Raw genomic sequence first — 82,373 nt, 5'->3', positions numbered from 1 at the left:
CCCCCCCCCCCCCCCCCCCCCCCCCCACACCCGCGGACCTGCGGTATTCGCCGTTCCGCGCTATCGAGTTGATCGAGTTCACGGAAGTGAACACGATTAAACAACATGTGCGCATCACGGTCCGGCAACGCATCCCCGGGGAGGCGTTGACGCCCTTCTACATGTGGCGTAGAACTACCCTGCGATTGCGATGGCGTTTCATCTTGGTGACTTCTGTTGGAAACGGATCGACGGACAGTGACGCCGCGTCAGGGCTCACCCGCCGGATTTCGCCAGCGGTACACCGGATACGCCCACACACACATGGAGGCACCATGTCGGAGGTCGAGTCGTCGGGCAGCACGGGCAGCCCGCTGTCCGCGACCCGCAGGAATCTGCTCAGGGGCGTCGGGGCCGCGGGCCTCACCGCCGCGGGCGGCGGCCTGCTCGCGGCGTGCGGGGGTTCCGACAAGAAGAAGTCGGAGAGCAAGCAGCCCGTTGCGGGCAGCACGGTGACATTCGGGTCGAACTACTCCGACCCGGCTGTCAAGACCGCGTTCGCGGCCCTCACCACCGCGGCCACCGCGGCGACCAAGGTGAAGGTCAAAATCAACACGGTCGACCACGACACTTTCCAGACAAACATCACGAGTTACCTGCAAGGCACCCCGGACGACCTTTTCACCTGGTTCGCCGGATACCGCATGCAGTACTTCGCCGCGCAGGGCCTGGCCGAACCGCTCGACGACGTGTGGGAGAAGATAGGCGGCAACTTCAGCGCCGCGGCGAAAAAACTCTCCACCGGGCTCGACGGCCACCAGTATCTGGTGCCGATCTACAACTACCCGTGGGTGGTCTTCTACAACAAGAGCGAGTTCGCCAAGCGCCACTACACGATCCCCACCACCTGGGACGAGTACGTCGCGCTGGCGAAGCAGATGAAGAAGGACGGCCTGGTCCCGATCGCCTTCGCCGACAAGGACGGCTGGCCGGCGCTCGGCACCTTCGACATCCTCAACATGCGGATCAACGGGTACGACTACCACACCAAGTTGATGACCCACAAGATCCCGTGGACCGACCAGGGCGTGCACACCGTCTTCCAGCACTGGGCCGAGATCCTGCCCTACACCCAGACCGGCGCCAACGGCCGGCTGTGGCAGGACGCCGCGAAGACGCTGGAGGAGAAGAAGGCCGGCATGATGTTCCAGGGCACCAACCAGGTCGCCGCGCAGTACGTCGCGGACAAGGCCGACCTCGCCGACCTGGACTTCTTCACCTTCCCGGCGATCAACCCGCAGTGGGGCCAGGACTACATGGACGCGCCCACCGACGGGTTCATGCTCAGCAAGAAGGCGAAGAACTCCGACGCCGCCAAGGCGATCCTGGAGTACATCGGCACCGGCGCGGCCGAGTCGACGTACCTCAAGACCGACCAGTGGGACGTCGGCCTGGTCACGGGCCTTCAGGTGCCGACCTACGACGCGATCCAGAAGAAGTCGGTGCAGGAGATCGCCAAGTGCAAGGCGGTCGCGCAGTTCATGGACCGCGACTCGGACCCGGCCATGGCCAACGCGATGATCGCGATCTGCCAGAAGTTCATCGACGACCCGAGCACGTCCAACATCACCAAGCTCCAGCAGAGCGCGGAGAAGCAGGCGAAGGCGATCTACTCCTGATGAGCGCTACGTCCCAGGGGCGTACCCCGGCGGCGGTGTCGGACAAGCCCGCGGACTCCACGTCCCCGGCCCGGCGCCGCCGCCGGCGGTTGCGCACGATGACCGTCCGCGACCGGGTCGTGGTCGCGGTACTGCTCGGCATACCCCTCCTGCTCGACCTGGCCTTCGTCTGGTTCCCGGCGATCGGCACGGTGCTGCTGTCGTTCACCAAGTGGAACGGCGTGGGCAGCCTGCACGAGAAGACCTGCCAGCCGAACATGCCGTCGATCCTCAACAACGGCTGCTGGTACGGCGTGCAGAACTACCACCAGGCCGCCACCATCTACCCCGAGTTCTGGCCCGCGGTGCGGCACAACCTGCTGTGGCTGGCGGTCTTCGTGGTGATCGCCACCCCGCTGGGCATGCTCTTCGCGGTGCTGCTCGACCGCGGTCTGCGCGGCACCCGGATCTACCAGAGCCTGCTCTTCCTGCCCGTGATGCTGTCGCTGGCGCTGATCGGCATCATCTGGGAGTTCGTCTACTCCCAGAACTACGGCCTGATCAACACGGTGATCGGCAGAAACGGCGACAGCAACGCGATCGACTGGCTGGGCAATCCGCACCTGAACCTGTGGGCGGTGCTGCTGGAGGCGACCTGGCGGCAGGCCGGGTACGTGATGATCCTCTACCTGGCCGGGCTCAAGGCCGTCGACCCGACGCTGCGCGAGGCGGCGCTGATGGACGGCGCCAACCCCTGGCAGACCTTCTGGCGGGTGATCTTCCCCGTGATGAAGCCGATCAACATCGTCATCATGGTGGTCACCGTCATCGAGAGCCTGCGCGCCTTCGACCTCGTCTACATCACCAACAAGGGCATCAACGGCCTTGAACTGCTGTCGGTGCTGGTGACCTCGAACATCGTGGGCGAGACGCAGCGGGTCGGCTTCGGCTCCGCGCTCGGCGTGGTGCTCCTGGTGATCTCCCTGGTGCCGATCACGATCTTCCTATATCAAGCGTTCCGCCGGGAGGACACCCCGTGAGCTCCGAGACCCTTACCCGGCCGCAGGCGAAGGAGCCGCGGACCGGCGGCCCCGGCGCCAAGCCGCGGCTGCGCGGGCAGATCGCCTCACAGGCGTTCCTGATCATCGCCTCGGTGCTGTGGATCCTGCCGATCCTCTTCGCCCTCTACGTGGCGGTGCGCCCCTACTCCGACACCCGCAAGTACGGCTACGTGTCGATGCCGCACCACCTGACGTTCAAGAACTTCTCGGACGCCTGGTCGCAGTCGGACATGGGGCACTTCTTCTGGAACTCGGTGCTGATCACGGTGCCGGCGGTGGTGATCGTGCTGGCCCTGGCCTCGGGCGTCGCCTTCGTGCTGGTCCGGGTCAACGTCAAGGCCAACGTGGCGCTGCTGATCCTGTTCACCGCGGGCAACCTGCTGCCGCAGCAGGTCATCATCACCCCGCTCTACCGGATCTACCTGAAGATCCCGCTGCCGCACTTCCTGGCCGACAGCGGGCTGATGTACAACTCGATCTTCGGGCTGATCGTCATCAACGTCTCCTTCCAGCTCGGCTTCTGCGTCTTCGTGCTGAGCAACTACATGAGGTCGATCCCGGGCGAGATGTACGAAGCCGCGCTCGTGGACGGCGCCGGCCTGTGGACGCGGTTCTGGCGGCTGACGGTGCCGCTGTGCCGCCCCGCGCTGGCGGCGCTCGCGACACTGCTGACGACCTGGATCTACAACGACTTCTTCTGGGCGATCACCCTGATGTCCTCGGGCGACAAGCGCCCGGTGACGTCGGCGCTGGCCAACCTCCAGGGGCAGTTCGTGAGCAACCAGAACCTCATCGCGGCGGCCGCGATGATCGCGGCGATCCCGACGCTGGTGGTCTACCTGTGCCTCCAGCGGCAGTTCATCGCGGGCCTGTCGCTCGGGTCGAGCAAGGGCTGAGCGCGAAGCCGACGGGCGGGCCGACCGGGGGCTGATCGGGAGCCGGCCGGGAGGCCGGCCCGAAGCGACCCCAACCGGCGCGGAGCCGAGCCGGCGGGGAGCCGAGCCGGCGGGGAGCCGAGCCGGGCGCGTCACGCGCCGTACGCCGCCAGCGCGGCCTGGAGCCTGGGCAGGTCCGGGCCGTGCGCGGCGTTCAGGCCGGTCAGCGCGCTGGTGCGGCGCAGCCGGTAGTCCACCGTGTTCGGGTGGACGTGCAGTTGCTCGGCGGTGCGCCGGCGGTCCAGCCCGCAGGCCAGGAACGTCCGCAGCGTCTCCAGCAGGTCCGCCCGGCCCTCCAGCGGGCGCAGCAGCGCGGCGAGCCGGTCGCGGGCCGGGCTGGGCAGCGTGAGCTGGTACTCCAGCAGCACATCGTCCAGCCGGTACAAGCCCGGCCCGCGCCCGCAGCCGACGGCGACCTGCCGCACCCGGGCGGCCAGCCGGGCCGCCCCGGCCACGTCCTGCGGCGGCGCGGCCACCGCCGCGGCGGTCAGCGGCGCGCCGCAGGAGCGCGCCATGTCCCGCAGCAGCCCGGCCAGCCGCTCGAAGTCGGCGTCGGCGTCGGCGGGCGCGGCTGCCTCCGGGTGCGCGGCGGGCGCGGCCGGAATCAGCGCCACGCCCCCGTCGGGCGACAGCGCCGACAGCGCCTCGCCATGCGCCCAGCGGTCCAACTCCGCCCGCATCCGCCGCAGTTTGCGGCCCGCCGCGATGTTCGGATCGACGCCGGGGGCGCGCTCGTCCGGGTGCGGCGCGGCCGCCACGCTCACCACCCAGTAGCGGTCCGGCAGCCGCATGCCCGCCCGCTCGGCCGCCTGCCGCGCCGCGCCCCCGTCCAGCAGCGCCGACAGCAGCGCCTGGCGCGCGCTCTGCCGCTCGCCCAGCGCCGCCTGGCTCTCGGCGATGTAGCCGGCGAAGACCGACTCGGTGACCACGTCGAGGTAGCGCAGCAGCAGCTTCTGCGTGGCGAGCACATCCGCGAGGTCGTCCGGCCCGGCGTCGGCCAGCACCTCGTCCAGGCACTCGTACGCCCCCAGGAAGTACGCCCCGACGACCGCGTCCAGCGGGATGTGCTCCTGCGCGCGGCGCACCGCCGAGCGGTGGGTCAGCTCCAACTGGCCCGCGGTGGGCGGCTGCCCGGTCCGCAGCACCTGGGCGAAGGAGCGGATGCCGCGGACGACGACCGCGGTGATGTCGCCGCGCAGCTGCTCGGCGGGCAGCGAGGCGTAGACCGGTATCCGCTCGGTCAGGCGGGCGACCACCCGCGCGGCCAGTTCGTGGACGGAGGTGACCAGGCGCTTGTCCAGCGGGGTGCCGCCGATGGTGATCGGAGCGGGCGTCGGAGCCGGCGTCGGGGCGGGCGTCGGGGCGGGCGTCGGGGCGGCGGGGCCTGGCTCCGCCGCGGGCTGCGTCGTCACAGGGCACCTCGCGGGTTGCGGGCGCGCGGGTCGGATCGCGGAGCCGTACGCGCCCCGATACGGGACCTTCCACTATTACCTACGGGTAACCCCGGTGTGAAGTGCCGCTCCCGGCTTTGTGCGCGATCACAACCCCGCGGGTGAAAGTCTGCGCCACCGCCCCAGGCTCACCGGCGGCCGGCCCGGCCCATGATGGCGTGGTCCCGTCCCGGCAGACCCGCCGTCCCCGTCCCCCCGGTCCGGCCCACCCGCCCCGCGCGCACCGGACCGCCCCGCGCCCCCGAGCCCGCCGAAACAGCCCCGCACCCCGAGCACCCGAGCACCCGAGGAGAGCCGTGCGCAAGCCCTACGCCCTGGCCGTGACCGCCGCACTCGCCTGCACCTGCACGTTCCTGCCCGCCGCTGCCGCCTCGGCCGCGGCGCCGTCCGCCACCACCGCGCCCGGCTCGACCGTGCCGGACCAGGACCCCTTCTACGCCGCCCCCGCCGGCATCGCCTCCTACCCGGCCGGGGCGATCGTGGACAGCCGCGCCGTGCCGGACGTCAACCTCTTCGGCATCTCCGTGCCGGTGAACGCCTGGCAGATCTCCTACCGCACCAACGACTCGCACGGGCAGCCGGAGTTGGCCGTCACGACGCTGGTGGTGCCCAAGGCCGCCTGGACCGGGTCCGGGAAGCGGCCGGTGGTCTCGCTCCAGACGCCCGAGGACAGCGTCGGCACCAGCTGCGCGCCCTCGTACCAGATCGCCACCGGCCAGGACGTGCAGGACGCCGCGCTCGGCGCCCAACTGCTCGCCGCGAACTGGGCGGTGGCGGTGCCGGACTTCGAGGGGCCCAAGTCGGTGTTCCTCGCCGGGCCGCAGGCCGGCCACGCCGTCCTGGACGGCATCCGCGCGGTCAAGGCGTTCAACACCGCGGGCGTCGGCTCCGCCAACCCCTGGGCGCTGGACGGCTATTCGGGCGGCGCCGAGGCGACGGGCTGGGCCGCGCAGCTCCAGCCGTCCTACGCGCCGGACGTGAAGCTGGCCGGTGCCGCGATCGGCGGGCTGCCCTCCGACCCGGCCGCCGTCGGGCGGTACATCGACGGCACCGCATTCGCCGGCTTCGAGTTCGCCGCCGCCTACGGCATCTCCACCGAGTTCCCCGAGGCGGGCATCGCCGGGCTGCTCAACGCCAAGGGCCAGCAGGACTTCGCGTCCATCAAGGGCACCTGCGAGCTGAACATCCTGCCGGCCTACGCCTTCCGCAAGCTCAGCGAGGACACGTCCGTCGCCGACCCCTTCTCCGTCCCCTCGGTCGCGGCCGTCCTGCGCACCAACACCCTCGGCACCGCCGCCCCCGCCACGCCCGTGTACGACTACCACGCCGACACCGACGAGATCGTGCCCGTCGGCCAGGACAACACCACCGTCGACAACTGGTGCGCGGCCGGCGGCACCGTGGACAAGGTCCGCGACCTGCTCGGCGAGCACGCCGAAGAGGTCGCCTTCCGGGCGGTCTCCGTCGAGATCTTCCTGGCGAACCGCTTCGCCGGCAAGCCCGCGGACAACGACTGCTGACATCTCCCCGCGCCCTCCCCGAACCCTCCCCGCGGCCGGTCGCACCGTCGATGCCCGACCGGCCGCGGGGGCAGGTCCGCAGGTCCCCGCGGGGTGCCTGCCGGGGCGTAAACCCGTTGCGGGCGGGGGCCGGGGGGCCGAGGATCGGCGGCTGTGGCACCTTCCGACGACGCCCGGCCCGCCGCAGACGCCCAGCCCGCCGCGCCCGCGGCCCGACCGGTGGCGCTGGTCACCGGGGTCGGGCGCACCGTGGGGATCGGCGCGGCGATCGCCGCGCACCTGGCCGCGTCCGGCTGGGACCTGGCGTTCAGCTACTGGACGCCGTACGACACGCGGATGCCGTGGGGCGTGGAAGCCGGTGCGGCCGGGGCGGTGGCGGCCCAGCTGGCCGGACACGGCGCGGCCACCGCCGCGATCGAGGCGGACCTCGCCCAGGTAGGCGCCGCTGAGCAGGTGTTCGACGCGGCCGAGCGGCAACTCGGGCCGGTCACCGCGCTGGTGATGTGCCACTGCGAGTCGGTGGACTCCGGCCTGCTGGACACCACCGTCGAGAGCTTCGACCGCCACTTCGCGGTCAACACCCGCGCGAGCTGGCTGCTGGTACGGGAGTTCGGCCGCCGCTTCGCCAGGCCGTACGGCACCGGGCGGATCGTGGCGCTCACCAGCGACCACACCGTGGGCAACCTGCCGTACGGCGCGAGCAAGGGCGCGCTGGACCGGATCGTGCAGGCCGCCGCGCGCGAGCTGGCGCATCTCGGGGTGGCCGCCAATGCCGTCAACCCCGGTCCGGTGGACACCGGTTGGATGACCGGGCAGCTGCGGGCCGAACTCGCCGCGCAGACCCCCCTCGGCCGGCTGGGCACCCCGCAGGACACCGCGGACCTGGTCGGCTTCCTCTGCTCGCCGCGCGGGCAGTGGATCAACGGCCAACTGCTGCACAGCAACGGCGGCCTCGCGTAGCGCGGGCGGCCCGCCTGCCGTCAGGACCGGTAACTGCTCAGCTCCACCAGGTTGCCGTCCGGATCGCGCACGTACACGCTGGTGATCGGGCCGGCCGCCCCGGTGCGCTCGACCGGGCCCTCCTCCACCGCGACGCCGTGCGCGGCGAGTTCGGCGACGACCTGGGCCGGCGGCTCGGCCACGATGAGGCACAGGTCGGCGCTGCCCGGTGTCGGGCGGGCGGCCTTCGGCTCGAACTCGTGCCCCGCCCGGTGCAGGTTGATCTTGCTCTGCCCGAAGACGAGCGCCTTCCGCCCGCCGCGGAACGTCACCTCCGTCATGCCCAGCACGCCGGTGTAGAAGGCGACGGCGGCGTCGATGTCCCGGACGGTCAGCACGAGGTGGTCGAGTCGGTCGACACGCATGGGCCCCTGCACGGTTCCTTCCCGGTACGGCGGCGGCGAACGGCCCGCTGCGGGGCTTGCGGCCGACCCTATCCGCCCAGGCGGGCGCGGCCACGGCCGACCCGCGCCCCACCCGCCGTACGGCCGAATGGAGGGAATTGCCACGCATTCCGGCTAATCGTGGTGCGGGAGGCGCCTGGGCGGGCAGGAGCTAGCCGATCACCAGCACAGCAGCCACACCGACCAGCAGAACGACCGGCCCACCGCCCGTCCCACCAGCGCACATCGAGATCCCCATGACCGTCACCGCCGTCGCCAACCCCCGCGGCCACCCCGGCTACGAGGCGACGCTGCCCTGTGCGCCGCAGAGCGCACGCCCGGCGCGGAGCCTCGTCACGATCGTGCTGAGCGTGTGGGCGCTGGACGACCTCGCCGACGACACCGCGCTGGTGGTGGACGAGCTGGTCGCCAACGCCGCCCGGCACACCACCGGTACGCGGCTGCGGGTGTCGATCACCCGGCCGGGCGGCCGCCTCGTCCGGGTGGCCGTGACCGACCACTCCCCCGAACTGCCGGTGCTGCTGCGCCCCGACGAGCGCGACGAACGCGGCCGCGGCCTCCTGCTGGTGACCGCGCTCGCCACGTCCTGGGGCGCCGTCCCGCTGCGCCGCGGCAAGAAGGTCTGGGCCGAACTCGGCAACCGCCCCTGACCGTCCGCCGCTCGGCCTGGCACCCTGGCCGTCGTGGACCTGCGAACGTATGGCGTGGACGGCCGGCCGTCGGTGACGGTGGACGAGCTGTGCGCGCGCATCGAGGAACGGGACGGCCGTGTCGCGGCGTTCGTCGGCGGCGCGGAGCCGGCTGCCGCCCGGCGGGAGCGGCTGCGCCGCGAACTGGCCGACGTGCACGCGCGATGGCCGGTGCCGGGCGGGCGGCCACCGCTGTTCGGCGTGCCGGTGGCGGTCAAGGACATCGTGCGCGTGGACGGGCTGCCGACGCGCGCCGGGTCGCGGCTGCCCCCGGAGGTGTTCGCGGGGCCGCAGGCGGCCGTCGTGGACCGGCTGCGCGCGGCCGGCGCGGTGGTCGCGGGGAAGACGGTGACCGCGGAGTTCGCGATGAGCGCGCCGGGCCCCACCCGCAACCCGCAGGCGCCCGACCACACCCCCGGCGGTTCCAGCAGCGGGTCCGCCGCGGCGGTCGCGGCGGGCATGGTGCCGCTGGCGCTCGGCACGCAGACCGTCGGCTCGGTCGTCCGCCCGGCGTCGTACTGCGGTGTCGTGGGCTTCAAGCCGACGGCCGGCCGCATCCCGACCGGCGGGGTCGTGCCCAACGCGCCGACGCTGGACACCCTCGGGGTGTTCGCCGCGACGCCCGCCGCGGTCGGCGCGGCGGCGGCCGCGCTGTGCGACGGCTGGCGGCCGGTCCGAGGGGCCGCACCCCGCCCACCGGTCTTCGGCGTGCCCGACGGGCCGTATCTGGAGCGGGCCGGGCGGCAGGCGCGCGCCGCCCTCGAACGGCAGGTGGCGGCGCTGGCCCGGGCCGGCAACCAGGTGCGGCGGGTGCCGATGTTCGCCGACTTCGCGGCGGTCGCCGACGACCTGTCCGCCCTCAACCGCCATGAGGCCGCGCGCAGCCACGCCGTGTGGTTCGCGCGGTACGGCGACTACTACCGTCCGCAGTCCGCGGCCACCGTCCGCGCGGGGCAGGCGGTCTCGCCCGCCCGGTACGAGCGGGCGCTGCGGGCCCGCGACACCTTTCGGACCGGGCTGCTCGCCGCGACCGGCCGGGCCGGGGTGGACGTGTGGATCTGCCCGGCCGCCACCGGGCCCGCGCCGCGCGGCCTGTCCGACACGGGCGACCCGGTGATGTGCGGGCCGTGGAGCTTCGCGGGCTGGCCGTCGCTGTGCCTGCCCGCCGGCCGCACCGGCGAAGGGCTCCCGATCGGCTCGCAGTGGGTCGCCCGCCCGGGCGCGGACGAGCAGTTGCTGGCCTGGGCGGAGGCCGGCGCCGCGCTGCTCGCCCCGCCCGGGGAGCCGCCGGCGTACTGAGGCCGCCCGCACTCGTGGTCCGCTCGCCTCGTCCCGCGCCCACCCGTCTTCCGCCCACCCGTCTTCCGCTCACCTCGCCGTCCGCGCGCCCGACGCCTGCTCAGCCGCCCACGTAGGCCGCCAGGTGCTCGCCGGTGAGGGTGGCGCGGGCCGCCACCAGGTCGGCGGGGGTGCCCTCGAAGACGATCCGGCCGCCCTCGTGCCCGGCGCCGGGCCCGAGGTCCACGATCCAGTCGGCGTGCGCCATGACCGCCTGGTGGTGCTCCACGACGATCACGGACTTGCCGCTGTCCACCAACCGGTCGAGCAGCGCGAGCAGATGGGCCACGTCGGCGAGGTGGAGACCGCTGGTCGGCTCGTCGAGGACCAGGACACCGCCCTTGGCGGCCAGGTGCGTGGCGAGCTTGAGCCGCTGCCGTTCGCCGCCGGACAGCGTGGTGAGCGGCTGGCCGATACCGAGGTAGCCGAGCCCGACGTCGGCGAGCCGGGTGAGGACCGCGTGCGCGGCCGGGGTGCGCGCGTCCCCCGCGCCGAAGAACTCCCGCGCCTCGGCCACCGGCATCGCGAGCACCTCGCTGATGTCGCGGCCGCCGAGCCGGTGTTCGAGCACCGACGCCTCGAACCGCCGTCCCTCGCACACCTCGCAGACCGCGGCGACCCCGGCCATCACGGCGAGGTCGGTGTAGACGACGCCGGTGCCCTGGCAGGTGCGGCATGCGCCCGCCGAGTTGGGGCTGAACAGGGCCGGCTGCACCCCGTTCGCCTTCGCGAACGCCTTCCGGATCGGGTCGAGCAGCCCGGTGTACGTCGCCGGGTTGCTGCGCCGGGAGCCGCGGATCGGGCTCTGGTCGACCGAGACGACGCCCGCGGCGGCGCCCACCGGGCTCTTCGCCAGCGCCCCGTGCACCAGCGAGCTCTTGCCGGACCCGGCGACACCGGTGACCACGACCAGCACGCCGAGCGGGATGTCCACGTCCACGTCCCGCAGGTTGTGCGTCGAGGCGCCGCGCACCGGCAGCACCCCGGTGGGCTCGCGCACCGTCTTCTTCAGCGCCGCGCGGTCGTCGAAGTGCCGCCCGGTGACGGTGCCGGACGCCCGCAGCTGCTCCACGGTGCCCTCGAAGCAGACGGTGCCGCCGGCCGGTCCAGCGCCGGGGCCGAGGTCCACCACGTGGTCGGCGATCCCGATCGCCTCCGGCTTGTGCTCGACCACCAGCAGCGTGTTGCCCTTGTCGCGCAGCCGCAGCAGCAGGCTGTTCATCCGCTGGATGTCGTGCGGGTGCAGGCCGACGGTCGGCTCGTCGAAGACGTAGGTCACGTCGGTCAGGGCGGAGCCGAGCTGGCGGACCATCTTCACCCGCTGCGCCTCGCCGCCCGACAGGGTGTTCGAGGGCCGGTCCAGGGAGAGGTAGCCCAGGCCGATCTCGGTGAAGGCGTCGAGGCTGTCGCCGAGCGCGGTCAGCAGCGGCGCCACCGACGGCTCGGCCAGGCCCCGCACCCACGCGGCGAGGTCGCTGATCTGGAGGGCGCAGGCGTCGGCGATGCTCAGGTCGCCGATCCGCGAGGAGCGCGCGCCCTCGCTGAGCCGGGTGCCGCCGCACTCCGGGCAGGCGGTGAAGGTGGCCACGCGGTCCACGAACGCCCGGATGTGCGGCTGGAGCGTGTCCCGGTCCTTGGCCAGCATCGACGTGCGCAGCTTGGGGATGAGCCCTTCGTACGTGACGTTGACGCCGTTGACCTTCACCCGGACCGGGTCGCCGTACAGGAAGTCCTGCAACTCCTTCGGGGAGAAGTCGCGGATCGGCTTGTCGGGGTCGAGGATGCCGGACTCGGCGTAGACCCGGACGGTCCAGAAGCTGTCGGGCTTCCAGCCGGGGATGGTGAAGGCGCCGCCGGCGATCGACTTCGTGTCGTCGTAGAGCTGGGTGAGGTCGAGGTCGGAGACGGTGCCGCGGCCCTCGCAGTGCGGGCACATCCCGCCGGTGCGCTCGTAGGTCACCTTCTGGGCGGTGCGGGCGCCGCGCGCGACGGTCATCGCGCCGCTGGCGTGGATCGAGGGGACGTTGAAGGCGTAGGCGGACGGCGGGCCGATGTGCGGGTCGCCGAGGCGGCTGAAGAGGATGCGCAGCATCGCGTGGGCGTCGGTGGCGGTGCCGACGGTGGAGCGGGCGTCGGTGCCGATCCGCTGCTGGTCGACGGCGATCGCGGTGGTCAGGCCCTCCAGGACGTCGACCTCGGGCCGGGCGAGGGCGGGCAGGAAGCCCTGCACGAAGGCGCTGTACGTCTCGTTGACCAGCCGCTGCGACTCGGCGGCGATGGTGCCGAACACCAGGGAGCTCTTGCCGGAGCCGGAGACGCCGGTGAACACCGTCAGCCGCCGCTTGGGGATCTCGACGCTGACGTCCTTGAGGTTGTTCGCCCGCGCGCCGTGCACCCGGATCGCGTCATGGGTGTCGGCGGGAGGTGCCGCCGTGCCGGGTCTGCTGGCCGTGCTCATCGATACTCCGTCCGTCCGTCTGTCTATCCGTCTGTCCGTCCGCTCCGCGGAGCCGCCGGCCGGGTCCCATCCCCGGCTGATCACTCCTGTCCCCGATCCAAGCACCGGGGTCTGACAACGCCCGCTTCGGCCGCTTTTCCCGGGCTTGTCACGGCAGCGGGCGGCGCGACACGCCCGGGGTCGGACATCCCATTTGCGGGCATATGTCCGAACTGTCATTCTGAGGTGAGTCCAAGCCGAACAAAGAGGAGATGATCCCATGGCTTCGGAACTGACCGCCCCGGTCAAGACCACCGCGCTCGCCGCTGAGGTCGAAGGACTGCTCGACTCCGCTGAGGCGGAAGGTATCTACCGCGACACCCGTGAATGCAGTGGCGCGCTCCTGCTCGCCGCACTGCTCCTGATCTCGCCGCCCACCCCGCGCCCGAAGACGGACGCCCGCTGACGCGGCAGGCGACACGTTGGCCGAGCAGCCGCAGGGAGACACCTCGCTGAGCGCTGTGGTCGCCGACATCGCCACGGGAGTCGCACTCGCCCTGGAGGGCGGGCGCGGCTCCTACGCGCTGTCGGGCGTCCTCGCGCAGGACGACCCGGTCGCACTCGCGGCCATCAGGGTCCTGGGGGCGGATGTGCTGGCGCCGTACGCGCCGGCCACCGGTACGACGGCACACATGGACGGCAACGGGCCCCAGGCCACGGCCGGCGGCGGAGCGGAGGGTGCCCGGCTCGCGGACGAGGCGATCGTCCGCAAGGCGCTCGCCGCCTATCCCCCGGCCGCGGACGCCTCCGACGTGTCCGTGTGGAGCTACCGCGGGCTGGTGGAGGCCGCGCGCGCCTTTCTGCCCGGCGGCTCCGGGGCCGCCGCGGGTCCCGGCGGGCAGGACGGCCGGCCGGCCGAACCGCGGGCGGGCACCGACTGGTTGCACACCGACCCGTGGCCCAAGCTCGCGCACCGCGCCTCCCAGCTCGGCGCGCTCTCGCTGCCGGGGCTGGCGCCCGCGCTCGCCGAGGGGTTCGCCGCGCGCACCGAGGACCTGGCCCGCGGCTTCGTCCGCGCGGTGCGGCGCCGCGACTGGGTGCAGGCCGCGGGGATCGGCCGCTGGCTGGCCGGGATGCCGGACGTGCCCGACACGCTCGGGCTCGACGCCGGGCTGGTCTATGTGCTGCGGATGAGCGCGGGCGACCCCCGGGTGGCGCTGCACACCGCGGTGGCCCGGCGCTTCCACGGGCGCGGGGTGCGGTGAACGGCGGCGCGCGGACGGGCCCGGGTACGCCGACCCCGGGTCCGGGTGCGCCTGCCGGTTCGCGGGGGCGCGGGCCGGACCGTTCGGCCTTCCCCGCGCGCCCGGGCGCCGGCGGCGAACGCCCGCACGAGGACGCGGAGTTGCTGGACCGGATCGTCACGGCCGCGCTCACCCGGGTCGACGCGATGCGCCCGTCCTTCCGGCTGCCGCCCGACGTGACCACCGACGCCGACCCGAACCTCACCATCAAACCGCTGGGCGAACTGGCCGAGTTGACCGACGTCATCCGCGGCTGCCACCCGCTGCCGGCCGTACGCGCCCTGGCCGACGACCTGTTCGGCTTCACCTGGCAGCAGACCGGTGGCGGTGAGCTGTTCGCGGAGCTGGTGCGCGGCGAGCCGCAGGCCACGTACCCGGTCGAGCTGTACGGCGTGTTCGCGCGGGCCGGGCTGCGGCACCCGGCCGCCGAGGAGCTGATGGCGGCCACCACCGGGCTGCGGCTGTGGCAGCTCGCGCGCGCGGACCACACCCGCACGCTCAACGTGCTCAACGCCGAGCGGCGGGTGGGCGTGCCGGAGCACGCCGAGTTCGCCGCCGTGCTGGCGCGGACCGGCCTGGGCGCCCGCCCCGAGCCATGGGCGCTGGACCTGCGCACCGCGTACGGCGTCACCCATGACGTCTTCCACGTCACCGACTGGGGCCGCGCGCCGCACCGGATGCCCCGGCTCCTCGCCGACTACCTGCGGCTGTGGCTGCCCGCCTGGACCGTGAACTGGGCCGAGGAGCGGCAGTGGGACCTGACCGGGGAACTCCTCGCGGTGGCCGCCTGCATGCCGGGGGCGGCGTACGACCCGGTGGCCTGGCGGGCGCTGGCGGCGGCGCAGCGGCCGGACGGCGCCGTGCCCGAGACCGGTGACGGCCCGCCCGAAGGGAGCCCGCCCGAGGCGGAGTTCACCGGCTGCTACCACTCCACGCTGGTGGCGGCGTTCGCCGCGACACTGGCGCGAACCGCGCCCGCCGCCTGCGCCGGCCCGGACGGCCCGGACGGCCCGGACAACGCCTACCCGTACCCGTATACGGACCCGGGCCAGCACGCCTCCGCCGCCGTCTCCCCGTTCGATTCCCCGTCCGCATCCGCCCCCGTCGAGAGCGAGGTCCTGCCGTGACCGCCGCGTCCCCCGCGCTGCTGCACCGTGTCGGCGACCAGGCGCTGGCCTGGCTGCACGCCAACCGGGAGCTGTTCCGCCTCACCGACGTCGACCGCGAGACCGGCCGCGGGCTGGTCGAACGCCTCAAGCCCATCGGCGAGTTGGCGATCAACATGCGGGTGCTGGCCCGCGAGGGCGTCGCCGGTTCGCGGCAGCACGACCTGTCGGTGCGGCTGCTGGACTTCGCCTGGCGGGACCTGCTCGACGGCGGCAACGTCCTGGCCGAGTTGCAGGCGCAGGAGCCGCTGTCCCCGGTGCCGTTGGAGATCTACGGCAGCCTGCACGAACTCGGCCACCGGCACCCGGGGTTGGAGTCCGCGATCGCTCTGGCGCGCACCACCGCGAGCTGGCAGGCCGTCGAGATGCTGCCGACCCGGCGGCTGGGGCTGCTCAACTCGGAGCGCAAGATCGGCCTGGTGCCCAGCGGCGACGTCGAACAGGCCCTGGCCGCCACGTGGCTGGGCCGCACCCCCGAGCCGTGGACGGTGCAGCTGCACATCGCCTACGACGTCACGCACACCGTCTTCCACCTCACCGACTGGGGCGCGGCGCCGGACCGGCTGCCGCCGCGGATCGCCGACTACCTCGCGCTGTACGTGCCCGCGTGGGCGGCGGACTGGGCGGAGTTGGAACACTGGGACCTGCTCGGCGAGCTGCTCGTGCTCGACGCGTGCCTGCCGCGGCCGGTGCTCGACGCGCGGTTGTGGGAGCGGTACGCGGCCGCGCAAGCCCCCGACGGCGCGATGCCGGTCCACCACGGGATGCCCGACGGCAGTCCCGCGGAGGTCTTCGACCTGGTCCACCACCCCACGCTGGTCGCGGCGTTCGCGTCCGCGATGGCGACGTCCCGGGCGATGTCCGCCGGCGCCGCCGCGTGAGCGGGACCGCGGCGCGTACGGGCACCGGGGCCGACGGCCCGGACCTCCACGGCGGCGCGGACCCCGGCACCGGCGCCGACTCCGACCCCGACCCCGGCACCGCCGCCCGGCTCCGGCAGGCGCTCACCGAGGTCAGGGCGCCCGACGTGGTGCTGGCCGTCTCCCGCGCCGGGCGCCGCACCGTCGCCACCGGCGGCACCGTGCCGCCCGCGCGGCCACGCGCCTTGCTCCGCTACGAACTCGGCTCGCTCTCCAAGACGTTCACCGTCCTGCTGCTGGCCGAACTCGCCCGCGAGGGCGTGCTCGGCCTGGACGACCGGCTGGCCGCCCACCTGCCGGGGCTGCGCCTGCCGCACCCCCGCTCCCGCGCGATCACCCTGCGGCACCTGGCCACCCACACCTCCGGGCTGCCCCGGGTGCCGCGCGACCTGATCCCGGGCGCGCTGCTGCACCCGTACAGCAACGGCTACGCCGGGTACGACCGCGAGCGGCTGCTGCGCGGCTTCGCCCGTACCCGCCCCGCGCACGCGCCCGGCCGCCACTGGCACTACTCCAACTTCGGGGTGGCGCTGCTCGGCCCGGCGCTGGAGAGCGCCACCGGCACCGGCTTCGCCGCGCTCCTCACCGAGCGCGTGCTGCGCCCGCTGGGCCTGACCGGCTCGGTCGTGGGCCTCGACCCGGACGGCGCGGTCGGCCACCGCCCCGACGGCCGGACCCCGCTGCCGCCCAACGACATGGCGGCCTTCGGCCCGGCCGGCGCGGTCAGCGCCACCCCGGGCGACCTGCTCTGCTACGCCGAGGCGCTACTCTCGCCCGACTCCTCGGCCGCCCCCGCGGCCCTGCGCGCCGCGCTGCGCGACGTCCAAGTGCCGCAGCTGCGGCGCGGCTTCGGGCGCCGCCACACCCACACCCTCACCTGGTACCTCCACCCCGGCCCCGGCGGGCCCCTGCTCTTCCACGCCGGCGCCACCTTCGGCCGCCAGTCCTTCCTCGGCCTCCACCCGGCCACCGCCACCGCCGTCGTCGGCACCGCCACCCGCCACGACCGCACCTGCGCCCTCATCGGCACCTGCTACCGCCTCCTCCACACCCTCGCCACCCCCTCCCCACCCGCCTGACGGGGCGAAAAGGGCCCGGCCCCGGCCCGGTGGGGGCGGGGCCGGGCGGAGGGGGCGGGGTCAGGATTCGTCGAGGGTGATGGCCCAGGAGGGGCAGGTGGCGGCGGCGTCGCGGACGTCGGGCCACAGGGTCTGCGGGGGCTTGGCGTCGAGGAGTTCGACGATGCCGTCGTCCTCCCGCTGGTCGAAGACGTCGGGTACGGCGAGCACGCACATGCCCGAGCCGCAGCATTTCTCCTGGTCGACGTGGATACGCAACGGTGGGGTCCTTCCGCCGGGGGGCACGGGGGGCGCGGTCACCACGCCACGGGGAGTTCGTGGACGCCCAGGATGAGCGTCTCGTTGCGGTAGCGGACATCCTCGAAGGGGACCGCGAGCCGCAGTCCGGGCAGCCGGCGCAGCACCGTGGGCAGCGCGACCTGGAGTTCGAGGCGGGCGAGCGGCTGGCCCAGGCACTGGTGGACGCCGAACCCGAAGGCGAGGTGGCGCCGGCTGCCGGGGCGGGCGAGGTCGAGGCGGTCGGCGTCGGGGAAGACCTCCTCGTCGCGGTTGCCGGCGCTGAGCATGCACAGCACGCCCTCGCCGGCGCGGATGAGGGTGTCGCCGACGGTGACGTCCTCGGTGGCTACGCGCGCCACCCCGCTCTGGATGATGGTGAGGTAGCGCAGCAACTCCTCGACGGCGGCCTGCACTTCGGTGGGACCGCCGTCGCGCATCCGGGCCAGTTCGCCGGGGTTGCGCAGCAGGGCGAGTATGCCCAGGGCCGTCATGTTCGCGGTGGTCTCGTGTCCGGCGACCAGCAGCAGCCGGCCCATCCGGGCGATGTCGGCGTCGGTCAGGTCGCTCTGCTCGGCGACCCGGCTGAGGATGGCGTCGTCCGGGGAGCGCCGCTTGGCGCGAGTCAGGTCGCGGAGGTAGGCGAGCAGTTCGTTCTGCGCGGCGACCACCTCCTCCGGGGTGGACTCGGTGCGCAGGATCGCGCTGCTGCACTGCTGGAAGAACTCGTGATCCGTGTACGGCACACCGAGTAGCAGGCAGATCACCACCGACGGCAGCGGCAGCGCGAAGTCCGCGACGAAGTCGGCCTCCTGGCGCCCCTTGGTCATCGCGTCGAGCAGGTCGTCCGCGAGCTGCTGGACCTGCGGCCGCATGGACTCGACCTTGCGGATCATGAAGTCCGAGGTGAGCATCCGGCGCAGCCGCGCGTGCTCGGGGTCGTCCATCCTGATGAAGGTGGGCCGGTCGGTGCTGAGCGCCCTGCGGCCGGCGCTCAGGAAGGGGAAGCCGGGCCGGGCGGAATCCGCGCTGAAGCGGTCGTCGCGCAGGGTGTGGCGGATGTCGTCGTGGCGGGTGATCAGCCAGCAGGACGAGCCGTCCCAGAGGGTGGTACGGGCGACCGGGCGCTCGCGCCGGGCCTGCTGGTAGGCGGGCGGCGGGTCGAAGGGGCAGGTCGCGCGGGCCGCGGGCGCGGCCAGCGGCTCGGGCAGCGGGCTGTACGGGCAGGCGCCGGCGGCGCCCGGGTCGGCCGCCGGTGCGGGGTGCGCGGGCACAAAGGCGCCGGTGGGGGATGCGGGGCTGGGTATCGCTGCGGCCATGGCGGGCTCTCTCCTCCGGGGGTGAGGGTGAGATCTTCGTTCCGTGGTGCGACTGCTGTGGCACATGGGGTAGTTGGCCCCAGCACTAGATGCTCTGAGCAACTAACCCGTAGGTAACGGTAGTTCACGCTCCGTACGGACGGAAGGGCGCTTCGGGCGTTCGGCCGAAACTGTCCCGAAGCCGACGGTGCGCGGCCCGGTGCGGGCGGCGGCGAGCCGGTGCGGAAGGCCCGAGCGAAGAGAACCGGCCACTTCCGCACCCCGGGGCGGCAGCAACCGGAGGCGAACGGCGCGCGCTCCGGCCCGCCGGGAGCGCACACGGCGCCCTGCGTGCGGCCCGCGCAGCCCTGCCCGGCCACAGCACCGCCGGGTAGATTGCAGGCATGGCAGAGATCCGGGGTGGCGTGGCGGACGGAAGCGCGGGCGACGCGGACTACGGGGTGATCGGCGGTGGCTACAGCGACTACCGGCAGCCCGACCCGCGGATCGCACGGGTGCTGGCCGACGCGCTGGGCGGCGCCCGCAGCGTGCTGAACGTCGGCGCCGGCGCGGGGTCGTACGAGCCGGCGGACGCCGAGGTGGTCGCGGTGGAGCCGTCGGCGACGATGCGCGCCCAGCGGCCCGCGCACCTGGCACCCGCGATCGACGCCTCCGCCGAGCAACTGCCCTTCGACGACGACCGGTTCGACGCGTCGATGACGACGTTCAGCGTGCACCAGTGGAGCGACGCCGCGGCCGGGCTGCGCGAGATGCGCCGGGTGACCCGCGGCCCCGTGGTCGTCATGACCTGCGACCCGGCGCTCGTCCGGGACTTCTGGCTGTACGCGTACGCACCGCTGGTACTGGACACCGAGGCGCGCCGCTACCCGGCGGTAGAGGCGATCACGGCCGCGCTGGGCGGCAGGTGCACGGTGACACCGGTGCCGATCCCGGCCGACTGCACCGACGGCTTCAACGAGGCGTACTACGCCCGCCCGGAGCGGCTGCTCGACCCCGGTGCCCGGCAGGCGTGCTCGGCGTGGAGCTTCGTGCCGCCGGAGCTGGCCGCGCGGTACACCGGCGACCTGCGCGCGGCCATCGGGTCGGGCGCCTGGGACGCGCAGTACGGCGCGCTGCGCCACCAGCCGTACCTGGACGGGTCGCTGGTGCTGATCCGGTCCGTGCCGGAGCACGGCACGCCCTGACCCGGCGCGGGCCGACCCGGCGCGGCACGCCCCGACCCGGCACGCCCTGACCCGGTACGCCCCCGGGACTACGGCCGGTCGATATGGACGTTTGTCGACTTCACCCGGGCCACCGCCTCCGCCCCGACCTCCAGCCCCAGTTCCTCCACCGCCTCCCGCGTGACCAGGGACACCAGCCGGTGCGGCCCCGCCTGGATCTCCACCTGGGCGGCCACGTCACCGAGCTTGACGGCCGTCACGATGCCCGGGAACGCGTTGCGCACCGACGTGTGCGAGGTGTCCGACTCCGCGTCGGGACTCTGGGCCAGCTCGACGGAGAACGCGGCCAGATCCCGCCCGTCGATGAGCCGGCGCCCGGCCTCGTCACGGTGGGTGGCGACCCGGCCGGCGTCGGCCCAGCGCCGCGCGGTGTCCGGGCTGACGCCCAGCAGCCGCGCCGCCTGGCCGATCGTGTAGGACTGCATGGCGCCAGCGTACGGCGGCCCGCCCGCCGGCGGCGCGGCGCACGCCCGCGGTTTTCTCCCGCGCGCCCGGACCGCGGTGCCACTACGCTGAACTGCATGGACTGCCGAACACATGGACGACAGCACGGGACGGGATGCCGATGACCGAGCCGGACGCCGGCACGCGCCGCGCCGCGCTCCTCACCGTTGACGACGACCCCGGGGTCTCCCGGGCGATCGCCCGCGACCTGCGCCGCCGCTACGGCGAGCGGTACCGGGTGGTGCGGGCGGAATCCGGCCAGGACGGACTGGACGCGCTGCGGGAGATGAAGCTGCGCGGGGACCTGGTCGCGGTGGTCCTGGCCGACTACCGGATGCCGAACATGACCGGCATCGAGTTCCTGGAGCAGGCGATGGACGTGTACCCCGGCGCGCGCCGGGTGCTGCTCACCGCCTACGCGGACACCGGTGCCGCCATCGACGCGATCAACGTCGTCGACCTCGACCACTACCTGCTCAAGCCGTGGGACCCGCCGGAGGAGAAGCTCTACCCGGTGGTCGACGAGCTGCTGGACAGCTGGCTGTGCTCCGACCACCGCCCGGTGCCCGAGACGAAGGTGATCGGACACCGCTGGTCGGCGCGCTCCTCGGGGGTGCGGGAGTTCCTGGCCCGCAACCAGGTGCCCTACCGCTGGTACCAGTCCGACCAGGCCGAGGGCCGGCGGCTGCTGGAGGCCGCCGGGCACGACGGGCTGCGGCTGCCGGTGGTGATCGCGCCGGGCGGCGAGGTGCTGCTGGAGCCGTCCGACCAGGACCTGGCGGTGCGGGTCGGCCTGTCCACCGCACCGGCCGAGGAGTTCTACGACCTGGTGGTGATCGGCGGCGGCCCGGCCGGGCTCGGCGCCGCGGTCTACGGCGCCTCCGAGGGGCTGCGCACGGTCCTGGTGGAGCGCACCGCGACCGGCGGCCAGGCCGGGCAGAGCGCCCGGATCGAGAACTACCTCGGCTTCCCCGACGGCGTCTCCGGCGCGCAGCTCACCGACCGGGCCCGCCGCCAGGCCACCCGGTTCGGCGCGGAGCTGCTCACCGCCTGCGAGGTCACCGCGCTGGAGGTCAACGGTTCGGCCCGCACCGTGCGGTTCGCCGACGGCTCCGCGGTCACCGCGCAGAGCGTGCTGCTGGCCACCGGTGTCGCCTACCGCCGGCTGGAGGTGCCGGGGCTGGCCGAACTCACCGGCCGGGGCGTGTACTACGGCTCGGCGCTGACCGAGGCGGCCGGCTGCGACGGCCAGGACGTGTACATCGTCGGCGGCGCCAACTCCGCGGGCCAGGCCGCCGTCCACCTGGCCCGGCACGCCAAGTCGGTGACGCTGCTGGTGCGCGGGGCGTCGCTGGAGGCGTCCATGTCGCACTACCTGATCCAGCAGATCGCGGCCGTGCCCACCATCGAGGTGCGCACCGGCACGTCGGTCACCGCGGTACACGGCGAGGACCACCTGGCGGGCCTGACCCTGCGCGACGCCGCCACCGGCTCGGACGAGCTCGTCGACGCCCAGCGGATGTTCGTGTTCATCGGCGCCGCGCCGCGCACCGACTGGCTGGACGGCACCGTGCGCCGCGACCGGCACGGGTTCGTGCTGACCGGGCCGGACCTGCCGGCCGGTGACGGGCAGCGGCCGGCCGGCTGGCAGCCGGACCGGCTGCCGTACCACCTGGAGACCAGCGTGCCGGGGGTCTTCGCGGCCGGCGACGTGCGCGCGGAGTCGGCGAAGCGGGTGGCGTCCGCGGTCGGCGAGGGCGCGATGGCCGTGATGCTGGTGCACCGCTACCTGGAGGGGCTGTGACCGACGAACCGCAGCAGACGCAGCAGGCGCGGCAGCGCCCGCTCGACCCGTGCGACCCGGACGAGCTGCGCACGCTCTTCCTGTTCGAGAAGCTCACCCCGGAGCAGCTGGCCAAGCTGTGCCGGATCGGCCGGGTGGAGACCCTCGAGCCCGGCCCGGTCTTCGCCGAGGGCGAGCCGGCCACCTGCTTCTACGTGCTGCTGGACGGCGCGCTGGTGACCTCCCGGAAGGTCGGCGACGACGACGTGGAGGTGGCCAGGACCTCCCAGCGGGGCGTGTACACCGGCGCCTTCCAGGCGTACCTCGGCGACCGGGTGCCGCAGCGGTACACCAACTCGATGCGGGTGACGGCGCCTTCGCGGTTCTTCGTGCTGGCCGCCGACGACTTCGCGCACATCGTCACCGAGTGGTTCCCGATGGCGGTGCACCTGCTGGAGGGGCTGTTCTTCGGCAACAAGTCCTTCCAGCAGGTGGTCAGCCAGCGGGAGCGGCTGCTCGCGCTGGGGTCGCTGTCGGCGGGGCTGACCCACGAGCTGAACAACCCGGCCGCCGCCGCGCTGCGGGCCACCTCCGCGCTGCGCGAGCGGGTCGCCGGGATGCGGCACAAGCTGAAGATCCTGGCCGGCGGCCCCTACCGGCAGGCCGACCTGGACACCCTGGTCAGCGTCCAGGAGCGGGCCGCCGAGCGGGTCGCGAAGGCCGAGCAGCTCAGCCCGATGGACGCCTCCGACCGCGAGGACGCGATCGCGGACTGGATGGACGCGCACGGCATCGCCGGCGGCTGGGACCTGGCACCGGCGTTCGTGCAGGCGGGGCTGGACGAGGAGTGGCTCGACCAGGTCGCCGCGGCCGTCGACGGCAAGGTGCTGGAGAGCGCGGTGCGGTGGCTCAACTACACCGTCGAGACCGAGCTGCTGATGAACGAGATCGAGGACTCCACCTCCCGGATCTCCGGCCTGGTGGGCGCCGCCCGGCAGTACTCCCAGCTGGACCGGGCGCCCTACCAGGTGGTCGACGTCCACGACCTGCTCGACAGCACCCTCCAGATGCTCGCCGGGAAGATCGGCGCGGGGGTGCAAGTGGTCAGGGAGTTCGACCACACCCTGCCGCGCGTCCCCGGCTACCCGGGCGAGCTGAACCAGGTGTGGACCAACCTGGTGGACAACGCGGTGGCCGCGATGGACGGCGCCGGCACGCTCACCGTGCGGACCTCGGCGGAGCACGGCAGGCTGGTGGTGGAGTTCCGCGACACCGGTCCCGGTGTGCCGGCGGAGATCCGGCAGCGGATCTTCGAGCCGTTCTTCACCACCAAGCCGGTCGGCCAGGGCACCGGCCTCGGCCTCGACATCTCCTGGCGGATCGTGGTCAACAAGCACCACGGCGACCTGAAGGTCGAGTCCGAGCCGGGCGACACCCGCTTCCGGGTGTACCTGCCGCTGAACACGCCGGAGGCCGGCCAGGACACTGAGGAGGAGACCGTATGACCCCGTCGGACGACATGGGCGCACCCGGCGACTCCGGGGCCCCCGCGATCGACCCCGCGGTGCCGCCCAGCGGCACCGGCTGCGCGAGCTGCGACGCGGACGGCGGGTGGTGGTTCCACCTGCGCCGGTGCGCGGCCTGCGGCCGGATCGGCTGCTGCGACTCCTCGCCGGGCCAGCACGCCAGCGCGCACGCGGCCGCCACCGGCCACGACGTGGTGCGCAGCTTCGAGCCGGGCGAGGACTGGTTCTGGGACTACGCCAGGGAGCAGTACGTGGAGCAGGGCCCGCAGCTGGCGGCGCCGCAGAGCCACCCGGCCGACCAGGGCGTGCCGGGGCCGTCGGACCGGGTGCCGCCGGACTGGCGCGACCGGCTCAACCAGTAGCGCGCACCCGGTGCGGGCGGCGGTGCGACGCCGCCGCCCGCACCGCCGTTCAGTCGCCCAGCACCGGCAGCAGCTCCGGCAGGTGCCCGTCGGAGGCGAGCGCCGCGTCGATCCGCTCCTGCGGCACCTGCCCGTACAGGGTGGTGCGCGGGCGGGAGGGGCGGCCGGCCGCGTCGGCGATCGCGACGAGGTCGCGCACCGAGCGGTAGGACCCGTAACGCGAGCCCGCCATCCGGGAGATGGTCTCCTCCATCAGGGTGCCGCCGAGGTCGTTGGCGCCCGAGCGCAGCATCTCCGCGGCGCCCTCGGCGCCCAGCTTCACCCAGCTGGTCTGGATGTTGGGGATGTGCGGGTGCAGCAGCAGCCGCGCCATCGCGGTGACCGCGCGGTTGTCGCGCAGCGTCGGGCCCGGCCGGGAGATCCCGGCGAGGTAGACCGGCGCGTTGGTGTGGATGAACGGCAGCGTCACGAACTCCGTGAACCCGCCGGTGCGTTGCTGGATCTCGGCGAGCAGCCGCAGGTGGCCGAGCCAGTGGTGGGGCTGGTCCACGTGGCCGTACATCATCGTGGACGAGGAGCGGATGCCCAGTTCGTGCGCGGTGCTGACCACCTCGACCCAGGTCGCGGCGGGCAGCTTGCCCTTGGTGAGCACCCAGCGGACCTCGTCGTCCAGGATCTCGGCCGCTGTGCCGGGGATGGTGTCGAGCCCGGCCTCCTTCGCGGCCGTCAGCCAGTCCCGGATCGACATGCCGGTGCGGGTCGCGCCGTTGACCACCTCCATCGGGGAGAAGGCGTGCACGTGCATGCCCGGCACCCGCGCCTTGACCGCGCGCGCGATGTCGAAGTAGGCCGAGCCGGGCAGGTCGGGGTGGATGCCGCCCTGCATGCACACCTCCACCGCGCCCACCTGCCACGCCTGTTCGGCCCGGTCGGCGACCTGGTCCAGGGAGAGGGTGTACGCGTCGGCGTCGGTGCGGCGCTGGGCGAACGCGCAGAAGCGGCAGCCGGTGTAGCAGACGTTGGTGAAGTTGATGTTCCGCGTCACGATGTACGTCACGTCGTCGCCGACGGTGTCGCGGCGCACGTCGTCGGCGATCCGGCACAGCGCGTCCAGCGCCGGGCCGTCGGCGTGCAGCAGGGCCAGGGCCTGGGCGTCGGTCAGCCGCGTCGGGTCGTCGGCTGCCACCGACAGCGCCTGCCGGACGTCGGCCTCCACCCGGTCGGGCACCAGCCCGGGCGCGGCCTGTTCGCGCAGGCTCGCCCAGTCGCCGTACACGTCGTCGAAGTCGTCGCGCCGGTCGGCGCTGCGGCCGTGGGTGTCGATGGTGCGGTGCAGGTCGGTGCGCCCGCCGGCGGCGGGGAAGGCCTCGTCGGGCTCCTGCCAGGGCAGGCCCTGCGGCCGGACGTCCTCGCGGGCCAGGCCCGTCGCGGGGTCGGCGAGCGCGGTGACGTGGGGCAGCAGCCGCGGGTCGAGCCAGGGCTCGCCGCGGCGGATGTACTCCGGGTAGATCGTCAGCCGCTCCTTGAGGGTGTAGCCCGACTCGGCGGTGCGCGCGGCCAGTTCGTCGATCTGCGGCCAGGGGCGCTCGGGGTTGACGTGGTCGGGGGTCAGCGGTGAGACGCCGCCCCAGTCGTCGATCCCGGCGGCGACGAACCTGCCGTACTCGCCGTCGACCAGGTTGGGCGGTGCCTGGATACGGGCGGCGGGGCCGAGCACGATCCGGGCCACGGCGATGGCGGCGGCGAGTTCGCCGAGTTCGGCGTCGGGCATGCCGCGCATCGCGGTGTCCGGCTTCGCGCGGAAGTTCTGCACGATGACTTCCTGGATGCCGTGGTACTGCCGGGCGGTGCGGCGGATCGCGAAGAGCGCCTCGGCCCGCTCGGTGTACGTCTCCCCGATGCCGATCAGGATGCCGGTGGTGAACGGCACGTTGGAGCGGCCGGCGTCCTCAAGCACCCGCAGCCGGACCGCGGGTTCCTTGTCCGGCGAGCCGTGATGCGGGCCGCCGGGCTCCGACCACAGCCGGGTGGCGGTGGTCTCCAGCATCATGCCCATCGACGGTGCGACGGGCTTGAGGCGCGCGAGGTCGGTCCAGCCCAGCACACCGGGGTTGAGGTGCGGCAGCAGCCCGGTCTCCTCCAGCACTCGGACTGCCATGGCGCGCACATACGCGAGCGTGTCGTCGTAGCCGTGCGCGTCCAGCCACTCGCGGGCCTCGGGCCAGCGGTCCTCCGGGCGGTCGCCGAGGGTGAACAGCGCTTCCTTGCAGCCCAGTTCGCCGCCGCGCCGGGCGATGTCCAGCACCTCGTCCGGGGACAGGAACATCCCCTCGCCGGCCCGCCGCAGCTTGCCGGGCACCGTGACGAAGGTGCAGTAGTGGCAGGTGTCGCGGCACAGCCGGGTCAGCGGGATGAAGACCTTCCGCGAGTACGTGATCACGCCGGGGCGGCCGGCGGCGGCCAGTCCGGCGTCCCGGACCCGGCCCGCGATGTCCGACAGCCGTTCCAGGTCGGCGCCGCGCGCCTGGAGCAGCACGGCCGCCTCCGCGGCGTCGAGGGCGACCCCTTCCGCCGCGCGGTGCAGCGCGCGGCGCATCGCGTTCGCCGTCGGCCGGCTCTCCGTCCCCGCGGCGGCGGGCTCTTCAGGTTCACGCGTCGTCATTGTTCGAGCATAAGCACACCGGCCGTTGTACATCCGGCGCCCCCGGTGCCCCGGCGGCGTCGCTACGCGTGCTGATCGCCGGCCGCGCCGGCCGCGGCCGCCGTCACCCGCGCCAGCAGGGCCTTCTTGTCGGGCTTGCCGCTGGGCGCGACGGGTACGGTGTCGAGCACCGTGATCGTGGCGGGCACGGCGTCGGCGCCGAGTGCGGCGCGTACCGCGGCGCGCAGTTCGCCGGCGGCGGGCGGCCGGCCGGGCGCGCGCGGGACGACGAAGGCGTGCGGGGCCTCCCCGGTGCGCTCGTCGGGCACGGCCACGACGTAGGCCTGGTCGACGTCCGGGTGGCCGGCGAGCGCGGCCTCGATGGCGGCGGTGTAGTAGAGGATCGCGTTGACGAAGACGACCTCGCGGGCCCGGCCGAGCAGGCGCAGGAAGCCGTCCTCGGCGAGGGTGGCGAGGTCCCGGGTCCTGATCCAGCCGTCCTGGACGACCTCGCGGGTCTGCTCCGGGTCCCGCCAGTAGCCGGACATGGCGCCGGCCGAGCGGACCCAGACCTCGCCGGGGGCGCCGGCGGGCACCTCGCGCCCTTCGGGGTCGCGCAGCGAGATCGCCACGTCGGGCATCGGGCGGCCGACGGAGTCGTGCACCGCGGCGCCGTGGCGGGCCTGGTCGCCGGGGGTGAGCAGGGCGAGCATGCCGGCCTCGGTCTGGCCGTATCCCTGGTGGACGACCGGGCCGAGGAGTTCGGCGGCCTCGGCGAGGCGGTGCGCGGGCAGCGGCGAGCCGGCCACCAGCAGTACGCGCATGCTGCTGGTGTCGACGTCCTCGGTGCGCAGGGTCTCCAGCACCTGGTACAGCCGCGGGACGGTGCACAGGCAGGCGGTGACGCGGTGGCGCTGCCAGGTGTGCGGGAAGGAGACCGGGGGTTCGGGGATGATCGCGGTGCCGCCGCTGAGCAGGCACAGCGCGAGGTGTTCGAGCATGACCGCGCTGGTGAGGGTGCCGAAGACGAGGAACCGGCGGTATCCGGCGGCGAGTTCGCGGGCGGTGTCGCTCCAGCGGTCGGCCGGCTGCCAGGACCAGTGGGCGGCGAGGGCGCGGTAGGTCTGGGCGCAGCCCTTGGGGTGGCCGGTGCTGCCGCTGGTGAGGGTGATCAGGGCGACGTCGTCGGGGCGGCCGCGGGCGACCAGTCCGGCGCCGGGCGTGCCGTCGTACGGTGCGCCGGGCGCGGGGGTGCCGTCGTCGTGGAGGGCGGCGCGGGGGGTCGCGGCGGGGGTGCCGTCGTCGCGAGTGCCGTCGTCGCGGGTGCCGTCGTCGCGGATGCCGCCGTCGCCAGTGCGGCCGTCGAGCAGGTCGCGTTCGACGTCCAGGACGGCGGCGCCCGCCGCCTTGGCCGCGTCGGCGAGCGGTTCGGTGCGGGTGGTGTCGTCGACCAGGACGGCGTCGATGTCCTGGGCGAGCACATGGTGGAGCTGAGCGGGCGTCAGGCCCGGGCGCAGCCCGGTGACGCGGCAGCCGAGCAGGTGGGCGGCGATCTGCGCGGCGAAGCCCGCGGGGGTCACGGCGGTGGTGAGGGCGACCCCGCGGCCCGGGCCGAGTCCGGCGGCGGCCAGGCGCTCGGCGCAGGCCCGGACGAGGGCGAGCACCCGGCCACGGCCGACCGGCCGGGTCCGGAACTCGAATGCCGGAGTGTCCGGGTCGTGGGCGAACGCGTCGATCAGGGCCTGCGGAAACGGCGATTCGGCCGGATTGTTCATCGTCCCCTCCGATCCGCGCGGCCGGCCCGGCAGGCATTTCGGCCACGGGCAAGCGGGTAAACCGCCTCGGCGGCGCACGGGCATTGCGGAGGCGCCGGCGGGTGCGCACTCCTGGTCGTTGGCGACATTATCCGCACGACAGCATTTCCAATCTCGCAAAGCCATGTGACATGGATCACATCAGGAACCCTGGAGCGATCCTTGAAACATCAATTATGGTGTTGAACCCGTCGGGACAACCGGGAGGAAGAATGTCCGGAGAAGAGCGGATCGACTACCTTGTGGTAGGCGCAGGGCCAGCCGGAATCCAGGCCGCATATTTCCTCGAACGCGCCGGCCGCGATTATCTCGTGGTGGAGGCGGGCACGGCGCCCGGCACCTTTTTCACGAAGTTCCCGCGGCACCGGACCCTGATATCCAGCAACAAGGTGCACACCGGCTGGGACGACCCGGAACTGAATCTGCGCACGGACTGGAACTCGCTGCTCTCGGAGGAGAGCAGCCCGCTCTTCACCGAGGTCACCTCGCGCTACTTCCCGCCCGCGGACGACTTCGTCGGCTACCTCGCGGACTTCGCCCGCACCCACGAACTGCGTATCCGCTACCACACCCGCGTCACCCGGATCAGTCGTGAGGCGGCCGCCGGAAGCGCCGCGGACGGCGCCACCCCGCGCGGGGACTTCCTCGTCCACACCGCCGACGGCTCGCTGCTGCGGGTGAAGCGCCTGATCATGGCCACCGGGGTGACCCGCCCCTACATTCCGCCGATTCCCGGTGCCGAACTCGCCGAGCAGTACAGCGACGTCTCGGTCGACCCGGACGACTTCACCGACCAGCGGGTGCTGATCGTCGGCCGCGGGAATTCCGCGTTCGAGACCGCCGACAATCTCATCGAGCGCGCCGCCGTCATTCACGTCCTCGGCCCCGGATCGCTCAAGCTGGCCTGGCAGACCCACTTCGTGGGCCACCTCAGGGCAGTCAACAACAACTTCCTGGACACCTATCAGCTGAAGTCGCAGAACGCCCTGCTGGACGGCGAGATCGCCTCCATCAAAAAGTCGGAATCGGACGGAAAATACCATGTCGCAGTGAAGTTCGTCCGGGTGAACGAAGTAGTCAAGGAAATATCCTACGACCGCGTGATCATGGCCACCGGATTCCGCTTCGACGCGTCGCTCTTCGACGAGGAGTGCCGGCCGGAACTGACCATCAAGGACCGCTTCCCCGCGCAGACCGATGCGTGGGAGTCCACAAATGTACCCGATGTGTATTTCGTGGGAACCATCACCCAGGCCCGCGACTTCAAGAAGTCCACCAGCGGCTTCATCCACGGCTTCCGCTACGGCGTGCGGGCGCTCAGCCGGGTGCTGAACAGGCGCTACCACGACGAGCAGTGGCCGCACACCGAACTGCCCGCGAACGCCGAGGCCGTCGCCGACGCTGTCGTCACCCGGATCAACCGCACCTCGGCGCTCTGGCAGATGTTCGGCTTCCTCGGCGACGCCGTCCTCGTCGGCCCCGACGCGGTCGGCTACTACGACGAGGTGCCCGTCGACCACCTCCACCGGGCCGTGGGCGAGGGCGAGTTCGGGCCGGTCGACCACTACCTGACCGTCACCCTGGAGTACGGCGCCGACCACGACAAGGTGAACCCGTTCGACGTCACCGTCAACCGCCTCTCGCAACAGGACACCGGCGGGCTCGACAGCCGCTACCTGCACCCGGTGGTCCGGCTCTGGCAGGACGGGAAGCTGCTCACCGAGCACCACCTCACCGAGAACCTGGAGAACGAGTGGGACAGCGAGGACGTGCACCGCGCGCCCCTCGTCCGCTTCCTGGCCACCCACCTCTTCCCCGCGGCGCCCACCGAGGAGCCCGCCGCCGCGCAGACGCCGTGACCGCGCAGCCGCCGCCGGACGCCCTCGAGGAGCTGCACCGCAAGGCACTGGTCCAACTCGACCCCGTCCACCGGGACTTCTTCGAGGGCGGCGCCGGCCGGGAGCGAGCGCTCACCGAGAACGTCCGCGCCTTCGGCCGCCTCGCCCTGCTGCCCCGGGTGCTGCGCGGCGCCGGGCCCCCCGACACCGCGGTCGAGCTGCCCGGCGCCCGCGCGGCCACCCCGGTCCTGGTCGCCCCCACCGCCTTCCACCGCCTGGCGCACCCCGACGGCGAACGGGCCACCGCCCGCGCCGCCGCGGCCGCCGGCACCGTGCTGATCACCTCCATGGCGGCCACCACCGCCGTCGCCGACGTGGCGGCGGCCGCCCGGGAGGTACGGCAGGACGCGGCGGTCTGGTTCCAGCTCTACCTGCAACCGCGGGCGGAGGTCACCGACGCGCTGGTGCGGCGGGCCGAACAGGCCGGCTGCACCGCGCTGGTGGTCACCGCCGACTCCCCCGTCTTCGGCCGCCGCGGCCGCGACGACCGCAACGGCTTCCACGACCTGCCGCCGGGCTACGCCGCGGAGAACATGCGCGGCCTGCCCGGGGCACCGCCCGGCGGCACCCTCGACATCGCGATGAGCCCCGGGCTGTCCTGGCGCGACCTGCGCCGGCTGCGCACCCGCACCGAACTGCCGGTGCTGGTCAAGGGAGTCCTGCACCCCGACGACGCCCGGATCGCGGTCGACGAGGGCGCCGCGGGGGTGATCGTCTCCAACCACGGCGGCCGGCAGCTCGACGCCGCGCCCGCCACCGTCGAGGCGCTGCCCGCGGTGGCCGACGCCGTCGCGGGCCGCGTCCCGGTACTGCTCGACGGCGGGATACGGTCCGGCGCCGACGTGGTGACCGCGCTCGCGCTCGGCGCCACCGCGGTCGGCGTCGGGCGCCCGGTGCTGTGGGGGCTGGCCGCCGAGGGCGAGGCCGGCGTGGCCCGGGTACTGGCGGAGCTGGCCGGGCAGACCGCGCACGTGCTGGCGCTGTGCGGGGCCCGCGACCGCACCGACCTGGACCGCGGCCAAGTGGTCGTCCGCGGGCGGCTGCCGGGGGTGGGGCTGGGATGAGGCCGAGCACCGTACGGCGGCTGACGGTCGCCGCCGCGGCCACCGCCGCCGCCCTGTCCAGCCCGTACTGGCTGCCGAAGTCCCTGGTCGCCCTGCGCGTCAAGGTGTTCGAGAAGGTCAACGGGCCCGAGGGCGTCATCGTCCCCAACGAGCAGGTCGGCCCCGAGCGGTTCGCCGAGCTGTACGCGCACCCCGCCGCCGACGGGCGCAGCAAGGGCGCCGGGCTGTCGGATCTGTTCTGGTACTGGCTGTCCCCCGGGCCCGAGGTGCACCAGGAGCACCTGGAACCCGGGCCGCGCTACGACGCGGTGGCCCGGACCACCACCGCGATCCTCGCCGGGTCCAGCGCCGAGCTGTCCGCCGCCGCGGCCCGCTGCACCGCACGCGTCCTGGACGGCCACCTGCCGCCCGCGCGGCCGGGAACGCGGGGCCACCGGGCCCACCTGGTGCGGCTGCGCGACCTGATGATGCCGGTCTGGGCCGACTTCTTCCACGAACTGGTCTTCCACGAGCCGTGCCCGCCCGACGCGCGGCGCCTGATCGTCGGCAACGCCGAGGACGTCGTCAACTCCCTGAAGAACACCCGCCTTCGGCACATGCGCCGCCGCACCCGGCTGACCCGCTACCTGCTGCGCCGGCTGGCCGCGGGCGACCTGCCGCACGACCTGCCCGCCGAACTCGCCACGCCGCTGGACCGCGCGCACTACCTCCAGGGCGCCTTCTTCAACACCGCCGTCGTGCAGATGTCGGAGGCGATGGCGCACCTGCTGCTGGTGCTCGCCCAGCACCAGGACGTCCAGCAGCGCCTGGCCGCGCACCCGGACGACGACCGCGACCTGGGCAACGTCATGAACGAGACGCTGCGGCTGTACCCGCTGTTCGGCATCGCGCACCGGATCACCGGCGCCGACATCGACCTCGGGGACGGCGCCGGCTACCCGGCCGGCACCGTGCTCTGCTTCGACTACCCCGCCTACCACGCCACCGGCTACACCGACCCGGACGTCTTCGACCCCGGCCGCTGGGACCGGCTGTCGGTGAAGGACGCGCACCACATCCCGTTCGGGGTCGCGGCCAACCGGCCCTGCCCGGCATGGCGGTTGGCACCGCTGGTGATGCGCGCCGCCACCCGGGAGGTGCTGCGCCGCTTCACGCTGCACTCGTCGGTCTCCCACACCCGCTCCATCCCGCACCGGGCGCCCTGCCTGCTCGTCCCCCGCGACCGCCCGCTGCCCCGGCACCGCAGGAACGCGGCGCTGGCCGCGCTGCGGGTCCGCGACCGCTGGGAGGACGTGGGGCGCAGCACCCTTCAGTTCGTGCTCGGCACCTGGATGGTGGTGGACGCGCGGCGGCTGCGGATGGCGGAGAACTGGTTCGCCCAGCACGACACGCAGGGCCGCCCGCTGCCCCCGCCGCCCGGCGAAGCACCGTCCGCCGATCCGCAGTCCGCCGATCCGCAGCCCACCGCACCGCCGCAGTCCGCCGCCGAACCGCCGTCCGGCGGGGCTGCGCCGGGCTGCCCGTACCACCGCCGCGGCTGAGCCCGCCCGCACCGCGGCGCGCACTCCCCCACACCGTCCCCGCCGAAGGGCCGTTCCCCATGTCGACCACCGAACTGGGTACCGCTTTCCTGCTGGCCGTCGTCGTCATCCTGGTGCTGTGCCGGCTCGTCGCGCTGCTGCTGCGGCCGCTCGGCCAACCCCCGGTCGTCGCCGAGATGATCGCGGGCGTGCTGCTCGGACCGTCGGTCCTCGGGCTGGTGCTGCCCTCCGTGGAGCACCACCTCTTCCCCGCCGACCTGCGCCCGATGCTCTACGTCACCGGCCAACTCGGCCTGGTGCTCTTCATGTTCCAGTCCGGCTACGACTTCCGGCTGGAGCGGATCAAGCCGGTCGCACGGTCGGCGGCGCTGATCTCCGCGGCGGGCAGCGTGACCCCGCTGCTGCTCGGCGCCGGGCTGACCTGGGCGGTGCACGGCTCCGTGGACACCTCGCCGCCCGGGGTGCCGCTGCACGTCACCGTGCTGTTCGTCGGCGTCACCCTGGCGATCACCGCCTTCCCGATGCTCGCGCGGATCATCACCGAGAACGGCCTGTCCGGCACGTCCTTCGGCACCATCTCGCTGGCGGCCGGCGCGATGGACGACGTGGCCGCGTGGATCATGCTCGCCGGCGTGGTCAGCCTCGCCCGCGGCAGCGCGCACGCCGTGCTGCTCGCCGCCGTCGGCGCCGCCGGACTGGTCGTCCTGCTGGCCGCTTTCATCCGGCTGCGGCAGCCGCTGCTGACCGCCACCGAGCGGATCGGCGACGAGCAGCTCCTGCTCGCGGTCCTGCTGCTGCTCTGCCTGGCCGCCTGGTACACCGACCGGGTCGGCCTGTACGCGGTGTTCGGCGCGTTCAGCCTCGGCGCCGCCTTCCCGCGCTCGCCGCGGATCGACCGCACCGTCGAGGCGACCGCGCCGCTCAGCCGGGCGCTACTGCTGCCGCTGTTCTTCACCTACTCGGGGCTCAACACCGACACCGGTTTGCTCAGCGACCCCAAGCTGCTGCTGTTCGCGGTGGGCTGCACCGCCGCGGCGGTCGTCGGCAAGTTCACGGCGTGCTGGGCCGCCGCCCGGCTGGGCGGGCAGCCGCCCGCGGTCGCGCTGCGGATCGGCACCCTGATGAACGCCCGCGGCCTGATGCAGCTCATCGCGATCAACGTGGGCCTGTCCGAGGGCATCGTGTCGCCCTCGATGTTCACGGTGCTGGTGGTCGTCGCGGTGGTGACCACGGTGATGGCCACGCCGCTGCTGCGGCTGTGGGACCGGCGCGACGGCGGGGTGTACGACGCGCCGCCGCCCGGCGGTGAGGCGGGCGGCCGTACGGCCGCGGAGGCCGGTGCCCCGGTCGGCGTGGCGAGGGCGGCGGAGGGCGGCACCGCCTGACCTGCCCCGACCGCCCGACGCGCGGACCCGACCCGAAGCGCCTTTGCCTCACGGGCAAGTTTTTTGCCCGTGAGGCACATCCTGCTGTTCCATGGAGGCATGGACCCCGCGACCGCCACCCCCGACGCCGCTCCCGCGGCCGGTGCCGACGCCCCGACCCTGGCCCCGCGGCTGCGTGACCGCCGGCGCGCGGGCGGTCTCACCCTGGAGGCCGCGGCCCACCGCGCCGGCCTCTCGGCAGCGCATCTGTCCCGCCTGGAGTCCGGCCTGCGGCAACCGTCGCTGCCGGTGCTCCTCGGGCTCGCCCGCCTGTACGGCACCACCGTCTCCGACCTGCTGGGCGAGACGGCCGCCGAGCCCGACCCCATCGTACGCGGCGCCGCCATGGCCGCGGTGCCCGCGGGGGGCTGGACCTACCGGCGGGCCGGCGGCACCGGGCGGGCCATGCAGGCGCTGCGCGTCCATGTGCCCGCCCACGCCCAGGGCGGCCTGGTGCGGGTGCACCCCGGCGAGGAGTGGCTGCACGTCACCGCCGGGGTGCTCGAACTCTCCCTCGGCGACCGCGACCACACACTCGGCGCCGGGGACTCCGCGCACTTCGACTCGCTCGTACCGCACCGGCTGGCGGCCGGCGGGCCGGACGGCGTCGACCTGCTCTTCGTCCACACCCTCATGCAGAGCGAGACGTCGGCGCTGTGCGTCGTGCCGAACGGGCCCGCCACCCCCCGAGGAGGCCGTTCATGAACGCGAACCCCGCCGAGCCGCGCGTCCAGCCCGGAGCCGGACAGCCCGGCCCCGAGCAGTCCGGCCCGGGCCCGGACCAGCCGCCGGCCCCGCCAGCGCCACCCGCCCCGGCCGCCGCGCCCGTACCCGAACCGGTGCCCGTCCTCGTGGTGACGCCCGAGCCCAGCAGCACCGAGAAGCACAAGGAGCGCGCGGTCGTGCTGCGCGTCCTGATCTACGTCGCGGTGGCGCACTTCATGGCGTTCTTCCTGTGGCTGATGTTCGCGGTGATCGGCAAGCGCTGATCCCCGGCGGGGCCCTTCGGAAAGGACCCCGCGGCCGGCTCAGCTCGCGAAGACCGCCACCTCGCCCACCTGCGCGGCCGGCCAGCCGGTGTTGGCGGTGAAGTCCAGCCGCAGGTAGCGGGTGGTGGCCGCGGCCGGCAGCGTGAGCGTGGCGGTGTTGCCGGCGGCCGGGTCGAACGCATACGCCGCGGCACCGGCGAGCTGGGTGAACGCCGTACCGTCGGTGCTGCCCCGCACCGACAGCGTCTGCGTACGGGCGCTCCACGCGGCGGCGGGCGGCAGGGACAGCACGATCCGCCCCACCGCGACCGGCGCGCCGAGGTCGACCTGGAGCCACTGCGGGAAGGCGCCGTCGGCCGACTCCCAGTAGGAGGCCGGGTCGCCGTCGGTGGCGTGGGCGCAGACGTAGTCCTGGGTGTGGCTGCTCTCCGCGGTGGCGCGGTGCAGCGCGAGGTTCCCGCCCGCCGGGGGTGTGCTGCCCCCGTCCGGCACCGGCTGCGTGGGGCGGGTGGCGGTGAGCGCGAGCTGCCCTTTGAGCATGCGGCCGCCGTCGCCGGTCAGCCGCAGGTAGTAGTCCGCGGAGCAGGCCGTGCCGTCCTCGTCGAGCGCGAGGAACCCCGAGTCCGCCGGCACCCACTGCTGGCTCTCGGCGGTCTTGGCGATCTGGTTGCCCTCGTTGAACTCGTCGAACATCGAGATGTAGACGCCCTGCACCCCGGCCCGGACCATGTTGTAGAACTGGCGCCACATGAAGTCGCCGTGGGCGCGCTGGCGCAGGGTGACCGCGCCAGGCAGCACGCAGGGCTGGTAGTCGATGCCGTGGGCCGCGCACTCCGCGAGGTCGGGCACGGTGGCGACGTTGTAGAAGTTGTCGGCGTCCGCGACGTTGCCGATCCGGCCGACCATCCAGGGCGAGAGCATGTCGAAGGCGTGGTAGACGTCCGAGAAGCCCGGCCGCGAGTCGCGGTCCCCGGTGCGCCACCAGGTCGGCACCCCGCCGATGACGTAGCACCCCTGGGCCTTGAACCAGTTGACGACGTCCAGGCACGCGTCGGCGCTGAAGGGCCGCTGGTCGTCGGCGAACCCGAAGCCCCACACGCACACCACCGGCTTGCCGTTCTGCACCGCGTACGCCGGACTCGCCGTGTGGGCCCGCATCTTGGCGGTCCAGTCGGTCTTGATCTCCGCCTGCATGGCGGTCCAGTCCGAGACGTCGTACATGATGTAGAACTTCCGGCCGTACTGCTCGGCGGCGGCGCGCACCTTCACCGCCATGGCGTCGCGGGTCGGTCCCTCGCTGCCGTTGGGGTTGAAGCGCTGGAGTGCGGCGGCGTCGATGCCATTCTCCTTCAGCCAGCTGAAGTGGGTGTCCACGGTCTGCTGGTCGTAGGAGGAGAAGAGCGCGGCGGGCAGCCCGTTGCCGAGCGCCGCGTAGCCGGTGGGGTAGGTGTGGGTGTAGTCGCGGACGTCCGGCCACGCGACGATGCCGGTGTTCGACGGGGAGGGCGCCGCCGACCCGTTCGCGCTCCAGTGCCACCAGGTGTCGATGGGCGCGCCGTCGCCGATGCAGGCGAACCAGCCCTGGTAGCCGACCGTCACCTTGCCGACCACGTCGCCGGGGCCGCTCGCCGCCGTCGCCGCGCCGGCGGCCGCGGGCTGTGCCAGGACGGCGGTGCCGGTCGCGCCGGCGGCCACCGCGGCCTGTAGGAAGACCCTCCGTGTGACACCCATCCGGACTCCTCCGATCGGTCGTCAACTCCTTGAGCCCCGGGGCGTGTTGCGCGGTAGCGGAGCGACCCGGCCCGGCCCGGCGGCTGGTGCCGGGATCGTAACGAGGCAGACACGGGACGGCAATAGAGCGCGCAGGATACGAAATATTCGTCTTGATCGACGCAAGAAGCGTTGTGCGGACCGGGGGCGGGCGTGCGGTGGGCGCCCGGGCGGGCTGCCGGGCGGGCCGGTGCGGGCAGGTACGGGGGCGGGGGCGGGTGGTCGGGGCAGGTCAGGGGGTGCGACACTGCGCCCGCGGGGACAGCCGCGGACAGCCGCGGACACGGATCGGGAGGACACGTGGCGGAAGCGACGATCATCGGCAGCGAACGCAGCGAGGCGGGGCTGGCGACGGGCATGGAGGTGCTGCGCCGCGGCGGCTCGGCACTGGACGCCGTGGAGGCGGCGATGCGGCGCTGCGAGGACAATCCGGCGGACCACTACGTCGGCACCGCCGGACTGCCCAACGCGCGCGGCGAGGTGGAGTTGGACGCCTCCTTGATGATCGGCTCCGGCCGGCGCTTCGGCGCCGTGGGCGCGCTGAAGGGCTACCCGAACCCGATCTCGGTGGCCCGCGCGGTCCTGGAGAAGCTGCCGCAGCACAGCCTGCTGGTCGGCGAGGGCGCCGCCCTGTTCGCCGAGGAGTGCGGCTTCACCACCGCGGAGCTGATCACCGACGAGTCACGCGAGCTGTGGCGCAAGCAGGTCGCCGACTCCCGCGAGTCGGTGGAGGGCGAGAACACCGCCGCCACCGACGGCGACGCCCGCTACCGGGAGAGCGCCCTCGCGCTGATCCGCCGGCTCGCGCCGCACGACGGCCCGTGGGGCACCATCAACATCATCGCGCTCGACGCCACCGGCGAGATGTGCGTGGGCGTGTCCACCTCCGGCTACCCGTACAAGTACCCGGGCCGGGTGGGCGACTCGGCGCTGCCCGGCGCCGGGAACTGGTGCGACCTGCGGGCCGGGGGCGCGGCCTGCACCGGCCGCGGCGAGCTGAGCATGCGCGGCGGCACCGCCCGCACCATCGTGGAGCTGATCTCGGCCGGGCAGGAGCCGGCCGAGGCGTGCCGGGCCGCGCTGGCCGACGCCGCCTCGCTGCCGGACGACTTCCGCGCGGAGCTGCGGGCGCTGGCGATGACCCCGGACGGGCGGCACGGCGGCGCCGCCGGCCAGCAGGGCAGCGTCTACGGCCTGATGACCGACGCGTCCACCGAGCCGGAGTTCCGGCCGCGGATCGTGCTGTGAGGAGAGCGCTGTGAAGATCTTCCTGTCCTCCGACATGGAGGGGACCGCCGGGGTCGTCGACTGGTCGCAGTGCCGGCACGGCCAGCCGGAGTACGCGTACTACCGCACGCTGCTCCAGGAGGAGGTCAACGCCGCGATCGAGGGGGCGGCGGCGGGCGGGGCGAGCGCCTTCCTCGTCAACGACTCGCACTCCACGATGGCGAACCTGCGCCCGGACGCGCTGGCCGGGCGGGCCCGCTACCTGTCCGGGCGGCACAAGCCGCTGTACATGATGCAGGGTCTGGACAGCAGCTTCGACGCGGTCTTCTTCGTCTCCTACCACGGCTCGATGACCGGGGCGCCCGCCACCTTGTCGCACACCTACAACCCGGCGGCGATCGCCGAGGTGCGGCTCAACGGCGTGGTCGCGGGCGAGAGCGGCATCAACGCCCTGGTGGCGCTCGGCCACGGGGTGCCGGTGGTGCTGGTCACCGGCGACGACACCACCGCGGCGGAGCTGCGGCCCTTCTGCCCGGACGCGGTGGGCGCGGTGGTGAAGTCGTCGGTGTCGCGGTTCGCGGCCGACAGCCTGCACCCCGAGGACGCGCGCGAGGTGATCCGCACGGCCGCGCGCCGCGCGGTGGAGACGCTCGGTGCGGCGTCCCTCCCGGCGATCGAGCTGCCCGCGACCCTCACCGTGCGGATGCGCAACCCCGACCTGGCGGAGATGGCGACCTGGATCACCGGGGTCGAGCCGGACCCGGCCGATCCGCTCACCGTGACCCTCACCGACGAGGACCCGGTCCGCCTGTACCGCACCTTCGTCACGGTGGTGCTGCTCACCCGCGGCATCGCGGAGTGACCGCCGGGGCCGGACCCTTGCCCGCGGCACCGCAGCGCTGGGGGCAAGGAGCCGGCCCCGGATACGCGTTTCGGCGGGAACCGGACGTGCCGGTTCCCGCCGAAAGCAGACTGCCGGGAGGTCGCCGCCGCGGTCGCGGGGCGCCTCCCGGGAGGGGTCAGTCCTCGATCCAGCCGTGGCCCTTGCCGAAGCGCGCCAACTGCTGGCGGACCTGCACGATCTGCTCGCCGGTCATCCACGGCGCGGACTTCAGCAGCAGCTCGGTGACCTCGCGGGTGTACTCGAACTCGCTCAGCACGTCGCACATCGGGTCGTCGAGGTCCACGCTGCCGGACGAGCGGGGCGCCGAGGAAACCGCGGAGCCGCGCGAGCTGGTGATGCCGCCGGGCACCCCGTCCGCGTTGTGCGCGAGGCGGACGGAGGACGCCTTGAGCCCCCGGTCGCCGTCCTCGACCTCGAACTCGACCGCGACACCGGAGCGTACGAACGACTCCGGGATCAGCAGGTCGTTGACGTGCAGGAAGACGTCCTCACCACCGGTTTCCGGTGCGATGAACCCGTAACCGCGCGCACCGTCGAACCGAACAACCCGACCGGCAACCATGCCAAACCCCCAGCAACCACTCCCGGGCCCCTTGCCCGAATGACCTGCCCGGCATCCTAACGCCCGCACCGCGCCGTCCGATACAGGGCCCCCGGCGCGCGCCGCCGGCTGACACTCCCCTGACAGCGCTGACGCCCCGGCGCGGCCGGCGGCGCGACGTGCCGGCCGACGGCGTGACCTGGCCGATGTGTGCTCCCGGTGTAACCAAGTCGATGTCGCTGATCGCGAATGAACAAGGCCCTCCTGGTAATGCATGGCAGGCTGCGTAAGCGAACCCGTCCGGGCCAGAAGGGACCATGATGAGTCAGTCTGCGCAACCAGTGGGTGTCGTAGGGGTCGTGGCGGAGTCACTACCCGGGGAGACCCGGGTCGCGGCCACCCCGGCAACGGTGAGACAACTTCGCGGACTCGGCTACGACGTGGTCGTGGCGGCCGGTGCGGGAGCCGGCTCGAGCCTGTCGGACGAGGCGTACGAGGAGGCGGGCGCGGCGGTCGTCGACCGGGCCCGGGCGTGGGGCGCCGACGTGGTGCTGGCGGTCAACGCGCCCACGGCGGAGGAGATCGGGCTGCTGCGCGACGGCGCCGTACTGGTGGCACTGCTCGCCCCGGCCACCCACCCGGAGTTGGTCGACGCGCTCGCCGGGCGGCGATTGACGGCGCTGTCCATGGACGCGGTGCCGCGTATCTCGCGGGCCCAGTCGCTGGACGTGCTCAGCTCGATGGCGAACATCGCCGGGTACCGGGCGGTGGTGGAGGCGGCCCACCTGTTCGGGCGGTTCTTCACCGGGCAGGTCACCGCGGCGGGCAAGGTGCCGCCGGCGAAGGTCCTGGTGGCCGGGGCGGGGGTGGCCGGGCTCGCCGCGATCGGCGCGGCGGGCAGCCTCGGCGCCGTGGTGCGCGCCACCGACCCGCGGCCGGAGGTCGCCGACCAGGTCAGGTCGCTGGGCGGCGAGTACCTGTCGGTGGAGTCGGTGGAGGCCGAGGTCAGCGCCACCGGCTACGCGAAGGAGATGTCGGACGACTACAACGCCCGCGCGGCCGCGCTCTACGCCCAGCAGGCCGCGGACGTCGACATCATCATCACCACCGCGCTCATCCCCGGCCGCCCGGCGCCACTGCTGATCACCGAGGAGATGGTGGCGAGCATGCGGCCGGGCAGCGTGATCATCGACATGGCGGCCGCGCAGGGCGGCAACGTGGCCGGCACGGTCGCCGGACAGGTCGTCACCACCGCCAACCAGGTCTCCCTCGTGGGCTACACCGACCTGGCCGGGCGGCTGCCGACCCAGGCGTCCCAGCTGTACGGCACCAACCTGGTCAACCTGCTGAAGCTGCTCACCCCCGGCAAGGACGGGCAGCTGGTGCTGGACTTCGACGACGTGGTGCAGCGCTCGGTGACGGTGGTGCGCGACGGCGAGAAGACCTGGCCGCCGCCCCCGGTGCAGGTCTCGGCGGCGCCCGCGCCCGCGGCCGGCGCCGCGCCACCGCCGGCCCCGCCCGCGGGACGGGGCAAACAGCCGCTCACCGCGGGCCGCCGCTACACCGCGGTCGGCGCGGTCGCGGCCGTGCTGTTCCTGCTCGCCGGCTTCGCCCCGGCCCAGCTCATCGGCAACCTCACGGTGTTCGTGCTGGCCATCGTGATCGGCTACTACGTGATCGGGCATGTGCACCACGCGCTGCACACCCCGCTGATGTCGGTGACCAACGCGATCTCCGGGATCATCGTGGTCGGCGCGCTGCTCCAGATCGGCCACGCCCACACCGCGGTCACCGTGCTGTCGTTCGTGGCGATCCTGCTGGCGTCGATCAACATCTTCGGCGGCTTCGCCGTGACCCGCCGCATGCTCGGCATGTTCTCCAAGGACTGATGCGCGATGACTGCATCGACCGCCGCGCAGGCGGCCTACATCGTCGCCGCACTGCTGTTCATCCTGAGCCTGGCCGGGCTCTCCAAGCACGAGACGTCCCGCTCCGGGGTGGTCTTCGGCATCTCCGGGATGGCGATCGCGCTCGCCGCGACCATCGGGCTGGCCTCGCGCAGCATCGCCGCCACCGGGATCGGCCTGCTGGCCGCCGCCATGGTGGTCGGCGCGGGCATCGGCCTGTGGCGGGCCCGCCGGGTCGAGATGACCGGGATGCCGGAACTCATCGCGATCCTGCACAGCTTCGTCGGCCTGGCCGCGGTCCTCGTCGGCTGGAACGGCTACCTCGAAGTGGAGGCCAAGGGCGGCCGGCAGACCGAGATCGCGCACGACCTGCTCGGCATCCACCACGCCGAGGTGTTCATCGGGATCTTCATCGGCGCGGTCACCTTCACCGGTTCGATCGTCGCCTTCCTGAAGCTGTCGGCGCGGATCAGGTCCAGCCCGCTGATGCTGCCGGGCCGCAACTACCTCAACGTGGGCGCGCTCGTGGCGTTCGTGGGGCTGACCGCCGCGTTCGTGGCGTCGCCGGACGTCGGGCTGCTGATCGCGGTGACCGCGGTCGCCCTGGCGCTCGGCCTGCACCTGGTGGCGTCCATCGGCGGCGGCGACATGCCGGTGGTGGTCTCGATGCTCAACAGCTACTCCGGCTGGGCGGCGGCCGCGTCCGGCTTCCTGCTCGACAACAACCTGCTGATCGTGACCGGCGCGCTGGTCGGCTCCTCCGGTGCGTACCTGTCCTACATCATGTGCACCGCGATGAACCGCTCGTTCCTGTCGGTGATCGCCGGCGGCTTCGGCATGGAGGCGCCGGCCTCGGACGACCGCGAGTACGGCGAGCACCGCGAGATCAGCGCCGAGGACACCGCGGAACTGCTGCGCGACGCCTCCTCGGTGGTGATCACCCCCGGCTACGGCATGGCGGTCGCGCAGGCGCAGTACCCGGTCGCCGACCTCACCCGGCGGCTGCGCGAGCGCGGGGTGGAGGTGCGCTTCGGCATCCACCCGGTGGCCGGGCGGCTGCCGGGGCACATGAACGTGCTGCTCGCCGAGGCGAAGGTGCCCTACGACATCGTCCTGGAGATGGACGAGATCAACGACGACCTCGCGCAGACCGGCGTGGTGCTGGTGATCGGCGCCAACGACACGGTGAACCCGGCCGCGGCCGAGGACCCGGCGAGCCCGATCGCGGGCATGCCGGTGCTGCGGGTGTGGGAGGCGGAGAACGTGGTGGTCTTCAAGCGGTCCATGAACACCGGGTACGCCGGGGTGCAGAACCCGCTGTTCTTCCGGGAGAACAGCCAGATGCTCTTCGGCGACGCGAAGGAGCGGGTGGAGGACATCCTCAAGTTCCTGTGACGGCCGGCCGCTTCCCGCGGTCGTCCCCGGCCCCCGGCGCCGCGCCCCCCGCTCTCCAGGGGGCGCGGCGGCGCCTCAGGCCGCGACCCAGCTGCCGTGGAAGCCGAGCGGCACCCGCCCGGGCAGGTGGACGCGGGCCAGCGGCTGCCCGCCGAAGTCCTGTGCCGCCAGGATCACCAGGTCCGCGGCGCCCCGGCCGGGGTCGTGCACGTAGGCCAGGGCGTACCCGTCGTCCTCGGAGCGGCTGCCGCCGGCCGACGGCACGAACACCGCCTCGCTCGCCGGCGAGTTCTTCGGGAAGCGGTGCACCTCGGTGGTGCCCCGCAGCAGGTCGTGCTTGAGCAGCGCGTTGCCGAACACGCGGTCCGGCGCGACGCCGTCCACCGCCTCGTAGGCGCGCCACATCTCCCCCGCGCAGGCGGCGTACCCGTAGCGGTGGCGGCGGGAGACCAGGGACTCCCGGACCCGCGGGAACTCCTGGGGGCGGTCGTCGGTGCGCCGGGTGTGCAGCCGGCCGTGGGCGAGGTCGATCGTCCAGCGGTCCAGCCGGGGCGTGCCCACCGCGGAGGGCCCGTCGCAGCCTCGGCCGCCGGGCAGGAAGGGCGTCGGCATGCTGGTGAAGTCCACGGTGACGGTGGCCCCGTCGTCGTAGGCGTTGAGGGTGTGCGAGTAGTACGTCTGCGGGTCCGCCGCGAACCAGCGCACCGGGCCGCCCGCGCGCGGCAGCACCCCGACCCGGGAGGGGTGCTCGTCGTTCCAGGTGTACGGCACCAGGGCGCCGGCCTGCGCGGCCGCGGCGTCGAAGACCACCGGGGTGTCGAAGACGACCACGTAGTGCTCGGTGAGGGCGAAGTCGTGCATCATCGGGCTGTCCGAGACGGGGATGCGGGTGGTGCGCGCCACCCGGCCGGTGTGGTCGACGACCAGGTGCCGGACGTGGTCCCAGGTCGGGTAGTACGTGATCGCGTGCAGTTCGTCGGCCTGTTCGTCGTACTTGGTGTGCGCGGTGAAGGCGCCGCTGAGGGTGCCGCCGAAGTCGTAGGGGCCGCGGGTGTCCAGTTCCTCGCCCAGCACGTACGGCATCGGGCCGCTCTCCTGTGCGGCCAGCACCCGTCCCTTGTAGGGGAAGACATGGGTGTTGTTCGCGAAGTCGTCGCCGGGGGCCTGCCAGGGGTAGGGCTCGCCGAGCTTCGCGGCGACGGCCGCGGACCTGATCCAGCGGTTGCGGTACCACTCGGCGCGGCCGCCGCGCAGCCGCACGCCGTGCACCATGCCCTCGCCGAGCATCCAGTGGTGGGCGCGCGGGTCCTCAAGTCCCAGCACGTTGGGGCCCGTTCGCAGGTAGCGGCCGTCCAGGTCGTGCGGGATGCGGCCGGTGACCGGCAGGTCGAAGGCGGTCACCTCCTCGGTGACGGGGGCGAACGCGCCGTGCAGGAAGGGGTACGGGTCGAGGCGCGCGGCCCGGCCGGCCGCCCGGGCCTGCTGCGCGCCGGGCAGCCCCGGCAGTCCCGGGGCGCCGAGCGCGGTGAAGCCGCCGAGTGCCGCCGCGCCCGAACCCCGCAGTAAGTTCCGCCGTGTGAGATGGGTCATGATCCGAACTCCCCGTCGCAGCTGTTCCGAAAGGGGGACCGCGGCTCGCGGTGCCCACCGCAGACTGTGCCGTCCGCAGGCCGCTGACCTCACTACCGGCAGCAGGTGTCTCGGGGTGGGGCCAGCATGCCCATGGTGGCGCGACCGCCCCGCCACCGGCACGGTAGGTGAGCGCGGCCGTCATCTCGTCACTGTCCGGGGTCGGTTCGAAAGCTTGGCATCCGTTTTACCGAGGGCCGGAACCGCAGTGATCGCCGAGGAGTCTTACCGTTGTAGTCGCAGCCGGTGCAGTGATATGAGCGGAGTACAGGTACATGGGTCGGGTCAGGACCAGTATGGGGATCGCCCTCGTGGCAGGCGCGGTGCTCGCCGGCACGAGCGCGTGCGGTGGGAATTCGTCCGCTTCGACACCGCCGAAGGACGACGCCAAGGCGGGCTCATCGGCCTCGGCGACGACCGCCAGCCCGAAGCCGACCACGCCCAAGCCGCTCGGTCCGGCGATGCTGCTGGACACGATCACGCCGCAGACGGGCACCACCGTCGGCGTGGCGATGCCGATATCGGTGGTCTTCTCCAACCCGGTGGCGACCTCGGCGCGCGCCGGCGTCGAGAAGGCGATGAAGATATCCACCTCGGTGCCGACCACCGGTGCCTGGCACTGGTTCAGCAGCACCCGGGTCGACTTCCGGCCCGAGACCTACTGGAAGCCGGGCACGAAGGTCACCCTGGACGCGGAGCTGAAGAACGTCCCGAACGGCAACGGCCGCTACGGCACGCACTCCTACGTCCACAGCTTCACCATCGGCGACGACGACGAGGCGAGCGTCTCCGTCAAGGGCCACAGCATGAAGGTGACGCACAACGGCACCGTGGTGAAGACCTTCCCGATCGACGCGGGCAGCCCGTCCTTCCCGTCGTGGGACGGCACGATGGCCGTCATCGACAAGGCGAAGGAGGTCCGGATGACCTCGTGCAGCGTCGGGATCAGCTGCAACAAGTCCAGCCCCGACTACTACGACCTGACGCTGCCGTGGGACGTGCACCTGACGACCTCGGGCACCTACGTGCACTACTCCACCGGCGACCCGTACCCGGGGCACAGCTACGGCTCGCACGGCTGCGTCCACCTCTCCCTCGCGGACGCGAAGTGGTTCTACAACTTCATCAAGCAGGGCGACCCGATCACGATCTCCGGCTCGCCGCGCGGCAAGGCCGCCGGTGACAACGGCTACGCGGACTACAACCTGAGCTGGTCGACCTGGCTCAAGGACAGCGGCTCCGGCCAGATCACTACCAACCCGGCCGCCTGACACCGCCGGGTTCTGGGAGGGGCGGGCTCACCGGCACTTCAGGTGAGCCCGCCCCCGTTCTGTGTGGCCGCGGGGCGTCAGCCCGGCGGCAGGGGCAGCCGGTCGCGCACCAGGCGGCGGACCTCGTCCGCGGTGCGCAGCGTCAGCGCCTCGGTGGCCGTCCGCTTGCAGGCGGCGTGGTCGAGGCGGCGGACCGCGGCCCGTACCTCGTCGAGCGCCGCCGGGGCCACCGACAGGGTGTCGCAGCCGAGTCCGACCAGCAGCGGCAGCACCCTCGGGTGCGCGGCGGCGTCACCGCACACCGACACCGGGCGGCGGTGGGTGCGGGCGGCGGCGACCACCGTAGCGATCGCGCGCAGCACCGCGGGGTGGGCGGTGGCCGCGGGGCCGGCCGCCGCGTCCCGCCGGTCCAGGCCCAGCAGTTGGCAGGTCAGGTCATTGGTGCCCAGCGACAGGAACGCGGCCTCCGCGGCCAGTTCCTCGATCCGCCGCACCGCCTCCGGCAGCTCCACCATGATCCCCAACGGGGGCGCGGGCAGGTCGAGTTCGGCCGCCGCCCGGTCCAGCAGGGCCCGGCAGGCGCGCAGTTCGGCGACGCCGGCGACCATCGGGATCATCACCCGCAGGTCGGCGCGGGCCCCCGCGGCCGCCGCGAGCAGCGCGGTGAACTGCTCGCCGAACGCGTCGGGCCGGGCCAGCATCAGCGGCAGCCCGCGGCCGATCCGGCGGCCGGTGACCGCGGGCCGGCCGGTGGCCCAGTCCACCCCGCGGCCGGCGCCGCCGCTCTCCTCTCCCCCGCCTTCACCTTTGCCGCCCGCGCCGCCCGCCCCGCCGAACCGGCGCACCGGGCCGTCCTCGTCCGGGTCCTCCGCCAGGAACGGCGGCAGCTTGTCGTCGGCGAAGTCCAGGGTCCTGACGGTGGCGGTGCGCCCGGCCAGCGGGGCCAGCACCGGGCCGAGCGCGATGGTGTGCCGGGCGCGGGTCGGCCAGCGCGCCGCGTCGAGGAAGGGCAGTTCGGTCCGCAGCAGGCCGACGCCGTCCGCGCCCGCCGCCAGCCCGGCCCGTACGTCGGCGGGCGTGGCCGCGTTGACCCGCAAGGTGACGTGGTGGCCGTCCACGGTGCGGGCCGGCAGGTGGCGGTCGGCGGCGAGCCGGGCCCGCCGCTCCCGCAGGGCCGCGACGGCGGCGAGCGCGGCGGCCCGCTCCGCGTCGTCGGGGTGGACCACGGCGGCGGCCGCGTCGACCAGCACCGGCACGCCGTCGGGCAGTTCGAGCACGTCCGGGTCGACGCCGAGCAGCAGCGGGATGCCCGCCGAACGGGCCACGATCGCCGCGTGCGAGTTGGGCCCGCCGGTCATCGACAGCGCCGCGACCACGATACGGCCCGGCTCCAGCAGGTCCGCGGCGCCGATCTCGCGGGCCGCCAGCACCAGCGGCCGCCCGGGCGGGGGTTCGTGGACGCCGTGCAGCACCGCCAGCACCCGGCGGCCCACCTGGCGTACGTCGGCGGCCCGTTCGGCGAGCACCGGGTCGCCGATCGCGGCGATGGCGCGGGCCTGGGCGTCGACCGCCGTGCCGGCCGCGGCCACCGCGGTGGCCCCTTCGGCGGTCAAATGCAGGGCGTGCCGGCGCAGTTCGGGGTCGCGGGCGATGAGCGCGCCGACCTCGATGATGTCCGCCTGCTCGCTCTCGCCCCGGGTGCGCAGGCCGCCCGCGACGGTGTCGAGGCGGTCGGCGACGCGGTCGAAGGCCGCGACGAGCCGCGCCCCGGCGCGGTCCCGGTCCCGGTCCTGGCCCCGGCCGCCGGGGGGATCGTCGGCGGCCGCGGGCGGTAAGGGGCGGTCGGTGCGGTGGAGTTCGCCGAGCGCGGTGCCCGGGGCGGCGCTCTGGCCCGGGTAGCGGCGGCGGGCGGTCACCGTGCGTCCTTCGCCGCTGCGGCGGTGTCGGCCAACGCGCGGAAGATCAGCGCGGTGGAGGTGGCGCCGGGGTCCTGATGGCCGATGCTGCGCGCCCCGAGGTAGGACGCCCGCCCCTTCCTTGCCTGCATGGAGGTGGTGGCGCGCATGCCCTGTTCGGCGGCGTCGGCCGCGGCGGCGGCCGCCTGCGCGAGGCCCGCGCCCGCCTCGGCGGACACGCGGAACGCCACGAGCGCGGGCGCGTAGGCGTCGATCATCGTCTTGTCGCCCTCGGTGGCGGCGCCGAGCCGCCGTACTCCGGCGAGCCCGGCGGCGAGCGCCCCGGCCACCCGCGCGGTCCCGCCGGTGCTTGCCGGTCCGTCCGCCGTGTCGTCCCCCGCGTCGAGCGCCGTGCCGAGCGCGCGGAAGGCGCTGCCGTACAGCGGCCCGGACGCGCCGCCGACCACGGAGATCAGCAGTGAGCCGGTCCGTACCAGCACCGCGCCGGGCGTGGCCACCTCGTACTGGGGCAGGGCGGCGGCGACCGCCGCGAAGCCGCGGTGCATGTTGGCGCCGTGGTCCGCGTCGCCGATGGCGGAGTCGAGTCGGGTCAGCCGGTCCTGGTGGGTGTCCATTGCCGCGGCGATGGCCTGCACCCATGCGCGGGCGAGGGCGGTGTCCACGGGCTCTCCGTTCGGTTCGTCGGTGCGTCGGTTCGTCGGTGTGTCGGTGCGTCGGTGCGGTGCCAGCAGGTTCCGCCGGTCCAGCCGATCCAGTCGGTTCAGATGCCCCAGCGCAGTGCGGCGGTGTGCACCGGCGCGCGCCACAGGGCGAGCAGGTCGTCCGTGGTCTTGCAGACGGTGATCGAGGCACCGGCCATGTCGAGGCTGGTGACGTAGTTGCCGACGAGGTTCCCGGCGACGCGCACCCCGCGCCCGGCGAGCAGGGCGGCGACCTCGCGGTAGACGATGTACAGCTCCAGCAGCGGGGTGGCGCCGAGGCCGTTGACCATGACGAGCACCTCGTCGCCGGCGGCGAGCGGCTGGTCGGCGAGGACGGCGGCGAGCATGTCGGCGACGATGTCCCGGGCCGGGCGGAGCTTGCCGCGGTGGCGGCCGGGCTCGCCGTGGATGCCGACGCCGATCTCGATCTCGTCGTCGGGCAGTTCGAAGCCGGGTTTGCCGGCCGCGGGCGCGGTGCAGGCGGTCAGGGCGACGGCGAAGGAGCGGGTGGCGGCGTTGACGCGGGCGGCGACGTCGGCGACGTCGGCGAGCGGGGCGCCGCGCTCGGCGAGGGCGCCGGCGATCTTCTCCACGAACACGGTGCCGCCGGTGCCGCGGCGGCCCGCGGTGAAGGTGGAGTCCCGTACCGCGACGTCGTCGTCCACCAGCACCGCGGCGGTCGACAGGCCCTCCTCGGCGGCGAGTTCGGCGGCCATCTCGAAGTTCAGCACGTCGCCGGTGTAGTTCTTGACCACGAACAGGGTGCCCGCGCCGGTGTCCACGGCCTTCGCGGCGGCGACCATCTGGCCGGGCACCGGGGAGGTGAACACCTCGCCGGGGCAGGCCGCGTCGAGCATCCCGGTGCCCACGAAGCCGCCGTGCAGCGGCTCGTGGCCGCTGCCGCCGCCGGAGACGAGCGCGACCTTGCCGGGCCGCCGGGCCCCGGCCCGGGTGATGACGCGGTGGTCGGTGTCCACGGACAGCAGGTCGCTGTGCGCGGCCGCGATCCCGGCCAGGGCGTCGTCGAGCACGGTGCCGGGCTCGTTGATCAGCTTCTTCACGACGATCCCCCTATTACCGAATGACGTTCATTAATGATGAACGTAATCGGAAGTTAAGGGGGCGTTTCCGCGGTGTCAAGGGGTCCCGGCGGCCCACCGCCCGCCAACTCGCTACGGTCCAGCGTGCGTTGGCGGAGCCCGCGGGGCGGACGGGAGCACGGCGCGGCGCACACCGGCGCCCGGGAGCAGGTCCCGGCGCACGGGCAGCGCGAACCGGGCGGGGCCGTACGGCGGTTCGGCCGGTGGTCGGACGGCGGCCGGACGGCGGCCGGACGGCGGCTCAGCCGGTGGCGCCCCGGGAGGTGCCGCGGGGCGCGCCGAGGTCGCGGGAGAGGTTGCGGGCGGTCTCGCGCACCGCGACGGCCAGTTCCTGCCGGGCCGGCTCCGCCAGCAGCCGCTCCACCGGCCCGACCACGCCGATCGCGCCGACCACGGCGCCGGAGCGGTCGAAGACGGGCGCGGCCACCCCGGCGTCGCCGATCGCCGACTCCTGGTCCTCCAGCGCATAGCCGCGCGCCCTGACCTGCGCCAACTCCGCGGCCAGCGGCTCGCGCGCGGTGACGCTCGCCCCGGTGAGCACCGTCAGTTCGCCGGACAGCAGCTGCTCGCGCTCCTCCTCGGGCGCGAAGGCGGCCACCGCCTTGCCGAGCGCGCAGGTGTTCCACGGGATGGACGCGCCGACCTCCAGGATCTGCACGGCCCCCTCGGGGCGGAAGGCGTGGTGCACCACCAGCATGCGGTCGCCGGTGGGCACCGCGACCCACACCGCCTCGCCCGCCCGGCGCGCCAGCAGGTCCGCCCAGGTCAGTGCGCGCGACCTCAACTCCTGGGTGTCCAGGTAGGAGTTGCCCAACTGCACCAGATACGGGCCGAGCTGGTACTTCGAGCTGTCCCGGTCCTGCACCACCAGGCCCTCGGCCTCCAGGGTGCGCAGCAGGGCGTGCACGGTCGGCTTGGCCACGCCGAGCCGCTCGGCGAGCTCGGTGACGCCCAGCCGGGGGCCGGTGACCGACAGCTCCCGGAGAATCCGGACGGCACGCTGCACCGCTTGCACCATGGGAAAACCTCTTCGTTCAGTATTGCTGAATACCGTTCCGAGATTTAGCATCGCTGTTCATGACGGAACTTGTCGGCATCGTACTCGTGTCCCACAGTCCCGAACTGGCCGCGGGCCTGCGCTCCCTGCTCGGCCAGATCGGCTCCGCCGCCGTCCCGGTGGCCGTCGCCGGCGGCACCGACGACAGCCGGATCGGCACCAGCTACGCGCGGATCGCCGCCGCGGTCAAGGACGCCGACCGCGGCGCCGGGGTGCTGGTCCTGCCGGACCTGGGCAGTTCCGTGCTCACCGCGCGGGCCGTCCTGGAAGACCACCCGCGCGAGGGAGTGGTCATCGCCGACGCCCCCTTCGTCGAGGGTGCCGTGGCCGCCGCGGTCACCGCCGCGGCCGGCGCGGACCTCACCGCCGTACTCACCGCCGCCACGGAGGCACGCCATGTCAGCAAGCTCTGAACGCTCCGCACCCGCCGCGCCGCACACCCCGGGCACCCCGGCCGCGGCACCGGCCGACAGCCCGTCCGTCGAGATCACCGTGCTGCTCCCGGCCGACCTGCACGCCCGCCCGGCCGGGCAGATCGCGCAGACCACGGCCCGCTTCGCCGCCGCGGCGCTGCTCCAGTACGGGGAACGCACCGCCAACGCGGCCAGCGTGCTGGCCGTCATGAGCCTGGGCGCCACCCGTGGGCGTACGGTGATCGTGCGGGCGCAGGGGCCGGACGCGCAGGAAGCGGCCGCCGCGCTGGCGGAGGTCCTGGCGACGGCCACGTAGGCGCGCGGTGGTCGCGGGGCTCCGCCGCCGACGCGCCCGCCGCCCGACCGTCCCCGCACCACCGCAGGAGCAGCCCCCGTGGCCACACCGCCCCACTCCCCCGCCGGCCCGCCCGCGGCCGGGCCCGCACCCGCCGCCCGGATCGGGTTCGGCCTGGCCGCGGTCGGCCGCCCCGGCTACATCACCCTCGGCCGCGACCGGGACCTGCCCGCCGACCGCAGCGTGGCCGCGATGCGCCGCCGCACCCACGAACTGCTCGACCTCGCCTACGCCGAGGGGGTGCGCGACTTCGACGCGGCCCGGTCGTACGGGCGTTCCGAGGAGTTCCTCGCGCAGTGGCTCGACCTGCGGGAGCCGGCCGGGGTGGTGGTCTCCAGCAAGTGGGGCTACACCTACACCGCGGACTGGCGTACGGACGCCGAGGCCCATGAGGTCAAGGACCACAGCCTGGCCACCTACGAGCGGCAGGTCGCCGAGACCCGCGCGCTGCTCGGCGACCGGCTCGACCTGTACCAGGTGCACTCGATCACCCCCGGCAGCCCCGCCCTCACCGACCCGGCCCTGCACCGCGCGCTGGCCGGACTCGCCGCGCAGGGCGTGCGGGTGGGCCTGAGCACCAGCGGCCCGGCGCAGGCCGACGCGATCCGGGCGGCACTCGAGGTGACCGTCGACGGCCGCCCGCTGTTCCGCAGCGTCCAGTCCACCTGGAACCCGCTCGAACCGTCCGCGGGCCCCGCGCTCGCCGAGGCGCACGCGGCCGGCTGCCGGGTGATGGTCAAGGAGGGCATGGCCAACGGGCGGCTGGCCGCGCCCGACGCGCGCACCGAGCCGGTGCTCGGCCGGCTCGCGGCCGCGCTCGGCACCACGCCCGACGCGCTCGCGCTCGCCGCCGCCCTGCACCAGCCGTGGGCCGACGTGGTGCTGTCCGGCGCGGCGACCGCCGGCCAGCTCACCGCCAACCTGCGGGCCCGCGAGGTGAAGCTGACCGCCGACCAGCTCGCGGCCCTCGCCGAACTGGCCGAGCCGCCGGCCGAGTACTGGCGCCACCGCGCCGAACTGCCCTGGCACTGAGGCACGTTCGGGCAAGGCCCCGAATACGGGTACGGCTACGGGTTGTACGGGTACGGCTCTGCGTGCCGCTCAGGCCAGTTCCTCGGCCACCACGTCGGTCGCCCGGCCGCGGGCGTTCGTCGCGGTGATCGCCACGGCGTCGAAGGCGGCGTGCCGGGCCGCGTCGAACGGCATGCGGCGGCCGTCGGCGAGCGTGACCAGGCCGGGTTCGCCCGGGTCGGTGAGGGTCTCCCGCTCGTCGTCCCAGTCGATGCCGTAGCCGACCCACACCACCAGCTCGAAGGTGTCCTCGCCGTCGGCGTCGACGTAGACCCGGTCGGCGCGGCGGGCGCGCAGGCCGTCCGCGTCCCAGCGGTCGCAGAACATGGCGTCGTAGCCGTGGACGGCGCCGTCGAAGAGCAGAATCCGCTCGCCCGGCGCGCCGACCGCGTACACCAGCGCGGGCAGGTCGCCGCCGACGATCAGCCCGTCGTACCGCTCCCCGCAGTAGTGCAGCCGGAACCGGGTCCGGCCGTCCGCGGTCCGCAGCCGCGCCGCCCAGCCGACCTCCAGCAGTTCGGCCCAGAAGCGCTCGGACATGGTGCCCGGGCGGTCGGCCGGCGCGGTCACGCCGGCCAGGTGCGGCGGCCCGGGCAGCGGCGCGGCCCCGGAACCGGACGTGCCGTTCGTCATACGCCCATCATCGGGCATCTCCCTTGCGCGAGGGGCGCGTTGGCGGCAACCGGGCCCGTACGGCCCCGGAGTGCGACACACTTGCCCACCGCGCACGGGGGATGCCCGATGATGGGCGCATCAGCCGTATCGGAGGACGCATCGGACGCATCGGACGCGTCAGACGCAGGAGACCTCGACGCCCTCGGCGGTGAACTCCGCCACCAGCTCCTCCGGCGCGTTCCGGTCGGTGATCAGCACCGAGATCGCCGACACGTCGCAGACCTGGGCGAACGCCCGCTTCCCGAGCTTGGTGGAGTCGGCGACCACGATCACGTGCTCGGCCCGCTCGGCCATCGCGCGGTTCGCGCTCGCCTCGCCCTCGTCATGGGTGGCCGCGCCGAACCGCGGGTCGACGGTGTTGACCCCGAGGATCGCGTAGTCCAGCGAGATCGCCTGGAGCACCATCGTGGCCAGCGGCCCGGTCAGTTCGTAGGAGCTGGGGCGGGCCACGCCGCCGGTGACGACCGTCTTCACATAGGGGCGCACCGCCAGTTCGTTGGCGATGTTGATGGCGTTGGTCACGATGGTCAGCGCGGTGGCGCTGCCGCGCTCGGCGAGGTCGGCGCGCATCGCCAGTTCCCTGGCGACGTCGGAGGTGGTGGTGCCGCCGTTGACGCCGACCACCGCGCCCGGCGGGATCAGCGCGGCCGCCGCCCGGGCGATGCGCTGCTTCTCGTCGGCCTGCCGCCCGGCCTTGTAGCGCAGCGGCAGGTCGTAGGCCACGCCGCTGAGCACCGCGCCGCCCCGGGTCCGGGTGAGCAGCTGCTGCCGGCCCAGCTCCTCCATGTCCCGGCGCACCGTGGCGGCGGAGACGTCCAGCAGTTCGGCCGCCTCGGCCACGCTGATCCGGCCCCGGTCGCCGAGTACCTCCAGCAGCCGCGTCCAGCGCTCGTGCGTCCCCATCCGACTCCGCCCTCCGTTTCCGGCCGAGCGTATCGCGTCGCGACCAGCCGCAACGTCCGGCGCAGGAGCCGGCCCCACCGCCCCGGCACCACCGCCCCCAGCCGCCGGACACCGCCGGAGGCGTCAGCGGCCGCCGCGGATGTTCCGGCCGCGCTGGGCGACGCCCGGCCCGCCGTAGGGGTAGTCCGCCGCGCCCGGGTCGCTGGCCGCGTCCAGCCGCTCCACCTGCTCGCCGGTCAGCCGCACGTCCGCCGCGCCGAGGTTGTCCTCCAGCTGCTCCAGCGTGCGCGCGCCCAGGATCACCGAGGTGACGGCGGGCCGGCCGAGCAGCCAGGCCAGGGAGACCTGCGCCATCGACGCGCCCTGCTCCTCGGCGACCGCCCGCACCGCGTCGACGACGTCCCAGGTCCGCTGCACCCGGCTGCGCCGCCCGTACGCCTCGACCCCGCGCTCGGGGTCCTCGCCGAGCCGCGTCGCCCCGGTCGGCAGCTCGTCCCTGCGGTACTTGCCGGTCAGCCAGCCGCCGCCGAGCGGGCTCCACGGCAGCAGGCCGAGCCCCGCCGAGACGCACGCGGGGGTGATCTCCCACTCGATCTCCCGCGCCAGCAGGTTGTACTGCGGCTGGAGCGTGACCGGGCGGGCCAGCCCGCGGAAGTCGGCGACGTCCACCGCCTTCTGGAGCTGCCAGCCGGTGAAGTTGGACAGGCCCACGTAGTGGATGCGGCCGCGCCGCACCGCGTCGTCGAGGAAGCGCAGCGTCTCCTCGACGGGGGTGTAGGGGTCCCAGGCGTGCACCTGGTAGAGGTCGATGCAGTCGACTCCGAGCCGGCGCAGCGACGCGTCGAGCGCGCGGTCGAGGTGGCGGCGGGACAGCCCGGCGTCGTTGGGGCCGTCGCCCATCGGGAAGCGGCCCTTGCTGGCGATCTCGACCCGGCCGGTGATGTCGGCGGGGCGCGCCGCCAGCCAGCGGCCGATGATCTCCTCGGAGACTCCGGCGCTGTAGACGTCGGCGGTGTCGACGAGGGTGCCGCCGGCCGCGACGAACCGGTCGAGCTGCGCGAACGCGCCCTTCTCGTCGGTCTCGGCGCCGAACGTCATGGTGCCGAGCGCCAGCGCCGAGACGCCCGCGCCGCTGCTGCCGAGGGTGCGGTACTCCATGCGGTTCCTCCGGTTTCGCTCCGTGCGCGCGGCGGGTGCCGGGCCGCGCACCATGCTGTCCCCGGCCCGCCGATCCCGTCCAACAGAAGAAAGAGAACGCATTCATCGACTAGGTTTCTCAATCGTGGAACTGCGCCAGCTGGAGTACTTCGTCGCCGTCGCCGAGGAGCGGCACTTCACCAAGGCCGCGCGGCGGCTGCTGGTGTCGCAGTCGGGGCTGTCGGCGGCGGTACGCGCGCTGGAGCGGGAGTTGGGCTCGCCGCTGTTCGTGCGGACCACCCGCAGTGTCGAACTCACCGGCGCGGGGCGGGCACTGCTGGGCGAGGCGACCCGCACGCTGGCCGGCGCCCGCGCCGCGAAGGAGGCGGTGGCGGCGGTGCAGGGCCTGCTGCGCGGCAGCCTCGCGGTGGGCACCGAGCAGTGCGTGACGGTGGACGTCGGCGCGCTGCTGGCGCGCTTCCGGGCCCGCCACGGCGGCGTCGAGGTGCGGCTGCGGCAGGCGGGTTCCGCGGTGCTGGCGCAGGACGTGGCGGACGGCCGGCTGGATCTGGCGTTCGTCTCGCTGCCGGGCCCGCCGCCCGACGGGGTGCGGCTGCTGCCGCTGACCGCCGAGCCGATGGTGCTGCTGTGCGACCCGGGGCATCCGCTGGCGGGCGCCGCGCGGGTGGAGTGGGCCGCGCTGGCCGGTGAGACGTTCGTGGACTGGCACCAGGACTGGGGCGCGCGGCAGTTGACCGACCGGGCGTTCGCGGCGTGCGGCGCGGCGCGGCGGGTGGCGCTGGAGGTGTACGACGTCCACACGCTGATCGACCTGGTCCGGCACGGGCTGGGGGTCGCGGTGGTGCCCCGGCCGATCTCCCGCAAGGAGCAGGCGGCGACGCTGGCGGCGGTGCCGGTGACGGGTCCGGGCGGCGCCGCGTGGGAGGTGTCGGTCGCGCTGCCGAGGGGCGCGCGGCCGAGCCCGGCCGCGCGCGAGCTGCTGTCGTACCTCGAGCCGGCCCCCGGTACGGACCCGGGCCTGGTGCCCGGTCAGGTGACGGAGGAAGGGAACCGCTGATGAGCCCCGCACCCCACCACGACCCGGCGGCCGCACCCGCTCTGGACTTGGAGGCGGCCCGCGCCACGCTCGGCGCCCAGCCGTTCAGCCGGCTGCTCGGCGCGGAGCTGTCCGCGTTCGGCGGCGGCGCCGCGGTCCTGGAGGTCGCCGTCCGCGACGACCTGCGGCAGCAGAACGGATTCCTGCACGGCGGGGTGCTTGCCTACGCCGCCGACAACGCGATCACCTTCGCCGCGGGGTCGGTCTTGGGTCCGGCGGTGCTGACCGGGGGCTTGACCGTGCAGTACCTACGGCCGGGCACCGGGGTGCGGCTGGTGGCGCGGGCGCAGACCGTGCAGGCCGGGCGGCGGCAGGCGGTGTGCCGGTGCGACCTGTACGCGGTGGCCGCCGACGGCGCCGAGACGCTGTGCGCGGTCGCGCAGGGCACGGTGCTGCGGGCGGCGGCGCGCGAGGAGTAGCCCGTCGTCCGGATCTCCGCGGCGCCCCCGCGGGGTCAGCGGCCGCACAAGGCGGGCTCGCCGACCGCGCCCTCGGGGTGGGCGGTGTGGTGCGCGGTGTGGTGGGCGAGCAGCCGGGTGAGCAGTGCGGTCAGCTCGGTCCGCTCCTCGTCGGTGAGCGGGGCGAGCAGGTCCTCCTGGGCCGTGTCGAGAACGGTGTCGAGGCGGTGCAGGTGGTCGCGGCCGTCCGGGGTGAGCGTGACCACGTTGCGGCGGCGGTCCTCGGGGTCGGGGGCGCGCCGGACCGCGTCCCGGGCCTCCAGCTCGTTGATCACCGCGACCAGGTCGCTGCGGTAGATGCCGGTGCGCCGGCTCAGCGTGGCCTGGCTGGCCGGGCCGTACTCCTCCAGGGCGGCCAGCACGGCGTAGTGCCACTTGCGGGCGTCGGCCGCGGCCAGCCGGCCGCTGACCATCCGCTCGCCCTGGGCCGCGGCCAGGTTCAGCAGACGGCTGGGCAGCGCCACGAGCCGCCGCGGCGTCGCCGCCTCTTCGCCCCGCCCGGCCGGAAGCGGCTCATCGTGCGCGGTGTCCATGGCCGCATCGTACCCCGTTGTGTTTGTCGGACTAACGATAGTGAGCGGCTACGGCGCCTGGCCCGCCGCAGGCCCCCCACACCGGCACATGGCCGCGCTGGGGACCAAGCACTGCGGGCCCGCCGGCCACCTCGCGCCCGAGGACCGGCCGGACGCGATCGGGGCCGCGGTGACCTCGTGGGCCGCGCGGCACAGCCTGTAGCCTGCGGTCCTACGAGAGGACCGGAAGCACCATGCCGTTGCAGATCAGGGCCACCGACGCCGGCCACCCCGCCGACCTGCTCGACCTGCCGTGGGGCCTGCCGCTCGAACAGTGGCCCGACGAGACGCTGGTCGCGCTGCCGCGCGGCATCTCACGGCACGTGGTGCGCTTCGCCCGCGCCGGCGACGAGGTCGTGGCGGTCAAGGAGGTCAGCGAGTGGGCCGCCGCCCGCGAGTACGAACTCCTGCGGGACCTGGACCGGTTGGCGATCCCCGCGGTCGACGCGATCGCGGTCGTCACCGGCCGCGAGGCGGCCGACGGCACCGCGCTGGAACCGGCGCTGGTCACCCGGCACCTGGGCGGCTCGCTGCCGTACCGGTCGATGTTCGAGACCACGATGCGGCCCGGCACCGTCAGCCGCCTGCTCGACGCGCTGGCGGTGCTGCTGGTGCGGCTGCACCTGGTCGGCTTCGCCTGGGGCGACTGCTCCCTGTCGAACACCCTCTTCCGCCGTGACGCCGGGGCGTACGCGGCCTACCTCGTGGACGCCGAGACCGGCCAGATACAGCCGCGGCTCAGCGCCGGGCAGCGCGACTACGACATCGACCTGGCCCGGGTGAACATCGCCGGCGAGCTGATGGACCTGGAGGCGGGCGGCTCCCTGCACCCCTCGGTGGACCCGGTCACCTTCGCCGAGGCGATCTGCTCCCGCTACGCCGACCTGTGGCACGAACTGACCCGCGAGTCCGTCTACCCGGCGGGCAAGCGGCACTACATCGACCGCCGGATACGCCGCCTCAACGACCTCGGCTTCGACGTCGCCGAGATGCAGATCCAGCGCTCGCCGGGCGGTGACACCGTCACCTTCCTGCCCAAGGTCGTGGACGCCGGGCACCACCAGCGCCAACTGCTGCGGCTGACCGGCCTGGACACCGAGGAGAACCAGGCCCGCAGCCTCCTCAACGACCTCGAGCAGTGGATGACCACGCAGGACGACTACGCCCCCGGCGACCCGCTCGGCGCCCGCCCGGAGGTCCTCGCCCACCGCTGGGTCCGCCAGGTCTTCCGCCCCACCGTCCGCCTGGTCCCCCTCGACCAGCGCGGCAGCATGGAACCCGCGCAGATCTACCACGAGCTCCTCGAACACCGCTGGTACCTCTCCGAGCAGGCCGAGCACGACGTCGGCATCGAAGCCACCGTGGCCAGCTACCTCAAGGACGTCCTCCCCCACATCCCCGACCCGGCCACGACCCCCGCCCCCACCGACGATTAGGCCGTGTCTGGCACATAGCGTCGTCCCGCCCGAAGGGCGGGGGTCCTCCCAGGCGAAGCTCTGGGGGGACAGAGCGCAGCGGGCCGCGCCGACGGCCGACGACGCTGGGGGCGCCTCCCGCCGAAGTCAGGGGGAGAGCGTGCGGCCAGGCCCCGTCGGCTGGGGGCGCCCCCATGCCCCTGGCCATGGGGGCGGGATTCGTCGGCACGGCCAACCCTCCTCCGCCGATCGGCGGCCGGTGCGGGCTCCGGACGGCGGGCTCCGGGCGCGGTGGAGTGCGGGCGGCGGGAACCTTCGGCCCGGTGCCGGACACGTACAGGGCATGGAAGTGAACGACGTTGGCCCCACCGCGGCGGAGGAAGGCATATCCGACCGGGTGTTGTGGGCCTGGGCGGTCGACGGCGATCGCGAGGCGTTCGGGCGGATCTTCGACCGCCATGCGAAGACCGTCTACAACCACCTGTTCCGGCGGACCGCCGACTGGTCGGAGGCCGAGGACCTCACCTCGACGGTGTTCCTCCACGCCTGGCGCCGCCGTTCGGAGATCGTGCTGGACCGCGACTCGGCCCTGCCGTGGCTGCTCGGCATCGCCGAGCACCTGCTGTCCAACACCCGGCGGCGCCTGCGGCGGGCCGAGGCACTGCTGCACCGGCTCGTCTCCCATGACGAGCCGGCGGGCGACCACGCGGACCGCGTGGCCGGCCGGGTGGACGACGAGCGCCGGATGTCGCAGATCCACCGGGCGCTGGCCCGGCTGCCGCGCCATGAACGCGAGGTCGTCGAGCTGTGCGTGTGGTCGGGCCTGGACCAGCAGGCGGCCGCGGCGGCGCTGGGGGTGGCGGTGGGAACCGTCAAGTCCCGGCTGCACCGCGCGCGGCGCAGGCTGGGGGCCGACCTCGCCGGCGGACCAGGGGCCGCCGCGTCGTCTTCCGGTTCGAAGAATCCCGTCACCGCGGAGGAGGGCGCACGATGAACGACTCGCCAGGTGTTCCCGCGCCTCCCCCTGATCGTGAGCTGCCGCATCACCGGCGGCTCCGAGAGGACCTACTGATGAAGATCGATCCAGAGGACAAGCCGGCCTCGTTCGCCCGCAGGTGGGGGCTGCCGTTGGGCATCGCCGCCGGAGTCGCGGCGGCGAGCGTCGCGGCGGTGACCGTCTTCAGCGGGCAGGGGGCGGCCCAGCCGGCCCGGGCCGGCAGCGGCGGACGAGCGACGAGCGCGGCCGCCTCACCGAGTGCGGGCCGGGTCTCTCCGCCGGCCGGAGCGGGGACCGGCTCGACGCGGCCGTCGTCCCCCAGCGCCTCCGCCACCTCCGGGACGTTCACCGTCACCGGCACGGCCACGACCCCGATCGCACCCGGGACCGCCACCAAGATCCTGGCCTCGTGCCTGGGATCGGACGCGTCGGGCTACCACGCGGTGATCGCCGTCCGTACCCCGGCCGCCACCACCGACTGGGACGGCGCGGTGATCGCCGTCGACTCGGCCGGCCAGTACGTGCAGTGCGAGGCCAAGGGCGAGAAGGGGAGCAGCCAGGACCACCCGCCGACGTTCGTCAACAACCGCCTGTGGGGCACCGGTCACCTCGTGGAGTACTTCGACTCCGTCGGCGAGCCGGCCGGTTCGGGGCGCTACCTCTCCCTCGGCGCCGGGCACTACACCTCCGGCATCGCCAAGATCACCGTCAGCTACGGCGAGGACGCGGCCGAGTACCCGGCAGTCATGGCGGGCGGTGCGTTCTTCTACAGCGCGGCCTTCTCCACCGGCACGCCGGCCCCCAAGTACTTCTCCGCGACGGCGACCCCGTACGTCCACGCCTACGACGCGGCCGGCAAGGAGGTCTACGACCAGAAGAAGGACCCGCAGTTCGCCGCCGGCTCCCAGTAGCAGGCCGGCTCCGCACCCCGCGGCCCACCCCGACCCCCGTGCCTGCCCCTTCGGCCCCCGATACCGCTCCGGCGGCGGGTGGTGGGGAACACGGGGGCGGGCGGGGGGATTGATCAGGAGGAGGGGGGACCGCAAGGATCGAAAGGGATGTACTCGTGGATCTCGAACTGACCGGCCGCCGTGCCCTCGTCACCGGTGCGAGCCGGGGCATCGGGCTGGCCACCGCGAAGGCGCTGGCGGCGGAGGGCGCGGACGTGGGACTCGTCGCGCGGGGGGCCGAGGCGCTGGCCGCGGCGGTGGCAGAGGTGAAGGCGGTTGCGGGGCCGGGCCGTACGGTGGTGGGGCTGCGTGCCGACACCGGGGACGACGCGTCGGTGGCGGCGCTGGCCGAGGAAGCTGTGCGGGCGCTGGGCGGGGTGGACATCCTGGTGAACTCCGCCGCGACCCCGAACCCCGGCAGCTTCCCGGAGGAGGAGCTGGAAGCCCAGTTCAACGTGAAGGTGCGCGGCTATCTGCGCACCGCGCGGGCGTTCGCGCCCGGGATGGTCGAGCGCGGCTGGGGCCGCGTCATCAACATCAGCGGGCTGGCGGCCCGTCAGACCGGGTCCGTGGTGGGCTCGGTGCGCAATGTGGCGGTGGCCGCGCTGAGCAAGAACCTCGCCGACGAGTTGGGCCCGCAGGGTGTCAACGTGGTGGTGGTGCACCCGGGCTTCACCCGTACCGAGAAGACCCCGCAGACCCTGGCCGCGATGGCGGCCGCGCACGGGGTGAGCGCGGAGGAGGTGGAGCGCAGGGCCGCGGCGGACATCTCGATCGGGCGGATCGTGACCGCGGCGGAGGTCGCCGACGTCATCGCGTTCCTGGCGAGCCCGAAGAGCGTGGCGCTCAACGGCGACCCGGTGCTGGCCGGCGGCGGCGTCCGCGGGCCGATCCACTACTGACCGCGTCGCACGTTCGGGTGATGGTCTGATGATCCGTTAGTTCTGATGGTCGATCAGGCCGCGCGGGGCCGGCGAAGGCGTTCCTACGGTGGAGCGTGCCTTCGTCTGCCCCGCCGCCCGAGTCCCGTCCCTCCGCCGCCTCCCCGGTGCCCCGACCGGCGGCCCGGCCCGCGCGGGCCGCCAAGGGCGCCGCCGCAAAGGGCGCCCCCGTCAAGAGCCCGGCCCGCACCCGCACCGTCCCGCGCGCCGCCCGCGAGCCCGGGCCGTCCGCGCCCGCCCCGCGCCTGGCCGGGCTGGACGGACTGCGCGCCCTGGCGGTCGCCGCCGTCGTCGCCTACCACGTGCACCCGGGCTGGCTGCCCGGCGGCTACCTCGGGGTGGACGCCTTCTTCGGCATCAGCGGCTTCCTCATCACCCACCTGCTGGTGGCCGAGCACCGGCGGACCGGCCGGATCGCGCTCGCCGGGTTCTGGCGGCGCCGCGCGCTGCGCCTGCTGCCCGAACTCCTGCTGGTGCTGGCCGCCTGCGCGGCCACCGCGCGGCTGACCGCCGGGCTCGGCACCGGCATCGGCGATGGGCTGCGCGGCGACACCCTGGCCTCGCTGGCGTTCGTCAACAACTGGTGGCAAATCCACCAGGGCGCCGACTACTTCCACCACTTCGGCAGCCCGCCGCTGCTCCAGCACCTGTGGTCGCTGAGCGTGGAGGAGCAGTTCTACCTGGTCTGGCCGCTGCTGCTGGCCGCGCTCCTGCCGCTGCGCCGCGGCCGCCGCATGACGGCCGCGCTGCTCGCGCTGCTGGCGGCGGGCGGCGCGGCCGTCTCGCTGTGGCGGATGCACGCCCTCGGGCCCGGCGCCACCGGCGGCTCCCGGGCGTACTTCGGCACCGACTCGCACTGCGGGGCGCTGCTGGCCGGGTGCGCCGCCGCGCTGGCGCTGCCCGTGCTGGCCCGGTACGCCGACCGGCTGCCGCACCGGGGCCGGGCCGCCGTACGGACCGCGCTGGCCGTCCTCGTCGCCTTCGCGGTGCTCGGCCCGGGCAACGGCGTGATGTACGGGTGGGGGTTCGCCGCGGTCGCCGCCGCGACCACCACCGTGTGCGCGGGCTGCGCGCTCGGCGCCCAGCCGCGGCTGCTGGACACCGCGCCGCTGCGGCTGCTCGGCCGGCACTCGTACGGGCTGTACCTGTGGCACTGGCCGGTCGTGGTGACCGTGAACGCCCTGTGGCCGGACACCTCCACGTCGGTGCGCCTGCTGGAACTCCTCGCGCCGCTGCCGCTGGCGGTCGCCGCGCGGCGGCTGGTCCGGCGCCCGACCGCACTGCTGCGGGAGCGCGCGGGCGCCGCGAAGACCGCGGAGCAAGCGGCGGACGGGGCGGACGACGGCCCGACCGCGGCGGTCCCGGCGCCGGGCGGCAGGCTCCGCGGCCGGCCGCGGGACGGCCTGCTGGCGGTCGCCGCGCGGCGGCTGGTCCGGCGCCCGACCGCGCTGCTGCGGGAGCGCGCGAGCGCCGCGAAGACCGCGGAGCGAGCGGCGGACGGGGCGGCGGACGGCCCGACCGCGGCGGTCCCGGCGCCGGGCGGCAGGCTCCACGGCCGGCCACGGTACGGCCGCACCGCGTGGGGCCGGCTCCCCCGGCGCCATCCGGCGCTCACGGTACTGGCCGGCGCGGCCGCCCTCGCCACCGCCGCGGTGCTGGCCAGCCCGGCGTCGGCGCCCAGCGCCCTGGAGAACCAGCTGCGAGCCGGCGCGCAGTACGAGGCGACGCTCGCCGGGAAGGGCGGCGACGCCCGCGCGGCCGCGCCGCACGGCGCGTCCCGCGCCGCGGCCCCTCCCCCGGCGCCGGTGCCCGCGCCCCCCGCGGACTCCGGGCCGTCGGCCGCCCCGTCCCAGCCGGCCGCCGCGCCCTCCCCCGCCCCCGGCGGCGTGGACGGCACCGTGGACGGCAGCGACGTCACGGTGATCGGCGACTCCATCACGCTGGGCTCCGCGGAGGACCTGCACCGCCTGCTGCCCGGTGTCCGGCTCTACGCCCAGGTCGGGCGGATGATGGAGGACGCGCCGGACATCTGCGCGCAGCTGCTGGCCCGGCACGAGCTGCGCGGCACCGTGGTCCTCGCGCTCGGCACCAACGCCACCTTCGGCGCGCAGGACGTGGACCGGGTGCGCGAGGTGGTCGGCGACCGGCGGATCGTGCTGACCACCGTCCGCGGGCCGTTCCCCTGGCAGGACAGCGTCAACAGCACGGTGCGCGACTACCACGCCCGCCACCCCGAGGTGCTGCTGGACGACTGGTACACCGATGTCGCCGGGCACCTGGACCTGCTGTGGATCGACCACGTCCACCCGCGCGGCGGCGCCGGTACCTCGCTCTTCGCGACCGGTCTGGCCGACACCCTGGCCGGCGGGGTCAGTTGAGGCAGAGCCCGAACACGCAGGGCGAGCTGCGGCTCGGGCTCGGGGTGGGCGAGGAGGACCCGGTGCCGGTGGGGGTGGCGCTCCGCGGCGGGGACGTGGCGGCGCTGGGGGTCGTCACACTGCCGGAGGCCGTGGTGCCCGGGGCGCGGGGTGCGGTGGTGGGGGCGGCGGACGCTGAGGTGCCGGGGTCCGTGGCGGGCGGGGCCGCGGCGGAGGTGCGGGGGCGCGCGGCAGAGCGGCTGCCGGGCGGCGGACTCGCGGTGGCGGTGGCGGCGCCGGGGCCCGTACGGCCGGGTGATGACGGGTCGTCGGAGACGGACACGGCGGGCGGGCGGGAGGAGGAGGACGAGCCGGCGGATATCACCGCCGCGGCGATCCCGGCGCCGACGAGGGCGAACGCGGCGACGACCGCGGCTCGGCGGCGGTTCCTGCGCTGCCGCTCCTCACCCGGCTCCGGGGTGTCCTCGGCGGTGCCGGAGCCGGCGGCCGGGCCGGATATGCCGGGCGGCGCGTGCCCGGACGGTTCCCTGGCGACGGGCTCCTCCGGCGGGAGCGCCACCTTGGCGGCCGCGGCGGGCAGGGCCGTGGTGGCAGCGGTCGCGGTCCCGTCGGCAGCCGCGTCCCCCGCCGGCGCCGGCGGCAGGTCGACCGGTGCGCGGCCGGCCGGGCCGCGGGGGTCGATGTCCGGCGCGTAGGCGCCGCATCCCGGGCACATGAAGGCGCCGTTGAGGGCGCGGCGGCAGCCCGCGCAGTAGTCCGACCGCGCGGCGGGCGGCTCGGCCGCGCGGCCCGGACGCGTCGACGGTGTGCTCACTGACCCCGATTCTCCCGCCGGGCTCCCGTTTCCCATGGGCCGCAAGGCTAGTTCACGCCCGGCCGGGCGCCCGGCCGGGGGCGGGTGCCCGCCTCCGGCGTGTCCCCACCGCCCGGCCCGCTCCTGCCCCATACCCGTACATGTCACGGCAGTCGGCGCTCCGCACGGTGTGCCGGGGCCGGCCGGCCGAGCCGGGCCAGCGGGGAGCACGCCATGTACAGCGGGGACAGCACGAGGGCGGCGGCGGTCACCAGCAGCGCGGTGCGCGGGCCGCAGTACGCGGCGAGGGCGCCGCCGAGCAGGGAGCCGAAGGGGCCCATGCCGATGCCCGCGACGTTGAGGGTGGCCACCACGCGGCCCTGGAACCGTACGGGCGTGGCGGCCTGCCGGATCGCCGTGGTGGTCACGTCGACGAGCTGGCCGAAGGCGCCGAACAGCACGTTGACCGCGGTGAGGGCGGCGAGCGTGGCGGGGCCGGAGCCGTGCAGCGCGGGTACGCCCAGCATCACGCCGTCGGCGAGCGCGGCCGACCCGACGAGCACCGGGCCGAGGCCGAGCCGGGACGGCAGCCGTGCGGCCAGCGCCGAACCCGCCAGCGCGCCCGGGCCGGTGGCGGCGAGCACGAGTCCGACCGCGCCGCCGGACAGGTGCAGGGTGCGCGGCAGGAACAGCAGGTAGACGGTCATCAGGGCGGCGAAGGAGAACTGGAAGAGGGCCGACGCGGCGCCGACGGCGCGCAGCACCGGGTCGCGTACGACGAGCCGGAGCCCCTCGCGGATCTGCCGCCGCACGCCGCCGGCCCCGGGTGACGGCGTGTCAGCAGCATGGTGGCCGCCGGGCCGGACCCGGCGCACGGCGAGTGCGGACAGCGCGAACAGGGCGGTGCAGCCCGCGGCGGCGAAGGGTGCGCCCAGCAGCGAGACCAGTCCCCCGCCGAGCGCGGGCCCGGCGATCCGGGCGGCGGACCTGCTGCCTTCGAGCACGCCGTTGCCCTCGGTGAGCCGCTGCCGCGGCACCAGCCGGACCAGCGTGGACTGGTAGGCCACGTCGAAGCACACCGACAGGGAGCCGGTGAGGAAGGACAGGGCGAGCAGCAGCGGCAGGCCGAGCCCGCCCAGGAGGTAGGCGAGCGGGACCGCGGCGAGGACGGCGGCGCGGCCGAGGTCGGCGAGGACCATGACCCGGGTGGAGCGGCGACGGTCCACCCACACGCCGACCAGCAGCGACAGCAGCAGGATCGGCGCCTGCTCGGCGGCGCGCAGCAGGCCGAGCCGGCCGGGTCCGGCGTGCAGCGCCACGACGGCGAGCAGCGGCAGCACCGTGGCCGCGGCCTGCTCGCCGAGCTGGGAGGCGGTCTGGCCGGACCAGAACCGCCGGAAGTCGGGGTCCCGCAGCAGCCCGGCAGGGGGTTCGGCGCGGGTGGGTGCGGGCGGCGGAACGTGTGCGGGAGGCGGCGGAGGTACGGTCGGCACGGGTGCCCCTTGGGTCGCGAACAGCGGCGCCGGTGGCGGGGGGCGCGCGGTTGCCGCGCCCCGGGACCGGGCAGGGAAGGGCTCGCTGTGCCGCGCTCCGGCCGCAGGCCGGTACCGGGCGGGCGCCGTTGCCGGGCGCCGACCGTGTTCAGGGGCAGCACGCGATGACGGGTCGGAGACGACCTACGGCGTCAGCGCGCGCTTCGGTGACCGGGCACCTCAACTCTCCTTCTGCGACGACCGTCACATCGTAGCGGCGGGACGGGTGGCGCGGGCGGGTCGGTCCGCCGCGGGCGGGGGCGGCGGGCCGAGGATGCGCCCCATGGTCACCAAGAGCTTCGCCGCCGCGTTCATCACCTTCTTCTCCGTCGTCGGGCCGCCGAAGGTGCTGCTGTCGTTCGCGCACCTGGCGCGCCTGCACGAGCGCGGGCGGCTGCGGCTGATCGCGCTGCTGTCGTCGGTGCTGGCGCTGGCGGTGGGCGCGCTCGCCGGGTTCACGGCGCCCTGGCTGCTGGAGCTGTTCCACATCTCGGCGCCCGCGCTGCTGGTGGCGGGCGGCATCATCTTCTTCATCTACGCGATCGGCCTGGTGCTCGGGGTGCACCTGGGCGTCGAGGCGCCGGACGAGGACCAGCCGGACGTGGTGGGCGGGATCAGGGTGCTGCTGATGCCGTTCGTGGTCAGCCCGCTGGCGCTGACCGCGATCCTCATCGAGGCGTCCGAGCGCGACTCGTGGTCCTGGCGCGGCACGGTCGTGGGCGCGTACGAGACGGTGATCGTGCTCGACCTGGCCTGCGTGCTGGTGCTGGCGCCGCTGCTGCGCCGGACGCACCACACCGTCATCGAACTGCTCAGCCGCCTGCTCGGGCTGCTGCTGGCGGCGGTCGGCGTCGATGTGGTGCTCAACGGGCTGGGCGCGCTGGGGGTGCCGGGGCTGGGCCGCGGCGGGCACTGACCCGCGCGGCCCCGGCCCCCGCCCCGGCCCTGGCGCTCAGCCCCGGGCGCGTGGCTACCCTTCCTGCTGCCCGCTCTGCTCCTGGGCGAGCAGCTCGAACTCCAGGGCGCCGTCCAGCGATTCGCGGATGAGGTCGGCGTGGCCCGCGTGCCGGGCCTGCTCCCCGATGAGGTGGAGCAGAATCCAGCGGGCGCTGCGCTTGGCGTCCTTGGGGAACCACGGCGCCTCGGGCAGCGCGACGCCGACGTCGAGGGTGGGCAGGGCGGCGACGGCTTCCCGGGTGGCGCGCGCCACCGCGTCGAGTTCGGCGAGGACGTCGGACAGCCGCTCGCCGGGCAGCAGTTGGAACTCGTCGGCCCAGTCCTCGGGGCCCTGGACGCGCTGGGGCTCCTGGCGGCCCATCAGGACGACCTGCACCCAGTCGTGCTCGCGGCGCGCCGCGTGCTTGACGAGGCCGCCGAGCGACATCGTGCTGGCGCTGGGGTGGGCGGCGGCCTGCTCGTCGGTGAGCCCGAGCACCGCCCGGCGCAGCGCGCCGCGCTGGGCGTCGAGGAACTGAAGCAGGGCGTCGCGCTCGTCGGTCTCCGCGTTCACCAGGCTCGGCATGGGTGTGCACCTCTCGGTCCTGCGGCGCCGGCTCTCCGGCGCCGTCCGTCGTGATGCCCCCAACGGTAGGGAGCAATGCGGTCAGGTTCGGTCCGCGAGGGCCCGGGCCCGGGCGGCGGGCCCCGGGCCCGGGTGGTGGGCCGTCACGGGCGCGAAGTTCAGGGCGAGTTGGCCGGGGCGTGGTGGTGCGGGTGATACCGCTGGGGCTAGGGTCGGGGCGCCCGAGCCCGCCACCGCGCCCGCGCACGTGGTCGGGGCCGGGCATGCCGAGCGCTCCGCCCGACCACCTTGGGGGTTTTTGTGAACGCCACCGCACTGCGCCGCCGCGCGACCGCCCTGATCATCGCCACCGCCGCCGCCACCGCCCTGGGCACCGCGACCGCCCGGGCGGACGACTCCCCCGGCGGCTGGGTGGCCGCGGGCAGTTCGACGGTCAACTCCGTGACCGGCGGCGAGGGCATCGCCACCAAGGCCGACGGCTCGCTGCTCACCCGGGGCCTGGGCTCGGTGCCGCTGCGGCTGCGGGTCCAGGGCTGGAACCACGTCGGCGACCCGGACATCGTGGGCGGCTACGTCTACGACGCCTACCAGGGCGGCGACGACGCCACGTCGAAGCTCTTCGAGGTCACCACGCCGTCCGGCGCGACCTACGACTACACGCACCCGCTGGACTCCGGCGAGCTGCTGAACAACTCGTTCGCCGCGGTCTCCCCCGACGCCCAGTGGCTGGTGGAGGGCGAGTGGGGCACCGAGGGCCGGCTCCAGGTCTTCCCCGCGCCGCTGACCAACTCCTCGACGCCGGCCACCGGCGGCACCCTCCCGCAGGCCGGACAGATCACGCTGGACCGCAGCGTCGACGACATCCAGGGCTGCGACTTCGTCTCCGCGACGCGCCTGGTGTGCTCCTCCGACGACGCGGCGAAGGACGTCGTCCAGGTCGACCTGCCGCACGCGCTGGACGGCACCGCGGTCACCGGGCAGGTCACCACGCTCTTCCAGCTCCCGCAGAGCAGCATCTGCTCGGGCACCTTCGAGGCCGAGGGCATCGACTACGACACGGCGGCGAAGCTGCTGCGGGTGGAGATCGTGCCGCCGAGCGTGTGCGAGGTCGCCACGACGGTGTACGCCTACCGCCCGACCACCGGCTGACGCCCGCGGGGCGCCTTCGGGTGCCCTTCCCGCGGCCCCTTCTACACCCTCGCCGGGCCGCAATGTCCCGGTGAGACATCCGTCCCGGTGGGACATTTGTCTCACCGGGAAAAATGTCCCACCGGGACATTCGGGCGTAGCGTCGTACCCATGGACGCCGACGTACCAGGACAGCGCGGCACCGCCGGGACCGACCGGCGGCTGCTGCGGGCCCGCCGCACCCGGGAGGCACTCGCCACCGCCGCGGTCGAGCTGATCCTGGAGCGGGGGCTGGCCGCCACCACGGTGGAGGCCGTCGCCGAACGCGCGGACGTCACCCGCCGCACCTTCAGCCGGTACTTCACCGGCAAGGAGGATGCCGCGCTCGGCTTCGTCCGCGACGACGGCGAGCGGATCAACGCGCTGCTGCGCACCCGCCCCGCCGACGAGCCGCCGCTGCTGGCCTACCGCCGGGCGGTCCGCGCCTGGCTCACCGACCCGCGCACCCCGGCCCGCCACCTGCGGCCGCAGATGCGCCGGATCATCGCCCTGCTCGACTCCGAGCCCACGCTCTTCGCGGCCTACGAGCGCATCCGTGTGGACGCGCAGGACGAGTCGGTGCGGATCGTCGCCGAGCGGCTGGGCACCGACACCCTGCGGGACCTGCGCCCGGCCGTGGTCGTGGAGGCCGCGGCGGGCGTGCTGACCGCCGCGCTGCGCGCCTGGGCCCACACCCCGCAGGACACGGCGGCCCCCGGCGGCCCGGGCGCCGACCTCACCGACCTGGTCGAGCGCGCCTACGACGTCCTCTCCAGCCAGGCCGCCTCGGCGGCCGCACACCGCAGCACCGCACCATCACGCACCACCGAACCATCACGCACTACCGATGAGTGAGAACACCATGAGCAACACCCCCAGCTCCACCCCGGCCACCGGCTCCACCGAGTTCGCCGGCCGCACCGCCCTCGTCACCGGCGCCGCCTCCGGCATCGGCCTGGCCACCGCCCGGCTGCTGGCCGCCGGCGGCGCCCACGTCGTCATCGCCGACTACGACACCGCCGGCGCCGAGCGGGCCGCCGCGGCCCTGACCGCCGACGGGCTGTCGGCCGCGGCCACCACCCTCGACGTGACCGTCCCGGACTCCGTGGCGGCGGCCGTCGGCTTCGCCACCGAGACCTTCGGCGGCCTCGACCTCGCCGTGAACAACGCCGGGATCGGCGGCCCGAGCGCGCCCACCGGCGCGTACGACATCGCCGCGTACGACCGGGTGATCCGCACCAACCTCGACGGCGTCTTCTACTGCCTGCGCCACGAGCTGCCCGCCATCGAGGCCACCGGCCGCGGCGGCGCCATCGTCAATGTCGCCTCGATCCTCGGGTCCGTCGGCTTCGCCGGCTCGCCCGCCTACGTGGCCGCCAAGCACGGCGTGGTCGGGCTGACGAAGTCCGCGGCGGCCGAGTACTCCGCGCGCGGTATCCGGATCAACTCCGTGGGCCCCGGCTTCATCGAGACGCCGCTGCTCCAGGCGATGGACGACCAGGCGCGGGCCGCGCTGGTCGGCCTGCACCCGGCCGGTCGGCTGGGCCGGCCCGAGGAGGTCGCCGAGCTGATCGGGTTCCTGCTCTCCGACCGCGCCTCCTTCGTCACCGGCAGCTACCACCTGGTGGACGGCGCCTACACCGCCGTCTGAGCCGCGAGATCCGTCCCGCTGGAGAGGAGAACCCCCATGAAGGCCCTGCAGTACCGCACCATCGGCGCCGCTCCCGAGGTGGTGACCGTTCCCGACCCCGAGCCCGGCCCCGGCCAGGTGCTCCTGAAGGTCACCGCCGCCGGCGTGTGCCACAGCGACATCGCCGTGATGAGCTGGCCGGCCGACGGCTTCCCGTACCAGCTGCCGCTCACCCTCGGCCACGAGGGCGTCGGCACCGTGGTCGCGCTCGGCGCGGGCGCGACCGGGGTCCGCGAGGGCGACGCCGTCGCGGTCTACGGCCCCTGGGGCTGCGGCCAGTGCGCCAAGTGCGCGGAGGGCAAGGAGAACTACTGCCTGCGCGCCGACGAGCTGGGCATCCGCCCGCCCGGGCTCGGCGCGCCCGGCGCCATCGCCGAGTACCTGCTCGTGGACGACCCGCGCCACCTGGTGCCGCTGGGCGGGCTCGACCCGGTGGCGGCGGTGCCGCTGACCGACGCGGGCCTGACGCCCTATCACGCGATCAAGCGGGCGCTGCCCAAGCTGGTGCCCGGCTCCACCGCGGTCGTCATCGGCACCGGCGGCCTCGGGCACACCGCGATCCAGCTGCTGCGGGCGCTGAGCCCGGCCCGGGTCGTCGCCCTGGACGTCAGCGAGGACAAGCTGCGGCTGGCACGCGAGGTCGGCGCCCATGAGGCGGTGCTCTCCGACGACAAGGCGGGCGCCGCGGTCCGCGAGCTGACCGGCGGGCTGGGCGCGCAGGCGGTCTTCGACTTCGTCGGCGCCGAACCCACCCTGCGCACGGCCGCGGCCGTGGCCGGCATCGAGGCCGAGGTGGCCGTCGTCGGGATCGCCGGCGGCACGCTGCCGGTCGGGTTCGGCGCGCTGCCGTTCGAGGTGACGGCGTACGCCCCGTACTGGGGCAGCCGCGGCGAGCTCCAGGAGGTGCTTGCGCTGGCCCGCACCGGCGAGGTCTCCGTGCACACCGAGACCTTCTCGCTGGACGAGGCGCCGCGGGCGTACGAGCGGCTGCACGCCGGGCAGATCAACGGGCGCGCGGTCATCCTGCCCAACGGCTGACCGCCCACGTCCCCGGCAGCCGCCGCCCGGCCACCGACTGGCCACTGGCCGGTGGGCGGCTACCGGGCGGCGGCCAGGAACACCCGGCCGCCGATCTCGATGGTGCCGTCGGCGCCGGGCGCGCAGAGGATCTGCGCGCCCGGCGCCTGCGTGACGTTCAGGGCCCGTTGCAGTTCGTGGGCGAGCAGCAGCGCGCCCGCGCCGGTGGACCCGGCGCCCGGACCGAGTTCGGCGCCGACGACCCGCCCGGCCGCCTCGTCGGCCCACGCCCACGCGTAGACGCGCTCCGCGCTGCCGTCCGCCGGCAGCCCGAGGACCTGGGCCGGGTCGGCGTACTGCCGCAGCTCCCACGGCCCGGGCCACTCCGCGGCCGCGGTGACCCAGCCGAACTCCCCGTCGTGCCGGGCGAACACGTCGCCGAGCGCGGGCAGTTCCAGGATCTCCAGGTCCAGCAGCCACGCCGCGCCGATCAGGGCGTGCGGGTCGGCCGCCACGCCCTGTCCGGGCCGGTGCACCTCGACGGCGCCGCGTTCCGGGTCGTCCACGAAGACGGTGTGCGGGCAGCCGAGCCGGGCCGCCAGCTCCTGCCGCGCGTGCCGGTCGGGATACGGCCGCCCGTCGCGTACGACCGCGACCTCGCTGCCGTGGCGGCGGTCGGGGCCGCACAGGACGCTCAGGACGTCGATACCGGGACGGGTGGCGGGCACGGGAGCATTCAACCAGCCCCTGCCGGACCGGGGCCGGGCAGGCGGTTTCCCGGCAGCCGGGGACCGGACCGCACCGGAGTCGCGACGGTTCGGTCCGGCCGCGCAAGCAACCTACACCAGACGTTAAGTGACGCTTCGTCAGCCCAGCGCGTCGACCCCGGTCAGCTCCGCCGACAGGGCCCACAGCCGGGCCGCCTGCTCGGGGTCGGCCGCGTAGTCCTTGACGCCGGTGCGGGGGCCGCCTGGCACGGCGGGGGCCGCGATGTCGCAGTCCTCCAGGTAGACCCCGCCCTTGCCGTCGAGTTGGGGCGAGGTCGCGGCGAACACCTGGGTGGCGGCGCCCTGTTCGGGGGTTTTGAAGCCGGCCGGGTTCAGCGGGTTGCCGTCGGCGTCGATCCAGCCGCGGTCCACCATCTCCTGCCACGGCAGGTGGCGCTGGAGCGGGGTGAGGATGCCGCCCGGGTGCAGCGAGAAGGCGCGCACACCGCGGTCGCGGGCGAGGGTGTCGAGGTGGCGGGCGAAGAGCGCGTTGGCGGTCTTGGCCTGCCCGTACGCCTCCCACTTGTCGTAGTGCCCCTGGTCGAAGTGGAGGTCGTCCCAGCGGATCGGGGAGTAGTGGTGGCCGGCGGAGGAGACCGAGACGACCCGGCCGCGGCCCCGCTCGATGGCCGGCCACAGCCGGTTGACCAGCGCGTGGTGGCCGAGGTGGTTGGTGGCGAACTGCGCCTCCCAGCCCGGGCCCACCCGGGTCTCGGGGCAGGCCATGACGGCGGCGCTGTTGATGGTGAGGTGGATGTCGCGGCCGGTGGCGAGGAACCGCTCGGCGAACTTCTCGACGCTTCCGAGGTCGGCGAGGTCCAGCTCGTCCAGTTCCACGCCGTCGATCCCGGCCAGCGCCTCCCGCGCGGTGTCGGGGCGGCGGGCCGGCACGACGACGTGCGCGCCGGCCGCGGCCAGCGCGCGGGTCGTCTCCAGGCCGAGCCCGGAGTAGCCGCCGGTGACGACCGCGAGCTTCCCCGTCAGGTCGATGCCGCGCAGGACCTCGGCCGCGGTGCTCTCGGCGCCGAATCCGGAGGCGATGGGCTGCTGTGGTGTGGTCATGCGGTCGAGGCTAGGAGCTGGAGTGCGCTCGAAGGCAAGCGGTCGCGCGGCGCGGCGGCGGGATTCGGCCCGCGGCTCACGGGCCGGCCGGGTGCGCGGAGCCCGGCGGGTGCGGCGGGCGGTCTTCCGGGTGCGGCGGGGCGGTCGGGGCGGGCGGAGCCTGCGGGCCGTGCGCGGCCTGCGGGCCCTGCGGCCGCGCTGGCCGGGACAGGGCGGCCGTCGCCACGTACGACACCACGACCGCCAGGATCACCAGCGGCATCACGGTCAGCCCGTCCCGGCCGATCAGGAGCGTGGCCAGCAGCACCGAGGTGAGCGGCAGCCTGAGCACCGCGACGCTCATCGCGCCCATGCCGGTGGCGAACGCGGCGACCAGCGGCAGCCCGGGCAGGTGCGACATCAGCACCCCGCCGGCGGCGCCGACGTACAGGGACGGGAAGATCGGGCCGCCCCGGAAGGCGCTCAGCGACGCGGCGTACGCCAGGCCCTTGCACGCCAGGAGCAGGAAGAGGGTGCCGACGGAATAGCCGGCCGCGCCGGACAGCAGCGGGCCCATGGCGCTCTGCCCGGAGTACAGCACGTCGGTGGCGGGCTTGTCCGAGCCCTGCGCGTAGGCGACCGCCAGGCCCGCGACGAGCAGGCCGAGCAGCACCGTCAGCGGCAGCCGGCGCACCTCGACCCGGTCGCGCGAGCGCCGTGCCAGCCACCGGATCGCGGCCGCGAGCAGGGCCGCGGCCAGCCCGATCAGCAGCGCCCAGCCGAACTGGGCCGCGGTCGGGTCGGCCGCCTTCGGCACGTTAGGCAGCTTCAGGGAGTACGTCCCCAGGCCCGTCCAGGACCCGATGCCGACGAAGATCAGCGCGCCGATGCCCGACGCCAGCAGCCCCGGCACCAGCACCGGGCCCAGCATCGGCCCGCCCAGCCCGGCCGCCTCCATCAGCAGGAACGCCCCCAGCAGCGGGGAGCCGAGCAGTGAACTGACCGCCGCGAAGCTGCCGGTGGCGCCGACCACCGCGTAGACGCGCGCGGGCAGCCCCGGGCGCAGCAGCCGGACCGACCCGGCGGCCAGCCCGCCCCCGAGCGCGAGCAGCGGCGCCTCCGGGCCGAGCACCGCGCCGAACGCCAGGGTGGCGAGCGCGGCCAGCAGGATGCCCGGCAGCGCGGTCAGCGCCGGGGTGCCGGCGGCGGAGAACCCGTCGGTGGGCTCATGGCCGCCGCGGCCGGGAAGGTACCGCACGCACAGTGCGGTCAGCAGCCCGCCGACCGCGAGCAGCGGCACCGGCCACCACGGCGGTGTCCCGTCGAACCCCAGGCCGCGGGGCAGGTCGTGGTAGAGCAGCGGTTCGAGCTTCCCGACCAGCGCGAGGAAGCCGAACGCCGCCGCCGAGACCGGTACGCCCAGCAGCACCGCGAACGCCAGCAGGACCAGGTAGCTGCGGCTGCGCAGCAGCGTGTCCGCGTCGCCCGCCGCGCCTTCCGCCCCGGCTGCCCCGCCCGCCATGACCCACCGCCTCGACCCCGACCGCACGCGCGTGCTCCGACCCGCCGAGCCAAGCACCGCGCGCCGCCGTACCCTTCGGCCGACACCTGCCGGTTCACCCGCGGGAGCGGCGCACGCGTCCGAATGCCGCACTGCGCCGGCCCGCCCGCGCCGATCCGCCGCCCGCGCGATGACCGTCGCACCGCACACCGCACACGCACGGTAACCGATTCGGTGCGCTGCGTCCGCTACGGTGGGCCGATGACAGCTCACGCCGGAGCGCGCTGCCTGGTGACCGGGGCGACCGGGTACATCGGTGGCCGGCTCGTGCCCCAACTCCTCGACGCCGGCTACGCGGTGCGCTGCCTGGCCCGCACCCCGGTGAAGCTGCGCGACTACCCGTGGGCGGACCGGGTCGAGGTCGCGGCCGGGGACGTGCTGGACCCGGCGGCGGTGCGCGCGGCCCTGGCAGACGTCGAGGTGGCGTACTACCTGGTGCACGCGCTGGGTACGGGCGCCGGGTTCGAGTACACCGACCGTACGGCCGCGCGGATCTTCGCCGAGCAGGCCCGCGCGGCGGGGGTGCGGCGCATCGTCTACCTGGGCGGGCTGACCCCACCCGGCGTGCCGGTGGGGCGGCTCTCGCCGCACCTGCGCTCGCGGACCGAGGTCGGCGAGATCCTGCTGTCGTCGGGCGTGCCGACCGCGGTGCTGCGGGCGGCGGTGATCCTGGGGTCGGGTTCGGCGTCGTTCGAGATGCTGCGCTACCTCACCGAGCGGCTGCCGGCGATGGTGACGCCGAGTTGGGTGCGCACCCGGATGCAGCCGATCGCGGTGCGGGACGTGCTGCGCTACCTGGTGGGCGCCGCGGCCATCCCGGCGGACGTGAACCGGACCTTCGACATCGGCGGCACCGGCGTGGTGACGTACCGGGAGATGATGCGGCGGTACGCGGCGGCGGCCGGGCTGCCGCGGCGGGTGATCGTGCCGGTGCCGGTGCTGACGCCGAAGCTGTCCAGCCGCTGGGTGGGGCTGGTGACCCCGGTCCCGGCGGGGGTGGCGCGGCCGCTCGCGGAGTCGCTGCGGCACGAAGTGGTCTGCCGCGAGCACGACATCGCCGCCTACGTGCCCGATCCGCCGGGCGCGCCGCTCGACGTGGACACCGCGCTGCGGCTGGCGCTGCAACGGGTGCGGGACGCCGAGGTGACCACGCGCTGGTCGTCGGCGTCGGTGCCGGGCGCGCCGAGCGACCCGCTGCCGACCGACCCGGACTGGGCCGGCGGCAGCCTCTACACCGACGTCCGCGAGGCCCCGGTGGCCGCCTCACCGGACCGGCTGTGGCGGGTGATCGAGGGGATCGGCGGCGAACACGGCTGGTACTCCTTCCCGTTGGCGTGGGCGGTGCGCGGCCGGCTGGACCGGCTGGTGGGCGGGGTCGGGTTGCGGCGCGGGCGGCGGGACGCGCAACGGCTGCGGGTCGGGGACTCGTTGGACTTCTGGCGGGTGGAGGAGATCGAACGGGGGAAGCTGCTGCGGCTGCGCGCCGAGATGCGGCTGCCGGGACCGGCGTGGCTGGAGATGCGGGCCGGGACCGGGCCGGACGGCCGCACCCGCTACCGGCAGCGGGCCGTCTTCCAGCCGCACGGCCTGTTCGGGCACCTCTACTGGTGGGCCATCTCCCCTTTCCACACGGCCGTCTTCGGCGGCATGGCCCGCAACATCGCGCGGGCGGCGGAACGTGCGGAGCAGGCGCCGGACGGAGACCGTACGCCGGACGGGGACCTCACGCCGGACGAGGACCGTGGTACGCCGGAGGGTCCCGGGTCCCGGCCCTCGGGGAAGGGGCCCGCCGTATGAGCCCGGCCCGCGCCTCCCGGCCCGCCGGCTCCGCGGACGGCACCTCCCGCGCGGTCGTGCTGTTCACCTCGGACCTGCGGCTGCACGACCACCCGCCGCTGCGCGCCGCGCTGGCCGGCGCGGCCGAGGTGGTGCCGCTGTTCGTGCGCGACCCGGCGGTGGCGGCCGCCGGGTTCGCCGCGCCCAACCGGCTGGCGTTCCTCGCGGACTGCCTGGCCGCGCTGGACCAGGGGCTGCGCGAGCGCGGCGGGCGGCTGGTGCTGCGCGAGGGCGGGACGGTCGCGCAGGTGTGCGCGGTGGCGCGGGAGGCGGACGCCGCCGACGTCCATGTGGCGGCCGGGTGCAGCGCCTTCGCGCAGCGCCGCGAGGAGCGGCTGCGGCGCGCGCTGGCCGCGGACGGGCGGCGGCTGCACATCCATGACGCGGTGGTCACGGCGGTGCCGCCGGGCCGGGTCGTCCCGAACGGCTCGTCGCACTTCGCGGTGTTCACGCCGTACTTCCGGCGCTGGCAGCAGGAGGGGCTGCGCGATCCGCTGCCGGCGCCGCGCACGGTACGGGTGCCGGCGGCCGTGCGGTCGGCGCGGATCGAGCCGCGCTCGGCGGTCGGCGGGGTGTCGCCCGAACTGGCCGCGGGCGGCGAGGCGGTGGCCCGGCGGCTGCTGGGCAGCTGGATGCGGCACGGCGTCGAGGCGTACGAGGACCGCCACGACGACCTGGCGGGCGACGCGACGTCGCGGCTCTCGCCGCACCTGCACTTCGGCACGCTGTCGCCGGTGGAGGCGGTGCGGCGGGCGCGGGCGAAGGGCGGGCCGGGCGCGGAGGCGTTCGTCCGGCAGGTGTGCTGGCGCGACTTCCACCACCAGGTGCTGGCGGCGAATCCGGCGGTGGCGGCGGCCGACTACCGTACCCGGCAGGACCGTTGGCGTACGGGGGCGGCGGCGCAGGCCGACACCGAGGCGTGGCGGCAGGGCCGGACCGGCTACCCGGTGGTGGACGCGGCGATGCGGCAGCTGCGGGCCGAGGGCTGGATGCACAACCGGGGGCGGCTGCTGGCGGCGAGCTTCCTCACCAAGACGCTCTACGTGGACTGGCGGATCGGGGCACGGCACTTCCTGGAGCTGCTGGTCGACGGCGACGTGGCGAACAACCAGCTCAACTGGCAGTGGGTGGCCGGCACCGGCACCGACTCGCGCCCCAACCGCGTGCTCAACCCGCTGCTCCAGGCCCGGCGCTACGATCCGGACGGCGGCTATGTGCGGCGCTGGGTACCGGAGTTGGCCGGGGTGGCGGGTGCGGCGGTGCACGAGCCGTGGAAGCTGTCCCCGCGGGAGCGCGCCGGGTGCGGGGAGTATCCGGAGCCGGTGGTGGAACTCGCCGACGGGCTGGCCCGCTTCCGGCGGGGGCGGGGCCTGGAGTAGGCCCTGTCGGACCCATGGCGTCGGCCGGCCCGGGGCGCGGCGCCCGCCGGCGCCCGGCGCCCCACCGCCGTGATCGACCCCGTTGGTCCGTCGCAGACGCTTGACGCGGCGGAAGCCTTGCCCGCATCTTGGAGAGCGCTCTCCGCACTCTCCCCCACCCGCCTCGGAACCCCCACTCCACGGTTGCCGGCTGACGGAACGGCGTACCGCGCACCGGGCCGTCCTCCACGTCCCCGCACACCGCCGCGGCACGCCCCGGGCCGCCCACCGGGCCCCCGCCGGCCGGCCGAGTGGCATGGCACCGCCGAAGCGGAACACGCAACCGAAGGGAACGCCATGAGGCTCCTCCCGCTCGCGCGGCCGCGGCCGCCGGAACCCGAGCGCGGCAGGTCGAGACCGCCGCGTCGCCGGCCGCTTCCGCGCCTACGGTCCCCCCGCCGGCAGCCCCCACGCCTACAGCCGTCGCACCAACGGCCGTCGCAGCAACGGCGCTCGCGCGGCGGCCCGATAGCGCGCACGCTGGTCCTGGTGATGGCCCTGCTCGGCCTGTCACTGGCCGGCGCCGGGGCGCTCACCTCGGCCCAGGCGGCCGGCGGCGGCGCCTTCGGCGGCACACCGGCGGCCGTCCCCGGCACGGTCGAGGCCGCGAACTACGACACCGGCGGCGAGGGCGTCGCCTACCACGTGCTCTCCACGAACGGCAGCGCCAACGGCTACCGCGCCGACGGGGTGGACCTGGAGGCCACCGCGGACGGGCAGGGCACCAGCGCGCCCGGCGGCGCTTACGACATGGGCTGGACCACGCCGGGCCAGTGGTTCACGTACACCGTCGACGCGGCCACCGCCGGTAACTACACGATCGGCTTCCGGCTGGCCTCGCCGTACGGGATCACCGACGCGCTGCACGTCGCCGACTCCTCCGGCGCCGACCTGACCGGCAAGGTCGCCGCCCCCAACACCGGCGGCTACGAGACATGGACCACGGTCACCGTCGACGTCACCCTGCCGGCCGGCCGGCAGACGCTCACCGTCGACCAGGACACCAACGGCTGGAACTTCCACGCCATGACCTTCACCCAGGGCGGCGGCGGAGGCGGCGGCGGCACCGGAGGGACCGCCCCCACCACGTACTGCGGCACCGACGACCTCGCCCTGGACCAGCCGACCACCGCCTCCTCGACGCAGGACGCGACCGCCTACCCGGCGACGGGCGCCACCGACGGCAATCCCGGCACCCGGTGGTCCAGCGCCGCCGCCGACCCGCAGTGGCTGGAGGTCGACCTCGGCTCCGCCCAGCAGATCTGCGGCGCGGACCTGCTGTGGGAAGCCGCGTACGCCACCGCGTACCAGGTCCAGGTCTCCGGCAACGGCACCGACTGGACGCCGGTGTACTCCACGACGACCGGGGACGGCGGCACCGACGCGCTGGCGTTCTCCACCACCTCCCGCTACATCCGGGTCTACGCGACGGCTCGCGGCACCCAGTTCGGTGACTCGATCTTCGAGTTCGAGGTCTACGGCCTGACCACGACCCCGCCGGTCACCGGCGGCAACGGCGACGGCGGCAACGGGACCTGCCCGTGGGTGGGCTCCACCGCACCGGTCGCCCAGCGGGTGCAGCAGGTGCTGGACACCATGAACCGCTCCGAGGAGGTCACGCTGCTGTCCGGAGACGGCAGTTCGTCGTACATCGGCCAGGTCGGGGGCATCCCGGACCTGTGCATCCCGGCGCTGAACCTGGAGGACGGCCCGTCCGGGGTCGGTGACGGCAACGGCGGTGTGACGGCCTTCCCCGACGGTGAGAACGCCGCCGCGACCTGGGACCCGGCGCTGATCCAGCAGGAGGGCGCGGCCAAGGGCGCGGAGTTCGCCGGCAAGGGCGCGAACGTCGCGCTCGGCCCGACGACGAACCTGGTGCGCGACCCGCGCTGGGGCCGGACCTACGAGACCTACGGCGAGGACCCGTACCTGGCCGGCCAGGTCACCTCGGCGGAGGTCGAGGGGCTCCAGAGCCAGGGGGTGATGGCCGAGGTCAAACACGCCGCCGCCTACGACCAGGAGCAGTACCCCAACGGCGGGAACAACGAGACGGTCAGTCAGAAGGCGCTCGAGGAGCTGTACCTGGCGCCCTTCCAGGCCGCCGCCGAGCAGTCCGCGCCGGGCTCGATGATGTGCTCGTACGCCGTGGTCAACGGCGCGCCTTCGTGCGCGAGCGCGCAGATGCTCCTGCGCGGGCTCGACCAGCAGGCGGACTACGGCGGCTTCGTCGTCTCCGACTGGGGGGCCGCGGGCAACGCCGTCGCGGACGCCCAGGGCGGCATGGACGTGGCGATGCCGTTCTCCGACGCGAGCGACGTCTCCGCCGCGCTCACCGCCGGGACGCTGAAGCAGGCGACCGTGAACGCCGTGGTGGCCCGCATCCTGACCCAGATGTTCGCCTTCGGCCTGTTCGACAACCCGCCGTCCGGGTCGCTCTCCGCCACCGTCACCACGCAGGCGCACCAGCAGACCGCGCTGAAGCTCGGTGAGGAGGGCACCGTGCTGCTGAAGAACAACGGGCTGCTGCCGCTGAACCCGGACATGACCGGGTCCGTCGCGGTCATCGGCACCGACGGCGGCGCCGCGGTCGAACTCGCCGGCGGCGGCAGCGGCGGGGTCACCAGTGCCAACACCGTCTGGCCGCTGACCGGCGTGCAGGACGCGGTGGGCCCGAACGTCAAGGTCACCTACACCGCCGGTGACGACAACGGGACCGCCGACATCCAGCAGGCGGTCGACGCGGCCAAAGCCGCCACCGACGCGATCGTCTACGTCAGCGCCCCGGAGGGCGAGGAGAGCGACCTGTCCACGCTCGACCTGTCCAGTACGGACGAGACGATGATCAACGATGTGGCCGCGGTGAACCCGAACACCGTCGTGGTGGTCAACAGCGGTTCGCCGGTGGTCATGCCGTGGCTGGACAAGGTCGCCGGCGTGTTCGAGAACTGGTACGGCGGAGGGGAGACCGGCGCCGCCACGGCCGCGCTGATCTTCGGCGCCGCCGACCCGTCGGGCAAGCTGCCGGTCACCTTCCCCAGCAGCCTGAGCCAGGTCCCGGCGCAGACCACCGCGCAGTGGCCGGGCACCCCGACCGGGCCGGTCTACAGCGAGGGCGTGGACATCGGCTACCGCTGGTATCAGTCGCAGAACATCACGCCCGCCTTCCCGTTCGGCTTCGGGCTGTCGTACACGAAGTTCTCCTTCTCCGACCTGAGCGTGGGGGCCTTCGACGCCGACGGCAGGGCGACGGTGACCGCGAAGATCACCAACACCGGGTCGGTGGCGGGCGCGGACGTGGCGCAGTTGTACGTCGGCGACCCGGCCGCGAGCCAGGACCCGCCGGAGCAACTGGCGGGCTTCCAGCGGGTGTCGCTGGACCCGGGGCAGAGCGCCACGGTCGCCTTCCCGCTCACCGTCCACGACCTGGCGTCCTGGTCGGCGGCGGACAACCAGTGGGAGGCGGCCGCGGGCACATACGCGATCAGGGTCGGGGACTCCTCCGCCAGCCTGCCGCTGTCCGGCTCGACCGGCCTGGCGCACACCTTGACCGGGCAGGTCGCCGCCGGTGCCTCGGCGGCCGGCGTGTCGCCGGCCAACACGGCCGTCAGCGCGAACGTCACCGCGAACTCGGGGGTGGCGGGCGCCGAGACGGTCGGCGTGGTCAATCCGCACGGCTACAGCAGCCCGAAGGGCAGGGCGGCGTCGTTCACCATGCAGGCGGCCGACTCCGACACCACGCAGCCGCTCACCTTCACCGCGACCGGGCTGCCGCCCGGCATCGGTATCGCGTCGAACGGCACCGTCTCCGGCTCGGGCACCGCCACCGGGACCTACACGGTGACCGTGACGGCCAAGGACCCGAGAGGAGCGTCCGGTTCGGCCACCTTCGTGTGGTCCGTCACGCAGTGAGCGCGCTCGCCCTGCTCCGATGCCGATGACGGCGCGGTCGGCGTCCCGCCGGCCGCGGGCCGCGGCGGACGTGCGG

Annotated in this window: 70 protein-coding genes; 45 read left to right on the top strand and 25 right to left on the bottom strand. The window is 74.4% G+C overall.

The features are described from left to right. Positions 1-314: 314 nt before the first annotated feature. The 3 genes from AC3EVP_RS31830 to AC3EVP_RS31820 all read left to right on the top strand — a co-directional run bounded on the left by AC3EVP_RS31830 (position 315) and on the right by AC3EVP_RS31820 (position 3,594). Entirely contained in the window at positions 315-1,658 is a 1,344-nt protein-coding gene (locus AC3EVP_RS31830) for an ABC transporter substrate-binding protein (protein ID WP_335976452.1), read from the top strand. 98 nt (positions 1,659-1,756) lie between these two features. Beyond that, positions 1,757-2,677: a carbohydrate ABC transporter permease gene (locus tag AC3EVP_RS31825; RefSeq protein WP_435135920.1), complete on the top strand. Its 921-nt coding sequence runs from the start codon at positions 1,757-1,759 to the stop codon at positions 2,675-2,677. A 68-nt stretch (positions 2,678-2,745) separates the two neighbouring features. Further along, positions 2,746-3,594, top strand: a complete 849-nt coding sequence (locus AC3EVP_RS31820) for a carbohydrate ABC transporter permease (RefSeq protein ID WP_335976916.1) — start codon at positions 2,746-2,748, stop codon at positions 3,592-3,594. Between the two features lie 131 nt (positions 3,595-3,725). On the opposite strand, the gene AC3EVP_RS31815 is transcribed toward AC3EVP_RS31820, so the two are convergent. Next, entirely contained in the window at positions 3,726-5,045 is a 1,320-nt protein-coding gene (locus tag AC3EVP_RS31815; RefSeq protein WP_435135911.1) for a PucR family transcriptional regulator, read from the bottom strand. A gap of 335 nt (positions 5,046-5,380) precedes the next feature. Here AC3EVP_RS31815 and AC3EVP_RS31810 point away from each other — a divergent pair, with 335 nt between their 5' ends. Both AC3EVP_RS31810 and AC3EVP_RS31805 read left to right on the top strand, forming a co-directional pair. Beyond that, the gene (locus AC3EVP_RS31810) at positions 5,381-6,604 is read left to right on the top strand and encodes a lipase family protein (protein ID WP_435135909.1); all 1,224 of its coding nucleotides are present in this window, start codon (positions 5,381-5,383) and stop codon (positions 6,602-6,604) included. A gap of 153 nt (positions 6,605-6,757) precedes the next feature. Next, positions 6,758-7,564 carry an SDR family oxidoreductase gene (locus AC3EVP_RS31805; RefSeq protein ID WP_435135907.1) on the top strand — a complete coding sequence of 269 codons (807 nt, stop codon included), beginning with the start codon at positions 6,758-6,760 and terminating at the stop codon, positions 7,562-7,564. A 20-nt stretch (positions 7,565-7,584) separates the two neighbouring features. Here the strand turns inward: AC3EVP_RS31805 and AC3EVP_RS31800 are convergent, their stop codons facing one another. Further along, the gene (locus AC3EVP_RS31800) at positions 7,585-7,968 is read right to left on the bottom strand and encodes a VOC family protein (RefSeq protein WP_335976464.1); all 384 of its coding nucleotides are present in this window, start codon (positions 7,966-7,968) and stop codon (positions 7,585-7,587) included. 275 nt (positions 7,969-8,243) lie between these two features. Here AC3EVP_RS31800 and AC3EVP_RS31795 point away from each other — a divergent pair, with 275 nt between their 5' ends. Together AC3EVP_RS31795 and AC3EVP_RS31790 are read left to right on the top strand one after the other, a co-directional pair. Further along, entirely contained in the window at positions 8,244-8,657 is a 414-nt protein-coding gene (locus AC3EVP_RS31795; RefSeq protein ID WP_335976465.1) for an ATP-binding protein, read from the top strand. Between the two features lie 33 nt (positions 8,658-8,690). Next, the gene (locus tag AC3EVP_RS31790) at positions 8,691-9,995 is read left to right on the top strand and encodes an amidase (protein ID WP_435135905.1); all 1,305 of its coding nucleotides are present in this window, start codon (positions 8,691-8,693) and stop codon (positions 9,993-9,995) included. A 100-nt stretch (positions 9,996-10,095) separates the two neighbouring features. On the opposite strand, the gene AC3EVP_RS31785 is transcribed toward AC3EVP_RS31790, so the two are convergent. Beyond that, positions 10,096-12,492, bottom strand: coding sequence for an ATP-binding cassette domain-containing protein (locus AC3EVP_RS31785; protein ID WP_435135903.1), 2,397 nt, complete (start codon positions 12,490-12,492; stop codon positions 10,096-10,098). 259 nt (positions 12,493-12,751) lie between these two features. Here AC3EVP_RS31785 and AC3EVP_RS31780 point away from each other — a divergent pair, with 259 nt between their 5' ends. The 5 genes from AC3EVP_RS31780 to AC3EVP_RS31760 all read left to right on the top strand — a co-directional run bounded on the left by AC3EVP_RS31780 (position 12,752) and on the right by AC3EVP_RS31760 (position 16,940). Continuing rightward, the gene (locus tag AC3EVP_RS31780) at positions 12,752-12,937 is read left to right on the top strand and encodes a hypothetical protein (RefSeq protein ID WP_335976471.1); all 186 of its coding nucleotides are present in this window, start codon (positions 12,752-12,754) and stop codon (positions 12,935-12,937) included. Between the two features lie 16 nt (positions 12,938-12,953). After that, positions 12,954-13,736, top strand: a complete 783-nt coding sequence (locus AC3EVP_RS31775; protein ID WP_435135901.1) for a hypothetical protein — start codon at positions 12,954-12,956, stop codon at positions 13,734-13,736. A 140-nt stretch (positions 13,737-13,876) separates the two neighbouring features. Then, the gene (locus tag AC3EVP_RS31770) at positions 13,877-14,902 is read left to right on the top strand and encodes a DUF6895 family protein (RefSeq protein WP_435135899.1); all 1,026 of its coding nucleotides are present in this window, start codon (positions 13,877-13,879) and stop codon (positions 14,900-14,902) included. After that, positions 14,899-15,822, top strand: coding sequence for a DUF6895 family protein (locus tag AC3EVP_RS31765; protein WP_435135897.1), 924 nt, complete (start codon positions 14,899-14,901; stop codon positions 15,820-15,822). The genes AC3EVP_RS31770 and AC3EVP_RS31765 overlap by 4 nt, the downstream gene beginning before the upstream one ends. Beyond that, complete coding sequence (locus AC3EVP_RS31760) at positions 15,819-16,940, top strand: serine hydrolase domain-containing protein (protein WP_435135895.1); 1,122 nt, start codon at positions 15,819-15,821, stop codon at positions 16,938-16,940. Before AC3EVP_RS31765 ends, AC3EVP_RS31760 begins: the two co-directional genes overlap by 4 nt. A 60-nt stretch (positions 16,941-17,000) precedes the next feature. Here AC3EVP_RS31760 and AC3EVP_RS31755 read toward each other — a convergent pair whose 3' ends face one another. Continuing rightward, a complete protein-coding gene (locus AC3EVP_RS31755) occupies positions 17,001-17,198 on the bottom strand; it encodes a ferredoxin (protein WP_435135893.1) in 198 nt (65 codons plus the stop codon). Between the two features lie 38 nt (positions 17,199-17,236). After that, positions 17,237-18,535, bottom strand: a complete 1,299-nt coding sequence (locus AC3EVP_RS31750) for a cytochrome P450 (RefSeq protein ID WP_435135891.1) — start codon at positions 18,533-18,535, stop codon at positions 17,237-17,239. Between the two features lie 383 nt (positions 18,536-18,918). Between AC3EVP_RS31750 and AC3EVP_RS31745 the strand changes: the two genes are divergently transcribed. Beyond that, the gene (locus AC3EVP_RS31745; protein WP_435135889.1) at positions 18,919-19,719 is read left to right on the top strand and encodes a class I SAM-dependent methyltransferase; all 801 of its coding nucleotides are present in this window, start codon (positions 18,919-18,921) and stop codon (positions 19,717-19,719) included. A 68-nt stretch (positions 19,720-19,787) separates the two neighbouring features. Here the strand turns inward: AC3EVP_RS31745 and AC3EVP_RS31740 are convergent, their stop codons facing one another. Next, on the bottom strand, positions 19,788-20,183 hold the full coding sequence (locus AC3EVP_RS31740; RefSeq protein WP_335976489.1) for a TOBE domain-containing protein: 396 nt from the start codon (positions 20,181-20,183) through the stop codon (positions 19,788-19,790). A 140-nt stretch (positions 20,184-20,323) separates the two neighbouring features. On the opposite strand from AC3EVP_RS31740, the gene AC3EVP_RS31735 reads away from it, so the two are divergent. The 3 genes from AC3EVP_RS31735 to AC3EVP_RS31725 are packed head-to-tail and all read left to right on the top strand — an operon-like array spanning position 20,324 to position 23,873. Further along, positions 20,324-22,006 carry an NAD(P)/FAD-dependent oxidoreductase gene (locus tag AC3EVP_RS31735; protein WP_435135886.1) on the top strand — a complete coding sequence of 561 codons (1,683 nt, stop codon included), beginning with the start codon at positions 20,324-20,326 and terminating at the stop codon, positions 22,004-22,006. Beyond that, a complete protein-coding gene (locus AC3EVP_RS31730) occupies positions 22,003-23,490 on the top strand; it encodes an ATP-binding protein (protein ID WP_335976492.1) in 1,488 nt (495 codons plus the stop codon). Before AC3EVP_RS31735 ends, AC3EVP_RS31730 begins: the two co-directional genes overlap by 4 nt. Then, positions 23,487-23,873 (top strand): UBP-type zinc finger domain-containing protein, encoded by a 387-nt coding sequence (locus tag AC3EVP_RS31725; protein WP_435135884.1) that lies wholly within the window; start codon positions 23,487-23,489, stop codon positions 23,871-23,873. The genes AC3EVP_RS31730 and AC3EVP_RS31725 overlap by 4 nt, the downstream gene beginning before the upstream one ends. A 49-nt stretch (positions 23,874-23,922) precedes the next feature. Here the strand turns inward: AC3EVP_RS31725 and AC3EVP_RS31720 are convergent, their stop codons facing one another. Together AC3EVP_RS31720 and AC3EVP_RS31715 are read right to left on the bottom strand one after the other, a co-directional pair. Next, the gene (locus AC3EVP_RS31720; protein WP_435135882.1) at positions 23,923-26,535 is read right to left on the bottom strand and encodes a bifunctional FO biosynthesis protein CofGH; all 2,613 of its coding nucleotides are present in this window, start codon (positions 26,533-26,535) and stop codon (positions 23,923-23,925) included. 62 nt (positions 26,536-26,597) lie between these two features. Then, complete coding sequence (locus AC3EVP_RS31715; RefSeq protein WP_435135880.1) at positions 26,598-28,289, bottom strand: class I adenylate-forming enzyme family protein; 1,692 nt, start codon at positions 28,287-28,289, stop codon at positions 26,598-26,600. A gap of 251 nt (positions 28,290-28,540) precedes the next feature. On the opposite strand from AC3EVP_RS31715, the gene AC3EVP_RS31710 reads away from it, so the two are divergent. The 6 genes from AC3EVP_RS31710 to AC3EVP_RS31685 all read left to right on the top strand — a co-directional run bounded on the left by AC3EVP_RS31710 (position 28,541) and on the right by AC3EVP_RS31685 (position 35,244). Continuing rightward, on the top strand, positions 28,541-30,187 hold the full coding sequence (locus AC3EVP_RS31710; RefSeq protein ID WP_435135878.1) for an NAD(P)-binding domain-containing protein: 1,647 nt from the start codon (positions 28,541-28,543) through the stop codon (positions 30,185-30,187). After that, positions 30,184-31,290 (top strand): alpha-hydroxy acid oxidase, encoded by a 1,107-nt coding sequence (locus AC3EVP_RS31705; RefSeq protein WP_435135876.1) that lies wholly within the window; start codon positions 30,184-30,186, stop codon positions 31,288-31,290. Before AC3EVP_RS31710 ends, AC3EVP_RS31705 begins: the two co-directional genes overlap by 4 nt. Then, a complete protein-coding gene (locus AC3EVP_RS31700; protein WP_435135874.1) occupies positions 31,287-32,831 on the top strand; it encodes a cytochrome P450 in 1,545 nt (514 codons plus the stop codon). The genes AC3EVP_RS31705 and AC3EVP_RS31700 overlap by 4 nt, the downstream gene beginning before the upstream one ends. 59 nt (positions 32,832-32,890) lie before the next feature. After that, positions 32,891-34,216: a cation:proton antiporter gene (locus tag AC3EVP_RS31695; RefSeq protein ID WP_435135872.1), complete on the top strand. Its 1,326-nt coding sequence runs from the start codon at positions 32,891-32,893 to the stop codon at positions 34,214-34,216. 99 nt (positions 34,217-34,315) lie between these two features. Then, the gene (locus tag AC3EVP_RS31690) at positions 34,316-34,960 is read left to right on the top strand and encodes a helix-turn-helix domain-containing protein (protein WP_335976514.1); all 645 of its coding nucleotides are present in this window, start codon (positions 34,316-34,318) and stop codon (positions 34,958-34,960) included. Then, a complete protein-coding gene (locus AC3EVP_RS31685; RefSeq protein ID WP_435135870.1) occupies positions 34,957-35,244 on the top strand; it encodes a DUF6126 family protein in 288 nt (95 codons plus the stop codon). Before AC3EVP_RS31690 ends, AC3EVP_RS31685 begins: the two co-directional genes overlap by 4 nt. A 39-nt stretch (positions 35,245-35,283) precedes the next feature. On the opposite strand, the gene AC3EVP_RS31680 is transcribed toward AC3EVP_RS31685, so the two are convergent. Continuing rightward, positions 35,284-36,975, bottom strand: coding sequence for a glycoside hydrolase family 99 protein (locus AC3EVP_RS31680; RefSeq protein WP_435135868.1), 1,692 nt, complete (start codon positions 36,973-36,975; stop codon positions 35,284-35,286). 339 nt (positions 36,976-37,314) lie between these two features. Between AC3EVP_RS31680 and AC3EVP_RS31675 the strand changes: the two genes are divergently transcribed. Both AC3EVP_RS31675 and AC3EVP_RS31670 read left to right on the top strand, forming a co-directional pair. Beyond that, on the top strand, positions 37,315-38,262 hold the full coding sequence (locus AC3EVP_RS31675; RefSeq protein WP_335976520.1) for a glycosylasparaginase: 948 nt from the start codon (positions 37,315-37,317) through the stop codon (positions 38,260-38,262). 10 nt (positions 38,263-38,272) lie between these two features. Beyond that, the gene (locus tag AC3EVP_RS31670) at positions 38,273-39,103 is read left to right on the top strand and encodes a M55 family metallopeptidase (protein WP_335976522.1); all 831 of its coding nucleotides are present in this window, start codon (positions 38,273-38,275) and stop codon (positions 39,101-39,103) included. Positions 39,104-39,260: 157 nt separating this feature from the next. On the opposite strand, the gene AC3EVP_RS31665 is transcribed toward AC3EVP_RS31670, so the two are convergent. Beyond that, positions 39,261-39,707: a cold-shock protein gene (locus tag AC3EVP_RS31665; protein WP_335976524.1), complete on the bottom strand. Its 447-nt coding sequence runs from the start codon at positions 39,705-39,707 to the stop codon at positions 39,261-39,263. A 299-nt stretch (positions 39,708-40,006) separates the two neighbouring features. On the opposite strand from AC3EVP_RS31665, the gene AC3EVP_RS31660 reads away from it, so the two are divergent. Next, on the top strand, positions 40,007-41,575 hold the full coding sequence (locus tag AC3EVP_RS31660) for a Re/Si-specific NAD(P)(+) transhydrogenase subunit alpha (protein ID WP_435135917.1): 1,569 nt from the start codon (positions 40,007-40,009) through the stop codon (positions 41,573-41,575). 6 nt (positions 41,576-41,581) lie between these two features. Next, positions 41,582-42,988, top strand: coding sequence for a Re/Si-specific NAD(P)(+) transhydrogenase subunit beta (gene pntB / locus AC3EVP_RS31655; protein ID WP_335976525.1), 1,407 nt, complete (start codon positions 41,582-41,584; stop codon positions 42,986-42,988). 75 nt (positions 42,989-43,063) lie between these two features. Here pntB and AC3EVP_RS31650 read toward each other — a convergent pair whose 3' ends face one another. Further along, positions 43,064-44,578, bottom strand: coding sequence for a carotenoid oxygenase family protein (locus tag AC3EVP_RS31650; RefSeq protein ID WP_435135864.1), 1,515 nt, complete (start codon positions 44,576-44,578; stop codon positions 43,064-43,066). Positions 44,579-44,892: 314 nt separating this feature from the next. Between AC3EVP_RS31650 and AC3EVP_RS31645 the strand changes: the two genes are divergently transcribed. Further along, the gene (locus AC3EVP_RS31645; protein WP_335976528.1) at positions 44,893-45,888 is read left to right on the top strand and encodes a L,D-transpeptidase; all 996 of its coding nucleotides are present in this window, start codon (positions 44,893-44,895) and stop codon (positions 45,886-45,888) included. A 77-nt stretch (positions 45,889-45,965) separates the two neighbouring features. On the opposite strand, the gene AC3EVP_RS31640 is transcribed toward AC3EVP_RS31645, so the two are convergent. From AC3EVP_RS31640 to AC3EVP_RS31625, 4 genes are all read right to left on the bottom strand, one after another. Continuing rightward, positions 45,966-47,804 (bottom strand): putative PEP-binding protein, encoded by a 1,839-nt coding sequence (locus AC3EVP_RS31640; RefSeq protein WP_435135862.1) that lies wholly within the window; start codon positions 47,802-47,804, stop codon positions 45,966-45,968. Then, positions 47,801-48,466: a dihydroxyacetone kinase subunit DhaL gene (gene dhaL, locus AC3EVP_RS31635; RefSeq protein ID WP_435135860.1), complete on the bottom strand. Its 666-nt coding sequence runs from the start codon at positions 48,464-48,466 to the stop codon at positions 47,801-47,803. Before dhaL ends, AC3EVP_RS31640 begins: the two co-directional genes overlap by 4 nt. A gap of 98 nt (positions 48,467-48,564) precedes the next feature. Continuing rightward, complete coding sequence (dhaK, locus tag AC3EVP_RS31630) at positions 48,565-49,566, bottom strand: dihydroxyacetone kinase subunit DhaK (RefSeq protein WP_335976532.1); 1,002 nt, start codon at positions 49,564-49,566, stop codon at positions 48,565-48,567. Between the two features lie 280 nt (positions 49,567-49,846). Beyond that, positions 49,847-50,623 carry an IclR family transcriptional regulator gene (locus AC3EVP_RS31625; RefSeq protein WP_435135857.1) on the bottom strand — a complete coding sequence of 259 codons (777 nt, stop codon included), beginning with the start codon at positions 50,621-50,623 and terminating at the stop codon, positions 49,847-49,849. A 59-nt stretch (positions 50,624-50,682) separates the two neighbouring features. Here AC3EVP_RS31625 and dhaM point away from each other — a divergent pair, with 59 nt between their 5' ends. The 3 genes from dhaM to AC3EVP_RS31610 all read left to right on the top strand — a co-directional run bounded on the left by dhaM (position 50,683) and on the right by AC3EVP_RS31610 (position 52,462). Next, a complete protein-coding gene (gene dhaM, locus AC3EVP_RS31620) occupies positions 50,683-51,075 on the top strand; it encodes a dihydroxyacetone kinase phosphoryl donor subunit DhaM (RefSeq protein ID WP_435135855.1) in 393 nt (130 codons plus the stop codon). Continuing rightward, positions 51,059-51,391: an HPr family phosphocarrier protein gene (locus AC3EVP_RS31615; protein WP_435135853.1), complete on the top strand. Its 333-nt coding sequence runs from the start codon at positions 51,059-51,061 to the stop codon at positions 51,389-51,391. The genes dhaM and AC3EVP_RS31615 overlap by 17 nt, the downstream gene beginning before the upstream one ends. A 78-nt stretch (positions 51,392-51,469) precedes the next feature. After that, on the top strand, positions 51,470-52,462 hold the full coding sequence (locus tag AC3EVP_RS31610; RefSeq protein ID WP_435135851.1) for an aldo/keto reductase: 993 nt from the start codon (positions 51,470-51,472) through the stop codon (positions 52,460-52,462). A gap of 69 nt (positions 52,463-52,531) precedes the next feature. Here AC3EVP_RS31610 and AC3EVP_RS31605 read toward each other — a convergent pair whose 3' ends face one another. The 3 genes from AC3EVP_RS31605 to AC3EVP_RS31595 form a co-directional block, all read right to left on the bottom strand. Then, on the bottom strand, positions 52,532-53,134 hold the full coding sequence (locus AC3EVP_RS31605; RefSeq protein ID WP_435135850.1) for a hypothetical protein: 603 nt from the start codon (positions 53,132-53,134) through the stop codon (positions 52,532-52,534). Between the two features lie 159 nt (positions 53,135-53,293). Beyond that, complete coding sequence (locus tag AC3EVP_RS31600) at positions 53,294-54,079, bottom strand: DeoR/GlpR family DNA-binding transcription regulator (protein WP_335976544.1); 786 nt, start codon at positions 54,077-54,079, stop codon at positions 53,294-53,296. A 123-nt stretch (positions 54,080-54,202) separates the two neighbouring features. Next, positions 54,203-55,237, bottom strand: coding sequence for an aldo/keto reductase (locus AC3EVP_RS31595; RefSeq protein WP_335976547.1), 1,035 nt, complete (start codon positions 55,235-55,237; stop codon positions 54,203-54,205). A 124-nt stretch (positions 55,238-55,361) separates the two neighbouring features. On the opposite strand from AC3EVP_RS31595, the gene AC3EVP_RS31590 reads away from it, so the two are divergent. Together AC3EVP_RS31590 and AC3EVP_RS31585 are read left to right on the top strand one after the other, a co-directional pair. Next, a complete protein-coding gene (locus tag AC3EVP_RS31590; RefSeq protein ID WP_435135847.1) occupies positions 55,362-56,294 on the top strand; it encodes a LysR family transcriptional regulator in 933 nt (310 codons plus the stop codon). Then, positions 56,294-56,752 (top strand): PaaI family thioesterase, encoded by a 459-nt coding sequence (locus AC3EVP_RS31585; protein WP_335976551.1) that lies wholly within the window; start codon positions 56,294-56,296, stop codon positions 56,750-56,752. Before AC3EVP_RS31590 ends, AC3EVP_RS31585 begins: the two co-directional genes overlap by 1 nt. A 35-nt stretch (positions 56,753-56,787) precedes the next feature. Here the strand turns inward: AC3EVP_RS31585 and AC3EVP_RS31580 are convergent, their stop codons facing one another. Next, on the bottom strand, positions 56,788-57,324 hold the full coding sequence (locus AC3EVP_RS31580) for a MarR family winged helix-turn-helix transcriptional regulator (RefSeq protein WP_435135845.1): 537 nt from the start codon (positions 57,322-57,324) through the stop codon (positions 56,788-56,790). Between the two features lie 233 nt (positions 57,325-57,557). Between AC3EVP_RS31580 and AC3EVP_RS31575 the strand changes: the two genes are divergently transcribed. The 5 genes from AC3EVP_RS31575 to AC3EVP_RS31555 all read left to right on the top strand — a co-directional run bounded on the left by AC3EVP_RS31575 (position 57,558) and on the right by AC3EVP_RS31555 (position 64,044). Beyond that, entirely contained in the window at positions 57,558-58,799 is a 1,242-nt protein-coding gene (locus AC3EVP_RS31575) for a DUF4032 domain-containing protein (RefSeq protein ID WP_435135843.1), read from the top strand. Between the two features lie 322 nt (positions 58,800-59,121). After that, positions 59,122-59,772 carry an RNA polymerase sigma factor gene (locus tag AC3EVP_RS31570; RefSeq protein WP_435135841.1) on the top strand — a complete coding sequence of 217 codons (651 nt, stop codon included), beginning with the start codon at positions 59,122-59,124 and terminating at the stop codon, positions 59,770-59,772. Between the two features lie 77 nt (positions 59,773-59,849). Beyond that, positions 59,850-60,686 (top strand): hypothetical protein, encoded by an 837-nt coding sequence (locus AC3EVP_RS31565; RefSeq protein WP_435135839.1) that lies wholly within the window; start codon positions 59,850-59,852, stop codon positions 60,684-60,686. 155 nt (positions 60,687-60,841) lie between these two features. Next, positions 60,842-61,627 carry an SDR family NAD(P)-dependent oxidoreductase gene (locus tag AC3EVP_RS31560; RefSeq protein ID WP_335976563.1) on the top strand — a complete coding sequence of 262 codons (786 nt, stop codon included), beginning with the start codon at positions 60,842-60,844 and terminating at the stop codon, positions 61,625-61,627. Positions 61,628-61,722: 95 nt separating this feature from the next. Then, positions 61,723-64,044: an acyltransferase family protein gene (locus tag AC3EVP_RS31555; protein ID WP_435135836.1), complete on the top strand. Its 2,322-nt coding sequence runs from the start codon at positions 61,723-61,725 to the stop codon at positions 64,042-64,044. Here the strand turns inward: AC3EVP_RS31555 and AC3EVP_RS31550 are convergent. Beyond that, a complete protein-coding gene (locus tag AC3EVP_RS31550; protein ID WP_435135834.1) occupies positions 64,037-64,858 on the bottom strand; it encodes an SCO2400 family protein in 822 nt (273 codons plus the stop codon). The genes AC3EVP_RS31555 and AC3EVP_RS31550 overlap by 8 nt on opposite strands. A 143-nt stretch (positions 64,859-65,001) precedes the next feature. Next, positions 65,002-66,330, bottom strand: a complete 1,329-nt coding sequence (locus tag AC3EVP_RS31545) for an MFS transporter (RefSeq protein WP_435135832.1) — start codon at positions 66,328-66,330, stop codon at positions 65,002-65,004. Positions 66,331-66,652: 322 nt separating this feature from the next. Between AC3EVP_RS31545 and AC3EVP_RS31540 the strand changes: the two genes are divergently transcribed. Continuing rightward, positions 66,653-67,285: a MarC family protein gene (locus AC3EVP_RS31540; RefSeq protein ID WP_435135830.1), complete on the top strand. Its 633-nt coding sequence runs from the start codon at positions 66,653-66,655 to the stop codon at positions 67,283-67,285. A 54-nt stretch (positions 67,286-67,339) separates the two neighbouring features. On the opposite strand, the gene AC3EVP_RS31535 is transcribed toward AC3EVP_RS31540, so the two are convergent. Next, positions 67,340-67,891, bottom strand: a complete 552-nt coding sequence (locus AC3EVP_RS31535) for a DinB family protein (RefSeq protein WP_435135828.1) — start codon at positions 67,889-67,891, stop codon at positions 67,340-67,342. 300 nt (positions 67,892-68,191) lie between these two features. Between AC3EVP_RS31535 and AC3EVP_RS31530 the strand changes: the two genes are divergently transcribed. The 4 genes from AC3EVP_RS31530 (at position 68,192) to AC3EVP_RS31515 (ending at position 71,786) form a co-directional block, all read left to right on the top strand. Next, positions 68,192-69,040: a hypothetical protein gene (locus AC3EVP_RS31530; protein ID WP_435135826.1), complete on the top strand. Its 849-nt coding sequence runs from the start codon at positions 68,192-68,194 to the stop codon at positions 69,038-69,040. Positions 69,041-69,190: 150 nt separating this feature from the next. After that, positions 69,191-69,913, top strand: coding sequence for a TetR family transcriptional regulator (locus AC3EVP_RS31525; protein ID WP_335976575.1), 723 nt, complete (start codon positions 69,191-69,193; stop codon positions 69,911-69,913). 7 nt (positions 69,914-69,920) lie between these two features. Further along, entirely contained in the window at positions 69,921-70,709 is a 789-nt protein-coding gene (locus AC3EVP_RS31520; RefSeq protein WP_435135915.1) for an SDR family NAD(P)-dependent oxidoreductase, read from the top strand. 36 nt (positions 70,710-70,745) lie between these two features. Next, the gene (locus tag AC3EVP_RS31515) at positions 70,746-71,786 is read left to right on the top strand and encodes an NAD(P)-dependent alcohol dehydrogenase (protein WP_335976578.1); all 1,041 of its coding nucleotides are present in this window, start codon (positions 70,746-70,748) and stop codon (positions 71,784-71,786) included. A 59-nt stretch (positions 71,787-71,845) separates the two neighbouring features. Here AC3EVP_RS31515 and AC3EVP_RS31510 read toward each other — a convergent pair whose 3' ends face one another. The 3 genes from AC3EVP_RS31510 to AC3EVP_RS31500 form a co-directional block, all read right to left on the bottom strand. Further along, the gene (locus tag AC3EVP_RS31510; RefSeq protein WP_435135824.1) at positions 71,846-72,493 is read right to left on the bottom strand and encodes a PhzF family phenazine biosynthesis protein; all 648 of its coding nucleotides are present in this window, start codon (positions 72,491-72,493) and stop codon (positions 71,846-71,848) included. Positions 72,494-72,631: 138 nt separating this feature from the next. Further along, positions 72,632-73,594 carry an SDR family NAD(P)-dependent oxidoreductase gene (locus AC3EVP_RS31505; RefSeq protein WP_435135822.1) on the bottom strand — a complete coding sequence of 321 codons (963 nt, stop codon included), beginning with the start codon at positions 73,592-73,594 and terminating at the stop codon, positions 72,632-72,634. 76 nt (positions 73,595-73,670) lie between these two features. After that, positions 73,671-75,095, bottom strand: coding sequence for a chloride channel protein (locus AC3EVP_RS31500; RefSeq protein WP_435135820.1), 1,425 nt, complete (start codon positions 75,093-75,095; stop codon positions 73,671-73,673). Between the two features lie 240 nt (positions 75,096-75,335). On the opposite strand from AC3EVP_RS31500, the gene AC3EVP_RS31495 reads away from it, so the two are divergent. From AC3EVP_RS31495 to AC3EVP_RS31485, 3 genes are all read left to right on the top strand, one after another. Beyond that, positions 75,336-76,931 (top strand): SDR family oxidoreductase, encoded by a 1,596-nt coding sequence (locus AC3EVP_RS31495; protein WP_435135818.1) that lies wholly within the window; start codon positions 75,336-75,338, stop codon positions 76,929-76,931. After that, positions 76,928-78,349 carry a cryptochrome/photolyase family protein gene (locus tag AC3EVP_RS31490; RefSeq protein WP_435135816.1) on the top strand — a complete coding sequence of 474 codons (1,422 nt, stop codon included), beginning with the start codon at positions 76,928-76,930 and terminating at the stop codon, positions 78,347-78,349. The genes AC3EVP_RS31495 and AC3EVP_RS31490 overlap by 4 nt, the downstream gene beginning before the upstream one ends. 531 nt (positions 78,350-78,880) lie before the next feature. After that, positions 78,881-82,297 carry a glycoside hydrolase family 3 C-terminal domain-containing protein gene (locus AC3EVP_RS31485; protein ID WP_435135913.1) on the top strand — a complete coding sequence of 1,139 codons (3,417 nt, stop codon included), beginning with the start codon at positions 78,881-78,883 and terminating at the stop codon, positions 82,295-82,297. Positions 82,298-82,373 lie beyond the last annotated feature (76 nt).

Source organism: Actinacidiphila sp. bgisy144, from assembly GCF_057708105.1.
This window is presented reverse-complemented; position numbering and strand designations above follow the sequence as displayed.

What these genes read in the sequence shown, in the direction of transcription:
- AC3EVP_RS31745 (WP_435135889.1), top strand. Translation starts at nt 18,919, where the DNA reads ATGGCAGAGATCCGGGGTGGCGTGGCGGACGGAAGCGCGGGCGACGCG.
- AC3EVP_RS31830 (WP_335976452.1), top strand. Translation starts at nt 315, where the DNA reads ATGTCGGAGGTCGAGTCGTCGGGCAGCACGGGCAGCCCGCTGTCCGCG.
- AC3EVP_RS31785 (WP_435135903.1), bottom strand. Translation starts at nt 12,492, where the DNA reads ATGAGCACGGCCAGCAGACCCGGCACGGCGGCACCTCCCGCCGACACC.
- AC3EVP_RS31695 (WP_435135872.1), top strand. Translation starts at nt 32,891, where the DNA reads ATGTCGACCACCGAACTGGGTACCGCTTTCCTGCTGGCCGTCGTCGTC.
- AC3EVP_RS31515 (WP_335976578.1), top strand. Translation starts at nt 70,746, where the DNA reads ATGAAGGCCCTGCAGTACCGCACCATCGGCGCCGCTCCCGAGGTGGTG.
- AC3EVP_RS31540 (WP_435135830.1), top strand. Translation starts at nt 66,653, where the DNA reads ATGGTCACCAAGAGCTTCGCCGCCGCGTTCATCACCTTCTTCTCCGTC.
- AC3EVP_RS31535 (WP_435135828.1), bottom strand. Translation starts at nt 67,891, where the DNA reads ATGCCGAGCCTGGTGAACGCGGAGACCGACGAGCGCGACGCCCTGCTT.
- AC3EVP_RS31570 (WP_435135841.1), top strand. Translation starts at nt 59,122, where the DNA reads ATGGAAGTGAACGACGTTGGCCCCACCGCGGCGGAGGAAGGCATATCC.
- pntB (WP_335976525.1), top strand. Translation starts at nt 41,582, where the DNA reads ATGACTGCATCGACCGCCGCGCAGGCGGCCTACATCGTCGCCGCACTG.
- AC3EVP_RS31650 (WP_435135864.1), bottom strand. Translation starts at nt 44,578, where the DNA reads ATGACCCATCTCACACGGCGGAACTTACTGCGGGGTTCGGGCGCGGCG.
- AC3EVP_RS31585 (WP_335976551.1), top strand. Translation starts at nt 56,294, where the DNA reads ATGAGCCCCGCACCCCACCACGACCCGGCGGCCGCACCCGCTCTGGAC.
- AC3EVP_RS31750 (WP_435135891.1), bottom strand. Translation starts at nt 18,535, where the DNA reads ATGGCCGCAGCGATACCCAGCCCCGCATCCCCCACCGGCGCCTTTGTG.
- AC3EVP_RS31625 (WP_435135857.1), bottom strand. Translation starts at nt 50,623, where the DNA reads ATGGTGCAAGCGGTGCAGCGTGCCGTCCGGATTCTCCGGGAGCTGTCG.
- AC3EVP_RS31575 (WP_435135843.1), top strand. Translation starts at nt 57,558, where the DNA reads ATGCCGTTGCAGATCAGGGCCACCGACGCCGGCCACCCCGCCGACCTG.
- AC3EVP_RS31740 (WP_335976489.1), bottom strand. Translation starts at nt 20,183, where the DNA reads ATGCAGTCCTACACGATCGGCCAGGCGGCGCGGCTGCTGGGCGTCAGC.
- AC3EVP_RS31500 (WP_435135820.1), bottom strand. Translation starts at nt 75,095, where the DNA reads ATGGCGGGCGGGGCAGCCGGGGCGGAAGGCGCGGCGGGCGACGCGGAC.
- AC3EVP_RS31795 (WP_335976465.1), top strand. Translation starts at nt 8,244, where the DNA reads ATGACCGTCACCGCCGTCGCCAACCCCCGCGGCCACCCCGGCTACGAG.
- AC3EVP_RS31710 (WP_435135878.1), top strand. Translation starts at nt 28,541, where the DNA reads ATGTCCGGAGAAGAGCGGATCGACTACCTTGTGGTAGGCGCAGGGCCA.
- AC3EVP_RS31725 (WP_435135884.1), top strand. Translation starts at nt 23,487, where the DNA reads ATGACCCCGTCGGACGACATGGGCGCACCCGGCGACTCCGGGGCCCCC.
- AC3EVP_RS31685 (WP_435135870.1), top strand. Translation starts at nt 34,957, where the DNA reads ATGAACGCGAACCCCGCCGAGCCGCGCGTCCAGCCCGGAGCCGGACAG.
- AC3EVP_RS31615 (WP_435135853.1), top strand. Translation starts at nt 51,059, where the DNA reads ATGTCAGCAAGCTCTGAACGCTCCGCACCCGCCGCGCCGCACACCCCG.
- AC3EVP_RS31485 (WP_435135913.1), top strand. Translation starts at nt 78,881, where the DNA reads ATGGCCCTGCTCGGCCTGTCACTGGCCGGCGCCGGGGCGCTCACCTCG.
- AC3EVP_RS31505 (WP_435135822.1), bottom strand. Translation starts at nt 73,594, where the DNA reads ATGACCACACCACAGCAGCCCATCGCCTCCGGATTCGGCGCCGAGAGC.
- AC3EVP_RS31665 (WP_335976524.1), bottom strand. Translation starts at nt 39,707, where the DNA reads ATGGTTGCCGGTCGGGTTGTTCGGTTCGACGGTGCGCGCGGTTACGGG.
- AC3EVP_RS31600 (WP_335976544.1), bottom strand. Translation starts at nt 54,079, where the DNA reads ATGGGGACGCACGAGCGCTGGACGCGGCTGCTGGAGGTACTCGGCGAC.
- AC3EVP_RS31660 (WP_435135917.1), top strand. Translation starts at nt 40,007, where the DNA reads ATGAGTCAGTCTGCGCAACCAGTGGGTGTCGTAGGGGTCGTGGCGGAG.
- AC3EVP_RS31525 (WP_335976575.1), top strand. Translation starts at nt 69,191, where the DNA reads ATGGACGCCGACGTACCAGGACAGCGCGGCACCGCCGGGACCGACCGG.
- AC3EVP_RS31605 (WP_435135850.1), bottom strand. Translation starts at nt 53,134, where the DNA reads ATGACGAACGGCACGTCCGGTTCCGGGGCCGCGCCGCTGCCCGGGCCG.
- AC3EVP_RS31565 (WP_435135839.1), top strand. Translation starts at nt 59,850, where the DNA reads ATGAAGATCGATCCAGAGGACAAGCCGGCCTCGTTCGCCCGCAGGTGG.
- AC3EVP_RS31680 (WP_435135868.1), bottom strand. Translation starts at nt 36,975, where the DNA reads ATGGGTGTCACACGGAGGGTCTTCCTACAGGCCGCGGTGGCCGCCGGC.
- AC3EVP_RS31780 (WP_335976471.1), top strand. Translation starts at nt 12,752, where the DNA reads ATGGCTTCGGAACTGACCGCCCCGGTCAAGACCACCGCGCTCGCCGCT.
- AC3EVP_RS31580 (WP_435135845.1), bottom strand. Translation starts at nt 57,324, where the DNA reads ATGGACACCGCGCACGATGAGCCGCTTCCGGCCGGGCGGGGCGAAGAG.
- AC3EVP_RS31825 (WP_435135920.1), top strand. Translation starts at nt 1,757, where the DNA reads ATGACCGTCCGCGACCGGGTCGTGGTCGCGGTACTGCTCGGCATACCC.
- AC3EVP_RS31595 (WP_335976547.1), bottom strand. Translation starts at nt 55,237, where the DNA reads ATGGAGTACCGCACCCTCGGCAGCAGCGGCGCGGGCGTCTCGGCGCTG.
- AC3EVP_RS31690 (WP_335976514.1), top strand. Translation starts at nt 34,316, where the DNA reads ATGGACCCCGCGACCGCCACCCCCGACGCCGCTCCCGCGGCCGGTGCC.
- AC3EVP_RS31720 (WP_435135882.1), bottom strand. Translation starts at nt 26,535, where the DNA reads ATGACGACGCGTGAACCTGAAGAGCCCGCCGCCGCGGGGACGGAGAGC.
- AC3EVP_RS31700 (WP_435135874.1), top strand. Translation starts at nt 31,287, where the DNA reads ATGAGGCCGAGCACCGTACGGCGGCTGACGGTCGCCGCCGCGGCCACC.
- AC3EVP_RS31495 (WP_435135818.1), top strand. Translation starts at nt 75,336, where the DNA reads ATGACAGCTCACGCCGGAGCGCGCTGCCTGGTGACCGGGGCGACCGGG.
- AC3EVP_RS31735 (WP_435135886.1), top strand. Translation starts at nt 20,324, where the DNA reads ATGACCGAGCCGGACGCCGGCACGCGCCGCGCCGCGCTCCTCACCGTT.
- AC3EVP_RS31715 (WP_435135880.1), bottom strand. Translation starts at nt 28,289, where the DNA reads ATGAACAATCCGGCCGAATCGCCGTTTCCGCAGGCCCTGATCGACGCG.
- AC3EVP_RS31490 (WP_435135816.1), top strand. Translation starts at nt 76,928, where the DNA reads ATGAGCCCGGCCCGCGCCTCCCGGCCCGCCGGCTCCGCGGACGGCACC.
- AC3EVP_RS31645 (WP_335976528.1), top strand. Translation starts at nt 44,893, where the DNA reads ATGGGTCGGGTCAGGACCAGTATGGGGATCGCCCTCGTGGCAGGCGCG.
- dhaM (WP_435135855.1), top strand. Translation starts at nt 50,683, where the DNA reads ATGACGGAACTTGTCGGCATCGTACTCGTGTCCCACAGTCCCGAACTG.
- AC3EVP_RS31800 (WP_335976464.1), bottom strand. Translation starts at nt 7,968, where the DNA reads ATGCGTGTCGACCGACTCGACCACCTCGTGCTGACCGTCCGGGACATC.
- AC3EVP_RS31520 (WP_435135915.1), top strand. Translation starts at nt 69,921, where the DNA reads ATGAGCAACACCCCCAGCTCCACCCCGGCCACCGGCTCCACCGAGTTC.